Origin of the sequence: Enterobacter cloacae complex sp. 309I3 (genome assembly GCF_050031595.1) — a bacterium.
Classification (GTDB): Bacteria; Pseudomonadota; Gammaproteobacteria; order Enterobacterales; family Enterobacteriaceae; genus Enterobacter; species Enterobacter cloacae.
The window spans coordinates 1,664,580-1,777,758 of sequence record NZ_JBLGWI010000001.1; the positions used below are offsets into that span (position 1 = coordinate 1,664,580).

Sequence of the window (113,179 nt, forward strand, 5' to 3'; positions counted from 1 at the left end):
CTGCAGAGCGTATCGTTTGGTCAGGTGAACAGCGTACGTCTGAATGTAAACGTCCGTGAAGCGCACTCTACGCTGCTGGATGTGCTCTCTGAGCAGCATGAACAGCATCAGGATCTGTTTAACAGCAACCGTCTGACCTTCTCTGAAGCGCTGGCGAAGCTGTATCAGCGTCTGAATCCGCAGATTGATATGGGGCAACGTACGCCGCAAACCATCGGTGAAGAGCTGCTGGATTACCGTAACTACCTGGAGATGGAAGTTGAGGTTAACCGTGGTTCAGACGGCTGGCTGCGTGCGGAATCCGGGGCACTGTCGACCGGTGAAGCTATCGGTACCGGGATGTCGATTCTGGTGATGGTGGTGCAGAGCTGGGAAGATGAAGCGCGTCGTCTGCGCGGCAAAGATATTTCCCCATGCCGTCTGCTGTTCCTTGATGAGGCAGCGCGTCTGGATGCCCGCTCCATCGCCACGCTGTTTGAGCTCTGCGAACGTCTGGATATGCAGCTCATCATTGCGGCACCGGAAAATATTAGTCCGGAAAAAGGCACAACCTATAAACTGGTGCGTAAAGTGTTCCAGAACAGCGAGCACGTTCATGTTGTAGGCCTGCGTGGCTTTGCTCCGCAGCCGCCGGAGTCCTTACCGGGCACAGCAGACGCCTCCTGAGGCGTGTTGTTACAAAGTGCGGCGCATTAGCGCCGCTTTTTTTTACGCTTAACTTATGCTTACGGCTGCGTTATCTTTAAACTTCTTTACATAAGGTAAGGCAACTGCGTTTGTGCCTTCCTATAATGAATAAAAGCCCCAGTGTGATGGGCATGTCGTGAGAAAACAGGGGGCAAGGGATGTTGCTAAAGAAAAATCGTGGTCATCAGCTGTCAGCGTTGAGTTTGTGTCTGGCGGTGATGTTTGCTCCACTGTTAAGCGCTCAGGCCGATGAGCCTGAAGTTGTACCGTCAGACAGTTCCGCGACGATGGGTGCGCAGCCGACGTCGCTGTCACAACCGCTGGATCAATCTCCGGCGACGGCCATTTTAGCGGGTATCAGACCGCTACCCGAAGGTATCGACACCGGCGCGCTCCGCCAGCAGCTTCTAACCGGGCTTCCAGCAGGATACACGCCTGCCTACATTAACCAGCTTACGCTGCTTTATGCCGCGCGTGATATGAAGCCGATGTGGGAAAACCGGGACGCCGTGCGCGCTTTTCAGCAGCAGCTGGCGGAAGTCGCCATTGCAGGTTTTCAGCCGCAATTCACCACCTGGGTTGAGCTTCTGACCGATCCGGCCGTTACCGGTCAGGCGCGTGACGTGGTGCTGTCTGATGCCATGATGGGCTACCTCCAGTTCGTGGCGGGCATTCCGGTCAATGGCAACCGCTGGTTATACAGTCAAAAACCGTACAAGCTGGCGACGCCGGCGCTGTCGGTCATTAACCAGTGGCAACTGGCGCTGGACAACGGTGACCTGCCGCGCTTTATCGCAAGCCTGGCGCCTGCCCATCCGCAGTATGCCACCATGCATCAGTCGCTGCTTGAGCTGGTTGCCGATTCCCGCCCGTGGCCTCAGGTGCGTGGCACAACCACGCTTCGTCCGGGACAGTGGAGCAGCGATGTCCCGGCGATCCGCGAAATTATGAAACGCTCCGGCATTCTCGAAAGCGGTCCTAAGATTGCGCTGCCCGGCGACGATACGCAAAGCGCGGTCGTCAGCCCCTCGGCCCCGGTAAAAGAGAAAAAGGCCGTTGCGCAGAGTAACAAACCCGCCGCCTACGATCGCGAACTGGTCGCGGCGGTTAAGCAGTTCCAGGCCGCGCAGGGGCTGGGCGCAGACGGGGTGATCGGTCCATCCACCCGCGACTGGCTGAACGTCTCGCCTGCCCAGCGTGCTGGGGTGCTGGCGCTGAATATCCAGCGTTTACGTCTTCTGCCGGGAACACTGTCGACCGGGATTATGGTGAATATTCCAGCGTATTCGCTGGTTTATTATCAGAACGGTAGCGAAGTGCTGGCGTCGCGCGTGATTGTCGGACGTCCTGACCGTAAAACGCCGATGATGAGCAGTGCCCTGAATAACGTGGTGGTAAACCCGCCGTGGAACGTGCCACCGACGCTGGCGCGCAAGGATATTCTGCCTAAGGTCTGGAACGATCCTGGCTATCTGGAGCGTCATAACTATACGGTGATCCGCGGCTGGAACAGCAAAGAGACGATCGATCCGTGGATGGTTGACTGGTCAACAATTACGCCGTCGAACCTGCCATTCCGTTTCCAGCAGGCACCGGGTGCGCATAACTCGCTGGGGCGCTATAAATTCAACATGCCAAGTTCGGACGCTATCTATCTGCATGATACGCCGAACCATAACCTGTTCCAGAAAGATGCCCGCGCGCTCAGCTCAGGCTGCGTTCGTGTGAATAAGGCATCGGAACTGGCGAATATGCTGTTGCAGGATGCGGGCTGGAACGACACGCGGATCTCCGATGCCCTCAAGCAGGGGGACACCCGTTACGTTAACATTCGACACAATATACCGGTCAATCTTTACTATCTGACGGCGTTTGTTGGTGAAGATGGACGTACCCAGTATCGTACAGATATTTACAATTATGATCTCACGGCGCGATCCGGCGCACAAATTTTGCCAAAAGCTGAACAATTAATCAGGTAAATGAAGCAGTTCGGGAAAATAGGTTGTCGTAAGTTAGGGCAAATACGTGGCGATATGGCTGGAAGCCGCGTATTTGCTGGGGTTGGGTGCCTTGACGTCGTCGGCTTTGCCAGTTAAGGTGCCCTTCGTGCGCTAAGCATATTACGATTTCTTTGACCTGTAGACCTGATTATCATGGACAAATTTGACGCTAATCGCCGCAAACTGCTGGCGTTAGGTGGCGTTGCGCTCGGCGCAGCGGCCATCCTGCCGACGCCAGCATTTGCCACCCTCTCGACACCTCGTCCGCGTATTTTAACGCTCAACAATCTGCATACTGGTGAGTCGCTAAAAGCGGAATTCTTCGATGGCAGAGGCTATATTCAGGATGAATTAGCAAGACTTAACCATTTTTTCCGTGATTTCCGCGCGAATAAAGTAAAAGCCATCGACCCAGGATTATTTGACCAGTTGTTCCGCCTTCAGGGCCTGCTGGGTACCAGCAAGCCGGTGCAACTCATTTCGGGTTATCGTTCCATTGATACCAATAATGAATTGCGCGCCCGCAGCCGTGGGGTAGCGAAAAAAAGCTATCACACCAGGGGCCAGGCAATGGATTTCCATATTGAAGGCGTTTCGTTAGCCAATATTCGCAAAGCTGCGTTATCTATGCGCGCAGGTGGTGTAGGATATTACCCAAGTAGTAACTTTGTGCATATTGATACCGGTCCAGTTCGGCACTGGTAATAACGAAACACAGGAGCAGTATGAACTATCGTATTATTCCGGTTACGGCGTTCTCCCAGAATTGTTCATTGATCTGGTGTGAGCAAACCAAACTGGCCGTGCTTGTCGATCCCGGCGGTGACGCTGAGAAGATCAAACAGGAAGTTGCAGAAAGCGGTGTGACGCTGATGCAGATTTTACTGACGCATGGTCACCTTGACCATGTCGGCGCAGCGGCGGAGCTGGCACAGCACTATGGAGTGCCGGTGATCGGTCCGGAAAAAGAAGATGAGTTCTGGCTGCAGGGTTTGCCAGCCCAAAGCCGCATGTTTGGCCTCGATGAGTGTCAGCCATTGACGCCCGATCGCTGGTTAAACGAAGGAGAGCGTGTGAACGTAGGGAATGTGACTTTACAGGTGTTGCATTGTCCTGGGCATACGCCAGGCCATATTGTCTTCTTTGATGACCAGTCCCGTCTGCTGATTTCCGGCGATGTGATCTTCAAAGGTGGCGTAGGACGCAGCGATTTCCCGCGTGGCGACCACGGACAGCTGATCCAGTCGATTAAACAGAAGTTATTGCCACTGGGTGATGACGTGACGTTTATCCCTGGACACGGCCCGATGTCGACGCTGGGCTACGAGCGGGTGCATAACCCCTTCCTTCAGGATGAAATGCCTGTCTGGTAAATCCGGATAATAAAAAAAGCCTGCATAGTGCAGGCTTTTTTGTGGGCGCTAATTACATTACAGTACGGCGACAATCGCTTCGCACAGTGGCGCCATGTTGTCAGGGGTCATACCTGCAACGTTCACGCGGCCAGAGGCCACGGCGTACACGCCAAACTCTTCACGCAGACGCAGAACCTGTTCTTTGGTCAGGCCACTGAAAGAGAACATACCGTTCTGCTTAGTAATAAAGCTGAAATCACGGTCTGCACCTTTCTCTGCCAGGGTGTTCACAAACAGCAGGCGCATGCGCTGAATACGCTGACGCATATCGTTGAGCTCTTGTTCCCAAATCGCGCGGAGCGCATCGTTGCTCAGGATGGTGGCAACGACAGAGGCACCGTGTGCTGGTGGGTTAGAGTAGTTAGCGCGGATAACTGATTTCATCTGGCTGAACGCACGATCGGCAGTCTCTTCGTTTGCTGCGACCAGCGTGCAGGCACCAACACGCTCATTGTACAGGCCAAAGTTCTTGGAGTAGGAGCTAGCAACGATCAGCTCCTGATGGACGGCTGCGAAAGCGCGCAGACCTTCAGCATCTTCTTCCAGACCACGGGCGAAGCCCTGGTAAGCGAAGTCAAACAGTGGCAGCCAGCCTTTTTCGACAGACAGTTTCGCCAGCTGTTCCCACTGTTCAAGCGTCGGATCAATGCCGGTTGGGTTGTGGCAGCAGCCGTGGAACAGTACCACGTCGCCCGCCTGGGCTTCACTCAGGCTCGCCAGCAGACCGTCGAAGTCCAGAGCGTGGTTTGCGGCGTCGTAGTAGGCATATTCGCGCACTTCCAGACCCGCAGAGTTAAAGACGCTCTTATGGTTCGGCCAACTTGGGTTGCTGACCCATACGCGCTTAACAGCGGTATTTTTTGCAAGGAAATCCGCCGCCACGCGCAGTGCGCCGGTACCGCCAGGCGTTTGTGCTGTGCGCGCGCGTTTGTCGCTCACAATTGTACTACCTTTACCGAACAGCAGCTCCTGCGTGCAACGACCAAACTCAGGGATACCATCAATACCGAGGTAGTTCTTGGTGGTTTCATTTTCCAGCAGATACTGCTCAGCTTTTTTTACGCTGGTCAGTACCGGGGTTTTGCCGGTTTCATCTTTATATACACCAATACCCAGGTTGATTTTGCCAGGGCGGTCGTCGGCACGAAACAGATCGGCCAGGCCCAGAATAGGGTCGGCAGGAGCGGCGGTAATGTTCTCAAACATGACGAAGTTCCATTGTGATTACAGAAGTGAAATCCGCTATCAGGTTAACGGTAGATTTACAAAATGCCAACCGTTTGCGACGAAAAGCGTGCGGCTTTTCAAAAGTCGCCATTATTTTCTGTCAGGCATAAAAAAACAGGGCCGAAGCCCTGTTCATTAAGCATATAACAAAGTGGTGTACTGATTAGAACTGGTAAGTTACGGCCATTGCAACCTGGTCGTCTTTACCGTTCACGATACCCACGCTACGAGAGTAGTCGGTGTCGTCGATCAGGTTCAGCTGGTAGTCAACATAGATGTTGAAGTTTTTGTTGAAGTAGTAAGTTGCACCGAGTTCAACAAATTTCTGCAGGTCAGCATCACCGCCCGCGAAGGTGCCGCGCTGAGCCAGGTTTTTACCTTTAGACTGAACGTAGGACACGGATGGACGCAGACCGAAGTCGAACTGGTACTGAGCGATAACTTCGAAGTTCTGAGTTTTGTTTGCGAATGAACCGTCTTCTTCACGGGTCATGTTGCGGGTTTCAGCGTAGGTGGTTGCCAGGTAGATGTTGTTCGCATCGTATTTAGCACCAACAGCCCATGCTTCCGCTTTCTCGCCTTTACCGTCAGCGGTCTGCAGGTTAGTACGGTCAGAGTTGCTGTATGCGCCGATCAGGCCGAAACCTTCGCCGAATTCATAACCAACAGAGGTACCAAAACCGTCACCGTTAGCGGTTCTAACGTCGGTACGATCGTTTTTACCCTGATACTGCAGGCCCAGGCTCAGACCATCAACCAGACCGAAGAAGTCAGAGTTACGATAGGTCAGAACACCAGTGGTACGGCCGGTCATGAAGTTATCAGAGTAGTTAGCCCAGGTCATACCTGAGTAGGATGGCGCCATATCGGTGTAAGATTCTACATCGTAAACGATACCGTAGTTACGGCCGTAGTCGATGGAACCTGCATCACCAGCTTTCAGGCCAGCGAACGCCAGACGGGTACGCTGAGTCTGGCTGCTTTCTGGCTGGCTTGCCAGAGCACGGTATTCCCACTGGCCGTAACCGGTCAGTTGGTCGTTGATTTGGGTTTCGCCTTTGAAACCGATCTGAGCATAGGTCGCATCGCTGCTGTCTGTGTTGTCACCGGAGGTCACGAAATCGTGCTCACCAACCACTTTCCCGTACAGATCCAGTTTGTTGCCGTTTTTGTTATAGATTTCTGCAGCGTCAGCTGCACCGGCTACCAGCAGGGCAGGGATTACCACTGCCAGAATATTGCGCTTCATCATTATTTATTACCCTCATTGGTTTTTTTATGACACTCGCCACTGCCGCCAATAAATTCCGTCAATAAATATTTCCGGAACTATTGATGAGAGTTTGGTGTCTTTATGTATCTGTCAGGCATCTTTCCATTCATAGAACCGTTTCGCTAGCCTGAAAGTGCTACAGTTTTCAAGATTGAGTAACAAAAAGAAATTATATGTAACTAAATGTGTATTTTTCGGAACTTTGTGAACCACCTCAAATTTCAGAAAGACCTGGCGAATTAAACGACAAGCAGATTCCTATATATATGAATTCCTTATAATTAATTTAGATAAAGGCAATTCGTATACGCGCACCTTCAACGACTCATTTTTTCTTATGACCCCAAAAGGACTTCTGGATGGCTGTGATTTTGGTTGAAATTTGTGCTATTGCTTGAGGATTAAATAATCGCAATAAGAATAGGGTTTATTTTTTGTTCGTAGATATTTCGTGGAAACAAAACGTAACAACTAGTGGTTGTGACGGGGTCAAAGTTGAAAGGTGCTTACTTTACGCTGACGAAAATTGACAGAGCAGAATAAAATAATGGCCAGCAAATGCTGGCCATTATGATTTTGGTTACTTAGAAGCTGGCATTACGCGGCGTACGTGGGAACGGAATAACGTCACGTACGTTCTGAACACCCGTGACGTAGGCGATCAGACGTTCGAAGCCCAGACCAAAGCCTGAGTGTGGCACAGTACCGTAACGGCGCAGATCGCGATACCAGCTGTAATCCGCCGGATTGAGCCCCATCTCTTGCATGCGCGCATCCAGCACGTCCAGACGCTCTTCACGCTGGGAACCACCGATAATTTCACCAATGCCCGGCGCCAGTACGTCCATTGCGGCAACGGTTTTACCGTCTTCGTTAAGGCGCATATAGAACGCCTTAATGTCTTTCGGGTAGTTTTTCACAACAACCGGTGCTTTGAAGTGCTTCTCAGCCAGGTAACGCTCATGCTCGGAAGAGAGATCCACGCCCCAATAAACCGGGTTCTCAAACTTCTCACCGCATTTCTCGAGAATAGCGACCGCATCAGTGTAATCCACCTGGGCAAAGTCGGAGGAAACAAAGCGCTCCAGACGTGCAATCGCTTCGTTATCGACACGCTCAGCGAAGAATTTCATATCATCAGCACGTTCTTCCAGTACCGCTTTGAAGACGTACTTGAGCATGGCTTCCGCCAGGCCAGCGACATCGTTCAAATCTGCGAAAGCAACTTCAGGCTCCAGCATCCAGAATTCTGCCAGGTGACGGCTGGTGTTGGAGTTTTCCGCACGGAAGGTTGGGCCGAAGGTATAGATTTTAGACAGCGCACAGGCGTAGGTTTCGCCGTTGAGCTGGCCGGATACCGTCAGGAAGGCTTCTTTACCAAAGAAGTCTTTGTCAAAGTCCACTTTACCTTCCGGCGTGCGCGGCAGGTTTTCCAGATCCAGCGTAGAAACGCGGAACATCTCGCCAGCGCCTTCGGTATCGGAGGCGGTGATCAGCGGGGTAGATACCCAGAAATAACCCTGCTCATCGAAGAAGCGATGCAGTGCCTGCGCCAGCGTGTGGCGGACACGGGCCACCGCACCAATCAGGTTGGTGCGTGGGCGCAGGTGAGCCACTTCACGCAGATATTCGATGCTGTGACGTTTTGCGGCCATCGGGTAGGTATCAGGATCTTCAACCCAGCCAGTTACTTCAACGGCAGTGGCCTGAATTTCGAAACTCTGACCCTGGCCCGGTGATGCGACAACCACGCCGGTAACAATTACGGAACAACCGGTTGTCAGGTGCAGAACGTCATCATTGTAATTGGGCAGAGAATTATTAATGACGGCCTGTACAGGATCAAAGCAGGAACCGTCATAGACGGCAAGGAAGGAGATGCCAGCTTTAGAATCTCGGCGGGTACGCACCCATCCGCGCACGGTGACTTCTAGGTCTTCGGCGACACGGCCCTGGAGTACGTCGGCTACAGGCACAACGCTCATAATATTCTCTCTGTTAATAGTCGGAAAAAATAAACACTTGTCCACCCAAATGGGGGGATATCTATGTTACCTGCCATCCGCTATCAGACAAGTAAATTTCGCAGTCAAAAGAGAAGAATTAAGAAATAAATAAGAAGTAGGGAGCCATTTGGCTCCCTTAAGCGCTTAACTGGCTTTTTTGACCTGAGGGAGATCAAAAGCTTTGCGTAACGCGCGGACAAACGCTTTGTCATGACAGATGGTTTTACCCGGGCTATCGGAGAGCTTGGCTACCGGCTTGCCGTTACATTCCACCAGTTTTATCACGATATTCAGCGGTTTTACCTGAGGGATGTCGCAGGTTAAACGGGTGCCAATCCCGAAGCTCAGGTTCACTCGGGTACTGAAATGGCGATAGAGTTCAACCGCTTTCGCGAGATCGAGGTTGTCGGAGAAGACCAGCACCTTGCTCATCGGGTCGATGCCGAGTTTTTCGTAATGCGCGATCGCCTTCTCACCCCATTCAACCGGATCCCCGGAGTCATGACGTAACCCCTGGTAACGCTCAGCGAACTCAGGGCCGAAATCACGCAGGAACGCATCCATCGTGATGCAGTCGGTCAGGGCGATGCCGAGTTGATTCGGATACTCGTCAAGCCACGCGGCCAATGCGGCGCGTTGGCTGTTGGCCAGATCTGGACTGATCTGCTGATGCGCCTGGAACCATTCGTGTGCCTGGGTACCCATTGGTGTCAGGTTCAGACGACGTGCCAGATCGTAATTACTGGTGCCCACGAACCACGACTCTTGCTGCAGACGCTGAACAATGGCCTGCTGAACGTCGCGGGAGAAACGGCGACGTGTGCCAAAGTCCATCAGACGGAAGCGGGACATATCCAGCCCATCCGTCAGGGTGGCAAACCCTGCGAGTTTGTTTTCCAGCGCGGCCAGTGCCTGAGTCACCCCTGTTTCCGGCGAACGGTAGCGGTGAGCCAGCTCGCTGATTACGGCCAGCAGCGGAACTTCCCACATGATCACTTCACGCCATGGGCCTTCAAGGCGAATATCCAGCTTGCCGTTATCATTCGTGACGGTGACCTGCTCTGGCTTATAACGGAAGTCGCGCAGCCAGTTCAGATAGTCCGCTTTAAAGAAAGGCAGGCCAGAAAGCCACTGATATTCGTCGTCCTGCAACGTCAGATGCTGCATAGCATCGACCTGTTCACGAATGGAATCTGCGTAGATACCGAGCAAGTCGTCGCCACGGCAGCGGAATTCCGCCGCAACATCAACATCATAATAATGGTGGAAAACGGCTTGCTGCATGTGCAGTTTATACGCGTCGGTATCCAGCAACGTATGCAGAACAGGAGAAGCGAATCGAGTCATAGGTGCGCAGTAGCATCCTCTCACAGGAGCGTTTAGTACAATAAACAACTCCGGAGTATACCTTGTTTAGTGATTTATTGAACCCCGATCACAACATAAGCGCTCTTTATGGTCGAGGGCATTTTGTGCCCCGTGTTATACAAATGTAGCGATATGGCTGCTAACCACTTGAATTTACAGATTACTACTGTGCTACTACCATGCTTTGGGGCAGTGATGGGGCAAAGCGTGAAAGCGCCTGGTTGAGAAGGGAAACCTGTTCGGCACTCTTCTCTGACATCCACTTTCCATACACCTTGTAAACCATCTGTGCATCGGTATGTCCCATTTGAGTTGCTATAAAGTTTGGGTTTGCCCCAGCTGATAATGACCAGCACGCATAAGTATGTCGTGACTGGTAGGCGTTGCGGTACCGTATTCCGGCGCGCTTGATTATCGGGGCCCAAATTTTATTAATCGAATTAACCGCGTAGTGATATCCTCTACGAGGCCCATGCTTGACGCATTGAGGACTGAAAACGAAAGTGCAGGGGTGTATGACTGACTGGCCATATTCCCGCAATTTCACTTCAATCTCATACTGCCGGCCAAGGCGCGTCAGCTGGGCCTGATTCCTCAGGGCATCAATAGCTGGTTGAATGAGATAAATCACCCTGTCAGTGCCTGCGTCGGTTTTTGGCAGGGTGAACTCATTCGTCTGGGTAAGGTTGCGTTTCACTGTGATGGTTCCGGCATGCAGATCGATATCTTCCCACGCCAGACCGCACAACTCCCCATGCCTCATTCCAGTATAGACTGCCAGCGACCAGAGATTTCTCATCTGCTGGTGGCCGCAAGCCTGGATAAACCGGATAAACTCTTCTGTCGTGAGTGGATCTGGTTCACCTTTCGCTTTTTTGAGGCGGTTAATTCCGCTAAACGGGTTTTCCTTCGCGTAACCGTTATCCGCTCCAAACTGGAAGATCTCGGCCATCAGCATCATGTAATTATTCACGGTCGAAGACTTCCTGCCTTTAACCTGTGTCCGGTGATCCTTCTTCATTACATGAAAACCCGTCAGCAACTCCTTTCTCACGTACAGCAAATCCTCAGTGGTCACCGCAGAAACCATTTTGTTTTCGCCGATGCGCGGAAGCATGTTTTTTATGATGGATTCGTACCGACTCATAGTGTTAGAGCTGATTTCCATCCTCTTCAGCTCAGACCACTTTTCGGTAAGCTCCAGCACAGTAATTTCCTTTCTATCCTGACCGAACCGGGCAAGGTTCGGTGAGTTTGGGAATTTTTCCGCATAGTCAAAATTTCCCATCCTTATCGCAAAACAAACTGAAGAACGAAGCTCGCCGGCTATCTTGCGATTTTTGGCAGTATCAGGGACACCGAGGTTTTCTCTGACACGCTTGCCTTTATATACAAACCAGATGCGGAGTGAACCGCCGTGGTTTTCGACGCCTGTCGGGTATGATGCATTAGCCATTAATCCCTCCTGACGTCCAGGAGCGTTGACGAGTGTACTGCTTTTCATGCTGTCTTCGCACCTGGTTGATTTTTTTTCTGCGCCTCGATCCACTGATCAACGGCTTTCCTGTTGTACATGCATTCGCTCGAAGGCTTGGGATTACCATCTGGTGAAATGTGCAGGTACTCGCGGCCCAGCATCCAGGATTCTTTTCTGGCGCGGGTGATGGTTCCGGGCTTGAGCCCGGTAACCGCAATCAGAACCTTTTCGCTAACCCAGTCATTCGGCACCAGAAGAACGATTTCAGCACTGGTTTGCATGGATCTCCTCCATTTTCTCTTTAGCCAGACGCACGCAACGCGCAAAAGAGGAGGGCGTTACGATTTCGCGCAGAGCCTGAACCAGGAAATCGTTGTGCTGCTGGTGCAGCTCCAGGTTGAGTTCTTTTTCCTCATGACGCAGGACTGCCAGACGGGCTGTGATGATGCGACGCTTCCCTTTGATCAGCCGCAGCGCGTTCTCTGCCTTTTTGCGCCATGTACTCCATTCACTGCTGCTGTTCGATTTTGCCAGCTGCTCTTCAATACTGAGCTGCGCTTCTTCTGCGTTAACAAGCTGCTGCAGGCAATCGCTGATAGTGTTCAGGTTGTTTGTCTCCACGAAGAGTTTGTGCATTCTTAACCCTCCCACCCAATCGCCTGGAACAGGCCCATTTTAGGGTGATACCAGCGGGTGCCGCGCGGTTCAGCTTCTGACATCATCTGGCGAAACGCGGCCATAAACGGCTCCAGTTCGACGATAGCCCTACGTGACAAAAGCCCGTCTGGAGTCATAAATTCGTGCGTGTCTGTAGGGATGCGGTAGGCATTGACCAAATTTCGGCACTTGACGTCACTCATTCCGCTTTTGGCTACCACCTGGCGGTAACCGACATATCCGGCGCGCATGGTCCCGCGTTTGATGTTCTCCACAGCTTCTGTGACTGTTTCGATCTGCTCTTCAACATGATTCAGGCGCTTCTGCTGGCGAACGGCATCGGCGGCCATTGCGGCGATCATCTCGATTTCCGTCAGCGGTGCGCGAGTGCGAAAATAGCTGTTAACCAGCTCACGCTGAACCTGCCAGGCCAGATCGTCCGTGAGTGACTTCGCCACCATCAGATATCCAGATTCGAAAAGCACAATTCCAGAGGGCGCAAACTTAGAAAACACACCTTCCGGAAGGTCCCGGCGTATAGCGTCGGAACCTAATTCAACGTAATCTACCCCCTCGACAAAGTAGTTCCTGTTTTCACGAAAATTACGTCCTGCTGTTCCATCTGGTCGTTGGTGAGCTTCGTCAATCATTGCGAATGTCACAACGCGCTGACCGCGATATTCGACTGCCGGCAGCTGTTTGTTATTGATCGTTACTGTGTTCATTTTCGTCCTCCTCAGTGCATAACCGGCTTGTCAGGCATACCTTCTTTCTGAATCTGTTCAATAAAGCTGTCATGAAGGAGATTAAAACCTTCCCGGCCCATTTTTGAGAGTTGAAGCCCGTTCTCAGCGTCCGTATCTAACATGTCCCGGTACATGCGCAGCGCCATCTGCTGGCCGAGTTCCTGACCGTATTTCTCAATGGCTAACCCTTCCACATGGCTTGCGAGTGCGAACCGCTCTGGCGCAGGATAAACACTGATTGAACCGTGCTGTCCGGAGTAGATAACTGCGGTGTCAAACCCTCCAGAATCGTTGGCAACCTCAACTGTGCCGTTCTTTGCCTGCTCCTCGGTAATGAAGACCGCAACAAGCATCCAACGCCAAATGATGATTTCTTTCTCGATGCCAGGGGTAAACCAGCCGCTTTCAATCGCTTCCATGATGCAAGCCAGCAGATCTAATCCATCCGGAATTCGTTTGTCATAGTTGCCATTGTCGAGCTGGCGAACCGCGACGGAATAACCAATGACGCGGTTACCAAAACGGATGCCTGTTGATGTCGGCTCCGGAGTAAAGGCTGAAGCAATCATCAATACACTCCTTTAGGCTTGATGGCTTGAAGTGCATCGACCTCTTTAATGAACCGGTCATGCATCGCGTCCCATTTTTCACACCATTTCTCCATTTCTCGCTTGCGCGCCAGGATGCGACGCAGACGGCGAACACAACGCTGGTGGGCGGCCAGATACTCAGCCTTTGTTTCCCCGTCTCGCCATACTTCCCTGTCATCGAGATCAATACGCACCCGCGGGTGACGCTGCGGAAAACCTGAACGCTCAAAAGCCCCGGTGGTCATGAAGAAAGCCAGATAGCGGATCGCCGTATCTCGCGTGAAGCATTTTTTGATACGACCGTGGCGTACTGCCACGAACAGCGGGCCAACTGGCGTATCGTGCTTCTGTAATGCCAGATCAATTGTGCTTACGGTGCGTTTATCTTTCATTTCCGGTCCTTAACTTTGCTGTATCGTTCGTGACTCATTACTTCCCAGTTCTTGCCGCCATCGCGGGAGAGTAGCCGCCAGCGATGGTTAACTTTGAGGCTCAAATTCCCGGAGCCGTGCATTCGGCAGGGGTGAATGCGCCTTGCCCTGAACTGGCTTAAAACGTGTACCGCTTTGAGGTGAACCCACTCAGGAATTCGTATCGCTGTAAGTGCCATCAGATCCCCCCATTTCATGACCCTCCGTTTTCGGAGCCTCCACTTTTTGTTTTTTGACGAACTCAACCAGCTCAGAAATGAGCTCGTCGATTAACTCCTTCCCGCTATCCGTAAGGAATTCACCGCTGCCATTAACATCAACAGCGCTGCTGTAAATTCCCTTGATAGCTTTTACGCCTTCGACATTCCCGTACTCACTGATCGCAAGCCTTTCGAATTTTCTCAATAATCCATCAAGAAGAATCTCTGTTAACTCGACCGTGTTAATGCCGCCTTTATTGAGCTTAATAACAAGGCAGTTACTGCCTGTTTTACGCTGGTGGCGTAATAACGCTGCTTTTAAAATTCGGCGGCGATATGTCTCGATTAATTTATCCATTGCGGCGAGCCTCCTCCTCTAAGCTCATAACAATTTCCTCTTCTTTTTCGGTCCAATCATGAATTTCGCCAGCAATGTCATAAACAAGAGAGCAAATAGTTTTAAGTTGGAAATGGTCCAGTTTGTCGTGATATTCAAATAATGTTTGCGATAAACCAGCCAGTTGCTCGGCTTTGATGTTCACAACCTGAATGTCTTGCCTTTTTAATAAGCTCATAATTACCGACCATATGCTTTTTTAAGATAAAGACGAGCGATTACCTCGTAACCGCAGGCCGCATAAAGGCATGCTGTTCTATATGCCGATTTATCAATGATGAAAGTCATACGAAGCGCCTCACAGCCAAAGAAGCCACCACCCGACCGTGAATTTTGATTTCTTTCTGTTCATCGGTATTAAGGGTGAAAGTTTCGTAATGATGGTTATCAGAAATGATTTTTAATGAGCCATCAGCTAATGGCTCAATTCTCTTAATGAAAAGACATGGGCGACCAAAAGCATCCATTGTGTAAACATAAATGCCAGAGGTAAGCGCACGTCCACCGCAATCAACGAAAGCCACAACCTCACATGGTTCGATGGTCGGCTGCATTGAATCACCTTCCATCCGGCAGCTTTGTACGCGGTTGCCAAAGTCATTGATGTTGTCAGATCCGAACAGCATTTGAGGCGTTTTAACTGGCTGATTAACTGCGACGGAATTTTGCATTTTCATTTCCTCAGGGTGAGTTTTTCCCCACCCTAAAAGGTGTTAATTTTGATTAATTGAGTTGGTTAATTAATTGGTTAGTTAGCTAACAGAAAACATTTTTTTAATATCAGGATGGTCATCTATGATTTTTTTAGCATCATCACATGCTTCTTCATAAGACTTAAAGAAATCAACCAGAACAAAATAATTATCTACACGTTCGTAGATAGCGAATTCCAAACCATCAATAAAAGTTGTGTTAAATTCGTAATCAAAATCATTCTGATGAGGCTGTGCAGCTCGTAAATAAATCCAGTGTGAATTTGCTGCTTTAAGCTTGGCGTGGATATCAAATGCCTGGCTCGCTGGGTTTGGTTGGGAGGTTGTATTCATCTCATTGGCTCCGTTGTTTGCCGATGAAATGAGAATACTTAAGTAATAATTGGAGGTCAATGGTATTAATACAAAAAGAATAATAGATTTCTTATGTATTTGTTATTGAAGATTATTTTAGTAATAAAAAAGCCGACACTATGGTCGGCTTGGTGCTTTTTTGGTAGCAGATCAGAAGATTGTTGATACCCAAAACAGCCTTCCTAAAACCTCAAGACTATCCATGTCTACTTCTTCGTCAGGGTATTCATCAGAGTTGTAGCTTCTGATTGTTACCTTATCTGGCCCAGATCTGTAGAGGATTTTTAACCTTTTCCATCCACCTTGGTTGATGCCGTAAATTTTACCATCCACGATACGCTTGTCATGGCAGTTTATGGCAACAGTTGAGCCATCAGAGATCACTGGCTCCATGCTATTCCCGTGTGCAGCAAAGCATAGAACGCCATCACCATCACTATTAGCTCCCACCTTTCGCAATGTTGCTTTGGAAAACCTAAGTTTTTTGCCATTGTAATCATCATTAAGAGCGCTGCCATCTCCACATGCGAACTCGATATCCTTCAAGTAAGGCACCTCTACCTCATCATCCTCCAGCGGCGTTTGCTTATCCCATGGATCTATACCAAGCATCCTTTGTTCTGGAGTTTTTGAGGGCCCCATGGTGCCTTCACCAGTGCTTAACCATATTGGATCTACATCCAACGCTTTGGCTATATCCACGATTTTTCCGCTGGACTGAGCTTTTCCTGAGGTTAGTTTTTGTATGGCCCCCTGGCTTACCCCAACCCTATGCGCTAATTGACTTTGAGTAGCCCCGGCATGAGCCATCGCCAGCCTTAGTCTTTCTGCAAGTGTGTTCATCTAAGTATCTCCGATTTCTGTGCATATTTAATACCACAGGATTAACCATGGCAAGCGGATAATACTTGATTAATTATTCCTTTGGTATTATTTTATATCTTTAATATTAATACTAAGGGCTTTGTTATGACTGATGAGGTTTTTGAATCCCCAATGGCGAAAGCCGTGTACGTTGCTGGTGGGCAAAGTTCACTTGCTAAAAAGGTTGGCGTTACGCAAGGAGCGGTCTGGAAGTGGGTCAGGGGGATCAAGAAAGTTTCTCCTGTCCATGCAGTGGCAGTCTCAAACGCAGTTAATGGAGTTGTTAAGCCTCATGAACTGCGTCCTGATTTGCCGACTCTTTTCCCGCACCCGGGCAATGAGGTGTGATATGTCACGGCATTATTGCGTCAGCGAACCTTTACTGGTGGCTGAATTCAGTAACGAAAATGAGTTGGCGGGTGTCGCATGAGCATGGAACTGATGGTTAAAGCAATGAAGGTCAAGGTGGGAAATCCACTGCGTAAGCTCGTGCTACTGAAGCTTGCAGATAACGCTAGTGACCATGGCGAGTGCTGGCCAAGCTATCAACATATCGCCGATCAGTGCGAAATCAGTAAGCGATCTGTGATGATTCACATTGATGCTTTATGTGAATGCGGCCTGGTAAAAAAAGAACTTCGCCCAGGTCCAAAAGGTAACTCAAGTAATGTATATCGGCTTGATTTCAGTAGTGCAGGAGATTCACTAGGGGGTAGTGCAGGAGCTGCACCCAGAATCAGTCACTCTTTTGAACCAGTCAATGAATCAGTCATAGAACCTAAATATAACGGTTCATCTGATAACCATTCTGAAAATCGCTCTTCCAAAGAGAACTATTCCAACGAGTTCGAGCAGGCATGGCAGGCATACCCTAAACGTGCTGGCGGTAATTCTAAAGCTGCCGCCTGGAAAGCCTGGAAAGCTCGAATCAAAGACGGTGTTAACACTGAGGCAATGCTGGCTGGTGTAAACCGTTATGCAGGTTATGTCCGTGCTACAGGTAGCGCCGGAACGCAGTACGTGAAACAGGCGGCGACGTTCTTTGGACCCGATCGGCATTTCGAAGAGCCATGGCAGGCGCCATCTGGTGCGGTAAGCGGTAGACCTGGTGGGCTGCCGGTTTCGGGGTTTAGTGAACAAGACTATGGCCAATCAGACTGCAACTGGTAAGCAGGAGAAATCACAATGCTGAGTATTAAACAACGCGAAGAAAGGGAAGCTCTGGTGGCAAAGCGCGAAGGGCTTCGTGAAGAACTGGCGTTTGCTGTTGAACATAAAAAACCGTGGCAGTGGGGGAGCTGGGAGTCAGGCGACGTCCACGCCGCCGACTGTGAAAAACATGGCAACTATCAGCGCATTTCCCTCACTGGAAAAGCATATCGTGGAGTTGAAAACGTTAAATACTCCCAGTGCCCGGAGTGTGTGAAAACGGAACTTGCTGACATTGAATCCAGTCTGCGTGCATTACGAGTAGTCGACCTGATGGACAATGCCGGGATCGCAAGACGATTCGAAGCATGTGAATTCGATAACTACCAGGCTGTCAACCCGGATGCCGCCAAAAATCTGGCAGTCTGTCAGCGCTACACCGCCAGTTGGCCTGATCGCCTGAAAGCTGGAACTGGGCTCGTCATGACCGGAAACTGCGGGACCGGTAAAAACCATCTGGCAGTGGCCATGGCGAAGAGCATTATCCGTGGACATCTCGCTAAAGTGGAAATCACCGACGTTATGCGCCTCACCCGAGCAGTGAAAAGCACGTGGCGCCACAATGCTGAAATGACCGAGGAAGATGTAATTGAACGTTTCGCTTCATTGGATCTGCTAATTATCGACGAGGTGGGCGTTCAGTTCGGCAGTCCGACTGAAATGACCATCCTTCAGGAAATTATCAATGCCAGGTACGAAAGCATTCTGCCAACAATCCTGATCAGCAATCTTACATTCGACCAGTTGAAAGAAACGATTGGCGAGAGAATTGTGGATCGGGTTACCGATGGTGGCCGCAACCGTCTGGCATTTGGCTGGGGAAGTTTCCGTGCCATCGCGTCAGGAGTTGTAGCATGACTCCTGTCTGGAAAAATGAAGATCTGGAAGGTGCGGTGATCGGCGCAATTTTTCTGCGTGGTGCCGACCCTGAGGTACTGGATATTCTTTCCAGGGTGCCAGCCACCGCTTTCTCGGTACCGCAGTATCGGGAAATATATACTGGGATCTGCCGTCAGGCGCGTGGAGCTGGCGTTATTGACCCTGTACTGCTCTGCGAAAACATGCCAAAGCACAGCGCAATCATTATGGACTCGAGCCGTATCGCATGGGCGAAGTCGGCGCTTGTGTCCTACGTTTCCACGCTGGAGCGTAATGCAGCTGTTCGCGATGCCGAAGCTGTGATTGAAAGGGCGCTGGCTGATCTCCGGAGTGCTCACAACGGTGATGCGGCTTTATCGGCATTCAGGGCTGCACAGAACAGCATTGCCGCAATTTCTCTCGAAGAAAAGACCGTTCAGCCAGTTCATATCGACGACATTCTTCCTGCTGTAGTTGATCGGGTAGATGCACGCAACCGCGGCCTCGAAGAAGCCAGAAGCCTCATGACGGGTATTGAAGAGCTTGATGCAAAGACTGGCGGCATTGAACCAACAGACCTCGTGTTTATCGCTGCGCGACCGTCGATGGGTAAAACTGAATTTGCGCTGGATATCATCGACAAAGTTTCTGAGCAGGGCCGCGGTGTGCTGTTCTTCAGCATGGAAATGCCAAATATCCAGATCGGTGAGCGAATGGTATCTGCTGCGGGTGGTATGTCTGTTTCACGCCTGAAAAAGGCTGCTGATTTTGAGGATGAGGACTGGGCCAGGCTGACAAACGGTGTAGAACGGCTGACTGGTCGTAGCATCTGGATGGTTGATTCCACCGATCTGACAGTAGATCAGATTCAACAGATAGCTACCCGCCTGCAACTGGCGCATCCGGAAATAGCGCTGGTGGTGGTGGATTATCTGGCACTCATCAAAATCGAAAGCACTGCACGATATGACCTTGCCGTCGGCGAGGTGTCAAAAGGACTCAAACGTCTGGCTAAATCTAATAAAACGCCGGTGCTTGCCCTGAGCCAGCTTTCTCGTGGCGTTGAGTCGCGGCCCAATAAGCGACCAATGAACTCAGACCTCAAAAACTCGGGTGAGATCGAGGCAGATGCTGATCTAATCATGATGCTTTACCGCGACGAAGTTTATAACCCTGAGTCTCCAGCGAAAGGGATCGCGGAAATTAACGTGACCAAACAGCGAAACGGTGAACTAGGCACGATTTACCGTCGATTCTATAACGGGCACTTCCTGCCAATTGACCAGGAGTTAGCAAAGCAGCGTTCGGCGCCACAGCAGAAAACTCAAACCAGACGATACGCAAAAGATAGGCAATCCAGCAATGCAGACTATTAAAACCATTAAAACAGCGGGGGCAAGCGCATGAAACTGGAAGCATCACTCAAATATTTTAGCCCTCAGGGGATGCACATCAGCGACGACGTGAAGGGAACCTCTCCTGATCGTCTCACCGGCACCGATGTTATGGCGGCCATTGGTACCACCAGCAGCCGCGCGCGCTTCGGTATGGCGGCGTTCTTCGGTAAAGCGGGAATCAGCAAAACGGATGAACAACTCGCAGTTCAGGCGCTGGCGCGATATGCGATGGAAGCTGCACCGAAGAATGTTCGCAAAGCTGCTGGTGGGCAGTTCGGATGGTCCATGCAGATGTTGGCACAATTTGCCTTTGCTGATTACTCCCGTTCTGCGGCTACCAGCGTGACGTGTCACAGCTGCAGTGGTACCGGGTTTATCTCCGGGAATGAGGATGTGGTTAAACATCCTGGTATTTTTGACGCCGACGGTGCCGAAGTGGTGGCGCCGAAGATTAAAAATGAGCTGGTGAATAGGGTTTGCGGAACATGCGGAGGAAAGAAAGTGATCCTTGCCCGGTGCAGGTGTGGCGGTAAAGGCGAAGTGTTGGACCGCAAAGCGACTAATGACCGCGGCGCACCGGTTTTCAAAACGTGTGAACGTTGCTCTGGTAATGGCTTCTGTGCTATCTCCTCGGCGACGGTACACCGCGCCATTCTGAAGCGTCTCCCGGACCTCCATCAGTCCTCATGGTCACGCAACTGGAAACCCTTCTATGAAATGCTGGTGGACACTCTGCGACAGGGTGAGCGTCATGCAGCAGTGGAATTTGAGAAGGCGACAACTTATTAATGTGATCGGAGCAAATAGCGACACTTTTTTGCACGTTACTGTTGACTTTGCATAAAACTGTCCTGTATGCTTCTAATCGTGGGATATTACGCCTGCACGACATCAAACCCGCCTGAGTGCGGGTTTTTTTATTTCCAGCAAGGTTTTTCTTCAATGCGTTTGTTATGTTGTGTTTTTTAACTGAGGGCCAGTTGATGAGCGCAGATGAAAACTTGTTGAGTAAAATCCAGGAAGTACGGACGGTAGAAGATGTGGAGCAAGTCAATTTGGGCCTTTCTAAAGGCTGGGTGATTTTGAAGATCACCGAGAGCTCTACAGTCTGGGAAGATGGCAGCAAAAGCAGTCTTGTTACATATCACATGGGCAAGCCGAAGGCATTGCCGGTCTGATCAAGCCTTACCAAATCAAAAATTTCAATCATATATAGGCCACCTCACGGTGGCCTTTTTTGTTTCCCCTCATTCTGAGAGGACTCACGGCAATAAGAGGGGGGATGTCCACCCCGATTGCCGTTACTGAATACAAAAAAGCGGGGGACGACATCGCATCCCCCGCCAAAACGTTTTCACATTTTTCTGTCTGTGGTTGTAAAAGCCGGCGGCTGGGATTTAGTTCCTTACGGTGGTAATAACAGTCCTGTAAGTTAAAAAATTAATTAATAAATTTTAAAAAATATCAACCCCTACCGTTTGGTAGATTGACGATATTTATGAATCATAGGTAAATTGCAGTCGTGGTGAATCCCCGTATGCGGCGTGGCGTACAGTCAAAATTTCTCTGGTGAGAATCGTATACGAGATCGCGGACTTCGTGTCTGGAGAGTCCACCGGGAGGCCCCCGGCGCCACTTAACTATAATAATTCCTGTTGTGAATAAACTTCGGCCTGTTTACCCGGACAGGCGTCTTTTTGGGTTAGCCTCCTGTTAAATTGCCATTGACTCAGATTATGACTCAAACATAGATTATGAATGTGGTGAATTCTTTCTAAGCGAAAGGGCGTTCCAGTCAACTGCTATTTGCAGGTATGCGCGCGTCTTTGCTAACTGGGGCAGAGACACCGGGAGGCACCCGGCACCAAAACACAAATAACAACGATGCTTTAATTCCTTGAGAGCCTGCCATAAAAAGCAGGCTTTTTTTTATAGTTTTACAAACTGCTGCTACGCTTTGAGTTGTGGGAAGTAACTGAATGCCCGGTGGTTCTCCTGGACCGATAGTGAATCAGCCGATACAGCTTCACTTCTGAGCATAGGTCTTACTCACACCTACCTTACAAATAGTCAACTCATTAGCCCGCCATCAAAAGCGGGCTTTTTTATTTCAGGCTCCGGGAACCATCCTCGACATGCCTTCTTGTTAAATCGTCCCGAGGGCCTGACCCATTACACACAGCTCCCGCCAATACGCGAGGAGAAAGAGATGATCCGATATATGCCTGACAAAATCGCATCCGCAGTCTCGTATTGCGTGTCTGGCAGTCTTATTTGTGGAGGCGGCATTTTGCAATGGTTGCACGACCTCGACTGGAACAAGGTTGCAGTGATTGGCGGTTTTCTTATCGGTATAGCCACTTACCTTACCAACCTCTACTTCAAAAGACGCCAGACCAAGGCATACGAGAAGGCCCTCAAGAAGGGCTACATCACCGCTCCACCACAGGATAATTAACATGGCATCGACAAGAGCAAAACTCAGCGCCGCCATGCTATCCCTGATCGCCGCTGGAGCATCAGCGCCTGTACTGTTCGACCAGTTCATCAGTGAGAAAGAAGGCAACGCTCTTGTGGCCGTCATGGATCCTGGTGGCGTCTGGTCGCTCTGCCATGGCGTGACAGTTATTGACGGCAAGCGTGTCGTGAAGGGCATGACCGCCACCGAGGCGCAATGCAAAAAAGTGAACGCCATTGAGCGCGACAAAGCACTTGCCTGGGTCGACAGGAACATCAAGGTTCCATTGACAGCGCCGCAAAAGGTAGGAATTGCATCGTTCTGCCCCTACAACATCGGCCCCGGAAAATGCTATCCATCCACCTTTTACCAGCGAATCAACGCCGGTGACCGTAAAGGGGCCTGTGAGGCTATCCGCTGGTGGATTAAAGACGGCGGGCGGGATTGTCGCCTGACCAAAGGCCAGAAAAATGGCTGTTACGGTCAGGTTGAGCGTCGTGATCAGGAAAGTGCGCTGGCGTGCTGGGGGATAGATCAGTGAAATTTAATCTTTTCCCAGTTGCGATTGTCATCATTGCTGTCCTGTCAGTAGCACTCGTTAAAAGTTGTTCAGATGCCAGCAGCCTGCAGAGTGATAACAACGTTCTGCGAAGTGACAACTCTTTGCAGGGACAGGTAATCGCCACCCAGGCATTCAACTTCAATCGATTCAATCAGGTTGCAGAACATGCCAATAAGCTTAACTCCCTTATCGACACCAGCACCGAAGAAACCGTAATCGAATACCGGGAGATTCTCCGTCGTGAAAAAACTTGTGATCTGCCTGTTCCTGCTGATGTCGCTGGTGGGCTGCTCAAATACGCGCACCGTTTACGTGCCAGCGCCATGCACACCGATACCAGCAGACCTGACGCAGCCGATGATAGTACCGCTGCCGCCGGCTCAATAACGTACTGCCAGGCTGTGCTCTGGATTAAGCCGCTGCTGGCCGTGATTGAGAAGGGCAATAATAACCTGGCTGGTATAAGGCAGATAGAGCTGGAAAGGAAAAACTAGGGATGGCTCATCCTTGAGCGCACGGGTATTTCTGAACGACGGCTTTACCTGACATAGCAAAGCACCTTTAAATTCTAGAAAATACTCAATATTTAACAAGCGAAGCGCATCAATCCCAAAAAAAGCCCCCACAAGGGAGGGCTACCGGAGTCTCAGTTTCACATGCTCTTTTTATCGATGTTTCCCTGGAGTTGGCATTCTCCGCATCAGAGTCATAACAAGCCTGGCATCCAGCATGAGATCAACAAGCGTAAGCGTAAGGAATTAAGATTTTACTGAGGCAGAATGATTGGTGTTTGGTGCAAAGTTATCTATCTGTTCACGATATTGATGTTCAGGACCGCCAGACGAAGAAAGACATCCTGGCGCATAACAAATCGTGGCAGGTGAACTGCCAAAAGGAGAAAGTCGATTTGAAGTAGTAAAGCGGATAGACCGCCGCCGAAAGGTAATGCAGCAGTCATGATGCTGCCCCGAGTCGCGTAATGGCGAGCAGGTATAGCAGACAGTTGTGAGGGTAAGTAAGGGAACATGCTCCGGTAAAGCAGCACGAACGCCATACGCGCACCGGTTATCAGCGGCTAATAAGCGACAGAGACTCAAGGGCATGAGCGTGGCCACTTCGGGTAGTGGCAGCCATTACAAAGCTCACCTGCTGGTGGGCTTGATAATGGTTATAAACATAAGCAGTTTAATCAATCATATGATCATCTTACGCAATTGGATTTCTTCCTGCCCGTTGAGTTGGGCGTACTCCACTAATTGCTTAATAAGCGATTCTTTGTCATTAGACATCAAGGAAGAAACGTAAAGACCAGTTGTCCATTCAAAAACGCTCACTAAGGATAAGGGCGATTTTCTTGAGTACTGATAATTTATTGAGAAGTTATTGCAGATTCTTTTCTTTTCCATGGGGTAAATTTGTACTTAATGCAAATTATCGGCATTTATAATGCTGTAATGGTTTGAGATAAATGAGTACTTCACTTTGGGTAAAAGATACTTTAGCACCGCTAAAAATAGTAGGATTAATCTTAGATTGTTGTTGTTTTTAGCAAAATATGAATAATAAATTCAACTAAACACAACGATAACAACCGATGAAAATTCAATCTATTACAATCGCTTTTCTGGTGGCGATATCGTCACCCTCATACTCAGCCTTTCAGGAAAGGGAATACAATACCTGGTATCAGAAAGATGCAGTGCTTTACGACATTACGCAGACCTCAGAGGGATTGCCTGTCATGATAAGCATCTCTCAACCCGGGAGGGGAGCAGCAAATATGCTGGTGTCCTATATGTCCGATGGCAGTTGTGGAGATAAGAAGGAGTTGCTTAATGTGAATGGGAAGGATGTTCCTGCAACTTACAGGTGTGTATCGGTCGGGGCAAACAGGATTGAGCACTTTGCAGTTAATGATGCCGAAAAGGTCAATGAGATGGTTAACCACCTCAAGTCAGATTTCACTTTGCTGCTTCAGAACGATATCAAAGTCTGGGCTGCGAACATAAAGACGCCGAAGTATGGCATAGCACCAAGATTTTAAATCGCTATATCTAACCGCCTGAAGGCGGTTTTTTAATGGCAATAACATTGGTTATCCCCTGAAAGGGATAAAGCACTGAATATCCCTTTCAGGGGATAAATCGGCCTCGCAATTTGCGGGGCTTTTTTATGCGCATCGCACGCGCACATCGAAGAAAGTCTTTCAGCTGTGAGCCTGGGCAAACCGTTAACTTTCGGCGGCTTTGCCGTGCGACAGGCTCACGTCTAAAAGGAAAATCAAATGCAGGTCACTATTGATGGTGTCCCGTATGCACCCGCCTGCGCAATTTCATCGCGGATCGGCATTGCAATAACGACACACCAGCGAGCCGACGTTTTGAAACGAGCGCTAGAACAGCACATGAAGCACCTGCCAGCCGGTGCGCTGGTGGTTGTTATTGATGATGGTTCAAAACCTGCAGCGGTAGTTCCCCACGGCGTGCAGCTGCTTCGCCATGAAAGATCACTCGGCATTGTTGCTTCGAAGAACGCCAGCCTGTCAGCCCTGATGGATGCCGGGTGCGAGCATCTTTTTTTATGGGATGACGACGCCTGGCCTATCGCTGATAACTGGCACCTCCCTTACATCGAATCACCTGAGCCGCATTTGGCTTACCAATTTCTGGATCTGGCCGGGCGCAATAAGCTGCACGACATGGCGGAGCTGTGCCGTGATGATAAGCATCTGGCGTACACCGGCCAGCGCGGCGTGATGCTGTATTACCACCGCACCGCCATCGAGAAGGTTGGCGGATTTGATCCGGTTTATGGTCGCGGCATGTACGAACACAGCGACCTTGCCCTGCGCATCCATAACGCAGGACTGACTACGTGGGCTTACGCTGATGTCGTCGGTTCAGAAAAGCTGATTCATTCTCTTGATGAGCATGAGGCTGTGGAGCGTTCGGTACCGAAGCCAGACCGACAGTCGCTGGTGGAGCGTAACGTTAAAATCCACAACGAACGGCGTGATGCCGGGTTTACCGGTTACGTTGAATACCGGCGTCAGCGCGACGTGGTTATCACTACGTTACTGACCAGCCAGCCAGACCCGCAGCGCGGTTTGAAAATGGCTGCCTCGCCTGACATGCTGGCTAAATGGGCCTCATCACTTCGGAATTGTAGCCGTATTGCGCTGGTGGATGAGCTGCATACGGCACCGGCAGACGTTGAGCTGTACCGCGTCCCTGACGTGAAGATGAATGTCTACTTCCGTCGCTGGCTGCACATCTGGCAGCACCTGCGAGAACACCCTGAATACCGGTTCGTCTGGTGTACAGATGGTACCGATGTCGAAATGCTTCGCGCGCCGTGGGAAGAAATGGAAGCCGGAAAGGTGTATGTCGGTTCAGAACCAAAGACCTACGCCGACACCTGGGCAAAGCAGAATCACCCGGAGCGCATCTATCAGGAGTTCATTGAAGAACATCAGAACGATGTGATGCTTAATGCTGGCCTGCTGGGTGGTTCCCGCGCTGATGTAATGGCGTTCGCTCACGGCATCATCCGTCTTTACTACCGGATCGAGAGTTATCGTTTCTGGAAGAAAGAACAGGCTGGCGCTGCGGTGGGGGATATGATTGCTTTTGGCATTGTCGCTAAGTCTTTTGGCGATCGCATTGTCACCGGCCCGCGCATCCACACTATTTTTAAGTCCGATGGTGTCGGTAAAGAGTACGCTTTCTGGCGCCATAAATAACAGGAGTTCTTATGATTTCATATGAGGTTGAGTTTCCGACTCAAAAATCGTTTAGCTTAAAAATAAACGGTTACTCTTCAGCGGAGGGACTGGACTGTACAACGGTTGATGCTATTGGCGGTGACGTCAAAGTACAACTCGATAAGAAGACAATGCTGACTGTACCTTACCGTGAAGATATTTCGTCAGACTTTACTCTTGAAGGTTACAAGCAGCGCGCTGAAACTCACGCGATAACTGTAATCGATCAGATTGTGAATGCGGCTCAGCACCGAGCCGCTGACGATTTAATTCAGGAAGTTACGAACGCGGTTGCTTCTTCTGAATTATTTTCTCAACTCTCTTAATCGCTTCGTGAGCATCTGGGGCAGATGAAATTTCAGGCGGTGTAACCTCCTTCAGTACATCCATCAGAACGTCCCCAACATTCTGTTTTGGTGACAGCTTGTTAACAGCTTCAATAATCAAAGAAAAAACCAGTTTATTGGTGGCTTTTTCAATCTTTAATTCACGTTGCAAATCTGCAACTGCTTTTTCCAGTTCTGACATGGAACCCATGGGTATTTTCCTTTTCGGAGGTAATCAGCCATCCCCCCGCGACAGAGTGCGCCAGTGTCCCACCACTGACGGGCTGAATGCTTACCTTAACCAGGGTTAAAGAGAAGCAACACCCTGATATTCAGACAGTAGCCGCCATCGTGCGGCTTTTTTTATTGGAGATTCGCTGGTGGCTGAAGAGATTAAGTTTGTGGTGGTCGGTCATCACGCCAGACGGCAGCAGGCTGAGGCGCTGGCCTCGGCTTTAGGCGCACATTTGCTGATTGATGACGGTAACCACGGCGCTAACTGGAATCATCGCCGTGCGCTTGAATGGGCAGCCTGTCAACCCTGCCGGGTAGTGGTGCTGGAAGACGACGCGTTGCCGGTACTCGGATTCAGCAAAAAGGTTAGTGACTGGCTGGTGCGTTTCCCTGATGACATGCTGAGCTTTTACCTCGGTACCGGGCGGCCTCCACAGTATCAGATGCAGATTGCTGAGCGGCTAATCGTGGCTGATAAGACCCGCGCTGATTACATCACGTTGCAACGGCTGTTACATGGCGTCTGCTATAGCGTGCCGACTCAGCATATTGAGCGCGTGTTGTCTCGATGGGACAGTAGCAAACCTGCTGATTATGCCGTGGGCGATGCTTATGGTGGCATTGTCGTCTATCCCTGCTGGTCGCTGGTGGATCATGCGGATGGTGAACCGGTAGAGCGTCACCCTGACTCAGCGCCACGCACAGAACGCCGCAGGGCGTGGAGGTTAGCCTGATGCCTGCGTTAATACCGAGGGCATGCCGCAAGCGTGGCTGTCCTGGCACAACCACAGATCGCTCGGGCTATTGTCCAAAGCACCTTAACGAAGGCTGGCAGCAGCATCAGCGAGGACAGAGCAGGCATCAGCGAGGTTATGGCAGCAAGTGGGACAGGCTGCGCCCAATCGTTCTCGACAGAGATAAACACCTTTGTCAGGAATGCCTGCGAAATGGAAGGTATACACCCGCTGAGACGGTGGACCACATCATCGCCAAAGCAAATGGGGGTACCGATGACCTGTCCAACCTCGAAAGCCTCTGCAAGCCCTGCCACAGAGCGAAGACAGCGGTCGAGAGACTCAAATGACATCATTTCTCATTTGAAATGAGAAAGGGGGAGGGTGGGTAAAAACCTCAGGGGAATCACCCCAAAGGACCGCCGCCCAACCTCTTTTCACATCGCCGCAGGTTAGAAAACTTTTTTTAGGGGTACCCCACTCGATGATTAATAGGAGTTTTCGATTATGTCTGGACCACCGAAAACCCCGACCCATCTACGTTTGGTGAGAGGTAACCCATCAAAACGCCCGATCAATGAGAACGAACCAAAACCCCCTTCAGGGGTACCCCCAACGCCGAAGCATTTCGACAAGCAGGGGAAATACTGGTTCAAGCGTATGGCTGAAGAGCTTGATGCTATCGGTGTGATGTCTCAGCTGGACGCCAGAGCCCTTGAGCTGCTGGTTGAGGCTTATACCGAATACCGGCATCACTGCGACACGCTTGAAGTTGAGGGCTACACCTACCGGACCGAAACGCAGAGCGGGGATGTGCTGATAAAGGCTCACCCGGCGGCCATCATGAAAGCTGATGCCTGGAAACGTCTGCGCGCCATGCTCGGTGAGTTTGGCATGACGCCAGCCAGCCGTTCTAAGGTTAATGCCAAAGGTCCTGATGCGGTTGATCCGCTGACCGAGTTTATGAATGCGAGGGATTAATGGCTAAGGTTGCAGAAGGCATCCGCTACGCCGAGAGGGTGGTGGCTGGGGAAATTATTGCCTGTGAGTATGTGCGCCTTGCCTGCCAGCGTTTTCTTGACGATCTGGCACATGGCGAAGAGCGCGGTATTTTCTTCAGTGAGCCGCGCGCGCAGCACATCCTGAATTTCTATAATTTTGTGCCTCACGTAAAAGGCGCGCTGGCAGGCCAGCCTATCGAGCTGATGGACTGGCATGTTTTTATCCTGATTAATATTTTTGGTTTTGTTATCCCACTGGTTAACGAAGAAACGGGAGAAATCGTTCTGCGTAAGGACGGCAGCGGTCGGCCGGTGATGGTTCGGCGTTTCCGTACAGCAGATGTTGAGGTGGCCCGTAAAAATGCCAAATCAACGCTTTGCTCCGGCGTAGGGCTGTATATGGCTGGTGCCGACGGCGAGGGCGGGGCGGAGGTTTATTCCGCTGCTACAACCCGTGACCAGGCGAGAATTGTTTTTGAAGACGCGAAAAATATGGTCAAGAAGGCGAAAGCCACTCTTGGGCGGATCTTTGAATTCAACAAGCTCGCTATCTACCAGGAGCAAACGGCCTCCAAATTCGAGCCATTATCATCAGATGCAAACAACCTCGACGGCCTGAACATCCACTGCGCCATCGTTGACGAGCTGCACGCTCACAAAACCCGTGACGTCTGGGACGTTCTGGAGACGGCCACCGGCGCGCGCCTGCAATCGCTGCTTTTCGGTATCACCACCGCTGGTTTCAACAAAGAAGGTATCTGTTACGAATTGCGTGATTACGCCATCAAGGTTCTGCGCGGGCTGGTAAAAGACGATACGTTTTTTGCCATCATCTACACCTTAGATGAAGGTGACGATCCCTTTGATGAAAAAGTCTGGCAGAAGGCGAATCCGGGGCTGGGTATCTGTAAGCGCTGGGATGATCTGCGCCGCCTGGCTAAAAAGGCGAAAGAGCAGGTTTCGGCCAGGATTAACTTTTTCACCAAGCACATGAATATCTGGGTTACCGCTGAGTCGGCCTGGATGGACATGATGAAATGGGAGAAATGCGAATTTATCGCCCCGCAGCACGAACTTAAAACCTATCCCTCCTGGGTAGGCGTTGACCTCTCAAACAAAATTGATATCTGTGCGGCCGCTAAAGTCTGGCGCGCGCCAGGTGGCCACGTTCATGCGGATTTTAAATTCTGGCTGCCGGAAGGACGCCTTGAGAAATGTTCACGTCAGATGGCAGAGCTCTATCGTAAGTGGGCCGAGATGGACAAACTAATCCTTACCGACGGGGATGTAATCGACCATGCCCAGATTAAGGAAGAGCTGCAGACGTGGGTTGCTGGTGAGAGCCTGAAAGAAATCGGCTTTGATCCGTGGAGTGCAACGCAGTTCAGCCTTTCGCTGGCAGAGGAAGGGTTGCCGCTGGTGGAAGTGCCGCAGACGGTTCGCAATTTCTCTGAGGCGATGAAAGAGGTCGAAGCACTGGTATACGGTGGACGCTTTCATCACAGCGATCACCCGGTGATGAACTGGATGATGTCCAACGTAACCGTCAAACCTGACCGGAACGAGAACATTTTTCCTAACAAGTCCACACCGGAGGCCAAGATTGATGGCCCGGCGGCATTGTTCACAGCAATGAGCCGTGTTCTGGTTAACGGTGGCAACGACCAGCAGGATCTCTCCGGATTCTTCAATAATCCCATCATGGTAGGTTTCTGATGAAAAAAAACAAACGGCCAGGCAGGGTTAAAAGTGCTCTGCTTAACTGGCTTGGTGTGCCTATCAGCCTGACTACCGGCACGTTCTGGGAGGAATGGTTTGGTACCAGCAGCAGCGGAAAGGTGGTAACGGCCGATAAAGCCATCCAGCTATCGGCTGTATGGGCATGCGTAAGGCTGTTAAGCGAGTCTATTTCAACCCTTCCGCTGAAAATATACGTTCGACAGCCTGACGGTTCGCGTAAAGCGGCAACCGACCACCCGGCTTATTCTGTACTGTGTCGCCGTCCCAATTCAGAAATGACTCCATCACGCTTTATGCTGATGGTGGTTGCCAGTATTTGCCTGCGCGGGAACGCCTTCATTGAGAAGAAATTCATCGCAAATCGCCTGGTTTCGCTGGTGCCTTTGCTGCCGCAGAACATGGTAGTTAAACGTCTTACTACCGGGGCGCTGGAATACAAATACACTGAAAACGGTAACGAGCGCGTCATTCCCGTCAAAAACATCATGCACATTCGCGGGTTCGGTCTGGATGGCGTTTGCGGCATGATGCCGATGAAAACGGGCCGGGATGTGATCGGTGCCGCGATGGCTGTTGAAGAATCTGCGGCAAAGATTTTTGAACAGGGGCTTCAGAGTTCAGGTTTTCTCTCCGCTGAAAATGCTCTCAGTGATGAACAACGTGAAAGGCTTCGCGGCTACATGGCTGCATTTACCGGCTCTAAAAATGCCGGAAAGATTATGGTACTTGAAGGCGGGTTAAAGTATCAGGGCGTCACCATGAACCCTGAAGATGCCCAGATGCTGGAAAGCCGTTCTTTCAGTATTGAGGAAATTTGTCGCTGGTTTCGCGTGCCTCCTTTCATGGTCGGTCATACCACGAAACAAAGCAGCTGGGCATCCAGTCTTGAGGGGATGAACCTGCAGTTCCTGACGCATACCCTTCGACCGCTGCTGGTAAATATTGAGCAGGAAATTGGCCGGTGCTTACTCGACAGCGATGATGACGTGTTTGCAGAGTTCTCCGTTGAAGGTCTACTGCGAGCCGATAGTGCCGGTCGCGCTGCATACTATACCAGCGCGCTTCAGAATGGCTGGATGTCCAGAAATGATGTTCGCCGTCTGGAGAACATGCCACCGATTGAAGGGGGCGACATTTACACCGTTCAGCTCAACCTGACACAACTGAAGAACCTTGAGAACAGTAATCCTGCCGTTCAGGCACTGGCGATCAGGGAGCTTCACAATCACGTATTCCCCGACATTCCATATGAGCAATCGCCTCTAAAGCAGGCCGCTTAGGAGCATAACCCACATGACAAAAAAACAACTTCCGGCTGCACCGGCGGGTCGTCCCTGCGCGCGTGTCACCTGTGAAACTTTACCGTCTGCACTGGATCGCTGGGACGGTGGGATCAAAGCTGCGGCCACCGACGATAACAGCATTTCTGTTTTTGATGTTATCGGGCAGGACTACTGGGGCGAAGGGGTAACAGCTAAACGTATTGCCGGTGCGCTTCGGGCGATGAACGGTGCCGACGTCACGGTGAATATCAACTCACCGGGCGGCGACATGTTCGAAGGTCTGGCTATTTATAACCTGCTCCGCGAATACGAAGGCCGTGTAACGGTGAAGGTGCTGGGCATTGCCGCCAGCGCCGCCTCGATAATTGCGATGGCCGGGGATGATATTCAGATTGGCCGCGGTGCCTTCCTGATGATCCACAACTGCTGGGTATACGCGATGGGAAATCGCCATGACTTTGCGGAACTGGCACAGTCGCTGGAGCCCTTCGATACCGCTATGGCTGATATCTACGCGGCGCGCTCCGGCCTTGATATGGCCGCCGTGCAGAAGCTGATGGACGCGGAAAGCTATATCGGTGGCAGTGATGCTGTGGCGAAGGGACTGGCAGACAGCCTGCTTTCTGCTGATGCGGTCAGCGACGGCGACGAATCGCCTGCAGCCGCGCTTCGCAAACTTGATGCATTGCTGGCCAAGACCAACACCCCGCGCTCTGAGCGCAGAAAACTCATTAAAGCCTTATCCGGTGGCATGCCTGGCGCTGTCACCACCAACGACGGTACGCCGGGCGCTGCCGAAGACATCAAACCTGAAACCATCAATTCACTTGAAAGCGCCCTGGCGGCGTTAGTCAAATAAGGACCCTTTATGTCTGAAGTAAACGATATTCTGAAAAAAGTCACTGCCAGCATTGAAGATGCAACCAGCAAATTCAACGCGAAAGCAGAAGAGGCACTGACCGAAGCGAAAAAGAATGGTCAGCTCTCAGCTCAGACCAAAGATGTTGTAGATAAAATGGCGACAGAGCTCAATGCTCTTAAGGAAGCTGAAAAAACCCTTAAGGCCAGCCTTGGTGAGCTGGAACAGCATGTTGCCCAAATGCCATTGAACAACGCTGCTAAAGTTACCGAAACTGTTGGACAGGTGGTGATTAATAGCGAGGCGTTGAAGGCCTTTGCCGCGAGCGTTGAAGGCAATAAGCGCGTAAGCGTCCCAGTTCACGCGGCCTTGCTTTCTACAGATGTTGCAGATGGCGTGGTTGAACCACAGCGACTGCCTGGCATCGACACTGCACCAAAACAGCGTCTCTTCATTCGTGATCTGATTGCGCCTGGCCGCACATCTTCACCGGCTATTTTCTGGGTGCAGCAAACGGGCTTTACCAATGCAGCGAAAGTCGTTGCAGAGGGGACTGCCAAACCTTACAGCGATATTGAATTCGCGACTAAAATCACGCCGGTGACAACCATCGCGCACATGTTTAAGGCATCCAAGCAGATCCTTGACGATTTCGCTCAACTCCAGTCTACGGTTGACGCTGAGATGCGTTACGGCCTGAAATATGTTGAGGAACAGGAAATCTTGTTCGGCGACGGAACTGGTGTGCACCTGCACGGCATCGTTCCTCAGGCCTCAGCATTCGACCCGGCATTTTCTGTTGAGAGCCAGAACGGGATTGATGATCTGCGCCTGGCAATGCTTCAGGCTCAACTGGCTCGTTTCCCTGCATCTGGCCACGTTCTGCACTTCATCGACTGGGCGAAAATTGAGCTCACGAAAGACAGTCTGGGCCGCTATATCCTGGCTAACCCGGCATCTCTGACTGGCCCTACGCTTTGGGGGCTTCCGGTGGTAGCAACTGAGGCAGCAGCTTTCCAGGGCAAATTCCTGACAGGCGCATTCAATGCCGCAGCTCAACTGTTCGATCGTGAAGATGCCAACGTGGTTATCTCCACCGAAAACGCCGACGACTTCGAGAAAAACATGATCTCCATTCGCTGCGAAGAACGTCTGGCGCTGGCTGTGAAACGCCCTGAGGCGTTCGTGTACGGTTCATTCAGCACCGGCGCGGGTAGCTGATAACTATTGCGGCCTTCGGGCCGCTTTTTTCGGGGCAAACTAATGCTTGATCAGAATGTGGTGAAACAGCATTGCCGCATTGATACCGACTTTACGGGTGATGATGCTCTGCTGGAGATTTACACAGGTGCGGCGGCGCGTTACGTCCAGACATGGACAAGGCGAACGCTCTATGAAAACCAAAGCTCACCTGGCTACGCAGACGACCCAGACCCGATTTTACTGAATGATGATGTTAAGGCGGCAATGCTACTGCTGATTGGTCACTGGTATGCAAACCGAGAGGCTGTGAACATCGGAAACATTACAACAGCGGTGCCTTTCGCCGTAGAAGCTCTACTGCAGCCATACCGTATTTACGGGGTATAGGGGGACTTTATGCAGGCCGGAAGATTGAGACACAGGGTGGTGGTTCAGAACATCACAACATCCAGAGATCCTTCTGGTCAGCCTGTTGAAACGTGGCATGACGGTGCAGAAACATGGGCAGAAGTAAAGGGCATTAGTGGGCGTGAGCTGGTAGCCGCTGGTGCTGAAACCTCAGTCGCCACTATCAGGGTATGGACACGGTTTCGTAGCGATATAACTGCTGCGTCCAGACTCAGGGTTATGACTGGCCCGTTCAAGGGGGCCATTTTGAATATTATTGGTCCGCCTATCCCTGATTCTCGTGGTGTTCAGCTCGAAATTCTTTGCAAACAGGGGACCGAAAAATGATTGAGACGAGCCTCGATTTTTCCGGATTGAATGACATCGCAAAGGATCTGGAGGCGCTTAGCCGTGCCGAAAACAATAAGGTTCTTCGTGATGCCACGCGCGCCGGCGCGGAAGTGCTTAAGGAAGAAGTGATCGCACGTGCACCGGTACGCACCGGAAAACTGAAAAAAAACGTGGTGGTGGTGACCCAAAAAAGCCGCCGCCGCGGGGAAATTTCTTCCGGCGTCCATATTCGTGGCGTTAACCTGCGCACCGGCAACAGCGATAACACGATGAAGGCGAATAACCCGAGAAACGCCTTTTACTGGCGATTCGTTGAGCTGGGCACCGCGAACATGCCTGCACATCCGTTTGTGCGACCCGCTTACGATACTCGCGAGGAAGAGGCCGCCAGCGTCGCCATTGCCAGGATGAATCAGGCTATTGATGAGGTATTGAGCAAGTGAATGAAGATAATATCTACGCCTTGCTTTCTCCCCTGGCAGAAGGACGGGTATATCCCTATGTTGCGCCATTAGGTAGTGACGGGAAACCGTCTGTCTCGCCACCCTGGATTATCTTTTCCATCGTCGATGATGTTTCCGCTGACGTACTGTGTGGCCAGGCGGAATCCAGCACATCAGTGCAGATCGATGTTTACTCACTGACCATTAAGGAAGCCAGATCCATTCGCGATCATGCGCTGAAGGCCGTTAAGTCCCTGGCTCCGACTGAGATAACGAAAATTCAAGGCTATGAACCCGATTTCCGGCTTTACCGCGCCACGATCGATTTTCGGATCACATCCTGAAACGTTAACCAACCCTGAACAACCCGCTCCGGCGGGTTTTTTATTACCTCTGACACCGCGCTTCACACGCGCACGTTATAATCCTGGAGCCTACAGAAAGCGAGCCTGAGAGTCAGTTGTACTCCGGGGCTGCTGACTCTGTGTGACAGGCTCACTTTCTATAGGTAAATCTCATGAAATATCCAACCGTATCAGTAAATGGCGTTTCCGTTCGCGTTGATGACGAGGGACGCTATAACCTCAATGATCTCCATGCTGCGGCGGTCGCAAACGGAGAGGCTACAGAGCAGCAGCGTCCAAGTCAGTTTTTACGTAGCGCTCAGGTAAAGCGATTTATCAAGGCACTTAAATCCAAAGTGCAAAAAAGCACTCTGGAACAAATTCAACCACTTAGAGTTGTTAATGGTGGTGATGAACCTGGAGTGTGGGGCGTTGAGTTACTGGCCATTCGCTACGCAGCCTGGATTAAGCCTGAGTTTGAGATTGAAGTATATGAGGTGTTCAGAACAGTGGTTCGCCTCGGCATCAGTGCCATGTCACGCCTGAATAAATTAGATCACATCATTAATACTGAGACTAAAGCGATAAGCCAGTGCGCCAGCCAGATGGCGAAGTGGGGTGTCGGCGGCAGAAAGAAAATCCTCCTTTCTGCGCGGGAGCGGGTGGTTGATGAAGTACAGATGTACTTACCAGGCATCAATTAAACTCGAGAAATGGTCTTTGTTGCTGACAATCTCAGCATTCCAGGCATGATTGATTTACTTAGTAATTTCTTTTCAGAAAGACACCCACCTCCCGCTTCGGCGGGTTTTTACTTTTATGGAGACAACTATGTCTGCACTTTATGAAAAATCGCAGCTGACGAAGATCCTTATTTCCTCCCTGCCAGCCACCAAAGAAACGATGGATTCCGCAACCTTCCTCGATCTGAGTTGCACCATCAAAGAAATTCAGTTCACCGGTGGTCAGAAGCAGGATATCGACGTAACAACACTTTGCTCTACCGAGCAGGAGAACATCAACGGCCTGCCTTCTCCGTCAGAAATCTCTCTGTCCGGCAACTTCTACAAGAATCCGGCGCAGGACGCCTTGCGTGATGCGTATGACAACGATACGACCTACGCTTTCCAGGTCATTTTCCCGTCCGGCAAGGGCTTTAAGTTCCTGGCTGAAATCCGCCAGCACACCTGGTCTTCCGGTACCAACGGCGTAGTGGCGGCAACGTTCTCCCTGCGCCTGAAAGGTAAGCCTGAAAACATCGAGTCTGGCTCCTGAGAGGTCGCATGAAGAATATTAAAAATCTCGCCCTGGCTAAGATGTCGGGTTTTCGTCATAAGACGGTCGCCGTTCCTGAGTGGGAAGGCGTCAAAGTGGTTCTGCGTGAGCCGTCTGGTGAAGCCTGGCTGCGCTGGCAGGAAGTGGTTAAAGCGGGTGCTGATGATGAAAATGTGTCGGTATCGGAAAAGGCACACCGTAATCTTTGCGCTGACGTGGTGCTCTTCATTGACGTCCTGTGCGACACCGATAAGCAACCGGTATTCAGCGTAGACGAAGAAGAGCAGGTGCGTGAAATCTACGGCCCCGTCCATTCACGCCTGCTCAAACAGGCGCTTGACCTGATCAACAACGCGGACGAAGCGCGGGAAAAGTCTCAACCCCCGGCGTAAAGTTTCTGATGTCGCTTGCGCTCCGGATGGGGCGCACGCTCTCAGAGCTTCGGCAGAATATGACGGCAAGCGAGCTTCTGATGTGGATTGAGTACGACAGGCAAAGTCCGGTTGGCGATATTCGTGGTGACATTCAGGCAGCTCAGCTCGTCTCTGCCATCTACGGCTCGCAGGGGGCAAAAGTACCGCTTGACGATGCGATCCTGCGATGGGGTGGCGATGAGCAATCAGAACCGAAGGACCCGTTTGCAGGGCTTGAGGCTGCTTTATCAAACGCAGCGGCAACTAATTAAATGCTAAAGTCAAAAAATAGAATTTCGAATTTCCTTTGCTCACGTTTATGTATTTTAATAACCTCCTTACTTCTGGAGGTGTGAAAATGAAAAAGGTAGTTTGTATTTTATTAGTTATGTTCGCCGTTACTGGATGTAAATCTTTAGACTCAGTTAGGGCTACAAAGCCTGTAAACATTGGGGGATCTGATAAGAGCGTTAACTCATTCTCATCTTGTGTCTCTGGGAAGTGGGCTGGAAATGGAACACCAGTAACTTCCTTGCCGCTTGAAAATGGCATAAGCATACTCGTCCCTCAGGCAATGGGGGGTTATGACGTAGTTCTTGACGTAACAGAAAATAATGGGAAAACAAGTTACGTGCTCTACGAAAGAGTGCCCTCAATGACATCCGACTCATATGAGAAAACGGTATTATCTTGTAGATAAGAAAACATAGATAAAACAGACCCGCTCCGGCGGGTTTTTTTCGCCTGGAGAAATGTGATGGCAACATTACGTGAATTGATTATTAAAATTTCCGCTAACTCGCAATCATTCCAGACGGAAATTTCCCGCGCCTCACGAATGGGGCAGGATTATTACCGCACTATGCAGAATGGTGGTCGGCAGGCCGCTGCTGCTGCCAGAGAGAGCGAAAGGGCGCTCTCTGATTTGACTGCCGGATTTGCATCTGCTGGAAGGGCTGCCGCCGCAGCTACGGCAGCTTTTGCAACGGGTAAAATTGTGCAGATTGCTGATGAGTGGAACTCCGTAAACGCTCGCCTTAAACAGGCATCATCTTCTGCTGATGATTTTGCCGCTTCACAGCGTCAGTTAATGGAAATCAGCCAAAGAACCGGCACGGCATTTTCAGATAACGCAAACCTTTTTTCCCGCGCAGCAGCCTCAATGCGCGAGTACGGTTATAGCTCTGACGAAGTTCTGAAAATTACAGAAGCTGTCTCTACCGGCCTCAAACTTTCTGGGGCTAACACCCAGGAAGCGAGTTCTGTTATCACTCAATTCAGCCAGGCGCTCGCACAAGGCGTTCTTCGTGGTGAAGAATTTAATGCCGTTAACGAAGCCGGTGATCGGGTAATCCGCGCTCTGGCTGCGGGAATGGGTGTAGCCCGTAAAGACCTCAAGAGCATGGCTGACCAGGGACAGCTTACGATCGATAAGGTTGTCCCAGCTTTAATGAGCCAGTTAGGAGCATTGCAGGGCGAATTTGCCAGCATGCCACAAACGGTTTCTGGATCCCTTCAAAAAGTAACTAACTCATTCATGGCCTGGGTGGGCGGTGTAAACCAGGCAACCGGTGCTACTGATGCGTTGTCTGGCGGATTGGATAATGTTGCCCAGACGCTTGATTCTTTTACTTCATCAGCAGTGAGCGGCGCGCTGAATGACGTTGCTGACAATATGTCAACAATTACAACAGTCGCTGGGGCGCTTGTTGGCGTGGGACTGGCACGCTACCTAAGCGGAGTTGTAACCAGTGCCACGAGTGCAACAGGTGCGCTAATTTCAGCTGCGAAATCAGAGGTTGCCCTTGCAGTCGCGCAGGATAAAGCGGCGCAGTCTGCTGTTGCGGCTTCCAGGGCTGAAGTTTATCGGGCTCAGCAAGCAGTACAGAGTTCAAGAAGTGCAGATGTTCAGGCGGCTCAGCAAGAAAAGGTCGCGGCGGCTGAAGCAAAAGTCACTGCGGCCCATACCAGACTGACTACCGCTCTTGCCAGTGGTACAGCTACGGAAAAGGTGCGAGCCAGAACAGCACTTGAACGCGCGCAGGCAGGGCTGGTAGCAGCTAAAAATGCCGACGCTCAGGCTGTCGCTGAAAGGCGTCTGGCTGCCGCTCAGGCTGCTTTAAACCGTAACATCTCAAATCGTGTTTCGACTCAAAGCAATCTCAATAGCGTAACATCTGTCGGCACTCGCCTGATGAGTGGTGCGCTTGGCCTGATTGGCGGCGTGCCGGGTCTGGTGATGCTGGGAGCAGGAGCCTGGTATGCGATGTATCAGAATCAGGAGCAGGCTCGGCGTTCGGCGCAGGAATACGCCACCACGATTGATGAAGTCAGTAAAAAGTCGAAGGCAATGTCTTTACCTGAAGCTTCAGACAATGCTGAGAAAACGCGCGCAGCATTGAATGAGCAGAACAGGCTGATAGATGAACAAAAGAGCAAGATAGAAAATCTGAAAGAGCAGATAGCTGGTTATCAGTCAGTGATCAGTAATCCCGGTCCAACGACCAACGGTGGTTTCATGATTAACCACCTGACATCTTTGGATACCGTGACCCGTGGACTGGCTACAGCCACTGAACAGTTATCTGTTGAGCAGGAAAGGCTTGCCCAGATGCAGGAGAAATCTGCCTCTATCCAACAGGTTCTTGAAGGTCTTGAGCATCGGCGTGTGACGCTAATTCGGGAGGAGGCAGCGAATCAGAACCGGGCTTATCAATCACTTCTGTTGATGAATGGGCAGCACGATGAACTTAATCGATTACTCGGACTGGGTAACCAACTCCTTATGGCGCGTCAGGGGCTGGCTAACGTCCCGCTCAGACTTCCGCAGGCCGATCTCGACAAAAAGCAAACCGATGCCCTCGAAAAGAGCCGCCGGGATCTGGAGTTGTCACGCCTGAAGGGTGAAGCAAAAGAGCGCCTGCGACTGAGTTATGCAGCCGATGACCTGGGATTAACCAGTGATCCGCAATTCCAGACAGGCCGTCAGGAGTTTATTAATAACGGTCTTGCTGAATGGCGGAATAATGAGGCCAACAAACCTAAGGCGAAGGGCGGTAAAACCGAAGGCGAGAAAACCGAGGATGTGTATAAGCGCCTTATCAAGCAGCAAAAAGAGCAGATTGCCCTGCAAGGCCAGAATACTGAACTGGCGAAGGTTAAATACCAGGTCAGCCAGGGCGAACTTGCTTCTCTGACAGAAGCCCAGAAAAAGACGGTATTGCAGAATGCTGCGCTGATTGACCAGGTTAAATTACGTGAGCAACTGCGAAATTACGAAGCCAACCTTGCCGACAGTAACGCCAGCGCCCGCGCAGCCAATGAAGCGCAATTGCTGGGATACGGGCAGGGCTCCCGGTTCCGTGAAAGACTTCAGGAGCAGTTCAATCTGCGTAAGGAGTTTGAGCAGAAGAATACCGATCTTCTCCGCCAGCGTCAGGCTGGTGAAATCGACGAGACGTTCTATCAGCAGGGGCTGGCACTTAATAAGCGCTACCTCGAAGAGCGCCTGCGCGACCAGGAGGGATATTACGCAGCTTCTGATGCGCAGCGTGACGACTGGATGACGGGACTGTCTGAGGGTTATGCGAACTGGGTGGACGAAGCTACTGATTATTCTTCCATGGCCGCTGACGGCATGAAGCAGGCCATGGGTGGCGCGGTCACCACGATCACCGACATGCTCAATGGCAACGTTGACAGCTGGAAGGACTGGGGCGTGAGCGTACTGAAGATTATCCAGAACGTTCTGGTGAACATGGCTGTTGCTAATGGCGTCAGCTCAATTGGATCACTGTTCAGTTTTGGTGCCTCGTCAGCCGCAACCGCCAGCAGCGGTACCGCTATTCAGAATGCTGGCGCGAACTTTACCTTTAATGCGAAGGGTAATGTTTACGACTCTCCGTCCCTGAGCGCTTACAGCAATGGCGTTTTCCAGACGCCTCAGCTGTTTGCTTTTGCCAAAGGCGCAGGCGTTTTTGCCGAGGCTGGTCCGGAAGCCATTATGCCGCTTACGCGCGCCGCTGATGGTTCGCTGGGAGTTCGGGCAGTTGGTACTCCGCAGGTCTCCGGCGGTGTGCCTTCAGTTAACTTCGGCGATATCAATATTCAGGGTGGATCACCACAGGCAGCCAGTCAGGGAACCGCCGGAGCAGCAGGCAGGCAGCTTAAGGATGCCATCACTGGTGTCATTAACGAACAGGCCAGCATGCCGGGCTCGCCTCTGTGGCGATTAATCAAGGGAGTTTAACCATGGCAGTCGAAACCTTCAGCTGGTGCCCAAAGGTTGCCTCTCAGGTTGATACAAGTTTTCGTACCCGAAAGGCGCAGTTTGGCGATGGCTATACACAGGTGGCCGGGGACGGCATCAACCCGGTAACACCTCAGTGGAGCGTGAGCTTTACCGGCGACGAGGCTTACATTCAGGCCATTAAAAACTTTCTGAACAGACATGCCGGGTGGAAGTCATTTATCTGGAAGCCGCCGCTTGAGCCTTCAGGTTTATGGCGCGCGGAATCCTTCCAGATATCTACCCACGGCAACAAAAAATACACCCTCAGCAGCACATTCATACAGGCATACCATCCATGAGTATTTCATCTGATGTCCAGAAACTGGAACCGGGTAAACGCGTCCGCCTGATCGAGGTGGACGGCTCTGCTTTCGGTGCCGGTATTCTTCGCTTTCACAACGAGACAATCCCGCATACCGAGGCGGAAATCATCGCCGCAGGCGGCGACGAGTCAAAACTTGAGCCGAAGTCGGTGTGGTGGCAGGGGCAGGAGTATGGCGCGTGGCCGTATGAACTGACCGGCATATCTGTCAGCAGTGACGGCCAGAGTTCACGGCCTTCTCTCACCGTTGCAAACATCAGCGGTACGATTGGCGCGCTGTGCCGCAGGTTTCAGGGGATGGCTAAAGCAAAGGTGATCATCCATGACACCTTCGCTCACTACCTGGACGCAAGAAATTTTCCTGGCGGGAACCCGACTGCGAATCCCAACGAGGAGCGCAAACAGGTTTATTACATCGACCGTAAATCAGGGTCAGACGATGAAACCGTAGAGTTTGAGCTTTCAAGTCCAGCCGATTTGCGAGGGCAACTCATTCCGACCCGGCAAATTCAGCCAATGTGCACGTGGTGCATGCGGGGCTGGTACAAAACCGGGAACGGCTGCACCTACGCCGGGCAAAACGGCTGGTTCGATAAAGACGGCAATCGGGTGGACGATCCTTCACAGGATGTTTGCTCCGGATTGCTGTCAACGGGCTGTAAACCTCGCTTCGGAGAGAATGAACAGCTGGATTATGGCGGGTTCCCCGGCGCTTCACTTCTGAGAGGATAATCATGCGCGACAAAACAGTTAGCGCCATTCTGGCGCATGCCGCCGCATCCTTCCCCGAGGAGTGCTGTGGCGTGGTTATTCAGAAGGGGCGGGTGGAGAAATACATCCCCTGCAAAAATAATGCTGAGTCGGCGACTGAGCAATTTGAACTTAATCCTGAGGATTATGCGGCCGCCGAAGAGCAGGGCACTGTGGTGGCGATCGTCCACAGCCATCCCGGCGACGGGGCAACAACCCAGCCGAGCGAGCTCGACATGCTGATGTGTGATGCCACGGAACTGCCCTGGATTATTGCATCGTGGCCGGAGGGCGACATTCGCACCGTCATGCCTCGCGGAGACCGACCCCTCACAGGGCGCCAGTTTGTTCTCGGATATGCAGACTGCTGGTCTCTCATCATGGACTATTTCCGCATCGAACACGGCATTGAACTGCCCAACTACAGCGTAGATCGCCACTGGTGGGAGCAGGGTGAAAACCTCTATATGGACAACTGGCAGGAATGCGGTTTTCGTGAGTACGACGGTCCCGCTCAGCCAGGTGACATGGTTATCATGCAGGTTCAGTCCACCGTCCCGAACCATGCCGGGATTTTGCTTGATGGCAACATGCTACTGCATCACATGTATGGCCAGCTAAGCCAGCGTATTCCCTACGGTGGCTATTACCGTGACCGTACCATCAAAATTCTGCGTTATAAGGATTTGATGTAATGGAAAGAAAAACCGTTATCAAACTCAGCGGCTCAATGGCTCAGCGATTTGGCAGGACACATCGCCGCGCACTAACGTCCGCCAGCGAAGTTTTCAGGGCGCTTTCTAACACCATTGACGGCTTTGATGCCTATCTGCGTGAAGCTCGGGCAAAGGGACTGGATTTTGTTATTTTCCGGGATCGTCGCAATATCGGGCACGAAGAGTTTGAACTCCTGGGGCCGGGTGATGAGTTAAGAATAATCCCTGTGATAAGGGGTAGTAAAAGAGCTGGAGTTTTCCAGGCGTTGCTCGGAACGGCTCTGGTCGCTGCTGCCATATGGATGCCGGGAGTTAGTATCGCAGCAAGTAACCTCATGTTTTCCGTTGGTGCCGCAATGGCCGTTGGCGGTGTAGTGCAAATGCTCTCTCCTCAGGTTTCAGGTCTGCGAATGCGTCAGGAACCTGATAACAAACCCTCCTATGCGTTTGGTGGTCCAGTTAACACGACGGCATCTGGCAATCCCGTTCCCCTGCTTTATGGTCAGCGAGAAATAGGCGGCGCTATTATCTCCGCCGGGATATATGCAGAAGACCAGCAATAAACCAAACCACCCACTGTAAGCCACCTGACGGTGGCTTTTTTTATGGACGCGATATGACGACGACAATCATCAAAGGCCGCGGCAAAGGTGGCAGCAACCAGACCCGAACGCCTGTTGAGGCACCGGACAGCATTCAGTCCATCGCCAGGGCAAAGGTGCTGATTGCGCTTGGAGAGGGTGAGTTCGCTGGCGGGCTTGATGGTAAAAGCATTTTTCTTGGTGACTCATCTTCATACACGCCTCTTCAGAACGCCGACGGAAGTTATAACTTCAATAATGTGAAATATGAGTTCCGTTCCGGTACTCAGGACCAGGACTACATTCAGGGCTTCCCCGGCATTGAAAACGAACTTCAGGTTTCATACGAGCTGAAACAGGCTGTGCCGTACGTGCGCGCGGTATCCAACACGCAGCTCTCTGCGCTGCGAATTCGCCTGGGATGGCCAACTCTTTTACTCCAGAAAAACAACGGTGATAAAGTCGGCACCCGCGTCGAGTATGCTATCGATCTGTCGGTCGATGGCGGGCCGTATGAAACGGTGGTTAACGGTGCTGTTGATGACAAAACCACGTCGCTTTATGAGCGCAGTCACCGCGTCAATCTTCCGAAAGCCTCGACTGGATGGCAGTTGCGGGTTCGCAGAATCACGCCGGATTCCACGAGCGTGAATATCGTCGACACCATGCGCGTTGTGGCCGTTACTGAAATTATTGACGCCAAACTTCGCTACGTTAACACAGCACTGCTGTATGTAGAGTTTGACGCAAAGCAGTTCCCTAATGGCATTCCTCAGGTTGTGTGCAATCCTAAAGGGCGAATCATCCGTGTACCTGATACTTATGATCCCGAAACCCGCACTTACTCTGGTACATGGGAGGGCGTATTTAAATGGGCATGGACGGATAACCCTGCCTGGATTTATTACGACATCATTCTGAACGAGCGCTTCGGGCTGGGGCAAAGAATCGATGCGACTCAGATAGACAAATGGGAGCTTTATCGTATCGCCCAGTATTGCGATCAGCAGGTACCAGATGGCAAGGGCGGAAGTGGGACGGAGCCTCGTTTTCGTTGCAACGTTTATATTCAGGACCGTAATGACGCCTGGACTGTACTTCGTGATCTGGCGGGTATATTTCGCGGCATGACGTACTGGGGCGACAATAAGATGTATGTCCTGGCTGATATGCCACGGGATGTGTGGCACATCTATAACCACGCCAGCGTTGTTGAAGGAAAATTTACCTTTGCGGATCCGAGTGAAACCACCCGAAACACTGCCGCGCTGGTGAACTGGTCAGACCCAGCCAACCACTATAAAGACACGCCTGAGCCTGTTTACGATAACGATCTGGCCATGCGCTTCGATTATCGTCAGCTCGAAATGACTGCGATCGGCTGCACCAGGCAGTCAGAGGCAAACCGGCGGGGGCGCTGGGCGCTGCTCACTAACGGTATCGGCGAGGTAGTGACCTTCAGCACGGGCATGGACGTTCCCCCCGTTGGTGAGGTGATCGGCGTGGCAGCTAACGAGCTGGCCGGAAGAACTATCGGTGGCAGGGTGAGTGCGGTTAACGGCCGCAACATAACCCTCGATCGCGCCGCTGATGTGAAGGCCGGGAACCGGCTGTTTTTGAATCTTCCGTCAGGCACAGCTCAGGCCAGAACCGTCCAGGCCGTTAACGGAAACACAGTCACTGTCAACACACCCTACAGCGAAACGCCGGAGGCTGAATGTAACTGGGGTGTGGACTCTGACGATCTGTTTATAGCGCTTTTCCGTGTTACGGGAACGCGGGACAACAACGACGGTACTTTCGAGGTCACCGGGACGACTTACAACCCTGATATCTATTCCGCTGTTGATACCGGCGCAAGACTGGACGAGCGGCCAGTCAGTGTCATTCCACCGGGGGTTCAGGCTCCCCCAGGAAATATTGTCGTAGACAGTTACTCTACGGTTAACCAGAACATTGCGATTACCACTATGCGCGTTGCCTGGGATGCTGTTCAGGGTGCAGTTGCTTACGAGGCGGAATGGCGGCGTGACAGCGGCAACTGGATTAGTGTGCCCCGAACGTCTTCTCTCGGCTTTGAAGTTCAGGGTATCTACTCGGGTCGCTATCTGGTCCGTGTCAGGGCGGTGAACGCCAGCGACGTTTCATCAGTATGGGCGACATCATCAGAAGTAAATCTTACGGGTAAAGTGGGCAATCCGCCGAAACCGGTCGGCTTCATCGCTTCTGATAATGTGGTTTTCGGTATCGAGCTGAGCTGGGGATTCCCGGCGAACACCGACGACACGCTGAAGACGGAAATTCAGTACAGTCTGACCGGTACCGAAGACGATGCGATGCTGCTGGCCGATGTGCCTTACCCGCAGCGCAAATATCAGCAGATGGGCCTTAAGGCTGGGCAGATTTTCTGGTATCGCGCGCAGCTGGTGGACCGCAGCGGCAACGAATCAGGTTACACAGAATGGGTGCGCGGGCAGGCCAGCATCGATGTTTCCGATATCACCGATGTGATCCTGGAGGAGATTAAAGATTCTGAGGTATTCAAGGATCTGATTGAGAGTGCCGTAGAAAGTAGCGAGAAACTGGCCGAACTTTCTGATGCGATTAGGGAGAACGCCGATGGTCTGGCTGCGGCAGTAGGCTCGAATAAACAAACAGCAGAAGCAATTATCGGCAATGCGCTGGCTATTGCTGATGTTGTCGTACGCCAGACTGCACAGCAGGGGGCTAACTCTGCGACATTCGAACAGCTCCGCGAGGTGATCGCCACTGAGACTGAGGCGCGTGTAACTGATGTAATCCGTCTGGATGCAAAGACCGAGCAAAACGAAGCGGGTATTACCGAGGTTCGACAGGCTCTGGCAACAGAAGCGGAATCACGAGCTTCTGAGGTCAGCCAGCTAACCGCCGCCACGAAGGTTGCTTCTGATAAAGCGGATTCTGCTGCTGCAGTCGGTGCGCAGAATACAGCTTCAATCACCAACCTTAGCCAGGTTGTCACAGACCTGGATTCATCAATGGCGTCACGACTTGAAGAGCTTGGAGCGAAAACAGACAAGGCCAGCGGAGGTATTCAGAACAATGCTATTGCGCTGATCACCAGTACTCTCGCACAGGTTAACCAGCGCAACCTTCTGAGCGTTCAGTATGGTGATAACAAAGCCGGTATAGAGCGAGTCGACAACGTCATGGCAGACGCAAGTAAGGCTGTCGCTGAGTCTCTGCGCACCCTGGATTCCAGCGCCGGTGGAAACACGGCGAATGTTACCGATCTGTCTAAGACGCTTGCTGTTTTCACGCAAGTATCAGCTACGCAAATTAACTCGCTCAAGGTCACAGTAAATGGTCAGTCTGCGGCTATTATCCAGAACAGCCAGGTATCAGCCGACATCAATAATAACCTGAATGCGATGTACAGCATCAAGGTAGCTGTTGATTCCAATGGCAACCAGTACGCGGCTGGAATGGGTATTGGTGTACAGAATACACCTTCAGGTATGCAGACTCAGGTTCTGTTCCTGGCAGACCGCTTCGCTGTGATGAGCCAGGCTGGTGGCGCAGTAACTCTGCCTTTTGTTATCCAGAATGGGCAGACATTCATCCGAGCCAGCTTCATCCAGGACGGTACCATTGAGAACGCCAAAATCGGCAACTACATCCAGTCGAATAACTATGTGGCTGGCTCTGCAGGATGGAAGCTTGATAAGGGAGGAACGTTCGAAATTAACGGCGTGGCCGGGGGCGGGAGGATGCTGATAACCAGCACTCTTATTCGCATCTACGACAGCAACAACGTGCTGCGTGTCAGAATGGGGTTATGGTAATGCCACAGGGTTTGCAATGCTGGGATAGTGCAGGGTTGATTGCGGTTGATTTAAGCGATTATGCGATCCGGTATATCGGAAGCACCTCTGTAACATTCGCTGCGGGGGAAACGTCGAAGAACGTTTCCTTCGCCGGGATAACCCAGGATGGCTCATTCATTTCGATTGTGTCGACTGGGCCCACCGTCAACGAATACCACTGCCGAGCCTATAATGGCGGTTTTACTGCGTACTATTTACCAACAACCGGAAGTCCTGCGATCACACTCAATGTGGAGGTGTATAACTTTCAATGAGCGGATTCGAAGTTTACAACAGCGACGGGAAATTACTGGTGGACTCGCAAAACCGGTCCACCCTTTTTTATGATCAACGTGCGTTGGGTGCCGTAACCGATAAAGGCTTTTACCGTGTTGATAGCCCATTTGGTGACGGTAGTACACTAGGTATAACTCAACCTGCATTCTGGAATGACGGAAGATTAAGATGGCTGCAGCTTGGGGCAAACAGATACGGGATGCCCGGCGCAGACCTGCTGGAAGATAACGCGGGAAGTATGATCCGCACTGCACGCAACATAGGAATGCAAAGCGGGTATCTTGATGTCTTCGACAGTGCCGGAAATCTCATCTGGAGCGCGGCTTCAGCCTCAAAAATGCCCCGTGTTGTGGGGTTCTTTGATGTGCCGGCGAACTATGACCTGCAGAACAACACTCTTTCGGTGAGCCTCAGCTTTAATCCGTGGATCCTGGTAAACAATTGCCCCGGAAATCTCAGTGATGATGGCACCGTGGTCGGTTATTCAGGGATAGTCCTCAGATGGACGGGCTCACAGCTGCAGGGGAGGTATATTTCAAAAAACCAGCGCAGCTGGAGCCAGACAATGCAGGGGAGGGGGTTAAGAATCCCGATCGCTCAGTTTGTCGGGATTTGATACAGGCGGGACGCGAGGATATTGCGTCGCGATCATATTTTGTCTGACACCTTTCGCTGAGTCGAAGCGATAAACTACGTCAAGCTTATCCGTTTTTTTATAGCAAATATTACTCAGACGTTTATTAACATGGCGGCTGAATATTCCATTGCTGCTGTCTGAAATAACCTTCATTTCCCTCGTGGCACAGTCGATATTCACGTGAATGTCACCACCGAGAGAAAGACGCGCTGCATCCACAGGATAATCCATTTTAAATGCGTAATCTGTGTGTTTATCGGCACAGCCAGCCAGCAGCAAAAGTGCTGCAGCAAATAATCGTTTCATTTCTACATTCCTGTTTATGCGGGAACTTCCATTTTATTTGAGTTCAAAAAATAGTCAGATTGATATTAGCGATCGATTTTACATGATTGATCGCTAGTAACGATCGTTATTATCGTGAGGTAGTTCATGATTTACACAACAGGCACCATTGCTATTAGTGGTAACAATGTCACCGGCACAGGTACTAATTTTACCGCCGCAGGTTCTTTGATCCGCAACGGCTGCACCGTTATTGCAATGACCAGTCCAGTGCAGGTTTTTCAGATTACCGCCATCGTTAGCGCAACCAGTCTCACCGTTACGCCAGCGGCAAGCCCTGCTATCCCCGCAGGAACCAAATACGCCATTCTTCTTAGCGACAGCCTGAGCGTGGATGGCCTGGCGCAGGACATCGCTGAAACCTTCACGATGTATCAGCGCTACATGAGCGGGTTCTCTGATGTGATGAACGGGACATCTGATGTCACCATCACTATCAATGGTGTTGCCGTTACCGTACCTGGTCAAAAATCTCTGGCCAAGAAAGGTGCCAACAGTGACATTACCAGCCTGAGCGGTCTGACAACTGCGCTAAGTATTTCGCAGGGTGGTACTGGTGATAAGACTGCCGCCGGTGCGCGAACAAACCTCGGTTTGGGAAGTGGTGCAACGGCGACGTTTCAGACATCAGTTACCGATTCTACTGCAGGACGATTGCTGGTAGTAGGTGGGTTCGGAATCGGGGAGGGAAATACAGCTTCAGGAACACCTGTTTCAGCCGGTATTGACTATTTTTCTGAGCCCACGGGACTTTGGCAGACAACAGCTGATACAACGGGTGTTTTTCCGACCGACGCATCAAAGTATGGCCAGTTTTTCAGAATGCGTGGCGGCAAGAATTCGATTACGCAGATATACGCGACAGGTCTTGGGGTGGCTAAAGGTGGGCGTATCTGGTACCGAACGCAGGCAGAAAATGTGGCCACTCCGGGGTGGCAGGAATTTTACACCACGTATAACACCACAAAGGCCAGCGACGGTACACTTAAAGCAGCATCTCCAGTGGCTCGTATTGTTCAGTCGAAAGAGACGAACCAGCGAACCGATCTCTATGAAGATGGTTTCTCATGGTGTGGATGCGGTACTGCTAACGAGGAAGCCGAGGGTATTCAACTAAGCCGCCTGGATGTTGGTGTCTATTTGTTAACGGGTTCAGCTGGTCTGGCTTCTTCTGGATGGCAGCTTTTGCCGCCGATGGACCCAGGAGGAATGGGAGAGCTGGGTGTGGTTGAGGCAGAGCAAACCGACAATGGCGAGCTGACAATCTGCCTGTTTAAGCGCAAATACATGCTAAGTGAAGACGGAGAGATCATCAAAACGAAAGGAGAGCTGATGGATGTCCCGGCGAACAGCTGGATCGATGTTCGCCTGGATATGCCCGCAAATTCACTGTTTAACCAGCGGATGAATCAGGAGCCTCAGAAATAGCGGTGCGCTGATTCCAGATATTGTTCTGCGGCATCTGGACACGTACAGAAATATACTGGTCGTGAGGAATGTCGGCCGGATCGCCCTCGTTGATACCCTGCAGTTCGTTTCTGGCGTATTCCTGCGCGGTAGGATGCGTGCGGTGATAGGTTTTCACTAACACCGAACCGTCAGCATGAACCTCATAATCCAGCCAGATGAGGGGTTGCTTGTTGCGGTCGGTGGGTATGTCAAAACCGCCGTCAATGCCACCCCAGGCAGCGTCGGAGTTCAGCCCCTCACAGCCTTCTACCAGATATTCACCGATGGCCAGACGGGTTACAGTGCAGCCATCAGATTCATCGTTAGTCTGGTATGTGCCATCCGAAAACACTTTAATCACAGGCGATGCAGCTTTAAGTGTGCCATCGCTGGCTTTTGTCGTGTTACCAGTGCTGTAAACCTCATACCACGGTGTCCATGTGCCCTGGTTTGATGTCGTTGCCCCAGTACCTCCACGAATACCCATCTTACCGTTGTTTGTAATCTGGATTTGTCCAATGTAACCGCCAGCAAAACGGCACATTGTCAATAATGGGGAGAAGCCGTCAAAATGGTTTGCGGCGTTAACACCCGCGCCACCGTACCAGCCATTCAACGCCATGTAGTTCGCATTGTTACCAAAACTACCGATAGGAATACCTTCCCCAGCACCAGAATTACCGCCGATACCAAAATCACGATTTCTTACAAGCGCTCCAGCAGTTTGGTCCATAACGCCTGTGGCGGTGTTAGCTGTGGCAGCTGTTCCTAAACCGAGGTTTTATAGATTGCCCTTCGCCAGCCATGCCGATAACTTCACCTGATTTTTTCGTAGCAAAAGGTGGATAAAAAAAATGCAATATGGGTACGCAAGGGTATCAACTTTTGACCAAAATCTTGAATTACAGTTAGAAGCACTTAATCGATTAGAATGTGACCGAATTTTTGAAGATAAAATATCCGGTTCAAAATCAAAACGCCCAAGGCTGGATAAGATGATGAAGCTACTACGACCAGGCGATACCGTTATCGTCTGGAAGCTTGATCGGCTTGGACGGTCCCTCATTCACCTTGTGGATTTATTGCGTTATTTCCGTGCGAACAAGATTGAATTTGTTTCAATCACTGAAGGGATAAGAATCAGCACTTCAATAGGCCGTTTCGCATACACCATGCTGAGTGCAGCAGCTGAAATGGAAAGGGAAAACATTATTGAAAGAACGCGTGCAGGTTTAGCTGTGGCGAGGGCAAAGGGGAGAATCGGAGGCAGGCGACCAAAGCTTACTCCAGAGCATTGGGCGCAGGCGGGGCGTTTGATCGCAAACGGAGTAGACAGAAAGCAAGTAGCGATTATTTACGACGTTGCGGTGTGCACCTTGTATAAGAAATTTCCGGCGCGGTAGGGGCAGAGGAAAAAATATTGAACATTTAATACAATTTTCGTAATAAAGTATTGAAAGAATGTAATAAAGTTGTTGAAATTTTGGTGAGCGGTTGGGTTGAGCATTGGGGGTATTCATGGCAAAAACAGATTCTATTACACCAGAAGAGTTCAGGGCTATTCACGTTGAATTGTCTAAAATCTCATCAACTTGGGCAGACTTATGGTTAACATTGTTTTCTCTCCGTGCTGAAGGCAGCAGGGTGATTACTATTAGATATTCCGATATCGAAGATGACATGCTGCACTTGGCTGGAACTCCAAAATTTGAGCCACGAACAATTAGATTAAATTTATTGCTTTCTAAGTTAATTGCGTGCAGAAAGGATTGCAATTCTTCTGATATTTATGTTTTCCAGAGTAGATCAAATCGAGTTAAAGGATTAGCTAGGCCTGTGACTGTAATAGCAATGAATAATGCCTTAAAACAAGCATCCAAATATGTAACAAGGAAAAACGTCACCATGAAAAGTGCTTTAAGGGTAATCGTAAGGAACTAGTTGGACGGGGGTTCATACACAACATACCCACCTGTGTATGGAAGATTAGGACGATGGTCTATGATCACGTCCTTTATCAAGTCATTATTCTCCCTGATGATTGTCGATTTACTACTCGATTGGATATAAAATATGTACTTGCATAAATCTTGGGAGGGATTTTAAGTAAGTGAAATGAGAACCTGATCAGAATAAATCAAACCGAGCATTGAGTAGAGTAAATAATAAAGCAGCGCATGCAAGATTTAAGAGTATAACAAAACGGGCGGAAACATTCACTGAACAAATCTCCTGATCATGTATTAGACAAAGAATGACTGTAATGTAAAACCATCTTACACACACCTACTAAAAAAGACAGATGAACCAAGGTGGCATCCGATGAGATAGTGACCTGCTCCCCGTTGATTAGTACACCCCGATGTTAGTAATGTCTTCATAAGCCACATGAGGACATCCCCATGAAGAAGCGTTTTTCCGACGAACAGATCATCAGTATTCTCCGCGAAGCCGAAGCTGGGGTACCGGCTTTATCACCTCAGTGGCCTGGGCGTAAAACGCAGAAGACGTCGTAAAGGGCTGGCAACAGAACGTCTGCCGCTGCTCCGTCCGGCGGCGCCCAATCTGACCTGGTCGATGGATTTCGTCATGGACGCACTTTCCACCGGTCGCAGGATCAAGTGTCTTACCTGCGTCGATGATTTCACAAAGGAATGCCTGACGGTCACTGTTGCCTTTGGGATTTCAGGCGTTCAGGTCACGCGTATTCTGGACAGCATTGCACTGTTTCGAGGCTATCCGGCGACGATAAGAACTGACCAGGGGCCGGAGTTCACTTGCCGTGCACTGGATCAATGGGCCTTTGAGCATGGTGTTGAGTTGCGCTTAATCCAGCCGGGCAAGCCAACGCAGAACGGATTTATTGAGAGCTTTAACGGACGATTTCGCGATGAATGTTTGAATGAGCACTGGTTCAGCGATATCGTTCATGCCAGGAAAATTATTAATGACTGGCGGCAGGATTATAACGAATGCCGCCCGCACTCCACGCTGAATTATCAGACACCGTCTGAATTTGCAGCGGGCTGGAGAAAGGGTCATTCTGAGAATGAAGATTCCGACGTTACTAACTGAGTGTTGTATCTAATCGTGGGGGCAGGTCATGTTATCTACGGAACGGTAGATAATCGGTTTGTTAATCTTTGACCAGCCACATATCGACCTCTTCAAACATCTCCTCAATTAACCGGTTCAACTTCTCTTTCTCTGTCTTTGTGCAGTTGCTATTTACTGCATTAGCCTGCATCGGCTTTACGCGGACAGAGGAGGCCGGGAAGACGGTATGAACACGTTTAGTCAACTCTGCAAGAATGATCTCCTGAGCGCCCTCCAACCCTTCAACGTTTCTTTTGTCATAAACGAGTTCAACGAACATAACGCACCTCATGAGTGCTGGTTTTATATACAGTGTTTACACCGCAATGATAAAGTCTGTCAAGGAAGATGAAAGCCAGTGATTAGATTTTCGGTGGTTTTTGGTAGGTATTGCGAAGCGAAAATGGACTGTAGACCAGATGGCATAAGCGATCCGATGAAAAGGGTTGTGGGGCATGGATGGGGCAAAAGTGGTCTATGAAGTTCGTTAAAGTTCGTAAATCTTGATTTGTCTCGATCTCGCTCATCCCTTGTTTAAAGCGCTCCTGGACGATCTTTATCGATTTTAAAAACTATGAGTTCATATTATACAAATGTAGCAAAAAGGGTGTTTGTACCTGAAAAGATGAACATTCTGCATAGCGCGATCTACACAACAGGAATAGACTGGAATCGTTATTCGACAAACGATGCATAAGGTTTTCTATGACACAACAGCCACAAGCCAAATACCGCCACGACTATCGTGCGCCGGATTACCTGATTAGCGATATCGATCTGACTTTTGACCTGGATGCCACTAAAACCGTTGTGACGGCGGTAAGCCAGGTGACGCGCCAGAGCGCGACGGCAGTGCCGCTGCGTCTGGATGGTGAAGACCTGACGCTGGTCTCCCTGCATATTAATGATGCAGCCTGGACTGACTATAAAGAAGAAGACAACCAGCTGGTGATCGATAACCTGCCGGAACGCTTTACGCTGCGCATCGTGAATGAAATCAGCCCTGCCGCCAATACGGCGCTGGAAGGGCTCTACCAGTCTGGCGTGGCGCTGTGCACCCAGTGTGAAGCGGAAGGTTTCCGCCACATCACCTGGTATCTTGACCGTCCGGACGTGCTGGCGCGTTTTACTACCAAAATCATCGCGGATAAAACGCTTTATCCTTTCCTGCTCTCTAACGGTAACCGCGTGGGTGAGGGTGAGCTGGAAAACGGCCGTCACTGGGTACAGTGGCAGGATCCGTTCCCGAAACCATGCTACCTGTTTGCGCTGGTGGCGGGTGATTTCGACGTCTTACGTGACACCTTCAAAACCCGTTCTGGCCGAGAAGTGGCGCTGGAACTGTTCGTTGACCGTGGCAACCTCGATCGCGCGCCATGGGCGATGACCTCGCTCATCAACTCCATGAAATGGGACGAAGAGCGTTTTGGTCTGGAATACGATCTCGACATCTATATGATTGTCGCCGTCGACTTCTTCAACATGGGCGCGATGGAGAACAAAGGTCTCAACATCTTTAACTCCAAATACGTGCTGGCCCGTACCGATACCGCCACCGATAAAGACTACCTCGATATCGAGCGCGTTATTGGCCACGAATATTTCCATAACTGGACCGGCAACCGCGTCACCTGCCGCGACTGGTTCCAGCTGAGCCTTAAAGAAGGCCTGACCGTATTCCGTGACCAGGAGTTCAGCTCCGATCTGGGCTCGCGGGCGGTTAACCGCATCAACAACGTGCGCACCATGCGTGGGTTGCAGTTCGCGGAAGATGCCAGTCCGATGGCGCACCCGATTCGTCCGGACAAAGTCATTGAGATGAATAACTTCTACACCCTGACGGTGTATGAAAAAGGGGCGGAAATTATCCGTATGATCCACACCCTGCTGGGCGAGGAGAACTTCCAGAAAGGGATGCAGCTCTATTTCGAGCGTCACGACGGCAGCGCCGCCACCTGCGATGATTTTGTGCAGGCAATGGAAGATGCGTCGAATGTGGATCTCTCTCACTTCCGCCGCTGGTACAGCCAGGCCGGTACGCCGATTGTCACCGTTAAAGACGATTACAATCCGGAGACCGAGCAGTACACCCTGACCATCAGCCAGCGCACGCCGCCAACGGCTGAGCAGGAAGAAAAATATCCGCTGCACATTCCGTTCAGCATTGAACTGTATGATAACGAAGGCAAAGTGATCCCGCTGCAGAAGGGCGGCCACCCGGTACACAACGTGCTGAACGTGACCCAGGCAGAGCAGACCTTTATCTTCGATAACGTCTATTTCCAGCCGGTGCCTGCGCTGCTGTGTGAATTCTCTGCACCAGTGAAGCTGGAGTACAAGTGGAGCGATCAGCAGTTGACGTTCCTGATGCGTCACGCGCGCAACGATTTCTCCCGCTGGGATGCCGCGCAAAGCCTGCTCGCGACATACATCAAGCTGAACGTTAATCGTCATCAGCAGGGCCAGCCGCTGTCGCTGCCGGTTCACGTGGCTGACGCGTTCCGTGCGGTTCTGCTGGATGAACAGATTGATCCGGCCCTCGCGGCTGAAATCCTGACGTTGCCGTCCGCGACCGAAATCGCCGAGCTGTTCGAGACCATCGATCCTATTGCCATCGTGGCTGTGCGTGAAGCGCTGACCCGCACGCTGGCGGCCGAACTGGCGGATGAGTTCCTGGCGATCTACAACGCCAACAAGCTGGATGCGTACCGCGTGGAACATGGCGACATTGGTAAACGTTCCCTGCGCAATACCTGTCTGCGCTACCTGGCCTTTGGTGAAACAGACCTGGCGAACACGCTGGTGAGTAAGCAGTATCACGAAGCGGATAATATGACCGACGCGCTCGCAGCCCTGGCGGCAAGCGTGGCAGCCGAGTTACCGTGCCGTGATGCGCTGATGCAAGAGTATGACGACAAGTGGCACCAGGATGGCCTGGTTATGGACAAGTGGTTCATTCTGCAGGCGACCAGTCCGGCAGCCGATGCGCTCAGCAACGTGCGCAGCCTGCTGAAGCATCGCTCCTTTACCATGAGCAACCCGAACCGCGTCCGCTCCCTGATTGGCGCGTTTGCCAGCAGCAACCCGGCTGCGTTCCACGCGGAAGACGGCAGCGGTTATCAGTTCATGGTGGAAATGCTGACCGAGCTGAACAGCCGCAACCCGCAGGTGGCATCACGTCTGATTGAGCCGCTGATCCGCCTGAAACGCTACGATGCGCAGCGCCAGGCGAAGATGCGTGCCGCGCTTGAGCAGCTTAAAGGGCTGGAAAATCTCTCTGGCGATCTGTACGAGAAGATTTCGAAGGCGCTGGCGTAATATAAACGTTAATCCCACCCTCTCCCTGTGGGAGAGGGCCGGGTGAAGGCATCAGGCATTAGCCGTAATCAAGGCGCGCTCATTCACACCGCGCCTCATCACTCGCTCCAGCACCTCCGCTTCCAGCTCTGCCAGTCTGGCCGATCCCACACGGCGAGGGCGTGGAATATCTACCGTCAGATCCAGACCAATTTTTCCCTCTTCTATTAACAGCACCCGGTCGGCCATGGCGACGGCTTCGCTCACGTCGTGCGTCACCAGCAGGACCGTAAAACCGTGCTCCTGCCAGAGCGAGGCAATTAAATCCTGCATTTCAATCCGCGTCAGGGCATCAAGTGCCCCGAGCGGCTCATCGAGCAGCAGCAGGCCTGGACGATGTATCAACGCCCGCGCCAGCGCTACGCGCTGTTTTTGCCCGCCTGAGAGGGCCGCAGGCCAGTCACCGGCGCGATCCTCCAGCCCGACGGCGGCCAGCGCCTGACGCGCCTCCTCCCGCCAGTGACCTTTCAGGCCCAGCCCGACGTTATCCATCACCGTTTTCCAGGGCAGCAGGCGCGCATCCTGAAACATCATGCGAGTATCATCCTGAATATTGGCCAGCGGCGTTGTCCCTGCCAGAATCTCCCCTCCATTCGGCGCTTCCAGTCCGGCTAACAGGCGCAGCAGCGTACTCTTGCCGCCGCCGCTGCGGCCGACAACGGCCACAAATTGTCCGGCGGGGATATGCAGATCCAGGGCGTTAAGAATGGTTTTGTCGCCGTAGCGTTTCGTGACGCCGTTAAGTAACAGCGGTGTCCCCTGAGTGAGTCGGGCGGTATTCATGCTTTCGCCTCCTGAGAGAAATAGGCCGGGTTCCAGCGCAGCCAGCTGCGTTCCAGCCACTGGGCGCTGACGTCAGCAAGTTTGCCCAGCAGGGCATAAAGGATAATGGCGACTACCACCACGTCCGTTTGCAGGAATTCGCGGGCGTTCATTGCCAGATAGCCAATGCCGGAGTTGGCTGAAATGGTCTCCGCGACGATCAGCGTCAGCCACATCAGGCCGAGCGCAAAGCGAACGCCAACCATAATGGAGGGCAGGGCGCCCGGCAGCAGCACGTTGATAAACAGGGCAAATCCTGATAATCCGTAGCTGCGTGCCATCTCAACCAGCCCGCGATCGATATTGCGGATCCCATGCCAGGTATTGATGTAAATCGGGAACAGCGTGCCCAGCGCCACGAGGAAAATTTTGGCGCTCTCATCAATACCAAACCACAGAATGACCAGGGGGATCAGCGCCAGATGCGGTACGTTGCGCAGCATCTGAATGGAGGTATCCAGCAACCGTTCCCCCCAGCGGGACAGGCCGCTGATCAACCCCAGCGTCAGGCCGATGCTCCCGCCGATGGCAAACCCAATCACCGCGCGCCAGGAGCTAATGGCCAGGTGCTGCCACAGCTCGCCGCTGGCACTCAGCGACCAGAAGGCTTCGATTACGCCCTCCGGAGAGGGCAGGATGCGGCTCGACAGCCAGCCGGTAGAGGAGGCCAGTTGCCAGATAAGGACAATGCCGACAGGTAAAAACCACGGGGCGGCGCGCAACAACCATTTTTGTGAGGTGAGAGACATAGCCACTCCTTAGCTTTGCGCGACTTTACGCGGAATAAACTCGTTGGCCACGGCTTCGCCCTGAAGCTGCAGCTGGCGGGGCTGCGGAATGTCCGGGATAGCGACATCCAGATGCGGGAACAGCAGTTCACCCACTTTGTATGCCTCCTCAAGATGCGGATAGCCCGAGAGGATAAAGCTGTCGATACCCAGCTCAGCATATTCATTGATACGCGCCGCCACGGTCGGGCCGTCACCCACCAGCGCAGTACCTGCGCCACCACGTACCAGGCCGACACCCGCCCAGAGATTGGGGCTGATCTCCAGATTCTCGCGTTTGCCGTTATGTAACGAAGCCATCCGGTGCTGTCCTACGGAGTCGGTTTTCGCAAATGCCGCCTGCGCTTTGGCGATGGTCTCATCGTCCAGATGCGAGATCAGCCGGTTAGCGGCCTGCCAGGCCTCTTCGTTGGTTTCACGCACAATCACGTGCAGGCGAATGCCAAAGCGCACCTTTCGGCCGTGGACGGCGGCTTTGGCCCGCACCTGGGCAATTTTCTCTTTCACCAGTTCAGGTGGCTCCCCCCAGGTCAGATAGAGATCGACCTGTTCTGCCGCCAGATCCTGTGCCACATCCGACGATCCGCCGAAGTAGAGCGGTGGACGCGGCTGCTGTACCGAAGGAAAGTAGAGTTTCGCGTCGCGAACATGAATATGCTTGCCATCAAAGGTGACCGTTTCCCCCTCAAGCAGACGTCGCCAGACGCGGGTAAACTCGGCGGAGGCCTCATAGCGTTCCGTATGATCGAGGAACACGCCGTCACCGGCCAGTTCCTGCGGATCGCTGCCGGTGACCAGGTTAAACAGCGCGCGTCCGTTGGAGAGCCTGTCGAGCGTTGCCGCCTGACGTGCGGCAACGGTCGGGGAAACCACGCTCGGACGCAATGCCACCAGGAATTTCAGGCGTTGGGTGACCGGAATCATCGACGCGGCGACCAGCCAGGCGTCTTCGCACGAGCGTCCGGTGGGGATCAGCACGCCGGTGAAACCGATTCGGTCTGCCGCCTGCGCAATCTGCTGCAGATAGCCGTGGTCAACCGGGCGCGACCCCTCTTCGGTACCAAGATAGTGTCCATCACCGTGGGTGGGTAAAAACCAGAAAAGATTCAGACTCATGATTTGGCTCCTTCTTTGGCTGCGGGTTGCCAGATGCGTTCGCGAATGTTCACCTGTTTTGGTACTAAGCGGTTTTGATAAAAGAGGTCGGCAGTCTGTTGTTGCAGGGCTGCAACATGCGCGTCCACCGGGATAATGGTGGTGGGTGGACGGTGGTTGAGGTAGCTCGCGATCACCGCCTCCGGTAAGCCCATGGTTTTCGCCAGCAGGGTGATGCTCTCCGGGCGCTGGCTTTGCGTCAGGGTATCGGCCTCGGTAAAGGTATTCAGGACCTCCTGAACAAAGGCACCGTTTTTCTCTGCATACGGACGGGCTGCAAGGTAGAACGAACCGGTCTGTTTCAGGGTTGTGCCATCTTTCAATACCCGTACGCCGCCCTGAAGTAATGCCGCGGAGTAGTAAGGATCCCAGATAGCCCACGCGTCGACATTGCCTTGCTGGAAGGCGGCGCGGGCATCAGCAGGGGTCAGATAGACGGGTTGAATATCGGTGAACTTTAGCCCGGCCTCCTGCAGGGCGCGGAGTAGCAGGTTGTGCGAGCTGGAACCTTTCTGGAATGCGACTTTGTGACCTTTAAGTTCGGCGACATTTTTAATGGCGCTATTTTCCGGCACCAGAATCACCTCGGCTTTGGGCTTGGGTGGCTCAACGCCAACGTAGACCAGATCGGCCCCGGCCGCCTGCGCAAAGATCGGTGGAATATCGCCAGTACTGCCTAAATCAATGCTTCCAACGTTCAGCGCCTCCAGCATTTGTGGCCCGGCAGGAAACTCCACCCAGGAGAATTTGGTCTGTGGGAAGCGTTTTTCCAGAAGCTGGTGGCTTTTTGCCAGCACCATACTGACGCTGCCTTTCTGGTAACCAATGCGCAAACTGTCAGGTGCCGTCTCTGCTGCATGGGTCAGGGACGAGAGTGTGAGCAGACCAGCCAGGCTGATACGGGTAAGTGTTTTAAACATGAGCGACTCCTTGTGGCTGTCCAAACGCAGGTGCCTGAATATCGCGACGGTGCAGGGCATGCCAGAATGTCTCCAGCGCAGTGTCGAGCCGGGTTTGCAGATTCGGGGTGAAATGCGGTTTGTGCTGGTAATCGATAACCTGCGAGTCATCGGCAAAAACGCCGTGCAGGATCTCCTGCGCCTTCAACGCGTTCAGTACCGGCTTCAGGGCGTAATCCACGGCCAGTAAATGCGCAACCGTACCGCCCGTAGCCAGCGGCAACACCACTTTTCCATCAAGTGCACGTTCAGGCAGCAGATCGAGCAAGGTTTTCAGTGCGCCGGAAAATGAGGCTTTATAAATCGGGGTCGCGACGATAAGCCCGTCAGCACTTTTTAGCTGTTCAATCAGGGTTTTCAAGGCCGGACTGTCAAAGCGCGCGTAGAGCAGATCCTCAGGTTCAAAGTTGTGCAGATTCCAGTGGCACACTTCCACATCCAGAGCATTAAGCCTTTCGCGGGCATATTCCAGCAGGGCGCTGGAACGAGAAGGGAAACGTGGACTTCCGGCCAGGGTGATGACGCGCATGTGTGCTCCTTATAACTAATTGTTTGCTTTTATCTAACATTCATAACAATTTTCAGGAGTGTGACACTGCGTAGTTATTCCACTAAATGATTTATCTGCAATTAAAATGCGAAAAAGCGCATAAGAAGTGTACGGGGAAGTAAACGTTTGCGTTTTACGCTGATTTTTTTGCCGCAGGTCAATTCCCTTTCCGGGCAGGATCGCACATAATCCCCTCCCGGTTTGCACACCGGGAATCCAGGAGAGTTCATGTACTACCCCTTCGTTCGTAAAGCCCTTTTCCAGCTCGACCCTGAGCGCGCTCATGAATTTACATTCCAGCAATTACGCCGTATTACGGGAACGCCGCTGGCCGCGCTGGTGCGTCAGAACGTGCCGGAAAAACCTGTGCAGTGCATGGGTCTGACCTTTAAAAACCCGCTGGGTCTGGCGGCAGGTCTGGATAAAAATGGCGAGTGCATTGATGCCCTGGGCGCGATGGGCTTTGGTTCCATTGAAATCGGTACCGTCACGCCGCGTCCACAGCCGGGTAATGATAAGCCGCGTTTGTTCCGCCTGGTCGAAGCCGAGGGGCTGATCAACCGCATGGGCTTTAATAACCTCGGCGTGGATCATCTCGTAGAAAACGTTAAAAAAGCCCATTTTGATGGTGTATTAGGCATCAATATTGGCAAAAATAAAGACACGCCGGTTGAGCAGGGTAAAGATGACTACCTGATTTGTATGGAAAAAGTCTACGCCTATGCCGGTTATATCGCCGTGAATATTTCATCGCCGAATACCCCAGGGCTACGTTCTCTGCAATATGGTGAAGCGCTGGACGATCTTCTCAGCGCCATTAAAAATAAACAAAATGAGCTGCAGGCGATCCATCATAAATATGTTCCGGTGGCGGTTAAGATCGCACCGGATCTTTCTGCTGAAGAATTGATCCAGGTTGCCGACAGCTTAGTTCGCCATAATAGTGATGGTGTGATTGCGACCAATACGACGCTCGATCGCTCCCTCGTCCAGGGAATGAAAAACTGTGACGAAGCGGGTGGGTTAAGTGGACGTCCGGTACAATTAAAAAGTACGGAAATTATTCGGGCGCTCTCCGCCGAATTAAAAGGTCGTCTGCCAATAATTGGTGTCGGTGGTATCGATTCGGTGATTGCTGCGCGCGAGAAGATGGCTGCAGGCGCCTCACTGGTGCAAATCTATTCCGGCTTTATTTTTAAAGGCCCGCCGCTCATAAAAGAAATCGTTACTCATATCTAATCTTTTCTCTTAATCAGACAACCAGGGCTTTATTTCCAGCCCTGGTTGTTTTATATTCCGTCACTGTTGCTTATTTAGACATTATAGTCTTTTATTAATGGTGTTATAAACGAAGCGGCTAATGGGACATTTTTAGTACAGGACGTTTGGGTACGGGAGAGACACATGCGAATTAAACCTGACGATAACTGGCGCTGGTATTTTTGTGAAGAGCATGACCGAATGATGCTCGATTTAGCCAATGGCATGTTGTTCCGTTCTCGTTTTGCGCGTCGAATGTTAACCCCGGACGCTTTCTCCCCGTCTGGCTTTTGTGTAGACGATGCTGCGCTTTATTTCTCCTTTGAAGAGAAATGCCGTGACCTGCTGCTCTCAAAAGAACAGCGTGCCGAACTGATATTAAACGCGCTGGTGGCGATTCGTTTCCTGAAGCCGCAAATGCCGAAAAGCTGGCATTTTCTGCCGCATGATATGAACTGGACGCCAGCCACGGGCGATGCGGCCAGCGTCAATCTGAGCGATACCGCAGAAGAGGTGAGTTTACTGGTGGTGGAACCTGGCGAAAATGCCGCGCTTTGTCTGCTGGCCCAGCCCGGCGTGACCATTGCCGGGCGGACGATGCAGCTCGGGGATGCCATTAAGGTCATGAATGACAGGCTGAAACCGCAGCTGCGCGTGGATTCGTTCAGCCTGGAACAGGCGGTTTAAGCTTCCAGCTGTATCGACGTTTTTGGAATACAGCTACAGCACAGGATCGTCCCGTCATCACCGATTGCGGATTTCTTCAGCGCACTGACGTCGCCCCCGACCAGCTTGATTCGACAGCAACCACAGATACCCGCCCGACAGGAATACGGGATACGGATCCCGGCTTGCTCCAGCTGCTCAAGTATCACCTGCTGATTGTTACCCCGTATAACGCGGCCCTGCCAGTGAATATCCACTGCCGAACTGGCTTGCGTCTCAACGTCTACTGTTTCTTCTTCCTGACCCGCACCGTACACGCGCGCAGGCCCACGGGTGAGAATTTCCACCTCGTCACCCACGCGGATCACTCCGCTTGAGCGCGGAATAAGATTCTGGCCGAAATCCACGTCGCCATTATCCTGCGCGGTACGGAATGATTGCAGGGTTTTCAGCGGTTCGCCGGAAGGATGCTTCAGGCCTTTCTCCGGACTTACGGTGGTGAAAATGCAGCGGCTGCACGGCTTCACGACATCAAAAATGACGCTGCCGATGCGGATCACTTTCCAGGTATCTTCATCCCAGGCTTCCGTACCGGTCACCACCAGATTCGGGCGAAATTGCTCCATCTGCACGCTGGCCTTACAGCGACGCTGCAGGTCACGCAGCGAGGCTTCGCTGGTTAACAGGAACGGGAAACCATCGGCAAACGAGAGGGGAACCGCGTCGTGGCGCTTGACGCGTCGCGTCAGCGCCGGACCCACCCAGCGCAGCTGTACCTCGCGGGAGAAGAAGCCGCTCAGCCAGCGGTTAATTTCGTCCGGAGCGATGCGAGCGGTAAAATGATTGCCCCACACTTCCGTTGGCGCATCGACAGGCGCAAAATCAGCAAAGCGAATCACCACGCTTGAGCCATCCGGGGCGGTGAGGTGGAGGCCGTCATGCAGCGGCGAAGGCGTAAAACGCACCATCTGCGGGAACTGGCGTGCGGTAATGAACGTACCGTCAGGCTCGGTGACCATAAAAATACGATCGAAGGCAAATCCACTGATGTCAGCCAGGGCGTGAGAAACGCCGATACCGCGCATGGATTTCACCGGATGAATAAAAAGCCTGGATAACGTCGCCACTGTGCACAGTCCCTCGAATGAAAATAAGCCTTCAACTTTATGACATACACGTCATATTAGCTATAATGCGCGACAATTTTCTTAGAGTAAAAGTGACGATATGAATTCTCTGTTTGCCAGTACGGCCCGTGGGCTGGAAGAGCTGTTAAAAACTGAACTGGAAGCCCTGGGCGCGCAAGAGTGCCAGGTGGTTCAGGGTGGTGTCCATTTTGAGGGCGACACACGGCTTATTTACCAGAGCCTGATGTGGAGCCGCCTGGCGTCGCGCATCATGCTGCCGATGAAAGAGTGCAAGGTCTACAGCGATCTTGATCTCTATACCGGCGTACAGATGATCGACTGGACAGAGATCTTCACGCCAGACGCGACCTTCGCGGTGCATTTTAACGGTGTAAACGATGAGATCCGCAACAGCCAGTACGGCGCGCTGCGTGTGAAAGATGCCATCGTGGACTGCTTTACCCGTAAAAACAAAGAACGACCAAACGTCGATCGTGAAAACCCGGATCTGCGCATTAACGTCTGGCTCAATGGCGATACCGCCAGCATCTCTCTGGATCTGAGCGGGGCAGGTCTGCATCTGCGTGGCTACCGCGATCGCACCGGTATGGCGCCCATCAAAGAAACGCTGGCTGCCGCCATCGTGATGCGCTCCGGCTGGCTGCCGGGCACGCCGCTGCTCGACCCAATGTGTGGTTCCGGTACGCTGCTGATTGAAGCCGCGATGCTGGCCACCGACCGCGCTCCCGGCCTGCATCGCGGCCACTGGGGCTTTAGCGGCTGGGCGCAGCACGATGAAGCGCTCTGGAAAGAGGTCAAAGCCGAAGCGCAGGCCCGTGCGCGTAAAGGCCTGGCGGAGTATACCTCGCATTTCTATGGCTCTGACAGCGACCCGCGCGTCATTGAACGTGCGCGCAGCAATGCCCGTCGCGCAGGTATCGGTGAGCTGGTGACCTTTGAAGTGAAAGATGTCGCGAACCTGAGGAACCCGCTGCCGAAAGGCCCCTACGGTACCGTTATCAGCAACCCGCCATACGGCGAGCGTCTGGATAGCGAACCGGCGTTGATTGCCCTGCACAGCCTGCTGGGCCGCAATATGAAAGACTACTTTGGCGGCTGGAATCTCTCCCTGTTTAGCGCTTCACCAGAACTGCTGAGTTGTCTGCAGCTGCGCGCCGATCGCCAGTTTAAGGCGAAGAACGGCCCGCTGGACTGTGTACAGAAAAACTACCATCTGGCAGAGAAAGCGGCGGACAGCAAACCGACGGGCGTGGCGGAAGATTACGCTAACCGTCTGCGCAAGAACCTGAAGAAATTTGAAAAATGGGCCAAACAGGAAGGCATTGAATGCTATCGCCTGTATGACGCCGATCTGCCGGAGTACAACGTGGCGGTTGACCGCTATGCAGACTGGGTGGTAATTCAGGAATATGCTCCACCAAAAACCATTGATGCGCAAAAAGCGCGCCAGCGCATGCTGGACGTGATCGCAGCGACGATTGCCGTGCTTGGCATTGCGCCAAACAAACTGGTGCTGAAAACCCGCGAGCGTCAGAAAGGGAAAAACCAGTATCAGAAGATGGGTGAGAAGGGCGACTTTATTGAAGTGGGTGAATACAACGCTCGCCTGTGGGTTAACCTGACGGATTACCTCGATACCGGGCTGTTCCTCGACCACCGCATTGCCCGTCGTATGCTGGGCCAGATGAGCAAAGGTAAGGATTTCCTTAACCTGTTTTCCTACACCGGTAGCGCCAGCGTGCACGCGGGCCTGGGCGGCGCGCGCAGCACCACTACGGTGGATATGTCGCGCACCTATCTGGAGTGGGCGGAGCGCAACCTGCGTCTCAATGGCCTGACCGGACGCCAGCATCGTCTGATGCAGGCCGATGTCCTGGGCTGGCTGCGTGACACCGATGAACAGTTCGACCTGATCTTCATCGATCCGCCAACATTCTCCAACTCCAAGCGTATGGAGGATAGCTTTGATGTACAACGCGATCACCTGCGCCTGATGACCGACCTGAAGCGCCTTCTGCGTAAAGGCGGCACGATTATGTTCTCGAATAACAAACGCGGTTTCCGCATGGATCACGACGGCCTAGCCGCTCTGGGACTGAAAGCACAAGAAATCAGCCAAAAAACGCTGTCTCAGGACTTTGCCCGTAATCGTCAGATCCATAACTGCTGGCTTATCACCGCGGCCTGAAAGGAAAAATAAATGTCTTTAATTAGTATGCACGGTGCGTGGCTCTCCTTCAGCGACTCACCGCTTCTCGACAATGCTGAATTGCACATCGAAGACAACGAACGCGTCTGTCTGGTGGGCCGTAACGGCGCGGGTAAATCCACGCTGATGAAAATCCTCAACCGCGAGCAGGGTCTGGATGACGGGCGTATTGTTTACGAGCAGGATCTGATTGTCTCCCGTCTGCAGCAGGATCCGCCGCGTCATGTCACCGGCAGCGTGTACGATTTCGTGGCGGAAGGGATTTCGGAGCAGGCTGAATACCTGAAGCGCTATCACGAGATTTCTCATCTGGTGATGACCGACCCGAGCGACAAAAATCTTAACGAACTGGCGAAAGTCCAGGAGATGCTCGATCACCACGGCCTGTGGCAGCTGGAGAACCGTATTAACGAGGTGCTGGCTCAGCTGGGCCTGGAGCCGGATATGCAGCTGTCTGCGCTATCTGGCGGCTGGTTGCGTAAGGCGGCACTGGGCCGCGCGCTGGTCAGCGGGCCGAAGGTGCTGCTGCTGGATGAACCAACCAACCACCTGGACATTGAAGCGATCGACTGGCTTGAAGGGTTCCTGAAAACCTTCAGCGGTACCATTATCTTCATCTCCCACGACCGTTCCTTCATTCGCAATATGGCGACGCGCATTGTCGATCTCGATCGTGGCAAGCTGGTCACCTATCCCGGCGATTACGATACTTATCTGCTGGAAAAAGAAGAAAACCTGCGCGTGGAAGAGCTGCAAAACGCCGAATTCGACCGCAAACTGGCGCAGGAAGAGGTGTGGATCCGTCAGGGTATCAAAGCCCGCCGTACCCGCAACGAAGGCCGCGTTCGTGCCCTGAAAGCGATGCGTCGTGAACGCAGCGAACGTCGCGAAGTGATGGGCAGCGCCAAAATGCAGGTAGAAGAGGCCTCCCGTTCCGGCAAGATCGTCTTCGAGATGGAAAACGTTAACTACCAGGTTGACGGGAAAGTGCTGGTGAAAGACTTCTCCGCCCAGGTTCAGCGCGGGGATAAAATCGCCCTGATTGGCCCCAATGGCTGCGGTAAAACCACGCTGCTGAAGCTGATGCTGGGCCAGTTGCAGGCGGATAGCGGCCGAATTCACTGCGGCACCAAACTGGAAGTGGCCTATTTTGACCAGCACCGTGCAGAGCTGGATCCGGACAGAACGGTGATGGATAACCTTGCCGAAGGTAAGCAGGAGGTCATGGTAAACGGTAAGCCGCGCCATGTGCTGGGCTATCTCCAGGACTTCCTGTTCCACCCTAAACGGGCGATGACCCCGGTGCGTGCGCTGTCTGGCGGTGAGCGAAACCGTCTTCTGCTGGCTCGGTTATTCCTGAAACCAAGCAACCTGTTGATTCTCGATGAACCAACCAACGACCTGGATGTCGAAACGCTCGAACTGCTGGAAGAGCTGATCGATGGTTATCAGGGCACCGTGATGCTGGTGAGCCACGACCGTCAATTCGTTGACAACACCGTGACCGAATGCTGGATCTTCGAAGGCGAAGGGCGGATTGGTCAATATGTGGGTGGCTACCACGACGCGAAAGGGCAGCAGGCACAGTCGCTGGCGCAAAAACAGGCGAAGTCTAAAACAACGACTGAACCTGTTGTAACAAAAGCAGAAACTGTCAAGAAAACCTCGGCTAAACTAAGCTATAACCTGCAGCGCGAACTGGAGGGTTTGCCTCAGCGTCTTGAGGAGCTGGAGGCCGCGCTGGAGGCGCTGCAAGCGCAGGTTGCCGATGCATCCTTCTTCACCCAATCGCACGACTATACTCAAAAAGTCCTGGCCGAATTGTCCGCAGCTGAAAAAGCTCTGGAAGAAGCATTTGAGCGCTGGGAGTACCTTGAGTCTCTGAAAAACGGCGCATAAACAGGGATAACATATGTGTGACCAGCACCATGCCGACAGGCATATATTATGCTCGCAATGCGATATGCTCGTGGCGTTGCCAGAGCTTGGTCACGGACATAAGGCCCTGTGCCCGCGTTGCGGCACAACGTTGACAACCGAATGGGACGCGCCAAGACAGCGTCCCACGGCGTATGCGCTGGCCGCGTTGTTCATGTTGCTGCTCTCTAATCTCTTCCCCTTCATCTATATGAAGGTGGGAGGGATGACAAGCCAGGTTGATCTGCTTGAAATTCCGGGGGTGATGTTCTCAGAAGATTACGCCAGCCTCGGCACCTTCTTCCTTCTGTTTGTGCAGATCGTTCCGGCTTTTTGTCTGGTTGTCATCCTTTTGCTGGTCAACCGCGTAAAAATGCCCGCAGCCCTGAAAATCAAACTGGCGCGAGTCCTGTTTCAGCTTAAAAGCTGGGGGATGGCCGAGATTTTTCTGGCGGGTATTCTGGTCAGCTTCGTAAAGCTGATGGCCTACGGTGACGTGGGGATTGGCAGCAGCTTTATCCCGTGGTGTCTCTATTGCGTGCTGCAACTACGTGCATTCCAGTGCGTTGACCGACGTTGGGCATGGGATGATATCGCTCCGGCTCCCACGCTTGCCCAGACGGTGAAGGTTGGCGTGCCGGGGATCCGCCAGGGGCTGCGCTCTTGCTCCTGCTGTACTGCCGTGCTGCCCGCGGATCTGGACGTCTGCCCACGCTGTGAAACCAAAGGCCATGTGCGACGCAAAAATAGCCTGCAGTGGACCATGGCGCTGCTGGTGACCTCTGTGATGCTGTATCTTCCCGCGAATATTCTGCCGATCATGATCACCGATTTGCTCGGTGACAAAATGCCCTCGACGATCCTCGCCGGGGTGATATTGCTGTGGGGCGAGGGATCTTATCCGGTGGCTGGGGTGATTTTTATCGCCAGTATTATGGTGCCTACCTTAAAAATGATCGCGATTGCCTGGCTCTGCTGGGATGCGAAAGGGCACGGCAAACGCGACAGCGAACGCATGCACCTCATTTATGAAGTTGTCGAGTTTGTTGGACGCTGGTCAATGATTGACGTGTTTGTCATTGCCGTTCTCTCTGCACTGGTGCGGATGGGCGGTTTGATGAGTATTTATCCTGCGATGGGGGCTTTAATGTTTGCGCTGGTCGTGATTATGACCATGTTTGCGGCCATGACCTTCGACCCTCGTTTATCGTGGGATCGTGAGCCTGAATCAAGCCATGAGGAAGAGTAAGAGCATGGAAAATAAGAGTGGAGAGGCGAAAGTGCAGAAGGTCAAAAACTGGTCACCGGTGTGGATTTTTCCCATCGTGACGGCGCTGATCGGTGCATGGATCCTGTTTTATCATTACAGCCATCAGGGACCGGAAGTGACGCTCATCACCACCAATGCCGAGGGGATTGAGGGCGGTAAAACGACCATCAAAAGCCGCAGCGTGGATGTAGGGGTGGTTGAAAGCGCCACCCTGACGGATGATTTAACGCATGTAGAAATTAAAGCGCGGTTAAATGCCGGGATGGAAAAGCTGCTTCACGGTGACTCCGTTTTTTGGGTGGTTAAACCGCAGGTCGGACGGGAAGGGATCAGTGGTTTAGGCACGCTGCTCTCGGGCGCGTATATTGAGCTACAGCCGGGGGCAAAAGGGACGCAGCCAGCCCAGTATCAGCTTTTAGACTCTCCACCGCTAGCCCCGCCTGATGCAAAAGGGATCCGCGTGATTCTCGACAGTAAAAAAGCGGGCCAGCTCTCACCTGGCGATCCGGTGTTGTTCCGCGGCTATCGTGTTGGCTCGGTCGAGACCAGCACCTTTGATCCGCAAAAAAGGACCATCAGCTATCAGCTGTTCATCAATGCGCCAAACGATCGTCTGGTGACCAGCAACGTACGCTTCTGGAAAGACAGCGGGATCGCGGTCGATCTCACCTCAGCAGGTATGCGCGTTGAAATGGGGTCGCTGACCACCCTGTTTGGCGGCGGCGTCAGCTTTGACGTGCCGGAAGGGCTGGATCTGGGGCAGCCGGTGGCCGAGAAAACGGCCTTCAGGCTCTTTGACGATCAAAGAAGCATTCAGGACGCGCTCTATACCGATCACATTGATTACCTGATGTTCTTTAAAGATTCCGTCCGCGGCCTGCAGCCAGGGGCGCCCGTTGAGTTCCGCGGTATTCGTCTGGGTACGGTCGGACAGGTGCCGTTCTTTGTGCCGGGACTTCAGCAGGTACTTGATGATGACTATCGTATTCCGGTGCTGATCCGCATTGAGCCAGAGCGTCTGGTTAACCAGATTGGCGAGAATCAGGATATCGGCGCGCATATTACCGATTTAATGAACCGTGGCCTGCGCGGCTCGCTGAAGACTGGCAACCTGGTGACTGGTGCGCTGTATGTGGATATGGATTTCTATCCAAAAGCTCCGCCGATTACCGGTATCCGTGAATTTGGCGGCTACAAGATCATTCCAACGGTGAGCAGCGGTCTGGCTCAAATCCAGCAGCGTCTGATGGAAACACTGGATAAGATCAACAATCTGCCACTGAATCCGATGATTGAAGCGGCGACAGGCTCGTTGCATCAGAGCCAGGAGACGATGCAGCGTCTGCAAACCACGCTGGATAACATCAATAAGCTCACGGCAAGCCAGAGCATGCAGCAGTTGCCGCAGGATATGCAGAAAACGCTGCGTGAACTGAACCGTAGCATGCAGGGCTTCCAGCCTGGTTCGGCGGCCTACAACAAGATGGTGGCAGATATGCAGCGTCTTGATCAGGTCTTGCGTGAACTGCAGCCCGTACTGAAAACGCTCAATGAGAAGAGCAACGCGCTGGTGTTTGAAGCAAAAGATAAAAAGGATCCTGAGCCGAAGAGGGCGAAACAATGAAAAAATGGCTAGCGATTGTAGGTGCGATGGTGCTCACGGCCTGTAGCTCAGGGAGTGAAACGAAAAGCTACTATCAGCTGCCGCTGATGGCGCAGGTGGGTACGCAGAGCACCGCCTCACAGGGCAACCGTCTGCTGTGGGTTGAGCAAGTGGCTGTGCCAGATTATCTGGCCGGCAACGGGGTGGTTTACCAGACCAGCGATGTGCAGTATGTGATTGCGAATAATAACCTGTGGGCCAGCCCGCTGGATCAACAGTTGCGCAATACGCTGGTGGCGAATCTCAGCAGCCAGCTTCCGGGCTGGGTTGTCGCCTCCCAGCCTCTTGGAAGCGACCAGGACACGCTGAACGTGACGGTAACGGGCTTCCATGGTCGTTATGACGGTGCCGTTGTCATCAGCGGAGAATGGCTGCTTAACCATCAGGGACAGCTGATTAAGCGTCCGTTCCATCTGGAGCTCAAGCAGCAAAAAGATGGCTATGATGAAATGGTGAAAGTGCTTGCCCAGGGGTGGGCACAGGAATCGGCCAACATCGCGAGAGAAATCTCCCGGCTGCCATAAGTAAAATTCATCATCAAAAACCGCAATCGGTCTGCCACTGATTGCGGTTTTTTTTTCGGTTTTACGTCAGACCGTTACTTGTCCCGGGTCACAATTTTTGTACAAATGATCTTCTGGCTAGCTCACAAATATGACATCCGTATGAATTTTGAACGTTGACGCTACGACTAATTCGGGGTATTCGTTATCTGTGCCTGCACGCATTGTGCAGTCACTGTTTTCTTTCCACCAGACAAAAGAATGAGGGAAACGAGGCATGAAGAGACAGAAACGAGATCGCCTGGAACGGGCTCATCAACGTGGTTATCAGGCCGGCATCGCTGGACGATCTAAAGAAATGTGTCCTTATCAGACGATTAATCAAAGGTCACAATGGCTGGGAGGCTGGCGAGAAGCCATCGGCGACAGGGCACTCATAGCCTGATAACGTCTCTTTAAAAACAGAAACCTCCGCAATGCGGAGGTTTCGCCTTTCTGAAGCCGCGTAAAGCAGCGTTTAGAAAGCAGATGTATCCTGGAACAGGCCCACTTTTAGGTCGTTCGCGGTATAGATCAGACGGCCATCTACCAGCACTTCGCCATCCGCCAGGCCCATAATCAGGCGGCGGTTAACAATGCGTTTGAAGTGAATACGATAGGTCACTTTCTTCGCAGTTGGCAGAACCTGACCCGTGAATTTCACTTCACCCACGCCCAGCGCACGGCCTTTACCTTCGCCGCCCAGCCAGCCCAGGTAGAAGCCAACCAGCTGCCACATCGCATCCAGGCCCAGGCAGCCAGGCATTACCGGATCGCCAATAAAGTGGCAACCGAAGAACCACAGGTCCGGATTGATATCGAGTTCTGCTTCTACGTAACCCTTATCGAAGTTGCCGCCGGTTTCGGTCATTTTCACGACACGGTCCATCATCAGCATGTTCGGGGCCGGTAACTGTGGGCCTTTCGCGCCAAACAGTTCACCGCGACCAGAGGCAAGAAGATCTTCTTTTGTATAGGATTCGCGTTTATCTACCATGTTCTCAGTAAGCCTTATTTTAGTGAAGGACGCAGGATAGCTAACACGTGTACGCTGAACAAGTCCGATCAGTTTGAACTAAACCAACCTAACCAGCGTAACGGCCACGGATAACGATGACGAGCATCTTGCTGGGTCGCCTGAGCAATGCGCTCCTGGATGGTCTGCATCAGGGTCGTTTGTCCCTCGCCGTCCCATACCAGGTTTGTCAGTAAGGGTAGTGCATCCTCGACGCCTTCGATGGCCCAGAGGGAGAATTGTCCCTGCTCTACCGCATCCAGCAGTGCCTGGCTGAGGCTTAAATGGCGTGCGTTGGGGGCTGGAATAATCACACCCTGTTTGCCGTTTAACCCGCGTTGCTGACAAATAGAGAAGAAGCCCTCAATCTTTTCATTCAGGCCCCCCACAGGCTGGGCACGACCAAATTGATCGACCGAACCGGTAATGGCGATGTTCTGATTGATCGGGACTTCCGCCAGGGCGCTGATTAAGGCACACAGCTCGGCCATAGAGGCGCTATCACCATCCACTTCGCTGTAGGATTGCTCAAACGTCAGCGAGGCAGAGAAGGGGATTTGTTGCTCAAGCTGCAGCTCTGACATCAGGAACGCCTGCATGATCATCATGCCTTTGGCGTGGATGTTTCCACCCAGCTCGGCTTTCCGTTCGATGTCGGTAAACTCGCCATCGCCAATATGGACGACGCAGCTGATGCGTGAAGGCTCGCCAAACGCACGCGGATGCCCGGGAAATTCAATCACCGACAGGGCATTGATCTGTCCGATGCGCTCGCCTTCGGTCTCGACCAGAATTTGCTCCAGCAGAATTTCATCCTGCATACGATCGGCCAGATAGCCTTCCCGCCACTCTCTTTGGGCCAGCATCTGGGAAAGTTGCTCACAGGTAAATGCGCCATTCCCACTGATCGCACCCACTTCACGCAGCTGTTTGCTGATCCAGAGCGGACACAGCGGCAGCGTCTCCTGGTCACCGGTATAGCGAACCGCTTCGCGGATAAGTCCCGGCCAGGCGTCAGCCGCAGGCGTCGGCAGGGCAAAGCGGGCAGCAACGGCCATCACCCACTGACACCACTGCGCCATGTCATCGGCATCAGCAATCTGAATATTGTCTTCGTACTCGCTGTACACCGCCTGTGCAGCCAGCTCCGGCTCCATTTCCTGGAAATCAGCCAGCGATTCACGGTCACCCGTCAGCACCACGGTCAACGACAGCGGCATGGAAGGGACAGAGACCGGCAGAGGACGAGACTCGTCATAGCCCACCCAGTCAAATCGTTGCTGGCTCACAATCGTTTTCAGGCGCATCCATAGCAGCGGCTGGGAGAGCAGGGTACGCAGGGAAATGATCAGTACGCCGCCATTGGCGCGATGCACCAGGCCCGGTTGCAGCGATAACTCACCGTTGAACTGGCGAAGGCAACCAAAGAGTTGTTCGGCCTCGGCCCAGTTAGCGGATACCACTTCGCCCTTTACCGCAAAACGGCCATCAGCCTGTTCTGCGGGTTCGAAAGAGACATCATGTCCTGAAATACGATACTGGCCGCCGTAAATAGCATTGGCTTCCGGCTGCAACTGGCGCATGGCATCACCCAGAAGCGTTAAATACTCGGCTTCTTCCGGGGCTTTGAGCAGCATGAAGGGAGATGTCGCCCACGGGCTTAACACCTGCTCCAGTGCGTAATGCAAACGCGGTTGTGTATCGCTAAGTATGAATTCGTGTTCTTGTGCGAGGTCTGGCTGTGCAAACAATTCCTGATAGCTTTCGGTATCCGGAACAAGGTCACGCCATGCAAGTTTCGTAATGGTCAAAGTTGATGTTTTTTAGTCAGATGTAAAACCGTGGAGTATACCGTAAGCGGGGGGCTCTTCCCAAGCAGGATTGGGGTTTTCGGGAAGCGAATCGCCTGCAATGCTTCACAGGATATGATTTCTTTTCAGCAGATTGCTAAAAAACTGATATTCTGAACAGAGTTACGTGGTAACACTGAGATCGCAATGAAATATCAACAACTGGAAAATCTCGAAAGCGGCTGGAAATGGAAGTACCTGGTCAAAAAGCACCGAGAAGGGGAGCTGATTACCTGCTACATCGAAGCCAGCGCCGCACAAGAGGCCGTGGATATTTTGCTGACCCTCGAAAATGAACCGGTACAGGTGAATGGCTGGATTGAGAAACATATCAATCCGGCACTGTTGAACCGGATGAAGCAAACTATCCGTGCACGACGCAAACGGCATTTTAATGCTGAGCATCAGCACACCCGTAAAAAATCCATCGACCTCGAATTCATGGTCTGGCAGCGTCTTGCAGGGCTTGCGCAACGGCGGGGAAAAACGTTGTCAGAAACGGTGGTGCAGTTGATTGAAGATGCCGAGCATAAAGAGAAATACGCCAACCAGATGTCTACGCTGAAGAACGATCTTCAGGCGCTGCTGGGTAAAAAATAACTTTTGAGTTTCTTCAGATAATAAAAAACCCCGCATGGCGGGGTTTTTTTATAAGACGATAACTTAAGCCGCTGGCTGAGTTACAACGTCTTTAACGCCTTTAACTTCGATCTCTACGCGACGATCTGGTGCCAGGCAGTCGATCAGAGCAGCGCGAGCTTTAACGTTGTCACAGGTGTTGCCAGTAACTGGGTTAGATTCGCCCATACCACGTGGGGAGATCTTGTTAGCTGGGATACCTTTAGAGATCAGGTAATCAACAACAGACTGAGCACGTTTCTCAGACAGTTTCTGGTTGTAAGCGTCAGAACCGATACGGTCGGTGAAGCCCAGAACCACTACAGAACCGTCTTTAGGATCCAGGTTGCTCAGCTGGGTGTACAGCTGATCCAGTGCCTGCTGACCTTCTGGTTTCAGGGTCGCTTTGTTGAAGTTGAACAGAACGTCAGACTTCAGAGTGAAGTGCTTGGTCTGTACTTCTGGAGCTGGAGCCGGCGCTGGAGCAACAACTGGTGCTGCATCTTCCTGCTGGCCGAAGCGGTAGGAAACACCTACGCTCAGCATGCCGTTGTCTGGACGAACACCAACGGTAGCACCGTCACCGATGTTGTTAACCCACTGGTATTCCAGACGGGTAGCGATGTCACGGGTCATAGCCCACTCTACGCCACCAGCGAATACTGGGGAAACACCAGTGTCGTGGTCGTCGCCAGCGTTGCTGTTGCTGGAGTCAGCGCGCCATACCATGCCGCCCAGACGGGTGTACACGTCCAGATCGTCAGTTACTGGGTAACCCAGTTTAGCGGTCAGCTGAACGCCCTGAGCTTTGAAAGCGCCGTTTACGGTGTCGCCTTTGTATGGCATACGACCTAACCAGTCGTAACCCATTTCAAAGCCAACATACGGGTTAACCTGATAGCCACCGAACGCACCTGCACCAAGCTGGCTCTCGTGAGTCGGGCCATCATTGTTGTTTGCGCTGTTGTACCAGCCGGTGTCATGGAACTGAGACCAGCCCAGTTTACCACCTGCATACCAGGTATTATCTTTCGGAGCGGCCTGCGCTACGGTAGCGAAGCCAGCCAGTGCCACTGCAATCGCGATAGCTGTCTTTTTCATTTTTTGCGCCTCGTTATCATCCAAAATTCGCCATGAAAATCTCAATCGAGAATCACGGTTAAATCCTTCACCGGGGGGCGTGGTCAAATATAAATCTACCGATATCTTCGGCTTAGGCCGAGCACCCCTGGCGATGTAAAGTCTACAACGTAGCTGAAAACTTACAAGTGTGAAGTCCGTCAGGCATATGAAAAAAAAAGTTCCGTATACCGATTATTTAACAATTTCTGAACGAAATTTGTGCAATAAAATTAAGAAGAACCGCACCAGACAAGCCTTGCCGCCGTTTTGGACGATGGAACTAAAAGCGCATCTTAAGGTCGAAAAAAATTCCAGGAAAACTCTTAAATTTGCTCAGTGATACAAATTTGAGTGAATTTTTAGCCCAGAAAGTTGTCCTCTGCGGTAAGAATCCTGGCGAACCGGGCGCATGATAAAGCCGATCGCATTGCCTTCTTCTGCCGCTTCGGTGAGGCGAAAATGTTCCTGCTCCGTCAATTCGTCTGATAACCATCCAATCACCACGCTGTAATTCCCTGTACGTAATGCCCGGATCATCGACTCAACCGTATCGCAAGGAGAGAGTTGGTTAATTTGCATGACCTTCGTCAGCGGCAGGCCTGCAGACTGAACCCATTCCCGGCTTAGTTTCTGCTGCGGCGTCAGCCAGAGCTGCCAGCGCGATTGCTGACCAAGCTGCTGCAAGAGCGGCAGTAACAGAAGTTGGGTCAACAGGGGCTGGTCTTCACGATAAACCACTTCACTGATAAGCCCTGTCGAAACACGCCCGACGGCGTTCTGTGCGACATCGCCAGCGGTAGAAGAGAAAGATGTTGAGCGATTTGCATAGCCTGAAGTGTACATAATCATTCCAGCCCTGTAGTTACTGTATGAATATACAGTAACCCCTGTATGCATAAAGATCAACCTCAATTTCGGAAAGCGACTCGCAAAATTCATTCATTCCTGGCGAACCTGAAAAAATCATCTTGCTCATCGGCAATAAGTTGCCTATTTTCCTGTTAACGGATCCGTTAGTAAGAAATGTCGTCGTTAATATCTGATTTTTAATGGAAATATCATGAAAAAGATATCTTATGAACGGATTTATAAATCCCAGGAATACCTCTCTCCATTAGGAGAAATTCATCATCGTGCGCTTTTTGGTGGCTATACCCTGGCCGTCGATGAGGCGGTGTTTGCCATGGTGTCAGACGGTGAGCTTTACCTTCGCGCCTGTGAGGAAAGTGCGAAGTACTGTGTAAAAAACGGATCCTCCTTTTTGACCTTAATGAAACGTGGCCGGCCGATCCTTCTCAACTATTATCGTGTGGATGACGGTCTCTGGCAGGACAGGGAGCGGCTGCTTCAGCTTTCCTCTTACGCGCTTAATGCCGCGCGTAAAGAGCGCATCCAGCGCTACCAGCGAAACCGGCTAAAGGATCTGCCCAACCTGACTTTTCAGCTGGAAGTGCTGCTCTGTGAAGCCGGGATTACCAACGAAGATACCCTCCGGTCGCTGGGAGCCAGAACGAGCTGGCTAAAGCTGCGGGCAAAAAATAAAGCGCTCAGTATTAAAGTACTGTTTGCCCTGGAAGGGGCGATTGAGGGCCTGCATGAAGCGGCACTCCCGGCGGAAATTCGCCGGGAGCTGACGGAGTGGTTTAATGCGCTGCCTGAGCCACAGGAGAATCGCTCCTCCAGGTAGCGATTTGCTGTTGCAGTCGGCAAATTTCTGGCAGCAGAGCGATAAGCAGACCAATCTGCTGGAGAACCAGCGGCGCTTTGCTGTCGTTTCCTGGGTCAAGATGCGCAATCCGTTGAGCCAGTTCATCCAGCGCCTGCTGGACACGCGGTTGATCGGCTGGGCGGTGATGTAGCGCATCATCGACATAGCAGACAGCATCATCCAGCAAGGCAAGGATGCCCGGGTTTGTCAGTTTTTCGCGGTGGGCACCGAGCGTTGAGATATAGCTGGTGAAGGTATGGTTCAGGCACAGCAGGCGGAAAGCCGTTTCACGAATTTCTGCCGTGGCGCGCGGCTCCGTTGACATATTAGAGACTACGGAAGCCAGTTCAGCATCGCTGTTATGCGCATCACGTCGGGCAATGCGGTAAGCCAGACGGTTATCGCGTCCCTGGTGGTACTGTTCAAGAATGGCATCCAGATAGCGGCAGTTGGCATTCATCGCCCTGTCCAGGACGCGCGGCAAATTACGAAAACGCCAGTCGGGCCAGATAAAACTCACTGCCGCCCAGGCGATGGCACAGCCGAGCAGCGTATCGATCACGCGGGGCAGGGCAACTTCAAACCCTTCGCCCAGCAGATTAAAGCAGAGTAGCACCAGCAGGGTGATGAACATCGTCGCGTGGGCGTACTGCACATTACGAAAGGCGAAGAACAGCACCCCGGTGATTACGATGAGGATCAGCTGGCCTTCCACCGAGGGCACAAAATAGAGCACCGGTAGCCCGATTGCGACCCCCACCAGCGTGCCGATAATACGCAGCGCCAGGCGGTGTCGGGTGGCGTTATAGTTCGGCTGGCAGACGAACAGGCTGGTCAGCAGGATCCAGTACCCGTGATGTAAACCGGTTATCTGAATAAAGGCGTAACCCACGCACAGCACCAGCGACATGCGTACCGCATGGCGAAACAGGGCAGATTCCGGCGTAAAGTTTCGGCTTAACCGGAGCCACATATCGCTAAAACTGTGCACGCTGTCATCCGCGAGCTGACTGTCCGCCTCATTGCCCGGCAGCGCCATGGCCTGTTCAGACTCAATCGTTGCCAGCTGAGCATCAATCGCCCGCAGGTTATTGAGCAAAAATCCCAACGCTTTAATGTGCTCCGGCGACGTTCCGCTGGCTCGCACGCGGTCAATTGCCGCATCGAGATGGCTGAACACGCGTTCAAAGCGCGGATCGTGTTGATAAGGCGTGCGCAGCAGAATGGAGCGCGCCAGCTGCTGGCACGCCTGGGACTGCATGGAGAGCAGACGCTGGAAGCGGAACATAACGTCGCTGTAGCGAAACTTCTCGCGCAGGGCCGCATACTGAACATGAGACGAGCTGGCGCGTTCATGAATATCCTGAGCGGCAAAGTAATAGTGCAGCGTTCTGCGCGTCCCTCTCTGGCCACGGTCGCCGCGAAGCCGGGTAAGCAGCGACGCTTTTGTCTGGTTAAGCGTGGCGACAAGCTGGCCGTTCGCCAGAGCCAGATCGTAGAGCGGAGCCTGGCTCTCCTCTTCGATATCCGGGTCAAACAGCCGGGATTTGAGCTCAAGATAGTGGGCCAACTGCTCGTAACTGCGGGCAAGGTTATCCTGCAGAGGGCGAACCGGGAAGATCAGATGGCCGGTTAACGTCAGCAGGTTATACCAGATGGCCCCCAGCAACAGCAGTACAGGCTGCTGATACCATTGGTCGTAAAGTGACACCCCCAGCATGGTGTAGATGGCAATCAGCAGGGCGCCAAACGCGATGGTGGCATAGCGCTGCCCCAGCCCACCCAGCAAAATAAACCCGCTGGTGGAAAGCGTAAGGCCTAGAGCAAACAGCCACGGCCACGGGAACAGCAACTCCACGGACGCGGAGGCAATAAAAAAGCAGACAAGGGTGATGACCAGGTTGCGCAGACGCCCGGCAAGGCGATCGTCGAGATCCGCCAGCGCCCCCGCAACCACCCCCAGCGTGAGCGGAATGGTGAGCTTGACATCGTTCAGCCACCACGGCAGTGCAACCGTGCCGCAAAGTGCGATAAAAATCCTGACGTTATAGAGCCAGGAACTGTTCCAGGTGTAACGGCGAAGCAGTGGGCTTAGCATAGACGCGGCCAGTCCTTAATCACTGAAAACGACGACGTGCATTCGCTTCACGCGCCGCCTGGGCCACTTCGACCGGAACTACCCTGCGCCCGACAGGCCACAGAGCGATGGCGGCGATCTTAAAGTTCGCGATCCCCACCGGAATACCAATGATTGTGATGCACTGCGCAATACCGGCAAAAATATGCATTACGCACAGCCACCAGCCGAAGAAAATCAGCCACAGAATGTTCAGCACGGTTCCGCCCGTGTTCATCAGCGCGCTTTTATTCTCCGGGTTCAGTTCGTCAACGTGAACCGCTTCATTCCCGTAAGGGATAAAGGAGAGTTTGGTGATTTCCCAGCAGGAGCGGGTCAGGGGAAGCGTAAAAATCAGGACGATGCTCACCAGGGTGGCAAAAAGCCAGGAAAGGGTGGTGGCAAAACCGCCCAGCACAAAATTCAACACATTCAGAACGGTACGCATAAACCCTCACTTCCTTTCGATAAAATTAACGCCCAATGATTGTAACGTTTTTTTAGGCTGGAGCACCTTAAAACTGGCAGTTAAACTATCAGGCAATTATCTCTTCGTGGATCCGGCTGGATATGGAACTGAAAGCAACTTCAATGGGCAAACGCCTGGCGCAACACCCTTACGACAAGGTTGTCCTCCTCAACGCGGGAGTAAAGGTCTCCGGTGAACGCCACGAATACCTCATTCCGTTCAATCAACTCCTGGCCATCCACTGCAAACGCGGGCTGGTATGGGGCGAACTGGAGTTTGTGCTTCCTGCGGATAAAGTCGTGCGTCTTCACGGTACGGAGTGGGGCGAAACCCAGCGTTTTCATCATCATCTGAACCAGCTCTGGCAGCAGTGGAGTCACGATATGAGCGTGATAGCCGCACAGGTCCTGCAGCAGGTGCTGAGTGATATCGCGCAGAGTAATGCCCAACAAACATGGCTGACCCGTCAGCAGACCGCCGGTCTGCAGCAAAAAATCAGGCAGGCGCTGACGGCGCTGCCGTTACCGGTGACGCGTCTCAATGAGTTTGATAATTGCCGTGACGCCTGGCGACAGTGTCAGGCCTGGCTGAGCGACGCAGACAAGAGCCGGCTGGCGCATAACCAGGCGTGGACTGACGAAATGCTCACCCGCTATGCCGATTTCTTCAGTACGGTGGAGTCGTCGCCGCTGAATCCTGCCCAGGCTCGCGCCGTGGTTAACGGCGAACAATCGCTGCTGGTGCTCGCGGGAGCCGGGAGCGGCAAAACGTCCGTACTGGTCGCGCGGGCGGGGTGGTTGCTGACAACGGGCGAGGCCGTCGCCGATCAGATCCTGCTGCTGGCGTTTGGTCGCAAGGCGGCGCAGGAGATGGACGAACGCATTCAGGAGCGTTTGCACACCCGGGATATTACCGCCCGAACCTTCCATGCCCTTGCCCTGCACATCATTCAGCAGGGCAGCAAAAAAGTCCCTTCCATCAGTAAACTGGAAAACGACACCCAGGCGCGTCAGGCCCTGTTTATTAAGGCGTGGCGGCAGCAGTGCAGCGAGAAAAAAGCGCAGGCGAAAGGGTGGCGACAATGGCTGGAAGACGAGCTCAACTGGGACGTGCCGGAAGGCAGTTTCTGGCAGGATGAAAAGCTGGCGCGTCGGCTTGGCTCGCGTCTCGACCGCTGGATGAGCCTGATGCGTATGCACGGCGGAACCCAAGCCGAGATGATTGAGAGTGCGCCGGAGGACATCCGCGCGCTTTTTTCAAAGCGGATCAAACTGATGGCACCGCTGCTGAAAGCCTTGAAAACGGCGCTGAAGGAGGAAAACGCCGTCGACTTCTCAGGCCTGATCCATCAGGCCATCATCATTCTGGAGAAGGGGCGCTTTGTCAGCCCGTGGAAACACATTCTGGTTGATGAGTTCCAGGATATCTCTCCGCAGCGCGCCGCGCTGCTTTCGGCGTTACGGGCGCAAAATAAACATACCTCTCTGTTTGCCGTCGGGGATGACTGGCAGGCCATCTACCGCTTTAGCGGCGCGCAGCTTTCACTGACCACCGCGTTCCATCACTATTTTGGCGAAGGCGATCGCAGCGATCTGGATACTACCTACCGCTTTAACTCCCGAATTGGCGAAATTGCGAACCGCTTTATTCAGCAGAACCCCCATCAGCTGGCCAAGCCGCTTAATAGCCTGAGGGCGGGAGATAAAAAAGCCGTAACCCTGCTGGCGGAAGACCAGCTTGAGCCGCTGCTGGACAAACTCAGCGGCTACGCAAAGCCAGATGAACGTATTCTGGTACTGGCGCGTTATCACCATCTAAAACCTGCGGTGCTGGAAAAGGCGGCGACTCGCTGGCCGAAGCTGCAGCTTGATTTTATGACCATCCACGCAAGCAAAGGCCAGCAGGCCGATTACGTCATTGTGGTCGGGCTGAAAGAGGGGAGCGATGGGTTCCCGGCCCCTGCCCGTGAGTCGGTGATGGAAGAAGCATTACTGCCGGTACCGGAGGATTTCCCGGATGCCGAAGAGCGGCGTTTGCTGTACGTGGCGATCACCCGCGCGCGTCATCGCGTGTGGCTGCTGTTCAACAAAGAGGAGCCGTCAGTATTTGTCGATATTCTGAAGAGTATTGATGTGCCGGTGGCGCGCAAGCCGTAGCGGGATTGCCGGGTGGTGGCTTCGCCTGACCCGGCCGACAAAACTCGTTGGCCCGTGCAAGCGTAGCGCCGCCGGGCATAACGCTACTTCAGTCTCTCGGAAAGATAACGCTGATAATCCGGGATGAGAATTTCAACCGGCGAGTTGAACTGCGGTGATTCAATGATGAAATCCGCCGTCGACAGGTTTGTCGCCACCGGAATATTCCAGACGGTGGCAAGACGCAGCAGCGCTTTCACGTCCGGGTCATGCGGAACCGCATTCAGCGGATCCCAGAAGAAGATCAGAACATCAATTTTCCCCTCAGAAATCTGTGCGCCCACCTGCTGATCGCCACCCATCGGGCCGCTCAGCATGGCGTTCACCTCCAGACCCGTTTCGCGGTGGATAAGGTTACCGGTGGTGCCCGTCGCCGAGAGGGCGTGCTTTTCCAGCAAGGACTGATGGCGGCGAACCCAGTTAAGCAGCATTTGTTTACAGTGATCGTGCGCAACCAGCGCAATGTGCTTGCGTGCCGGTAATGTGCGTGTTGTCAGTTCCATAATCATATCCATCAGGTTAACTGGCTACACGATGACGGGAACCGCCTGATGCTGCAAGAGAAAGGCGAAAAAAATGTGGCTTACGACGAAGGTTGTTGCTTCACCCACTGTAAAAAACGGGCTCGCGTGTCGGGATCGGCCTGCTGGAACCAAAATTTCAGGCGTTGTTCTGTCAGCGTCTGGGATTGAGGGGGGATCACATCCAGCTCTGAGACGCCGGACAGCAGCGTACTGTCGTCAGCCATCATGGAGGCAAACCGGGGCAGCGAGGCGCGCTTACCCGCTTTGTTATAGGTTTGCGCTGCGGCCTCATAATCTGTGCCCTTCGGTGACGACGTCAGCGCCAGAATATCCAGCTTCACCGGGATCGGGGTGGCATCGCCATCCACCAGTTCCACACGCGGCGAGGCGTCAAACGTCGCCGACTCTTTTTCCGTTTCCAGACGCGGCAACGTAAAGTTCACCTGGCTTACCTGCTGGGTGTTAAAGCTCATAATCAGCGGGGGGGAGAGATACGTTCGTTGTTCATGATTAGCAAGGCGGATGGTTTTTTCCACCCGGAACACCACCTGATGAGGGCCGTTATCCAGTTCGATGCTGTCGGCACCGCGTAATAACGAACTGGAGACTTTTTTCCCGTCCAGCACCAGCAGGTCAATGTCGGAAGAAAGCCGAAGCGTGGTTGCAAAAACGCAAACCGGCATCACTAACGCAATCACAGCAGTGGCAAGGCCGGCTTTCATAGGGGCTCCTGTTTAACGTACGCTTACCGCGATAATGTATCTAAATTTGTCGATAATCATGTTTACTAACATATAGACATATTCTGGCCTTTTGCTCTCATACATCTGTATGGGATGGATGGTTGAGATGTGCGCTTTGACATACACTTGTTAAAAAGCCAGGAGGAAAAGCATGAAAGAGAATGATATTGCCGAGATTTTGACGTCCACACGCACCATTGCGCTGGTGGGGGCGAGCGATAAACCGGATCGTCCAAGCTATCGGGTAATGAAGTACCTTCTCGATCAGGGCTACCACGTCATCCCTGTGTCACCAAAAGTGGCCGGTAAGACCTTGCTGGGCCAGCAAGGATACGCCACGCTAAACGACGTACCGGAAAAGGTTGATATGGTGGATGTGTTCCGTAATTCCGAGGCTGCATGGGGCGTGGCGCAGGAGGCCATTGCCATCGGTGCGAAAACGCTGTGGATGCAGTTAGGCGTTATTAACGAACAGGCCGCGGTGCTGGCGCGCGAGGCGGGGCTGAAGGTGGTGATGGACCGCTGTCCGGCGATTGAAATCCCCCGGCTGGGGCTGACAAAGTCATAAAAAAAAGCCCGTTATCGGGCTTTTTTTACACGCTTAGTTCCGCAGGCGCGGAGCCTGTAACTGTTTGCGGATAGTCTGAGCCAGTTCATCCATCGTGGGTTGCTCCGGATGCTCATCCTGCAATTCACTGCTTAGCTGCGCCTCAGCAAGATAAGTATGGACGGGTTGTCCATCATCACCTTCCATCACCACATGGTACCAGGGTGCGGCGCGAAGCTCTGCGTTCACCGCCAGCTCATCCGCCGACGGTTCATCAAGGGAATACTCCGGGTCGATATCCACGACCACACCCAAATACCCGAGCAAAGTGTGGCGGACCTGCTGGCCGATACCGAATTTGCTGGCAATCATAGTCACCTCCCGGGAAACACTACTTACACTCTATGTGCGGGCAATATTTCTCTTTTCAAGTTACATGACGCGACAGGCAAACCCTTTCAGATACAGCCCTTCCGGGTAGGTAGCGATCACCGGGTGATCGGCTGCCTGACGGAACTGCTCTATAAATTGTACATCACGACCAGCATCTATTGCGGCATCGGCGATGATTTTCTGAAATAAATCTGTGGTCATCAGTCCAGAGCAGGAGAAGGTGAGCAGCACGCCGCCTGGGTTCAACAGCTGAATGGCCAGCATGTTGATATCTTTATAGCCGCGGCAGGCACCCATCAGCTGGCTTTTGTTCTCCACAAACTTAGGCGGATCCATCACGATAACGTCAAACTTCTCACCCTGATCGCGATATTTACGCAGCAGTTTGAAGACGTCGTCGCGAATGAATTCGGCTTTGCTCAGATCCAGCTTGTTCAGCTCGACGTTCTGTTTTGCCACATCCAGCGCTTCCTGAGACGTATCCACGCTCACCACCTGCGCGCAGCCGCCCATTAAAGCCGATACCGCAAAGCCGCCGGTGTAAGAGAAGCAGTTGAGCACGCGTTTGTCGGCAACGTACTGACGCGTGGCCAGACGGCTGTCACGCTGGTCGAGGTAATAGCCCGTTTTATGACCACCCTGAATATCCACCAGCAGCTTCATGCCCTGTTCTTCGATAGGCAGCAGGGCAGGCGGCAGTTCGCCGGTCACCGGACCCTGGGTCAGTTCCATTCCCTCTTTTTTACGCACAGCCACATCGCTGCGGTCATAGATGGCGCACTCCGGGAACAGAGACTGCAGGGCGCTTATCAGCGCGGCGCGCTGGTATTCCGCCCCAGCGCTCAGTAACTGCAGGACCAGGAAGTTACCGAAGCGGTCAATGGTCACGCCCGGCAGACCGTCGGACTCTCCGGCAATCAGGCGGTAGCTGTCCAGACCATCGCGTTTGGCCAGCCAGTCGCGCCACTGCTGCGCCTGCTGCAAACGACGCACGAAGAAGTCGATATCGATGGTTTCATCTTTGTCGAAGGTCCAGACGCGCGCGCGGATCTGGGAGGCTGGCGAGTAGGCGCCTCGTGCTAACCATTTCCCCTGATGGTCAACAATATCAATGGTTTCACCGAGGCTGGCTTTACCTTCCATACGTGCAACCGCGCCGGAAAAGACCCAGGGATGACGGCGCAGTAATGACTTCTCGCGCCCTTTGGCCAACACTAAACGTACACTCATAATTTGCTATTCTGTCGATTCAAGAAAATGGCCGCCATTTTCCCGAGTTCGCCGGGGAAATGCAACGCGCCAGACGGATAAGGAGAAGGAAGATGTCAAAAGTCTGCACTATCGCCTGGGTTCACGGCGTCGTTCAGGGCGTGGGCTTTCGCTACAGCACGCAGCGCGAGGCCGTTCAGCTTGGGCTAACGGGATATGCGCGAAACATGGATGATGGCAGCGTTGAGGTGGTCGCCTGTGGCGAGGCAGAGCAGGTTGAAAAACTGCTGGCGTGGCTGAAAGCGGGTGGGCCGCGCAGTGCCCGGGTTGATAAGGTCTTAACCGAACCGCATCAACCCGGCCGGGAATACATGAACTTCGGTATTCGCTACTAAATGCATTTCACGGGTTTAGGCAGGCCGGCAATTTTGGTGGCCTGTTTGGCCGGGCCTTTCGGGAACAGACGATACAGATAGCGGCTGTTGCCTTTCTCTTCACCGAATTTATTGGCCATGGCTTTAACCAGCATCCGGATAGCCGGAGAGGTATTGAATTCGAGATAGAACTCGCGCACAAAGCGCACCACTTCCCAGTGCTCCGGGGAGAGCGCGATCGCCTCTTTTTCTGCAATCACTTCCGCCAGCGCCTCGCTCCAGAGCGTCGTGTCTTTAAGATAGCCTTCGCTATCGGTCTCAATTTCCTGGCCTGCAAAAATCAACATAATCTTCAGTCGTGTGTGAAAAAATCGGCGACAGTGTAGCAAAAAAGAGGCTTCAGGATAAACCGTGACCTACAGGAGTAGCTGCAGCAGATTATTGGCATTGAGCTTTTTCAGTGCATTGCATTTATGTGTCGAGACCTGTTTCTCCGACATGCGCGTCATGCGGGCAATGTGGCGCACCGGCAACCCGGTTAGCATAAGGTCGAGCACGCTGAATTCCAGTCCCGTCAGACAGCAGTCCAGGCTCCGAAGGCGGCGGGGCTCTTTTGCCAGTAAGTACGCCGCGTCGGCAACCGCGATCCTGTCATCTATGATATAAATGGTTAACGCAGCGAAGCGCTTGCGTAAATGCGTTGCCAGTGCCCATCCCTTCTCGTTGCAGACCAGATAGAGGCTGCCTTTCCAGCGTGCGGCTTCCAATTTGAGCAAAATGCTTATCAGCGCCTGATGCGTAGCCGCAACGGAAAAACGACAGCGGACGACAACCACGCGACGTGTAACCAGCAAAGGCTGCCATTGTACGGTGTCGCAATGGACCGCTAACTGAACGCCCCGACGCTGCAGCGCATAGCGTAACCCTTCGGCGTAAAATCGATTATTGTCGAGAATGGCGTAACTCACAGTGACCTCGTTATAACGTGCTGGGTGTGTAGATCACACGCAGCGTACCGGTGTAGTCGCCCGCGTTTTTGCTGCTGGCAGCAAATGCAGGGGTTTTCAGGATAATCGGGGCAGGAATGCACAGTACGGTCTCGCGTCCGCCGGGAAGGATGACCTGACGCAGATACTGCGGATCGTTGGTACCTTGCCAGACCACGGTTTTACCGTTAGCGACAGTTTCGGTTGCGCCTGTGATTGGATTGGTGACGGAGATCCGATAATCAAGACGATCCCGCGCATCCGTTTGGCTTCCACCGCGCCGCCGGATAGAAAACGCGCCTTCGGCACGATCCGCTGCGGGGAGCCCATCGTCTTCAAAGCGAAGATAGGCGCGGGTGCTGGTGCTGTTTTTGCCGTCGTACAGGCACATATCCAGCGTATTTTCCCCCTGGATCTCACTGCCACCGGGCCGCCCCGGGAAGTTAGTCAGGTTGAGGTTAACGATGGGCGTTGAGTGCGGAAATGCCGGCAGATAAATCTGCTGATTTCCCGAATCGACCACCTCAATGCGAATATTGGCCTGCCAGTTGGCGATGGTGAGATAACCCGGACATCCGACATTCACATCATTAAAGTTCCCGCCGCAGCTGGCGCTTCCCCATTGACGCAGATTCTGCTTCAGCGTTGCGGTCCAGATCCCCGACAGGGTGAGCTTATCCAGTTCGCCTTTTACGATATAAAAATCGAAGTACGGCTCTCTGTTCCAGGCCACCAGATCGCTGGTTCCTCCCGTGACAAAGCTGGCAAAGGTAAATACTTTGTTGTTGATAAACATGTAGTGATCGCCATACACCTTAATATCTACCGTTTTGCGGGTAAGGGCATGCGTAAAACGTAAGGTGATGGCATAAGGCGCGGCCGGGTTCGCTGAGAACCAGACCGGGGCGGTCATGCAGGCACCGTACGTGGTGTCAGTCCGGGACTGACAGGTCAGGGTATTACGTCCCCATTTTTGCGGGTCGGCGGCGTCATAGCCGCCTGATTCATGAAGCCAGATATCGAAACGTGCTGGCGCAGCCATGCGATCGAAGCTGATCCCTGTGCTGGTGCTTCGTCCCGCGGGGGCACCCGCCAGCGTCTGGCCTGTCCACAGACTTAAGCACAGTAAAATAAAGAGGCACTTATTCACATCATTTCCCTTTTGTGAGGTTGTCGGCGTTCATGGCTGTCGGGCCCGCTGGAACCGAGCGTCCGGCCAGCATCAGCTGCGCCTGCTGCTGGACGGCATCCGGCAGGGCAGAGAAGGTTAATTCCCGGCAAGGGATCGACCCGACGTAGCGCACCACGTCGCGCATACTCTTCACGGTCAGCGCGCACTGATAAAACTGCTGCTGACGCACCAGGTAGAGGTTATGCAGCAGAGCGTCGCTTTGTGCGCTAAACCCACCGTTGCCAAGGTCGCTCCAGCCGTTCACGTTAAGCGGCACGCCGCCGATAAACGGCACGTGACGCTCGTCGGTTAACTGGCCGAGCCAGGTGTAACTTGCGGTGGTTTGTACGTCCCGACGCAGCAGTTTGCCTGGCACCATAAACAGCGTTCTGCTGCCAGAACCTTGCGTAATTTCACTGCTGGCTCCCTGCGAGACATCCAGCGATTCGTTAATCGTTAACGTAGTCTGCTGATAACCCGGCACCGCGAAGAGAGCACGGCTATTGCCCGGAATATCTGCACTACCGCCGTTATCCAGCGATACGGCGACGCGCGGATCCTGAGAATCTTCCAGCGTGGCAACATTAACTGCGACAGCGGAAGCAGGACGACCGTCGCTCCAGCGGCCCAGCCACAGACCAGAACGCGACAGCGCAAGGGTCGAGTTGTAATTACCGCTGCTGCTCAGCGTGTGGCGCTGTTCCTGACGATCCCAGGCATCGCTAACGGTCAGGCTGGCGTTGCCAAATCGCCCGCCCTGGCGCGTATAGGCTGAGGTGTTTAGCGAGTCGCTGTTTATGCCTGACGCGCTCACGCCATACTCATTTTCACCACGTGCATCGGCGTACCAGTTATGTGCCACGTTGTAGCTCAGCTGATTTTTTTCGCGCTGCTGGTGTTGCCATGTTGCGCCCACAGAGGTGTAACTTGATGCATCCCCCTGGCGGCTATGGGCCATGGACAGGCTCACGCTCAGGTAGCCGCCTTTATCCCTGCTTTCGCGGGCGTCATCGTGACGCATGAACAGGTTAATACTGCTGTTAATGTTCAGGCCATGGGTGCTAAAAGCGTTGCTCAGCCCCCCTTGCCAGGCCCGCGTGCGCGAACGGGTCATATAGACCGAATCCCATGGCAAACCCGCATCGTGGCGATCGTCATTGTCCGGCAACTCGCGACGCGTAACGTACCTTCCTTCGTTGTGGTTATCCGAATACCCCAGACTTGCATACCAGGAACCGACTGGAACAGAGAACATCACCGAGAGAGTGCGATAACAACCGTTCACGGCGTCAAACCCAGCGCTTCGGGTATTGCAGTTCTCTGCTGATAACGCATTGCGATAGACGCTCAGTGAAAAACCGTCGTTGTAGCTGACTTGCTGAATATTGCCGCGTTGACCTTCGCTGCCGTAAAGGTAGCTAAACCGGGTATTCAGCACGCCATCGATTGGCCCCGCATTGAAACCCCGGCTCCAGTCGAGGGCATTTTCCAGAAAACGCTGGTTTTTCTTTATCGTTGCGCCACTCGTTAGCGCCAGCGTCTGAGTGACGGGCAGGCGTACACCCGCCTGCGCAATCGCGCTGCGTTCTTCATTTTGATCACTATTGTCTGTTTCGCCCGCCTGCAGAAACCACTCGACGCGGTCGAAGGGTGTAATGCCGGTTCGGGTAAACGGTACCTGCTCGGTACGCGTCAGCCGGTTATTTTCATAAACGGAGAGCGTCACGGTATAGCTCCCGTCCGGGAATGCTCGTGTGTCCAGAGTTTGCGCCCCGGCAGTCAGGTAAAAGCTCGCCAGCAGCTGATTGCCCCGGCGGGCGTCAATTCGCGCGTCATGGGAAAGCAGCACGGTGATGGGGGTTCCCTTCGACTGCTGAACCGGGTTAATCCATGCTCTTGTCGAACCCGTGCGCAGGCCGCGAATTTTTCCCAGCGGCAGTTGGCTGAGGTTAATATTTCCACCGGCGTTACTGAACAAATCGCGGGTATCCATCTCACCTAACTGGACATAGTACTGACGCCAGATATCCTGGCGGAACCAGGCGTTGTTAACGGTGATCTCCTGTTGCTGCTGGTGTCTTGAGCGCTGCCTCAGCCAGGTCCAGTCGAGATTAAAATAGCCATCCTGGGTGAGCGCCAGTGCGCCATTGCCCTGCACGGTGGCTGACTGGTAATCCCTGTCTGCAACAAAATTAATATTCTGCTGGTGGATCAGTGCGTTTTCAGTGTCCTGAGTGGGTTGGTACCACTGATTTTCTGTTGTCGGTTTCGGCAGGAATTTTTTGTCCAAAAACAGGCTAATGCGGGCGTTATTCTCGTCATAAATAATGGCCGCACGGTCTGTTTTAATGTAATCGCATCCCGCTGCGGAGCCGTTGCTACTGCAGGCCAGATTGCCGTTACGGGCAAGCGGAACGGCCAGCGCGGCCGACACGGTAGCAACAAGGGCGGGATCGTCATTAAACTGACGTTTGATGGCCGCAACCACGGTTTCTGGGGCGACAAAACTTACCGTTTCAAGCGTGATATCCGTTTCAAACAGGCCAAGCGACTCGCCGTAGAGGTTCACCTCTGTCCACAGGCGCTGCGTTTTTGCCAGATCTTCAAACCCTGCCGGGACGGCCATCGCGGCGCAGGCAAGTTGGATGGATGCGGGTAACAAAGCAACAAAGAGAAGAGTATTTCTGTGAAAAGCCATGAACGAGCCTCGACATCATCCTGACGTCAGAGGGTGGGCACCCTCTGACGTTATTCCTTAGGTGCTGTGGTGTTACGCACCGCCTTCCGTGGTTGTCGCTTGCGTCAGCATCAGGCTGACAACGCCGCTGTACTGACCAGTTTTCAGAATACCTTTGGTGGTCTGAGAGATGGTCAATGGCAGTACCGCAGAACCGTTTTCAATGCTCCCCGGGAACAGTTCAGTGCCGGTAAATTCAACGTCAGCGGTGGTCAGGGTTTTATCGCCCAGCTTCACCGTCATTGGGATGGTCTCAGCGCCGTCGGCATTCGCCAGCTTCGCTGCGCTCACCAGACGGACTTTTACGTTGCTGGTGGCGGAGTTAGACCACACCTTGGTATTCAGACGGTAGCTTTCCAGACCACGACCAGGCAGGTACTGCATATCGATACTTGCCGGCAGCGGCGTGTTATCGGCCTGGGTCATATCAAGCTGTGAATCAACGCTGGCGTTGACGGTAATATCTTTTTGAATCGCTAGCGCGCTCACGGACGTAGTCATCGCGGCAACGATCATCAGAGGTTTAATATACTTACGCATTGATATCTCCATATTTACAAACGAGCACCATGGCTCTTTAAACAAACCACACGGGTTTTTACTGTGATGTCGTGTTATTGCACGACGGGTAAGTCAGCTTCTTCAGCGGTTTTATTCACCCAGTTGAAGTAGCGGAATTTATATTTCTGGCCCTGTATTGTTGTGAGCGTTTTTAATTTCCGTTCGGTATCCGGATAAATCGTCGCGTCTTCTTTAATCCATTTACACGATGAATTTGCATCACAAATCCCTATTTCTCTCAGCGGGACGCGCAGCGTTCCGTTGTTTTTTAAAGTGCCCCTGACAGGGTCCAACGACAGTGAAACCACGCTTTTTTCTGGTGCGAGATGGACCAGTGCCCCCCAGATCACATTGACACCCAGGGTCGCCGTTGCTGCAGGGGTTTCTGCCTTGCCCGGAATAATACTGTCCGGTTGTTTCACCCCTTCAAAATAGACGCGCCATGTAGTCTCTTTTTCTGGTGGTATAAGCGAGACCAGGCGAACTACGCGCATTGCGCCTGCCGCAAGGGCGAATTTTTCAGGCGTGACAACAACACCGCCTTCTTTCCACGAGGCCACATCAATTTCTTTTTCCTGAGCAGTGCCAGGATTAAGAATTTTCTTTTGCCTCACCCGAATGAACTGAATATCATCCGTTTTTGACGCCACTTTTATTTGCGCCGCACCGGACTTATCTACATTAAGTTCCATGGGGTATACGCTCATATTCGCTATTGCCATTTCTGAGAAAAATGGCAACGACAGCGCGGCGACATACAAGGCGGTTGTTACGTTCACTCGATTTATCTGTTTCACTTTCAGTCTGCCTGCTCTGAGTTCATCGGCGGCGCGTTAACACCAGGACACCGTCTGCTTTCGTATCGCTTCAGGGCAGGGAAACTTTAACCAGAACAGCAGTTTGTGAAAATTTGTATTAATTAACTCGCCAAATACAGTTTTTTATCCTGCTTTTCTTGCTTTAAGGTTGTATAGTTAAGCGAAAATACCGCGACCAGGGATAGGGAGGGAACTCCTTCTGACGAAAAAACAAGCAGGTCAGGGGGCGGTTTTCTTGTCGATGTACCAGGGATTAAAAAGCATGCGGTAACAGCCGAGAATAAAAGATGTTTTTTATATGCAATAATTCGTTGTTATTTGATCCTGAAGCACATGCAATAAGTCTTGTTGGACAACCTGAATCTGTATTACCCCTTTCGGCACCTGCCGTTCGGCTTTTACAGGAGTTTATTAAGCACAAAGGATGCGACCTGAGTCGGGAAGAATTGATCACGCGCGTATGGGAGGAATTCGGCTTTACGCCTTCAGGAAATAACCTCAATAAAGCGGTCAGCGAATTACGTAAATGCTTCCAGTCTCTGGGTGAGGGACACGAATTTATCGTGACCGTACCCCGTTATGGTTTTCGCTTTGTTGCCGATGTGGTTATTCAGCCAGGAGAGACTGTTCAATCCGCCGATCCTCAGCCATCCTCCGCACCGCAAAAGGTAAAACCACAGCATGCGTCATTGAAAAGATGGTCGATTGCGGTTTTAGTGATTCTTGCTGCGTTGGCGGCAAGTTTTTACTTTGGCCGACAGCAGGGGATTGCCGTCCCGGAGAACCTTTTGCCGGTTAACGGAAAAATTGCGCGCTGCAGCATCTGGATTATCAACGATCATGGTCGCCCGTTAGTGTTATCGAAATTAGCGGAGCGGCTGAAGATGAATAACGTAGCATGCGAGCGTGAGGCGTACGATATATATTATTTCAGCGCCCGATTTACCATTCCTGCTGCGGATGAAGTGTTCATTGGTGCCTGTCCGGTCAGTAAAACCAGCCTGTGCAAAACCATTCGTTATAAAAGCGGGGCAGAGAAATGAAAATAAAATTTCTCGCCGGGTTGGGCGGTGCTTTGGTGGGAGGCGCGCTGGCCGTTTTTTACTATTCCGGCGGCGCCTTTAAAAGGGATGTGCTGGCCTGCAGCACTGAGTTTAATTTTACGCGCAATGAGGGAAGAACCAGTGAAGTAAAGGTGAATACCGTTGCTCAGTTCTATTTTCATCGTGACGGTACTGGTTTGACTACTTACAAAGGCGCAGCAAGGGCCGGTGGGCAAAACCTAATCGTTGACAGGGATGTGGAATTTACCTGGAAGCAGCGGGACGATGATAATGTCATTGTGTTGAGTTACACCAAAACCTGGCGTCGGCACAATGACAATACGCCTAATACCCAATGGGGTAGCTTCGCCTCTCCGACGGCACGTTACTATCTTCGGATCTCGGAACTTTCGCCTTCTGTATGGTTGATTCAGGACCGGCATTACCCCACCTATATTTGCCGGGGTGAATAGGGCATAAAAAAAGGAGAATGCCAGCGGCATTCTCCTTTTTGTTTCAGCTGGTCGGCTTAATCCCGGCTGGCGAATCCCAGGATGCTCAGCAGGCTGACGAAGATGTTGTACAGCGACACATACAGGCTCACGGTAGCGCGGATGTAGTTGGTCTCTCCGCCGTGAATGATGTTGCTGGTTTCATACAGGATCGCGCCGGATGACAGCAGGATAAACACCGCGCTAATTGCCAGGTGCAGGGCAGGGAGCTGCAGGAAGATGTTAGCCACCATACCAATCAGCACCACCACGATACCTGCCATCAGCATACCGCCGAGGAAGGACATGTCCTTGCGGGTGGTCAGCACGTAGGCGGAGCAGCAGAAGAACACCAGCGCGGTGCCGCCCAGCGCCATACCGATCACATCACCCATGCCGGCAGACAGGTACGCGTTCAGGATTGGCCCCAGGATATAACCCAGGAAGCCGGTAAAGGCGAACGCGGAGAGAATACCGACCGGTTTGTCAGCAGTTTTGTAGGTCAGGAACATCAGACCGTACATCCCCACCAGCGTCAGGATCAGCCCCGGAGACGGCAGCATCAGCACGGTGCTGGCGGTGGCGGTGATCGCCGAAAACGCCAGCGTCAGGCTGAGCATAAAGTACGTATTGCGCAGCACCTTGTGGGTGCTGAGTAGCGATGTGCGGTCGCGTGAGGAAGTAATTATACGATCCATGAGTCACTCTCTTATGACAGATGTAATTAACGGAAAGAATAGGAAACGGCGCGCCAGTCTCAAAGTGGTTTTACCCATCTTTACTCAGCAGGTTAGCGCCGGAGCTGGTTATTTATTCTGCAGAAAGACGTTTCATCAGTATGAACAGCGGTTTGGCACAATTAATCAGATCAAGCTCTTATAGGTTACTGAAAAATATTGCCTTATTACCATAAGGCCGCTAAGAGTTATTTCCGGATCGTCACAAAACAGACAATAAGGCGAAGGAAATGAAACCACAAACACGCATTCACTTTACACTCTCTTTACTAGCGGCCGGGATCCTGTGTGCCAGCACGGCAACCTGGGCGGCTAACGTGCCGGCAGGGACGCAGCTGGCCGATAAGCAGGAACTGGTCAGGAATAACGGAAGTGAACCCGCCTCGCTCGACCCGCATAAAGTCGAAAGCGACGTCGAATTCAATATTATCAGCGATTTATTCGACGGGCTGGTCAGTGTCTCCCCGGCGGGTGAAATCCAGCCACGGTTGGCGGAAAAATGGGAGAACAAGGACAACACCGTCTGGACGTTTCATCTGCGTCCGGGCATCACCTGGAGCGACGGTACCGCCATCACCGCGGAAGATATCGTCTGGAGCTGGCAGCGACTGGTTGACCCAAAAACCGCCTCACCGTATGCCAGCTATCCCGGTAGCATGCTTATCGTCAACGGCACTGAAATTGCCGAAGGTAAAAAAGCGCCCGATATGCTGGGCGTGAAAGCCATCAATGACACCACGCTGGAGGTCACGCTTTCTCAGCCTAATGCTGCTTTCCTGGCGATGCTGGCACACCCGTCTCTGGTGCCGATAGATAAAGTCCTGGTGGGGCGTTTCGGCGATAAGTGGACCAAGCCCGAGCACATCGTCAGCAGCGGCGCCTATAAGCTGTCCTCATGGGTGGTTAACGAACGCATTGTGGCGGAGCGTAACCCGCGCTACTGGGATAATGCCCATACTGTGATCAACAAGGTGACATATTTGCCTATCACCTCCGAGGCGGCTGATGTGAACCGCTATAAAGCGGGAGAAATCGATATTGTCTACACGGTGCCAGTCAACCAGTTCGCCCAGCTTAAGAAAACGCTGGGCAGTCAACTGGATGTCTCTCCGCAGCTTGCCACCTACTATTACGAATTCAACACCGCCCGCCCGCCGTTCAACGATGCGCGCGTGCGTAAGGCGCTCAATATGGCGCTCGATAAAGACATCATCGCAGATAAAGTGATGGGGCAGGGACAGCGTCCGGCGTGGCTTATCAGCCAGCCGGACATTGGTGGCGTTAAGTTACAGAACCCGGATTACGCCAGCTGGCCGCGGGACAAGCGTATTGCCGAGGCGAAAAAACTGCTCGAAGAGGCCGGGTATAACGCCAGCCATCCACTGAGTTTTAATCTGCTGTATAACACCTCTGAAACGCACCAGCGTATCGCGATTGCTGCCAGCTCAATGTGGAAGAAAAATCTCGGCGTCGAGGCGAAGCTGCAGAACCAGGAGTGGAAAACCATGCTCGATACCATGCACACCCATAACTTTGACGCGGTGCGCTACGCCTGGATTGCCGATTACGATGACGCCTCCACATTCCTGAATAACTTCCGTACCGGGGATAGCCAAAACACCACGCAGTACAGCAATCCTGAATACGATCAAGCGCTGGTGAATGCGGCGAAGTCGAAAACGGCACAAGAGCGCGGTAAGTTTTATCAACAGGCAGAGGATTTGCTGGGGCGTGATGTGCCGGCGATCCCTGTCTATCACTACGTTCGTACGCACCTGGTGAAACCGTGGGTGGGGGGATTCACGCCGGATAAGCTCGGGTACTACTATACGAAAGATATGTACATCAAAAAACACTAAGACAATCGCTGGAGATTGTGCTGGCAAAATGGCCAATATGTTGTCTATTCAACCGATTAAACGTAATTTGGCTATTTTTAAAGCGAACGAATGCGCGTGCTCTTTACAGCCTGCGGTGAGGTGTTTATAGTTCGCCTCACTTAGGAAGCGTGGCCGAGCGGTTGAAGGCACCGGTCTTGAAAACCGGCGACCCGAAAGGGTTCTAGAGTTCGAATCTCTACGCTTCCGCCAAATTCGAAAACCCTGCGATAGCAATATCGCAGGGTTTTTTGCTTTGGCTCTACACCTCCGCCATGCCGCCCATGTTGTAGCCGATCGTCATCCCGGCGTCTGCCCTGTAGACGCTCGCTTTGACACACCAGGTTTGCTCGATATTTTCAGGGGTGAGCACCTCCGCAGGCGCGCCCGTGGCCGCGATACGCCCGGCCTTCAGAAGGATCAGCCGCTGGCAGTAGTTGGCCGCCAGATTGAGATCGTGCAGCGCCACCACCACCGTAAGAGGCAGTTGCGATATAAGCCGCATCAGCTCCAGCTGGTGCTGAATGTCCAGGTGGTTTGTCGGCTCATCAAGCAGCAACACCCGGGGCTGCTGTGCCAGCGCTCGCGCTATCTGGGTTCGCTGACGCTCCCCACCAGACAGTTGCTGCCACCGCCGCTGGCGTAATCCGCATAGCCGCATGAGGCTAATCGCCTCTTCCACCGCCATATCATCATCGCGAGTGCTTCTCTGAAACGCCTTCCGGTAAGGCGTACGTCCCAGCCGCACGATTTCCTCGACGGTCAGTTCTCCCTCAACGTCGGCATGTTGCGGGACAAAGGCTAACTGCCGCGCGCGCGTTTTTAACGGCATCACGCTAAGCGACGTGCCATTAAGCGCGACGCGTTCACTGTGGTGTGGAAACAGCCCGGCAAGACAGCGTAGCAGCGTTGATTTGCCCGAGCCGTTTGGCCCTAACAGGCCGACAATCTGCCCGGATGACAGGTCGAGATCGATATCCTCAAGCACCGTCTGTGCTTGTCGGGTCACACTTAACCCGGAGACGGAAATATTCATGGATGCTCCTTCCGGTTTTGATAAAGCAGCGCCACAAAGACAGGTGCGCCCACCAGTGCCGTCACCACGCCGATGGGAAGCACCTGGTGCACAATCAGCGTGCGTGACACGACATCGGCCAGGATCATAAAGTGCGCGCCGATAAGAAACGTCAGCGGGATCGTGCGGCGATGGCCCGGACCGCTGAGCATGCGCGTCACATGGGGAATGACCAGCCCCACAAATCCCACTGCGCCTATGGCACTGACCAGGGTTGCGGTGACGAACGCGCAGGTCAGCAACAGGATAATTCGTACAGCGGTCACCGGAATCCCGAGGGTGGTAGAGACCTCGTCTCCAAAGGTAAAGGTGTCCAGCGCCCGCGAAAAGAGGCATACCATCAGCAGGCCCGTCAACGTAACGACCAGCGCCAGCAGCGCGTCCGGCCAGCGCACACCGCTCAGGCTGCCCATTAACCAGAACATAACGCTACGCGACTGCTCGGCATTGGCGGAGGTGCTGACGATATACGCAGTCATGGAGTTGAAGAGCTGTGTGCCCGCTATGCCTGCCAGCAAAATGCGTGACGGGCTTGCGCTCATGCCGTTTGTAATCAACATGATGAGCGCAAAAGCGGCGCAGGCGCCAACAAACGCACCGCTGCTCACGCCAATCACGCTCCCCCCGATACCGAGCAGCATCACGCAGACGGCCCCCAGCGAAGCGCCTGCTGAGATGCCCAGCAGATAGGGCTCCGCCAGGGGGTTACGCAGTATTGACTGGAGCACCAGCCCGCACAGTGCCAGGCCGCCGCCGCTGCATGCTGCCATTAATGCGCGGCTCATGCGGTACTGCCAGACGATGCCTTCCTCGGGTTGCGGCAGAACGTATGCAGTCAGCCCAAGACCATTGAGGATCGCTTTTCCGGTAACGGCATACGATACCGGCATATCGCCGATACTCGCGGCAAAGACCAGCATCAGCGGCAATGCCACGGCGCCTGCCGCCATTAATCCCTGCTGGCGGCGGGGAGAAGAAACATGACTCATTATTCGCCCTGGAATGAAGCCAGCCGATCGCTGATAAGCTCAACCGCGTCGACGTTACGCAAAGAAGGGTTTAACGACATTGCGGGCACCACAATAATCTGATTATTCCTGACCGCCGGAATGTTTCTTGTCACCGGATCGCGTCGTAAAAAGGCCTCTTTTACCGCGGCGTCATCGGCAGGGTAGAGCCTGCGTGACATCTGAGCGATGACGATAACGTCTGGCTGCATTTGGGCAATATGTTCCCAGGTGACAGCGGGCCATTCATCATGCGAGTCAATAACGTTCTTTAACCCCAGCGTGCGGCTTATCCAGCCAGGCGCGCCGTAATTCCCTGCCACCCAGGGATCGCCATTCAGGCGGCTGCTTGAAAACCAGAAGACAACCTTCAGGGGTTTTGCTGAGATGCGCGCCTGCGCTTTCTGAATCCGTTCTGTCAGCTCACGATTGAGCTGCTCGCCGCGCGCGGGAACATCAAAGATGGCGGCCAGGTCTGTGACTTCGTGTTTTATTTCTGCCAGTGAAAACGGCGTGCTCCGTGCCCCGTCTGCGTTTGAGGTTGCCGTCACCGTTTTGTCCGTGCAGTCGGCAGGGGAGATCCACGTCTTAATCCCCAGTGATGCAAACTGCTCGCGTGTTCCCACCTCGCCCTGCGGGCCAATATGCCAGTGATACTGAGCGAGGACGAGTTCCGGTTTTTGTCCCACCACGGCTTCAAAAGAGGGGGAGTTATCCGCAAGCCGGGGGAGTTTTTTTCCGGCATCAGCCAGCGAATCCGGGAGTTTGCCGAACCAGACTGAGGTTGCGGCGACAGATTTTTCCAGCCCCAGCGCGAGCAGCAATTCCGTTTCATGCTGACCCACGGTAACGACGCGCTGTGGCGCTTGCGTAAAGGTCTGCCTGACGCCGCAATTTTCATTCGTCAGCGGGTAAGTTGTTGCTGCAAACGTGGCTGGTGCCATGGCCAGCAGTACTGTCAGTAATAACCCTTTTTTCAGAAGCATAAAAATCAATCCCAAATTGTTATGTTATAACATAATACATATATTGTGATTGAGCGCAACACGCTGCCTGCCGGACATTTGCCGGTGCCTGTAATGAGAGGGAAACTTCACATCCAGATTAACGTCGCCGAAGTGAGTCATGACGCCAGAGGGCGGGGTGATGGTGAGCAAGTGTAACTTTATGCAATTTCACGCTTTACATCATGCTCAGAGATGTTTATAGTGCGCCTCACTTTGGAAGCGTGGCCGAGCGGTTGAAGGCACCGGTCTTGAAAACCGGCGACCCGAAAGGGTTCTAGAGTTCGAATCTCTACGCTTCCGCCAAATTCGAAAACCCTGCGATAGCACTATCGCAGGGTTTTTTCGTTTTACAGCCCAATCACCAGCTCAGCGGAATGACTTCTTGAGCAACACAGCGCCACATGCGGGTTCGGGGCGTTTTTCTCTGCCTCTGACTGTACGCTATCCCGGTGATCCACCACGCCGTCAATCACCGGTGTCAGACACGCACCGCAGATCCCCATCTCGCAGGAGAGTGGAACGGCCACACCGTTTTCCTGTAGCACCTGGGCAATGGTTTTATCTGCGGGCACAGGCCAGCGCTCTCCGGTGGAGGCCAGTTTAATCGTGAAGATCTCGCCACTTTCAGCGCCGGTATCAGGCGCAGCGGGCTGAAACGCCTCGCTGTGGATCGTGCCGCCATCCCAGCCTTTCGCCGTCGCCACCTCACGTACTTTTTCCATAAACCCGGCCGGGCCACAGACCCAGGCGTGAAGACCCGCCGCGGCCACCGGGATATGCTCTGCCAGCAACGTGCGCGGGCTGGTGGTATGGATAACGCATTCGCCGTGCTTCAGCTGCGCCAGCTCGCGGGCGAAAGCCGCGCTTTCAGCGTGTTTGACATAATAGTGCAGAGTGAACGGGGTTCCGGCTGCTTCCAGCTGCAGGGCCATGGCATACAGTGGCGTAATCCCGATCCCCGCAGCCAGCAGCAACACCCGTTCGGCCTTCTGCAGGGCAAACAGATTGCGCGGCGCGGAGATCAGCAGCGTCTGACCGGGACGCAGCGTCTCATGAATATAGCGCGACCCGCCACGCGAGGCGGTTTCCCGGCCCACGCAGATCAGATAGCCTTCACTCCCGCATGGGCCGGTCAGAGAATACTGACGAATTACCCCGCAGGGCAGATGCACGTCGATATGCGCACCGGGCTGCCACTCTGGCAGCGCTTCACCGTTTTCCGCCACCAGCCTGACGGCGAGGCTTTTGTTCCCCTGACGCCACAGCCCGTCGACGATAACGCTTAAAATATCACTCATGACAGCCCTCCATCAGACCAGGAAAAACGCGCCAAAACCCATCTTTTTCAGCCCCCGGCGATAGGCAATCGAGCTTTTATCCGCGGGAATATGGGCTTCAAGGGTCAGATCCAACGGCAAACTTTCCGGGCGCTGGGTCTCGACCATCAGGCGGTCTTCCTCAAAAATCCGCAGGTTAAAGGCATGCACCTCTTCCACCGGGATATGCAGATCAAAGTTGCGCGCAATCGGGGCAAACATGCGGGTGACGCGTGACGAGACCGGCGACGCGGCGTTCATGATCACCAGCCGGGATTCACCCGGAAAATGGATCGTCAGGGTGGCGGTAAAGGGCAGGTGCATTTCAAAATGGCGCAGCCACTGGAAGCCTTCCGGCGCCTGCACGTCAGCGCTGGCGGGATAATTGCTCACCGAACTCCAGTAGTCCGCTACAAAACCAAACGGTGTTTCCTGTGGCTGATAGGTCGGGACGAGCTGGTTATCCGGATCCGCAAAGGTGCTGGTGTGGATCCACGCAAAATGCGCCACATCCAGAAATCCTTCCACCTGGCGGCCAGCGAAGCCATTCACCTCAAACGCCGGACAGTTGATCTGCTGAAAGCCGTCGTCATCCCAGTGTGGCATGGTGGGCAGCGGCATCGGGTTGTCGGGGTCAAACGCCAGACACGTCCAGATCAAGCCAAAGCGCTCCTCCACGGCGTAGTTAATCAGGTTGAGTTTCGCCGGTACTGGCTGGTCGGGGCTGGAGGGAATACGGTTGCAGCGGCCATCTTCTCCGAAGCGCAGGCCATGGTAGGGGCAGATAATCCCGTGCTCATCATGAAAGCCCAGCGTAAGCGGCACGCCGCGATGCGGACAAACGTCGCGAGCGACCACGACCTGGCCTTTCACGCGGTAGATAACCAGCGCTTCGTCAAGCAGGGTCGCCTTAACCGGCGCCGCGCCAATGTCGCAGGCGCGCGCAACCGGATGCCAGCACTTTGCCAGACGCAGCCAGTCCTCTGGCTCAAACGTGCAATGGGCGGGTGGTACAGGTGCTTTATTCATGTGTATCCCTCTTACGTTCAGCCTAATGGTCCGCCCTGAATGGTGTCGCACAGACCGTTGATAATGCGCTCCCCGGTCTCCTCTCTCAGCTCCTGATACCAGGCTCTGGTTAACGCCATATCTTTACCGTGCGTGACGTCACAGCGCTTGCGAGCCTTCAGCACCAGGTCGCGTACCCGGTCACAGCGCAGAGCTTCGTACTGCCGCAGCGCCAGCGTAATGTTGTGGTTTTGGCGCAGACAATCACCCAGCACCACCGCATCCTCCAGCGCCGCGCAGCCGCCCTGGCCGATATCCGGCGTGGTGCTGTGCGCCGCATCGCCGAGCAGCGCCACGTGGCCGCGTACCAGGCTGTCGAAGGGCTCAATGTCGTGGATTTCTATGCGGTTGGTGGTATCCGGATCCAGCGCGGCGATCAGCTTCTGCACCGGCGGCGCCCAGCCGCGGAAGTAACCCGTGAGATCGGCTCTGAGGGTGGTGCGATCTTCCGCCAGACCGAGGGGAAGCGGGACATCAAAAAAGAAATAGAAGCGGCCACCGGAGACGGGCATCAGCGACACACGCTTGCCTTCTCCCACGAACGTGGTCCACTGGTGGGCGGGGGCAATCTCTTCATCAATCTTCACCAGTCCGTTCCAGTTAACGTAACCGGCGTAGCGGCGCTCGGGGCTATACCCCAGCACGTACGGGCGCACCGCCGAATGGCTGCCGTCGGCGGCAATCAGAAAATCGCTCGTCGCCGTGCTGCCGTCGGTAAATGTTACGCTGACGCCAGCATCATTTTCCCGGACGTGTTCGACGCGCTTGCCGAACTGCACCCGCTCGCGACCCCAGAAGTCCAGCATCTCGCGCTGCAGTTCAGCGCGCGAGACGGGGCAGGGGCGTCCCCCGGTGCGCTCCACCAGCGGGGCCAGGCTAAAGCGGGTCAACGTGTCGCCGCGCCGGTGATCCTTGTAGGCCATAAAGCGCATCGGCCCGCCGTATGTCTGAATGATGTCGCCCATGCCGAGGTGCTGCATGCATTTCACCCCGTTGGGCCAGATGGAGATGGCCGCGCCAACGGGTTTGATCTCTTTTACTGCTTCAAACACGGTACAGTCGATGCCCGCCTTTTCCAGCGCGACAGCGGCGCTCAGGCCACCAATGCCCGCACCAATGACGATTGCTTTCATGCTTCTCTCCTTTTGCCGGGTGTCATTAACATCAGCAATTTGCGTACCAGGCTGCAGAGTGGGGTAAAGGGCGTTGTGGGAGGGATGTTTGCACTGCTAAGGTGCGTTATCGCGGTGGGAATGCCTTTTTATGAATCAATAATTTCCGGTTTAGGGTTAAGGAATCAACTGTTTCAGGTCTCAGGCAAGAGTGGCGTGTTTTGTGCAATGTTCAGGGACGATGATGACACGGGAGGAACCATGATAACGCTGGACGATTTTAATCACCGGGGTCACGATGAGGTGCTTACGCTATTACACCCTTGCGTGGCCATTCCCGACTGGGCCGAGGCGCTGGTCGCCGGGCGGCCTTATCCGAGCCGGGAGGTTTTGTTTAACGCGGCCCAGGCGCTGACGGAAAGCTGGGATGAACACGCGCTCACGCAGGCCCTGAGCGCGCATCCGCGCATCGGTGAGAAGCCCATGGGCACGCAGGCGGAGGCGGCGCTGTCGCGTCGGGAGCAGGGAGCGGTGAATAATGATGATGCCCGGCTTGCTGAGGCGTTGCGGGCAGGCAACGCCCGCTACGAAAGTCGTTTCGGGCGCGTCTTTCTGATCCGCGCCAAAGGCCGCAGCGGGGAGGAGATCCTCCAGGCCCTGAACGCGCGGCTGGAAAACAGCGATGCGCAGGAGGTGCAGGCCGCACTGGATCAGCTGCGGGAAATTACCTTATTACGACTGGAAGGAGTCATTGGCGCATGAGCACGCTCAGTACACATATTCTGGATATCTCGACGGGCAAACCCGCGCAGGGGGTGACGGTACGTCTTGAACAGGACGCGGAGATCATCGCAACTGGCGTGACCAACGCGCAGGGCCGCATCACCGAATTTGTTCCCCTTCTGCCTGCGGGCCGCTATCGGCTGGTGGCCGAGACTGGCGCCTGGTTTAGCGAAACGGGGCGCGACACGCTCTATCCCTGCGCGCAGATTGATTTTCTAATCGGCGAAACGGCAGATGAGCACTTCCATCTGCCGTTTGTGATTGCTCCTGGCGGCTGGTCAACCTACCGCGGTAGCTGACCACACTGGCTCGCCGTTGACCCAGGTTTGGCTGATATTACGCTCGTCGCCCAGGGTCATCAGCACAAACAGTTGCTCGTAGATATCCTTGCAGCGCCCGCTACGCAGGCGCTGCAGCGGGGTGACGGCCGGGTCGATCACGATAAAATCGGCCTCTTTGCCTGGAGCGAAGTTGCCAATTTTGTCATCCAGACGCAGGGCATGCGCGCCACCCAGCGTGGCATGATAAAAGGCCTCGCTGGCGCGCAGGCGATAGCTCTGCAATTGACCTACCTTGTAAGCTTCCCCCAGCGTGCGCAGCATGCTGAAGGTGGTACCCGCGCCGACGTCGGTGCCGATACCCATCCGCACCTTGTGCTGCCAGCAGGCGGGTAACCGAAACAGCCCGCTGCCAAGAAACAGATTGGAGGTAGGGCAAAACGCCACCGCCGATCCGGTGTCGTGCAGGCACTGCCACTCGCTGTGGTGCAGATGGATCCCGTGAGCAAACACGCTGCGCTCGCCGGTGAGGCCGTAGTGGTGATAGACATCCAGATAACGTTCATGCTCCGGCCACAGGTCATTAACCCAGGCCACTTCGTTCGGGTTTTCGCTCAGATGGGTCTGCAGCCAGGTGTCCGGAAACTCCTCTCTGAGTAAACGCACCGCCGCCAGCAGTTCCGGTGATGAGGTGGGCGCAAAGCGTGGCGTAATGGCATACCCCAGCCGTCCATGGTGGTGCCAGCGCTGGATTAGAGCCCGCGTCTGCTGGTAGCTCTGTTGTGCCGTTTCGGTCAGGTAGTCCGGGGTGTGCCGGTCCATCATCACCTTCCCGGCGATAAGGCGCATATTCAGACGCGATGCTTCGGTAAACAGCGCATCCACCGATTGCGGATGCAGTGTGCAAAACACCAGTGCGGTGGTGGTGCCGTGGCTCACCAGTTGATTTATGAAAAATTCCGCAATCTCTTTTGCGTAGCTCTTGTCGGCAAACTGGCTCTCCACCGGAAACGTATAGGTGGTCAGCCACTCCAGCAGCTGCTCGCCGAAGGCGCCGATCATCTCGGTCTGCGGGTAATGAACGTGGGTATCGATAAAGCCGGGCAGCAGCAGTTTGCCGCGCAGGTCGGTGTAACCCTTGTGCGGGTCAAGATATTGCTCTCCCTCCTGCCAGGCCATGAGCGCCACGATTTTCCCGTGGTAAATAAACAGCAGGCCGTCCTCCTGGTAGCGCGCATGGTCGGCAATCAGGTCTGCGCTGTCGCAGACCCGGGCGATATCGAAAAATGCACCGCGTATCGCAGTCTGGTAATCCATCACGGCTCCTGTCTGATTGTTTGCGTGGCCTCGCGTGCCGTGAAGTGAGCGGCGGACGCCCCTTCGCGCTCTTCACGCGCCAGCCAGCGGTAGGTTACCCCGCCAAGGAACACGCCAATGAACCAGCTAAAGTTTGCCACCTCATGCAGCGCCGGGATGAAGCTTATCACCAGCCCGACGGCAACCGAGGGGATCAGCGCGCCGATGGCTTTCGGGTTAAAGCCGTTGCGGTACCAGTATTTCCCTTCTGGCGTGTCATCGAACAGGTCGTCCACGGATACCTTGCCACGCTTAATCAGGTAGAAATCGGCAATCAGGATACCGAACAGCGGACCGATAAACGCCCCCAGCACATCCAGGGTGTAATGAATAAGCTCCGGGGAGTTAAACAGATTCCACGGGGTTAACAGGATCGAGCCGACGGCGGCAATCATTCCCCCGGTGCGGAAGCTGATTTTCTGCGGGGAACAGTTAGAGAAATCAAACGCCGGGGAGACGAAGTTGGCCACGATGTTAATCCCGATGGTGGCGGTGATCATGGTCAACAGACCAATCGCCACCGCCAGATCGTTGCCCACGCGGCTGACGGTTTCAATCGGGTCGGTGATCATGCGGCCAAACAGCGACTGGGTACCGGAGACAATCACCACAGTCACGATGGAGAACAGCAGGAAGTTAAACGGCAGGCCCCAGCGGTTACCGCGGCGGATTTCCCCCATGCTTTTGCCGTAGCGGGAGAAATCACCAAAGTTGAGCAACGGGCCTGAGAAGTAGGAGACCACCAGCGCCGTGGCGGTGATCATCTGCCAGGTCTGCTCGCCCGCGCTCAGGGATTTGCTGGCGAGGGTAAAGGAGATCCCGTCGAATCCGGTCTTGTATACAATCCATCCTGCCAGCGCCAGCATCACCACATACACCGCCGGGCCGGCGATGTCGATAAAGCGCTTGATGGCATTCATGCCGTGCCAGAAGACCATTGCCTGCAATACCCACATAATGGCAAAGCAGACCCAGCCCAGGTGCGACAGCCCGAGAAACGCGCCGGTGGTGAGCGACGAGAGTGACGGCCAGAACTTCAGCGCCACCAGCATCAGGGCGTTAGCGGCCAGATAGGTCTGAATGCCGTACCAGGCAAAGGCGATAAGCCCGCGGATCACCGCCGGAATGTTTGCCCCGAACACGCCAAAGGCCTGACGGCTGATCACCGCATACGGCACGCCCGCCATCTGGCTCGGTTTCGCCACCAGGTTGGCACACAGCTGCACAATGCAAATTCCCACCAGCAGGCAGAGCAACACCTGCCAGCTTGCCAGCCCGAGCGTAAAGAAGCTCGCGGCGACCACGTATCCCCCCATGCTGTGGACATCGGACATCCAGAAAGAAAAGATGTTGTACCAGCTCCAGTTCTGGTCACGCGTCGGTGCCAAATCCTCATTGCAAAGCCGTGGGCTGTATACCGCACCGGAATCAGCGGCCGTACCGTGTTGCGTATTTTGTCTGTTTGGCATGAAACCTGCTCCTGTGAATGAAAACCCGTTGAGTGGGAGTGCAGACGGTGTTGCAGGATCCAGGCCAAAATAATAAATCTTGTATGCAATATTTTATTTTTATGTATACGATTCGATAGCGAAAAGTAAAAAGTGGAGTGGTTAATGAACAACGTGAACAGTCTGCACGCCGCGCCAGACCTGCAAGACAAAGACGAATCCATCTTTCAGGCGCTGATGACCGCGATTGTCGAACATCAACTGCTGCCGGGAAGCAAATTGCCGGAAGAGGCGCTGGCGGAGGTCTTTAGCGTGAGTCGTACGGGCATCCGTAAGGTGCTGCAGCGACTCGCCGCTGTGCAAATGGTCACCTTAACGCCCAAACGTGGTGCACACGTTGCCAGCCCGACGGTCGAAGAGGCCCGGCAGATCTTTCGCACCCGCGCGCTACTGGAGGTCGCCAATCTACCGGACGTGCTGGCGCACTGTCAGCCGCCGCATCTGGCCGCGCTGGCGTCAATCATCCGTCAGGAGCAGCAGGCGCATGAGGCTTACGACGGCCCGGCGGCGATCCGCCACTCCGCAAATTTCCATATTCAGCTGCAGGCCATCTCCGGCAATCAGGTCCTGACGGAGATGGTGACCCGCCTGAGCCAGCGCTCCTCGTTGGTGATTGCCACCTGGGGCGCACCGTGGCGCCAGGGGTGTCGCTGCAATGACCACGAACAGCTTGTGGAGCTGCTGCGTCAGAAAGCGCTGCAACCCCTGAGTGATGCCTTAATGCACCATTTTGAACATATCGTCGCCAGCCTCTGTTTCGAACGGGCGGGGGAATGCCTGCCCGATTTTGCCCGGCTGTTTGCCAGCCACAAGGAGTCGTAATGTCGTATGTCCGTATACAAGTCATTAATCCCAATACCAGCCTCGCAATGACGGAAACCATCGGCGCGGCCGCCCGCGCGGTGGCTGCGCCGGGCACGGAGATCCTCGCGGTCTGCCCCAGTGCGGGTGTGCCCTCAATCGAAGGCCATTTTGATGAAGCCATTGCTGCCGTGGGTGTCCTGGAGCAAGTCAAAAAAGGCCAAGAGCAGGGGGTGGAGGGGCACGTGATTGCCTGCTTTGGCGACCCAGGGCTGCTGGCCGCGCGCGAGCTGGCGCAAGGGCCGGTTGTCGGCATTGCCGAAGCCGCGATGCACATGGCCACGCTGGTGGCGACGCGCTTTTCCATTGTCACCACGCTGCCGCGCACGCTGATTATCGCCCGTCATCTGCTGCAGCAGTATGGCTTTCAGGATCATTGCGCGGCCCTGCACGCGATTGATCTCCCGGTGCTGGCGCTGGAAGACGGCAGCGGCCTGGCGCAGAAGAAGGTGCGCGCGCGCTGTATACAGGCCCTGAAAGAGGATGGCTGCGGTGCCATCGTACTGGGCTGTGGCGGGATGGCAACGCTCGCCCAAGAGCTGACGCGCGAGCTGCGCGTGCCGGTGATCGACGGCGTCAGTGCGGCGGTGAAGATGGTGGAATCGCTGGTGGCGCTGGGGCTGTCAACCAGCAAGCACGGGGATCTGGCCTTCCCGGAGAACAAACCGTTAAGCGGACATTTTCAGGCATTGAATCCATTTTAATTTTTGGGGGGGTGGCAATGGGGCTTTTTGAAGAGGGTTATCCGCGGGATCTGCGTGGCTACGCAGGCAACCCGCCGCATGCGCAGTGGCCGAATCAGGCACGCATCGCCGTGCAGTTTGTGCTCAATTATGAAGAGGGGGCAGAAAACCACGTCCTGCACGGCGATGCCGGGTCGGAACAGTTTCTCTCGGACATCATTGGAGCGGCCAGCTATCCCGACAAACACATGTCCATGGACTCCCTGTACGAATACGGCAGCCGCGCCGGGTTCTGGCGAATTCATCATGAATTTCAGAAACGCGGCCTGCCGCTGACGGTCTTTGGCGTGGCGATGGCGCTGGCGCGTCACCCGGAGATTGTCGCGGCGATTAAGGCGGCGGATTACGACGTGGTCAGCCACGGCTGGCGCTGGATCCACTATCAGAATATGGATATCAACCAGGAGCGGGAACATCTGCACAAAGCGGTGCACGTGCTGACCGATCTGTTTGGCAAGCCGCCTGCGGGCTGGTACACCGGGCGCGACAGCCCCAACACGCGCCAGCTGGTGGTCGAGCACGGCGGTTTTGACTACGACAGCGACTACTATGGCGACGACTTGCCCTTCTGGACGGAAGTGGCCTGCAGCGATGGCAGCCGTAAACCGCACCTGATCGTGCCCTACACGCTGGATGCCAACGACATGCGCTTCGCCACCGCCCAGGGGTTTAATACCGCCGAGCAGTTTTATACTTACCTGAAAGACAGCTTTGACGTGCTATATGAAGAGGGTGAAAGCGCGCCGAAGATGATGTCCATCGGCATGCACTGCCGCCTGCTGGGGCGTCCGGGACGTTTTCGCGCGCTGCAGCGGTTCCTGGATTATGTGCAGGAGCATGAGCGGGTCTGGGTTTGTACCCGCCAGCAGATTGCTGACCACTGGCGGGACGTGCATCCGTTTCAGAAGTAAGTGTGCCGTGTTTTGCCGGGTGGCGGCTGCGCCTTACCCGGCCTACAGCATCCGCAGGGCATACGGGACATTGTAGGCCCGGTAAGCGCAGCGCCACCAGGCAGGTTTTTCAGCGTTACACCATCACACTCACCTGCGCCGCCACGATCCGCCACCCGTAAGCAAACCGCACCCACGTCTGCTGCTGGCGGCCAATGCGTTCCGTCCCCTCGCGGGTAAATTCGGTGCTGCACACCGCGTAATCTTCTCCGAAGGTGGTGATCACGGTATTGCGCAACGTCCGCTGCAGCCCGGCGGAGGGGCGCGCCGCCCGAAAGGCGCGGATTTCATCAATGCCGTAAAGGTTTTCCCCCGCGCCCAGTCGCACCGTGTTTTTGTCGTGCCAGAACAACTCATCCAGCACCGCAATGTTGTTGCTCACCAGCGCATCTTCATAGCGATAAAACGCGGTCGTGACGTCCGCCACCACCCAGGGAAGGTTAATGTCGTCGTGATTGATCATGGTGCCATCTCCGCAGGACGGGCATCGGTTATCCCGCTCGCTTCCAGGACCCGCGCCACGCGCAGGCAGGCTTGTTCATTAAACGGCGCTGCGATGAGCTGCAGACCAATCGGTGCCCCCTGGGCGGTGCGTAGCGGAACGGTGGTGACGGGCAAACCCAGAAATGAGATCGGCTGCGTCAGCATCCCCATGCTGGCGCGCACCGGCAGTGGCTCGCCGTTAATCTCCATGGTCTGCTCGCCAATCGTCGTGGCGCTGCGCGGCGTTGCCGGGGCGATCAGCACGTCGGCCTGCTCAAACAGCGCTTTACAGGCCTGTCGGGCGTGGGCGCGAAAACGCTGGGCCTGAATATACCAGGCGGAAGGGATCATTGCCCCAGCCAGCAGGCGTTCGCGGGAGTGTGGTTCAAAACGCTCCGGTTCACGGCGAAGTGACGGCAGGTACTGGTTCCCCCCTTCGGAGGCGCTGATGATAAACGCGGCAGAGCGGGACAGCGCGGCTTCAGGGAACTGCAGCTCCTCCTGGACGTCAAGAGCACGTGCCGCGCGCGCGACGGCTTCCCGGGCGTCGTCGTTACACCACGTGCTGAAATAGCCCCCGAGGACGGCGCAGCGCAAACCATCCAGACCGCGATCGAGCAAAGGCCGCGTCTGCTCGCGGGAGGACTCTGCCTGAAAAGGGTCGCTGGTGTCTCGTCCCTGTAGCGCATCGTACACGGACGCCAGATCGCACACCCGGCGGGCAAACGGCCCGATATGATCGAGACTGGCGACAAACGGGTGGCTGCCGGAGCGTGACAGGCGGCCAAAGGTCGGTTTTAAGCCGTAAATTCCGCACAGGGACGCCGGGACGCGAATCGACCCGTTGGTATCGGTACCCAGTGAAAAATGGACCAGCCCGGCGGCGACGGCAGCGGCAGAGCCACCGGAGGAGCCGCCTGCAATGCGCGTCAGATCGTGCGGATTACGCGTGGCGCCGTAGTGGCTGTTTTCCGTGGTAAAGCCGTAGGCATAGGCATCCATATTGACCATCCCGGACAACAGTCCTCCCGCGCTGCGTAGCTGGCGAACCGCAAAGCTGTCTGCGCTGGCAGCGGAACGCTTGCTGAACAGCTCGGCTCCGGCGAGGGTGGTGTGCCCGGCCACATCAAACAGGTTTTTTACCGCGTAAGGCACGCCCGCCAGCGGCGGCAGGGGGCGCTTTTCCCGGCGCAGGGTGTCGATATTTTCTGCCTCGGCCAGCATCCGCGCTTCGGTAACCGCCGTCCAGGCGTTGATCTGCGGGTTGATGCGCGCAATATCCTCCAGCGTCTGACGGGCGATCTCGCGGGCGCTTAACTCGCCTGCACTCAGCGCCTGCTGGATCGCGCTGATACTCATCTCGTGTAGCCTCATGCTTTGTATACTCCTGCGATCTCCAGACGGTCATCAAGCGGCAGCGCCATCAGCGGAGCGGCCATGGTGGCAATGCGGCTAAACTGCTGCTGAAGCTCCGCGCGGCGGGCGTCATCCAGCTCAACGCCCAGCACGGCCTCCATCTGCGCCAGGTAGGCATGCCAGTCAGGTTGTTGTGTTGTCATGGTTTTCTCCTCAGTATCCGGCGGCGGCGCCGTTGCTGCGCGGGTCGAACGCGCCTTCAAACAGCCCGTTCGGGTGGCGGACAAGCGCGCCCGCGTGGCCCATGGCTTCGCTAAAGTCCGGGAAGATCTCCACCTCGTGACCCAGCGCCTGCAGGCGTGCGATCGTTTCAGGGGAAAACCGACCTTCCACCTTTAAGGTGTCTGAGCTTTGTCCCCAGGTGCGCCCCAGCAGCCAGCGCGGACGGGAGATGCTCTCCTGCAGCGGCAGACCCTGCACCACATAGCGGGTAAAGAGCGTGGCCTGAGTTTGCGGCTGGCCGTCACCGCCCATGGAGCCGTAGACCATCACCCGTCCGTCGTTCAGACGCGCCGCGGCCGGGTTCAGGGTATGGAACGGCTGTTTGCCCGGCGCGAGAGCCAGAAGATGTGCGGGATCGAGGCTGAACGACGCCCCCCGGTTCTGCCAGACGATACCCGTATCCGGGAGCACCACCCCGCTGCCGAACTCGTGATAAATGCTCTGGATAAACGACACGGCCAGGCCGCTGTTATCCATCACCCCCATCCACACCGTATCGCCAGGGCCTTTGCCGGTGCCCCACGGCGCGGCATGGTTATCGTCAACCCGGTCGGCGAGCGCCTGAAGCGCCGCAGGATCCAGCAGGCTCTGGATATCGGTTTTCAGCTCGCGCGGGTCGGTGATGTGGGCATCGCGCAGGCCAAAGGCCAGTTTGGTGGCTTCCACAATGCGGTGCACTGTCCCGGCGTCGTCGGCATCGGCCATCGCCAGACGGTCGGTGATGCCGAGGATCGCCAGCGAGACCAGCCCCTGCGTCGGTGGGGCGAGGTTCCAGACCTCACCCTGCTGATGTGCTAATTTCAGCGG

At 53.6% G+C, this 113,179-nt stretch carries 117 protein-coding genes, 2 tRNA genes and 3 pseudogenes (2 of these 122 only partly in view); 67 read left to right on the forward strand and 55 right to left on the reverse strand.

The genetic code is table 11. The features are described from left to right. The 4 genes from mukB to ACQG22_RS07760 all read left to right on the forward strand — a co-directional run. Positions 1–666: the 3' portion of a chromosome partition protein MukB gene (gene mukB / locus ACQG22_RS07745; RefSeq protein WP_369706398.1), read on the forward strand. The gene continues 3,783 nt to the left of window position 1, outside the view; only the last 666 of its 4,449 coding nucleotides appear in the window; its start codon lies beyond the left edge, outside the window; the stop codon is at positions 664–666. Between the two features lie 179 nt (positions 667–845). Then, positions 846–2,669, forward strand: coding sequence for a L,D-transpeptidase (ldtD, locus tag ACQG22_RS07750; RefSeq protein WP_013097291.1), 1,824 nt, complete (start codon positions 846–848; stop codon positions 2,667–2,669). 174 nt (positions 2,670–2,843) lie between these two features. Beyond that, the gene (locus ACQG22_RS07755; RefSeq protein ID WP_013097290.1) at positions 2,844–3,395 is read left to right on the forward strand and encodes a YcbK family protein; all 552 of its coding nucleotides are present in this window, start codon (positions 2,844–2,846) and stop codon (positions 3,393–3,395) included. 20 nt (positions 3,396–3,415) lie between these two features. Further along, positions 3,416–4,063 carry an MBL fold metallo-hydrolase gene (locus ACQG22_RS07760; protein WP_369706399.1) on the forward strand — a complete coding sequence of 216 codons (648 nt, stop codon included), beginning with the start codon at positions 3,416–3,418 and terminating at the stop codon, positions 4,061–4,063. A gap of 57 nt (positions 4,064–4,120) precedes the next feature. Here the strand turns inward: ACQG22_RS07760 and ACQG22_RS07765 are convergent, their stop codons facing one another. The 16 genes from ACQG22_RS07765 to ACQG22_RS07840 all read right to left on the reverse strand — a co-directional run bounded on the left by ACQG22_RS07765 (position 4,121) and on the right by ACQG22_RS07840 (position 16,387). Continuing rightward, the gene (locus ACQG22_RS07765) at positions 4,121–5,311 is read right to left on the reverse strand and encodes an amino acid aminotransferase (protein WP_029882979.1); all 1,191 of its coding nucleotides are present in this window, start codon (positions 5,309–5,311) and stop codon (positions 4,121–4,123) included. A gap of 184 nt (positions 5,312–5,495) precedes the next feature. After that, positions 5,496–6,584, reverse strand: coding sequence for a porin (locus ACQG22_RS07770; protein ID WP_369706400.1), 1,089 nt, complete (start codon positions 6,582–6,584; stop codon positions 5,496–5,498). 605 nt (positions 6,585–7,189) lie between these two features. Further along, positions 7,190–8,590 carry an asparagine--tRNA ligase gene (gene asnS, locus ACQG22_RS07775; RefSeq protein WP_029882977.1) on the reverse strand — a complete coding sequence of 467 codons (1,401 nt, stop codon included), beginning with the start codon at positions 8,588–8,590 and terminating at the stop codon, positions 7,190–7,192. 165 nt (positions 8,591–8,755) lie between these two features. After that, positions 8,756–9,958: a nicotinate phosphoribosyltransferase gene (gene pncB, locus ACQG22_RS07780; protein WP_029882976.1), complete on the reverse strand. Its 1,203-nt coding sequence runs from the start codon at positions 9,956–9,958 to the stop codon at positions 8,756–8,758. 184 nt (positions 9,959–10,142) lie between these two features. Next, entirely contained in the window at positions 10,143–11,435 is a 1,293-nt protein-coding gene (locus tag ACQG22_RS07785; RefSeq protein ID WP_045404144.1) for a tyrosine-type recombinase/integrase, read from the reverse strand. Between the two features lie 44 nt (positions 11,436–11,479). Beyond that, complete coding sequence (locus ACQG22_RS07790) at positions 11,480–11,737, reverse strand: excisionase family protein (protein WP_013097283.1); 258 nt, start codon at positions 11,735–11,737, stop codon at positions 11,480–11,482. Then, the gene (locus ACQG22_RS07795; RefSeq protein WP_369706401.1) at positions 11,721–12,092 is read right to left on the reverse strand and encodes a hypothetical protein; all 372 of its coding nucleotides are present in this window, start codon (positions 12,090–12,092) and stop codon (positions 11,721–11,723) included. Before ACQG22_RS07795 ends, ACQG22_RS07790 begins: the two co-directional genes overlap by 17 nt. A 2-nt stretch (positions 12,093–12,094) precedes the next feature. Continuing rightward, positions 12,095–12,838 (reverse strand): ORF6N domain-containing protein, encoded by a 744-nt coding sequence (locus tag ACQG22_RS07800; RefSeq protein WP_199556958.1) that lies wholly within the window; start codon positions 12,836–12,838, stop codon positions 12,095–12,097. Positions 12,839–12,849: 11 nt separating this feature from the next. Beyond that, entirely contained in the window at positions 12,850–13,428 is a 579-nt protein-coding gene (locus ACQG22_RS07805) for a hypothetical protein (RefSeq protein WP_013097280.1), read from the reverse strand. After that, on the reverse strand, positions 13,428–13,841 hold the full coding sequence (locus ACQG22_RS07810; RefSeq protein WP_369706402.1) for a hypothetical protein: 414 nt from the start codon (positions 13,839–13,841) through the stop codon (positions 13,428–13,430). The genes ACQG22_RS07805 and ACQG22_RS07810 overlap by 1 nt, the downstream gene beginning before the upstream one ends. After that, positions 13,838–14,077, reverse strand: a complete 240-nt coding sequence (locus ACQG22_RS07815) for a hypothetical protein (RefSeq protein ID WP_419095430.1) — start codon at positions 14,075–14,077, stop codon at positions 13,838–13,840. Before ACQG22_RS07815 ends, ACQG22_RS07810 begins: the two co-directional genes overlap by 4 nt. Then, positions 14,031–14,438: a hypothetical protein gene (locus ACQG22_RS07820; RefSeq protein WP_023296234.1), complete on the reverse strand. Its 408-nt coding sequence runs from the start codon at positions 14,436–14,438 to the stop codon at positions 14,031–14,033. Before ACQG22_RS07820 ends, ACQG22_RS07815 begins: the two co-directional genes overlap by 47 nt. Beyond that, positions 14,431–14,655 (reverse strand): hypothetical protein, encoded by a 225-nt coding sequence (locus ACQG22_RS07825; protein ID WP_006811079.1) that lies wholly within the window; start codon positions 14,653–14,655, stop codon positions 14,431–14,433. The genes ACQG22_RS07820 and ACQG22_RS07825 overlap by 8 nt, the downstream gene beginning before the upstream one ends. Positions 14,656–14,761: 106 nt before the next feature. Continuing rightward, positions 14,762–15,148, reverse strand: coding sequence for a S24 family peptidase (locus ACQG22_RS07830; RefSeq protein ID WP_032673909.1), 387 nt, complete (start codon positions 15,146–15,148; stop codon positions 14,762–14,764). An 81-nt stretch (positions 15,149–15,229) separates the two neighbouring features. Then, positions 15,230–15,523, reverse strand: a complete 294-nt coding sequence (locus tag ACQG22_RS07835) for a hypothetical protein (RefSeq protein ID WP_032610623.1) — start codon at positions 15,521–15,523, stop codon at positions 15,230–15,232. A 171-nt stretch (positions 15,524–15,694) separates the two neighbouring features. Beyond that, on the reverse strand, positions 15,695–16,387 hold the full coding sequence (locus tag ACQG22_RS07840; RefSeq protein ID WP_369706403.1) for an XRE family transcriptional regulator: 693 nt from the start codon (positions 16,385–16,387) through the stop codon (positions 15,695–15,697). Positions 16,388–16,513: 126 nt separating this feature from the next. Between ACQG22_RS07840 and ACQG22_RS07845 the strand changes: the two genes are divergently transcribed. From ACQG22_RS07845 to ACQG22_RS07900, 12 genes are all read left to right on the forward strand, one after another. Then, complete coding sequence (locus ACQG22_RS07845) at positions 16,514–16,756, forward strand: transcriptional regulator (RefSeq protein WP_023296238.1); 243 nt, start codon at positions 16,514–16,516, stop codon at positions 16,754–16,756. 78 nt (positions 16,757–16,834) lie between these two features. After that, the gene (locus ACQG22_RS07850) at positions 16,835–17,578 is read left to right on the forward strand and encodes a helix-turn-helix domain-containing protein (protein ID WP_237756813.1); all 744 of its coding nucleotides are present in this window, start codon (positions 16,835–16,837) and stop codon (positions 17,576–17,578) included. A 15-nt stretch (positions 17,579–17,593) separates the two neighbouring features. Continuing rightward, on the forward strand, positions 17,594–18,475 hold the full coding sequence (locus ACQG22_RS07855) for an ATP-binding protein (protein ID WP_369706404.1): 882 nt from the start codon (positions 17,594–17,596) through the stop codon (positions 18,473–18,475). Continuing rightward, a complete protein-coding gene (locus ACQG22_RS07860) occupies positions 18,472–19,851 on the forward strand; it encodes a replicative DNA helicase (RefSeq protein WP_369706405.1) in 1,380 nt (459 codons plus the stop codon). Before ACQG22_RS07855 ends, ACQG22_RS07860 begins: the two co-directional genes overlap by 4 nt. A gap of 27 nt (positions 19,852–19,878) precedes the next feature. Then, complete coding sequence (locus tag ACQG22_RS07865) at positions 19,879–20,661, forward strand: antitermination protein (RefSeq protein WP_369706406.1); 783 nt, start codon at positions 19,879–19,881, stop codon at positions 20,659–20,661. A 194-nt stretch (positions 20,662–20,855) separates the two neighbouring features. After that, on the forward strand, positions 20,856–21,050 hold the full coding sequence (locus tag ACQG22_RS07870; protein WP_045347645.1) for a hypothetical protein: 195 nt from the start codon (positions 20,856–20,858) through the stop codon (positions 21,048–21,050). 1,031 nt (positions 21,051–22,081) lie between these two features. Further along, complete coding sequence (locus ACQG22_RS07875; RefSeq protein WP_008499363.1) at positions 22,082–22,330, forward strand: class II holin family protein; 249 nt, start codon at positions 22,082–22,084, stop codon at positions 22,328–22,330. A 1-nt stretch (position 22,331) separates the two neighbouring features. Next, positions 22,332–22,871, forward strand: a complete 540-nt coding sequence (locus ACQG22_RS07880) for a lysozyme (protein WP_196362233.1) — start codon at positions 22,332–22,334, stop codon at positions 22,869–22,871. Continuing rightward, positions 22,868–23,386, forward strand: coding sequence for a hypothetical protein (locus tag ACQG22_RS07885; RefSeq protein ID WP_196362232.1), 519 nt, complete (start codon positions 22,868–22,870; stop codon positions 23,384–23,386). Before ACQG22_RS07880 ends, ACQG22_RS07885 begins: the two co-directional genes overlap by 4 nt. Positions 23,387–24,486: 1,100 nt before the next feature. After that, entirely contained in the window at positions 24,487–24,936 is a 450-nt protein-coding gene (locus tag ACQG22_RS07890) for a hypothetical protein (protein ID WP_023150211.1), read from the forward strand. 240 nt (positions 24,937–25,176) lie between these two features. Continuing rightward, the gene (locus ACQG22_RS07895; protein ID WP_369706407.1) at positions 25,177–26,634 is read left to right on the forward strand and encodes a glycosyltransferase family 2 protein; all 1,458 of its coding nucleotides are present in this window, start codon (positions 25,177–25,179) and stop codon (positions 26,632–26,634) included. An 11-nt stretch (positions 26,635–26,645) separates the two neighbouring features. Next, positions 26,646–26,981 carry a hypothetical protein gene (locus ACQG22_RS07900; protein ID WP_259387622.1) on the forward strand — a complete coding sequence of 112 codons (336 nt, stop codon included), beginning with the start codon at positions 26,646–26,648 and terminating at the stop codon, positions 26,979–26,981. On the opposite strand, the gene ACQG22_RS07905 is transcribed toward ACQG22_RS07900, so the two are convergent. After that, a complete protein-coding gene (locus ACQG22_RS07905; protein WP_040117529.1) occupies positions 26,935–27,192 on the reverse strand; it encodes a hypothetical protein in 258 nt (85 codons plus the stop codon). The genes ACQG22_RS07900 and ACQG22_RS07905 overlap by 47 nt on opposite strands. Before the next feature lie 166 nt (positions 27,193–27,358). Here ACQG22_RS07905 and ACQG22_RS07910 point away from each other — a divergent pair, with 166 nt between their 5' ends. The 23 genes and pseudogenes from ACQG22_RS07910 (at position 27,359) to ACQG22_RS08020 (ending at position 48,666) form a co-directional block, all read left to right on the forward strand. Continuing rightward, positions 27,359–27,949, forward strand: a complete 591-nt coding sequence (locus ACQG22_RS07910) for a hypothetical protein (RefSeq protein ID WP_369706447.1) — start codon at positions 27,359–27,361, stop codon at positions 27,947–27,949. Continuing rightward, positions 27,949–28,299, forward strand: coding sequence for an HNH endonuclease (locus ACQG22_RS07915; protein WP_072204670.1), 351 nt, complete (start codon positions 27,949–27,951; stop codon positions 28,297–28,299). The genes ACQG22_RS07910 and ACQG22_RS07915 overlap by 1 nt, the downstream gene beginning before the upstream one ends. A 157-nt stretch (positions 28,300–28,456) precedes the next feature. Then, positions 28,457–28,930 (forward strand): phage terminase small subunit P27 family, encoded by a 474-nt coding sequence (locus tag ACQG22_RS07920; protein ID WP_369706408.1) that lies wholly within the window; start codon positions 28,457–28,459, stop codon positions 28,928–28,930. Beyond that, complete coding sequence (locus tag ACQG22_RS07925; protein ID WP_337254914.1) at positions 28,930–30,666, forward strand: terminase large subunit; 1,737 nt, start codon at positions 28,930–28,932, stop codon at positions 30,664–30,666. Before ACQG22_RS07920 ends, ACQG22_RS07925 begins: the two co-directional genes overlap by 1 nt. After that, positions 30,666–31,970 carry a phage portal protein gene (locus tag ACQG22_RS07930; protein WP_058679253.1) on the forward strand — a complete coding sequence of 435 codons (1,305 nt, stop codon included), beginning with the start codon at positions 30,666–30,668 and terminating at the stop codon, positions 31,968–31,970. Before ACQG22_RS07925 ends, ACQG22_RS07930 begins: the two co-directional genes overlap by 1 nt. A 13-nt stretch (positions 31,971–31,983) precedes the next feature. Continuing rightward, positions 31,984–32,832 carry a head maturation protease, ClpP-related gene (locus tag ACQG22_RS07935; protein ID WP_083020801.1) on the forward strand — a complete coding sequence of 283 codons (849 nt, stop codon included), beginning with the start codon at positions 31,984–31,986 and terminating at the stop codon, positions 32,830–32,832. Positions 32,833–32,841: 9 nt separating this feature from the next. Continuing rightward, entirely contained in the window at positions 32,842–34,053 is a 1,212-nt protein-coding gene (locus ACQG22_RS07940) for a phage major capsid protein (protein WP_369706409.1), read from the forward strand. Between the two features lie 42 nt (positions 34,054–34,095). Further along, positions 34,096–34,422: a head-tail connector protein gene (locus ACQG22_RS07945; protein WP_023330767.1), complete on the forward strand. Its 327-nt coding sequence runs from the start codon at positions 34,096–34,098 to the stop codon at positions 34,420–34,422. A gap of 9 nt (positions 34,423–34,431) precedes the next feature. Beyond that, entirely contained in the window at positions 34,432–34,770 is a 339-nt protein-coding gene (locus ACQG22_RS07950) for a phage head closure protein (RefSeq protein ID WP_045357650.1), read from the forward strand. Continuing rightward, a complete protein-coding gene (locus ACQG22_RS07955; protein WP_040117538.1) occupies positions 34,767–35,216 on the forward strand; it encodes an HK97-gp10 family putative phage morphogenesis protein in 450 nt (149 codons plus the stop codon). The genes ACQG22_RS07950 and ACQG22_RS07955 overlap by 4 nt, the downstream gene beginning before the upstream one ends. Beyond that, entirely contained in the window at positions 35,213–35,560 is a 348-nt protein-coding gene (gene gp17 / locus ACQG22_RS07960) for a tail completion protein gp17 (protein WP_369706410.1), read from the forward strand. The genes ACQG22_RS07955 and gp17 overlap by 4 nt, the downstream gene beginning before the upstream one ends. Before the next feature lie 173 nt (positions 35,561–35,733). Further along, entirely contained in the window at positions 35,734–36,264 is a 531-nt protein-coding gene (locus ACQG22_RS07965) for a KilA-N domain-containing protein (RefSeq protein WP_023337467.1), read from the forward strand. Positions 36,265–36,391: 127 nt separating this feature from the next. Beyond that, positions 36,392–36,811 (forward strand): annotated as a pseudogene (locus ACQG22_RS07970) (phage tail tube protein); the annotation flags it as partial. 32 nt (positions 36,812–36,843) lie between these two features. Next, on the forward strand, positions 36,844–37,227 hold the full coding sequence (locus ACQG22_RS07975; protein WP_001549114.1) for a phage tail assembly chaperone: 384 nt from the start codon (positions 36,844–36,846) through the stop codon (positions 37,225–37,227). 8 nt (positions 37,228–37,235) lie between these two features. Further along, the gene (locus ACQG22_RS07980; RefSeq protein WP_045342758.1) at positions 37,236–37,520 is read left to right on the forward strand and encodes a phage tail assembly protein T; all 285 of its coding nucleotides are present in this window, start codon (positions 37,236–37,238) and stop codon (positions 37,518–37,520) included. Between the two features lie 86 nt (positions 37,521–37,606). After that, on the forward strand, positions 37,607–37,948 hold the full coding sequence (locus ACQG22_RS07985) for a hypothetical protein (RefSeq protein ID WP_205926764.1): 342 nt from the start codon (positions 37,607–37,609) through the stop codon (positions 37,946–37,948). A gap of 57 nt (positions 37,949–38,005) precedes the next feature. After that, entirely contained in the window at positions 38,006–41,497 is a 3,492-nt protein-coding gene (locus ACQG22_RS07990; RefSeq protein WP_369706411.1) for a phage tail tape measure protein, read from the forward strand. Positions 41,498–41,499: 2 nt separating this feature from the next. After that, a complete protein-coding gene (locus ACQG22_RS07995) occupies positions 41,500–41,838 on the forward strand; it encodes a phage tail protein (protein ID WP_022648745.1) in 339 nt (112 codons plus the stop codon). Then, entirely contained in the window at positions 41,835–42,593 is a 759-nt protein-coding gene (locus ACQG22_RS08000; RefSeq protein WP_016240208.1) for a phage minor tail protein L, read from the forward strand. The genes ACQG22_RS07995 and ACQG22_RS08000 overlap by 4 nt, the downstream gene beginning before the upstream one ends. A gap of 2 nt (positions 42,594–42,595) precedes the next feature. Beyond that, on the forward strand, positions 42,596–43,306 hold the full coding sequence (locus tag ACQG22_RS08005) for a C40 family peptidase (RefSeq protein ID WP_205926758.1): 711 nt from the start codon (positions 42,596–42,598) through the stop codon (positions 43,304–43,306). Then, positions 43,306–43,890, forward strand: a complete 585-nt coding sequence (locus ACQG22_RS08010) for a tail assembly protein (RefSeq protein WP_047731792.1) — start codon at positions 43,306–43,308, stop codon at positions 43,888–43,890. The genes ACQG22_RS08005 and ACQG22_RS08010 overlap by 1 nt, the downstream gene beginning before the upstream one ends. A gap of 53 nt (positions 43,891–43,943) precedes the next feature. Beyond that, entirely contained in the window at positions 43,944–47,732 is a 3,789-nt protein-coding gene (locus ACQG22_RS08015; RefSeq protein WP_369706412.1) for a phage tail protein, read from the forward strand. 292 nt (positions 47,733–48,024) lie between these two features. Beyond that, a complete protein-coding gene (locus ACQG22_RS08020) occupies positions 48,025–48,666 on the forward strand; it encodes a hypothetical protein (RefSeq protein ID WP_111969670.1) in 642 nt (213 codons plus the stop codon). Here ACQG22_RS08020 and ACQG22_RS08025 read toward each other — a convergent pair. Beyond that, on the reverse strand, positions 48,631–48,993 hold the full coding sequence (locus ACQG22_RS08025; RefSeq protein ID WP_221703631.1) for a hypothetical protein: 363 nt from the start codon (positions 48,991–48,993) through the stop codon (positions 48,631–48,633). The two genes, ACQG22_RS08020 and ACQG22_RS08025, sit on opposite strands and share 36 nt — an antisense overlap. Positions 48,994–49,119: 126 nt before the next feature. Here ACQG22_RS08025 and ACQG22_RS08030 point away from each other — a divergent pair, with 126 nt between their 5' ends. After that, positions 49,120–50,460, forward strand: coding sequence for a phage tail protein (locus ACQG22_RS08030; protein WP_369706413.1), 1,341 nt, complete (start codon positions 49,120–49,122; stop codon positions 50,458–50,460). Here ACQG22_RS08030 and ACQG22_RS08035 read toward each other — a convergent pair. Continuing rightward, a complete protein-coding gene (locus ACQG22_RS08035; RefSeq protein ID WP_369706414.1) occupies positions 50,426–51,214 on the reverse strand; it encodes a hypothetical protein in 789 nt (262 codons plus the stop codon). The genes ACQG22_RS08030 and ACQG22_RS08035 overlap by 35 nt on opposite strands. 121 nt (positions 51,215–51,335) lie before the next feature. On the opposite strand from ACQG22_RS08035, the gene ACQG22_RS08040 reads away from it, so the two are divergent. The 3 genes and pseudogenes from ACQG22_RS08040 to ACQG22_RS08050 form a co-directional block, all read left to right on the forward strand. Beyond that, positions 51,336–51,884: a recombinase family protein gene (locus ACQG22_RS08040; RefSeq protein WP_126851030.1), complete on the forward strand. Its 549-nt coding sequence runs from the start codon at positions 51,336–51,338 to the stop codon at positions 51,882–51,884. Positions 51,885–51,999: 115 nt separating this feature from the next. Continuing rightward, entirely contained in the window at positions 52,000–52,422 is a 423-nt protein-coding gene (locus tag ACQG22_RS08045; protein ID WP_047028293.1) for a hypothetical protein, read from the forward strand. A 513-nt stretch (positions 52,423–52,935) separates the two neighbouring features. Beyond that, positions 52,936–53,556, forward strand: a pseudogene (locus tag ACQG22_RS08050) (IS3-like element ISSen4 family transposase); the annotation flags it as partial. A gap of 61 nt (positions 53,557–53,617) precedes the next feature. Here the strand turns inward: ACQG22_RS08050 and ACQG22_RS08055 are convergent. Then, positions 53,618–53,857, reverse strand: coding sequence for a DinI-like family protein (locus ACQG22_RS08055; RefSeq protein WP_045617085.1), 240 nt, complete (start codon positions 53,855–53,857; stop codon positions 53,618–53,620). A gap of 425 nt (positions 53,858–54,282) precedes the next feature. On the opposite strand from ACQG22_RS08055, the gene pepN reads away from it, so the two are divergent. Further along, a complete protein-coding gene (gene pepN / locus ACQG22_RS08060) occupies positions 54,283–56,895 on the forward strand; it encodes an aminopeptidase N (RefSeq protein WP_058661619.1) in 2,613 nt (870 codons plus the stop codon). 51 nt (positions 56,896–56,946) lie between these two features. Here the strand turns inward: pepN and ssuB are convergent, their stop codons facing one another. From ssuB to ssuE, 5 genes are read right to left on the reverse strand one after another with little or no spacing between them, the layout of a single operon-like run. After that, the gene (ssuB, locus tag ACQG22_RS08065) at positions 56,947–57,717 is read right to left on the reverse strand and encodes an aliphatic sulfonates ABC transporter ATP-binding protein (protein ID WP_038419036.1); all 771 of its coding nucleotides are present in this window, start codon (positions 57,715–57,717) and stop codon (positions 56,947–56,949) included. Further along, the gene (ssuC, locus tag ACQG22_RS08070; protein ID WP_029883221.1) at positions 57,714–58,505 is read right to left on the reverse strand and encodes an aliphatic sulfonate ABC transporter permease SsuC; all 792 of its coding nucleotides are present in this window, start codon (positions 58,503–58,505) and stop codon (positions 57,714–57,716) included. Before ssuC ends, ssuB begins: the two co-directional genes overlap by 4 nt. A gap of 9 nt (positions 58,506–58,514) precedes the next feature. After that, positions 58,515–59,660: an FMNH2-dependent alkanesulfonate monooxygenase gene (gene ssuD, locus ACQG22_RS08075; RefSeq protein WP_369706415.1), complete on the reverse strand. Its 1,146-nt coding sequence runs from the start codon at positions 59,658–59,660 to the stop codon at positions 58,515–58,517. Continuing rightward, the gene (locus tag ACQG22_RS08080) at positions 59,657–60,619 is read right to left on the reverse strand and encodes a sulfonate ABC transporter substrate-binding protein (protein ID WP_023619891.1); all 963 of its coding nucleotides are present in this window, start codon (positions 60,617–60,619) and stop codon (positions 59,657–59,659) included. The genes ssuD and ACQG22_RS08080 overlap by 4 nt, the downstream gene beginning before the upstream one ends. After that, positions 60,612–61,187 carry an NADPH-dependent FMN reductase gene (ssuE, locus tag ACQG22_RS08085; RefSeq protein ID WP_023619892.1) on the reverse strand — a complete coding sequence of 192 codons (576 nt, stop codon included), beginning with the start codon at positions 61,185–61,187 and terminating at the stop codon, positions 60,612–60,614. Before ssuE ends, ACQG22_RS08080 begins: the two co-directional genes overlap by 8 nt. A 249-nt stretch (positions 61,188–61,436) precedes the next feature. On the opposite strand from ssuE, the gene pyrD reads away from it, so the two are divergent. Next, entirely contained in the window at positions 61,437–62,447 is a 1,011-nt protein-coding gene (pyrD, locus tag ACQG22_RS08090; RefSeq protein WP_369706416.1) for a quinone-dependent dihydroorotate dehydrogenase, read from the forward strand. Between the two features lie 165 nt (positions 62,448–62,612). Further along, positions 62,613–63,155 carry a cell division protein ZapC gene (gene zapC, locus ACQG22_RS08095; RefSeq protein WP_013097268.1) on the forward strand — a complete coding sequence of 181 codons (543 nt, stop codon included), beginning with the start codon at positions 62,613–62,615 and terminating at the stop codon, positions 63,153–63,155. Here the strand turns inward: zapC and ACQG22_RS08100 are convergent. Then, on the reverse strand, positions 63,152–64,261 hold the full coding sequence (locus tag ACQG22_RS08100; RefSeq protein WP_047024002.1) for a YcbX family protein: 1,110 nt from the start codon (positions 64,259–64,261) through the stop codon (positions 63,152–63,154). The two genes, zapC and ACQG22_RS08100, sit on opposite strands and share 4 nt — an antisense overlap. Before the next feature lie 100 nt (positions 64,262–64,361). Here ACQG22_RS08100 and rlmKL point away from each other — a divergent pair, with 100 nt between their 5' ends. The 6 genes from rlmKL (at position 64,362) to rmf (ending at position 72,289) form a co-directional block, all read left to right on the forward strand. After that, complete coding sequence (gene rlmKL / locus ACQG22_RS08105) at positions 64,362–66,470, forward strand: bifunctional 23S rRNA (guanine(2069)-N(7))-methyltransferase RlmK/23S rRNA (guanine(2445)-N(2))-methyltransferase RlmL (protein ID WP_248068428.1); 2,109 nt, start codon at positions 64,362–64,364, stop codon at positions 66,468–66,470. A 12-nt stretch (positions 66,471–66,482) separates the two neighbouring features. Continuing rightward, positions 66,483–68,390 (forward strand): ABC transporter ATP-binding protein, encoded by a 1,908-nt coding sequence (locus ACQG22_RS08110; protein WP_029883226.1) that lies wholly within the window; start codon positions 66,483–66,485, stop codon positions 68,388–68,390. A gap of 13 nt (positions 68,391–68,403) precedes the next feature. Beyond that, a complete protein-coding gene (pqiA, locus tag ACQG22_RS08115; RefSeq protein ID WP_028027912.1) occupies positions 68,404–69,657 on the forward strand; it encodes a membrane integrity-associated transporter subunit PqiA in 1,254 nt (417 codons plus the stop codon). Positions 69,658–69,661: 4 nt separating this feature from the next. Next, a complete protein-coding gene (gene pqiB, locus ACQG22_RS08120; protein ID WP_045295738.1) occupies positions 69,662–71,302 on the forward strand; it encodes an intermembrane transport protein PqiB in 1,641 nt (546 codons plus the stop codon). Further along, positions 71,299–71,865: a membrane integrity-associated transporter subunit PqiC gene (pqiC, locus tag ACQG22_RS08125; RefSeq protein WP_013097262.1), complete on the forward strand. Its 567-nt coding sequence runs from the start codon at positions 71,299–71,301 to the stop codon at positions 71,863–71,865. Before pqiB ends, pqiC begins: the two co-directional genes overlap by 4 nt. A 256-nt stretch (positions 71,866–72,121) precedes the next feature. Continuing rightward, positions 72,122–72,289 (forward strand): ribosome modulation factor, encoded by a 168-nt coding sequence (gene rmf, locus ACQG22_RS08130; protein ID WP_013097261.1) that lies wholly within the window; start codon positions 72,122–72,124, stop codon positions 72,287–72,289. 72 nt (positions 72,290–72,361) lie between these two features. Here the strand turns inward: rmf and fabA are convergent, their stop codons facing one another. Beyond that, entirely contained in the window at positions 72,362–72,880 is a 519-nt protein-coding gene (fabA, locus tag ACQG22_RS08135) for a bifunctional 3-hydroxydecanoyl-ACP dehydratase/trans-2-decenoyl-ACP isomerase (protein ID WP_000227926.1), read from the reverse strand. A 68-nt stretch (positions 72,881–72,948) separates the two neighbouring features. After that, positions 72,949–74,709, reverse strand: coding sequence for an AAA family ATPase (locus ACQG22_RS08140; protein ID WP_369706417.1), 1,761 nt, complete (start codon positions 74,707–74,709; stop codon positions 72,949–72,951). A gap of 186 nt (positions 74,710–74,895) precedes the next feature. On the opposite strand from ACQG22_RS08140, the gene matP reads away from it, so the two are divergent. Then, on the forward strand, positions 74,896–75,348 hold the full coding sequence (gene matP / locus ACQG22_RS08145) for a macrodomain Ter protein MatP (protein WP_013097258.1): 453 nt from the start codon (positions 74,896–74,898) through the stop codon (positions 75,346–75,348). 63 nt (positions 75,349–75,411) lie between these two features. On the opposite strand, the gene ompA is transcribed toward matP, so the two are convergent. Next, entirely contained in the window at positions 75,412–76,467 is a 1,056-nt protein-coding gene (gene ompA, locus ACQG22_RS08150) for a porin OmpA (protein WP_141237438.1), read from the reverse strand. Between the two features lie 354 nt (positions 76,468–76,821). Then, entirely contained in the window at positions 76,822–77,331 is a 510-nt protein-coding gene (gene sulA / locus ACQG22_RS08155) for an SOS-induced cell division inhibitor SulA (protein WP_013097256.1), read from the reverse strand. Positions 77,332–77,548: 217 nt separating this feature from the next. Here sulA and ACQG22_RS08160 point away from each other — a divergent pair, with 217 nt between their 5' ends. Beyond that, entirely contained in the window at positions 77,549–78,175 is a 627-nt protein-coding gene (locus tag ACQG22_RS08160; RefSeq protein WP_013097255.1) for a TfoX/Sxy family DNA transformation protein, read from the forward strand. Here the strand turns inward: ACQG22_RS08160 and yccS are convergent. Together yccS and ACQG22_RS08170 are read right to left on the reverse strand one after the other, a co-directional pair. Next, entirely contained in the window at positions 78,132–80,294 is a 2,163-nt protein-coding gene (yccS, locus tag ACQG22_RS08165; RefSeq protein ID WP_014831317.1) for a YccS family putative transporter, read from the reverse strand. The genes ACQG22_RS08160 and yccS overlap by 44 nt on opposite strands. Before the next feature lie 19 nt (positions 80,295–80,313). Beyond that, on the reverse strand, positions 80,314–80,760 hold the full coding sequence (locus ACQG22_RS08170; RefSeq protein ID WP_013097253.1) for a YccF domain-containing protein: 447 nt from the start codon (positions 80,758–80,760) through the stop codon (positions 80,314–80,316). Between the two features lie 122 nt (positions 80,761–80,882). Here ACQG22_RS08170 and helD point away from each other — a divergent pair, with 122 nt between their 5' ends. After that, a complete protein-coding gene (gene helD / locus ACQG22_RS08175) occupies positions 80,883–82,937 on the forward strand; it encodes a DNA helicase IV (protein WP_369706418.1) in 2,055 nt (684 codons plus the stop codon). An 83-nt stretch (positions 82,938–83,020) separates the two neighbouring features. Here helD and mgsA read toward each other — a convergent pair whose 3' ends face one another. Both mgsA and csgI read right to left on the reverse strand, forming a co-directional pair. Further along, complete coding sequence (gene mgsA / locus ACQG22_RS08180; protein ID WP_013097251.1) at positions 83,021–83,479, reverse strand: methylglyoxal synthase; 459 nt, start codon at positions 83,477–83,479, stop codon at positions 83,021–83,023. An 80-nt stretch (positions 83,480–83,559) separates the two neighbouring features. Then, a complete protein-coding gene (gene csgI, locus ACQG22_RS08185) occupies positions 83,560–84,222 on the reverse strand; it encodes a curli synthesis inhibitor (RefSeq protein ID WP_369706419.1) in 663 nt (220 codons plus the stop codon). Between the two features lie 172 nt (positions 84,223–84,394). Here csgI and ACQG22_RS08190 point away from each other — a divergent pair, with 172 nt between their 5' ends. Continuing rightward, complete coding sequence (locus ACQG22_RS08190; protein ID WP_013097249.1) at positions 84,395–84,811, forward strand: CoA-binding protein; 417 nt, start codon at positions 84,395–84,397, stop codon at positions 84,809–84,811. Between the two features lie 33 nt (positions 84,812–84,844). Here ACQG22_RS08190 and hspQ read toward each other — a convergent pair whose 3' ends face one another. Together hspQ and rlmI are read right to left on the reverse strand one after the other, a co-directional pair. Then, the gene (hspQ, locus tag ACQG22_RS08195; RefSeq protein WP_013097248.1) at positions 84,845–85,162 is read right to left on the reverse strand and encodes a heat shock protein HspQ; all 318 of its coding nucleotides are present in this window, start codon (positions 85,160–85,162) and stop codon (positions 84,845–84,847) included. 60 nt (positions 85,163–85,222) lie between these two features. After that, positions 85,223–86,413 carry a 23S rRNA (cytosine(1962)-C(5))-methyltransferase RlmI gene (gene rlmI / locus ACQG22_RS08200; protein ID WP_369706420.1) on the reverse strand — a complete coding sequence of 397 codons (1,191 nt, stop codon included), beginning with the start codon at positions 86,411–86,413 and terminating at the stop codon, positions 85,223–85,225. Between the two features lie 92 nt (positions 86,414–86,505). Here rlmI and yccX point away from each other — a divergent pair, with 92 nt between their 5' ends. Then, positions 86,506–86,787, forward strand: a complete 282-nt coding sequence (gene yccX, locus ACQG22_RS08205) for an acylphosphatase (RefSeq protein WP_013097246.1) — start codon at positions 86,506–86,508, stop codon at positions 86,785–86,787. Here yccX and tusE read toward each other — a convergent pair. The 6 genes from tusE to ACQG22_RS08235 form a co-directional block, all read right to left on the reverse strand. Continuing rightward, the gene (gene tusE, locus ACQG22_RS08210; protein WP_047351965.1) at positions 86,784–87,113 is read right to left on the reverse strand and encodes a sulfurtransferase TusE; all 330 of its coding nucleotides are present in this window, start codon (positions 87,111–87,113) and stop codon (positions 86,784–86,786) included. The genes yccX and tusE overlap by 4 nt on opposite strands. Before the next feature lie 69 nt (positions 87,114–87,182). Continuing rightward, entirely contained in the window at positions 87,183–87,734 is a 552-nt protein-coding gene (locus ACQG22_RS08215; RefSeq protein WP_250021293.1) for a LuxR C-terminal-related transcriptional regulator, read from the reverse strand. A 10-nt stretch (positions 87,735–87,744) separates the two neighbouring features. Then, positions 87,745–88,902, reverse strand: coding sequence for a CfaE/CblD family pilus tip adhesin (locus ACQG22_RS08220; protein ID WP_250021291.1), 1,158 nt, complete (start codon positions 88,900–88,902; stop codon positions 87,745–87,747). Between the two features lies 1 nt (position 88,903). Further along, a complete protein-coding gene (locus ACQG22_RS08225; RefSeq protein ID WP_369706421.1) occupies positions 88,904–91,621 on the reverse strand; it encodes a TcfC E-set like domain-containing protein in 2,718 nt (905 codons plus the stop codon). Positions 91,622–91,693: 72 nt separating this feature from the next. Further along, a complete protein-coding gene (locus ACQG22_RS08230; RefSeq protein ID WP_047351968.1) occupies positions 91,694–92,200 on the reverse strand; it encodes a CS1 type fimbrial major subunit in 507 nt (168 codons plus the stop codon). Positions 92,201–92,274: 74 nt separating this feature from the next. Beyond that, a complete protein-coding gene (locus tag ACQG22_RS08235; RefSeq protein WP_369706422.1) occupies positions 92,275–93,000 on the reverse strand; it encodes a fimbrial protein in 726 nt (241 codons plus the stop codon). 326 nt (positions 93,001–93,326) lie between these two features. Here ACQG22_RS08235 and ACQG22_RS08240 point away from each other — a divergent pair, with 326 nt between their 5' ends. Further along, positions 93,327–94,082 (forward strand): winged helix-turn-helix domain-containing protein, encoded by a 756-nt coding sequence (locus ACQG22_RS08240; protein WP_348592169.1) that lies wholly within the window; start codon positions 93,327–93,329, stop codon positions 94,080–94,082. Further along, the gene (locus tag ACQG22_RS08245) at positions 94,079–94,555 is read left to right on the forward strand and encodes a hypothetical protein (RefSeq protein WP_369706423.1); all 477 of its coding nucleotides are present in this window, start codon (positions 94,079–94,081) and stop codon (positions 94,553–94,555) included. The genes ACQG22_RS08240 and ACQG22_RS08245 overlap by 4 nt, the downstream gene beginning before the upstream one ends. Before the next feature lie 56 nt (positions 94,556–94,611). On the opposite strand, the gene yccA is transcribed toward ACQG22_RS08245, so the two are convergent. Beyond that, positions 94,612–95,271: an FtsH protease modulator YccA gene (gene yccA / locus ACQG22_RS08250; RefSeq protein ID WP_013097244.1), complete on the reverse strand. Its 660-nt coding sequence runs from the start codon at positions 95,269–95,271 to the stop codon at positions 94,612–94,614. Between the two features lie 269 nt (positions 95,272–95,540). On the opposite strand from yccA, the gene ACQG22_RS08255 reads away from it, so the two are divergent. Both ACQG22_RS08255 and ACQG22_RS08260 read left to right on the forward strand, forming a co-directional pair. Then, positions 95,541–97,169: an ABC transporter substrate-binding protein gene (locus ACQG22_RS08255; protein WP_369706424.1), complete on the forward strand. Its 1,629-nt coding sequence runs from the start codon at positions 95,541–95,543 to the stop codon at positions 97,167–97,169. A 143-nt stretch (positions 97,170–97,312) separates the two neighbouring features. Further along, a tRNA-Ser gene (locus ACQG22_RS08260) sits at positions 97,313–97,400 on the forward strand. Positions 97,401–97,449: 49 nt separating this feature from the next. Here ACQG22_RS08260 and ACQG22_RS08265 read toward each other — a convergent pair. The 3 genes from ACQG22_RS08265 to ACQG22_RS08275 are packed head-to-tail and all read right to left on the reverse strand — an operon-like array spanning position 97,450 to position 100,255. After that, positions 97,450–98,223 carry an ABC transporter ATP-binding protein gene (locus tag ACQG22_RS08265; RefSeq protein WP_058661152.1) on the reverse strand — a complete coding sequence of 258 codons (774 nt, stop codon included), beginning with the start codon at positions 98,221–98,223 and terminating at the stop codon, positions 97,450–97,452. Next, complete coding sequence (locus tag ACQG22_RS08270; protein WP_040021600.1) at positions 98,220–99,251, reverse strand: FecCD family ABC transporter permease; 1,032 nt, start codon at positions 99,249–99,251, stop codon at positions 98,220–98,222. Before ACQG22_RS08270 ends, ACQG22_RS08265 begins: the two co-directional genes overlap by 4 nt. Beyond that, a complete protein-coding gene (locus ACQG22_RS08275) occupies positions 99,251–100,255 on the reverse strand; it encodes an ABC transporter substrate-binding protein (RefSeq protein ID WP_038985568.1) in 1,005 nt (334 codons plus the stop codon). Before ACQG22_RS08275 ends, ACQG22_RS08270 begins: the two co-directional genes overlap by 1 nt. Positions 100,256–100,491: 236 nt before the next feature. Here ACQG22_RS08275 and ACQG22_RS08280 point away from each other — a divergent pair. Then, positions 100,492–100,579 (forward strand) — tRNA-Ser (locus ACQG22_RS08280). A gap of 44 nt (positions 100,580–100,623) precedes the next feature. On the opposite strand, the gene ACQG22_RS08285 is transcribed toward ACQG22_RS08280, so the two are convergent. From ACQG22_RS08285 to hpxO, 3 genes are read right to left on the reverse strand one after another with little or no spacing between them, the layout of a single operon-like run. Continuing rightward, positions 100,624–101,574: a PDR/VanB family oxidoreductase gene (locus ACQG22_RS08285; protein ID WP_038985566.1), complete on the reverse strand. Its 951-nt coding sequence runs from the start codon at positions 101,572–101,574 to the stop codon at positions 100,624–100,626. A 12-nt stretch (positions 101,575–101,586) separates the two neighbouring features. Next, positions 101,587–102,621, reverse strand: a complete 1,035-nt coding sequence (gene hpxD, locus ACQG22_RS08290; RefSeq protein ID WP_013097237.1) for a molybdenum cofactor-independent xanthine hydroxylase subunit HpxD — start codon at positions 102,619–102,621, stop codon at positions 101,587–101,589. Between the two features lie 17 nt (positions 102,622–102,638). Next, positions 102,639–103,793, reverse strand: coding sequence for an FAD-dependent urate hydroxylase HpxO (gene hpxO / locus ACQG22_RS08295; RefSeq protein ID WP_336340629.1), 1,155 nt, complete (start codon positions 103,791–103,793; stop codon positions 102,639–102,641). A gap of 240 nt (positions 103,794–104,033) precedes the next feature. On the opposite strand from hpxO, the gene uraD reads away from it, so the two are divergent. After that, positions 104,034–104,534 carry a 2-oxo-4-hydroxy-4-carboxy-5-ureidoimidazoline decarboxylase gene (gene uraD, locus ACQG22_RS08300; RefSeq protein WP_369706425.1) on the forward strand — a complete coding sequence of 167 codons (501 nt, stop codon included), beginning with the start codon at positions 104,034–104,036 and terminating at the stop codon, positions 104,532–104,534. Beyond that, positions 104,531–104,854, forward strand: a complete 324-nt coding sequence (gene uraH / locus ACQG22_RS08305; protein ID WP_045295753.1) for a hydroxyisourate hydrolase — start codon at positions 104,531–104,533, stop codon at positions 104,852–104,854. The genes uraD and uraH overlap by 4 nt, the downstream gene beginning before the upstream one ends. On the opposite strand, the gene guaD is transcribed toward uraH, so the two are convergent. Next, on the reverse strand, positions 104,834–106,150 hold the full coding sequence (guaD, locus tag ACQG22_RS08310) for a guanine deaminase (RefSeq protein WP_369706426.1): 1,317 nt from the start codon (positions 106,148–106,150) through the stop codon (positions 104,834–104,836). The two genes, uraH and guaD, sit on opposite strands and share 21 nt — an antisense overlap. After that, a complete protein-coding gene (locus ACQG22_RS08315) occupies positions 106,150–107,658 on the reverse strand; it encodes an NCS1 family nucleobase:cation symporter-1 (protein ID WP_038985560.1) in 1,509 nt (502 codons plus the stop codon). Before ACQG22_RS08315 ends, guaD begins: the two co-directional genes overlap by 1 nt. A gap of 144 nt (positions 107,659–107,802) precedes the next feature. Between ACQG22_RS08315 and ACQG22_RS08320 the strand changes: the two genes are divergently transcribed. The 3 genes and pseudogenes from ACQG22_RS08320 (at position 107,803) to puuE (ending at position 110,212) form a co-directional block, all read left to right on the forward strand. Beyond that, entirely contained in the window at positions 107,803–108,519 is a 717-nt protein-coding gene (locus tag ACQG22_RS08320) for a GntR family transcriptional regulator (RefSeq protein ID WP_038985558.1), read from the forward strand. Further along, a pseudogene (gene hpxA, locus ACQG22_RS08325) lies at positions 108,519–109,395 on the forward strand (allantoin racemase). Before ACQG22_RS08320 ends, hpxA begins: the two are co-directional and overlap by 1 nt. Beyond that, positions 109,313–110,212: an allantoinase PuuE gene (gene puuE / locus ACQG22_RS08330; protein ID WP_241030017.1), complete on the forward strand. Its 900-nt coding sequence runs from the start codon at positions 109,313–109,315 to the stop codon at positions 110,210–110,212. Before hpxA ends, puuE begins: the two are co-directional and overlap by 83 nt. Positions 110,213–110,327: 115 nt before the next feature. On the opposite strand, the gene hpxZ is transcribed toward puuE, so the two are convergent. The 4 genes in view from hpxZ to hpxW are tightly spaced (at most 10 nt apart) and all read right to left on the reverse strand, a layout consistent with a single transcriptional unit that may run on beyond the window. Beyond that, complete coding sequence (gene hpxZ / locus ACQG22_RS08335) at positions 110,328–110,714, reverse strand: oxalurate catabolism protein HpxZ (RefSeq protein WP_048971823.1); 387 nt, start codon at positions 110,712–110,714, stop codon at positions 110,328–110,330. Beyond that, entirely contained in the window at positions 110,711–112,108 is a 1,398-nt protein-coding gene (locus ACQG22_RS08340; protein WP_058661140.1) for an AtzE family amidohydrolase, read from the reverse strand. The genes hpxZ and ACQG22_RS08340 overlap by 4 nt, the downstream gene beginning before the upstream one ends. Beyond that, a complete protein-coding gene (gene hpxX / locus ACQG22_RS08345) occupies positions 112,105–112,293 on the reverse strand; it encodes an oxalurate catabolism protein HpxX (protein ID WP_029883244.1) in 189 nt (62 codons plus the stop codon). Before hpxX ends, ACQG22_RS08340 begins: the two co-directional genes overlap by 4 nt. A gap of 10 nt (positions 112,294–112,303) precedes the next feature. Further along, positions 112,304–113,179 carry the 3' portion of an oxamate amidohydrolase gene (gene hpxW / locus ACQG22_RS08350; protein ID WP_058661139.1) on the reverse strand. 708 nt of this gene lie beyond the right edge of the window, so the window shows 876 of its 1,584 coding nt (coding positions 709–1,584); its start codon lies off the right edge, out of view; the stop codon is at positions 112,304–112,306.

Coding starts and splice junctions, on each gene's coding strand:
- ldtD (WP_013097291.1), top strand. CDS start 846: ATGTTGCTAAAGAAAAATCGTGGTCATCAGCTGTCAGCGTTGAGTTTG.
- ACQG22_RS07755 (WP_013097290.1), top strand. CDS start 2,844: ATGGACAAATTTGACGCTAATCGCCGCAAACTGCTGGCGTTAGGTGGC.
- ACQG22_RS07760 (WP_369706399.1), top strand. CDS start 3,416: ATGAACTATCGTATTATTCCGGTTACGGCGTTCTCCCAGAATTGTTCA.
- ACQG22_RS07765 (WP_029882979.1), bottom strand. CDS start 5,311: ATGTTTGAGAACATTACCGCCGCTCCTGCCGACCCTATTCTGGGCCTG.
- ACQG22_RS07770 (WP_369706400.1), bottom strand. CDS start 6,584: ATGATGAAGCGCAATATTCTGGCAGTGGTAATCCCTGCCCTGCTGGTA.
- asnS (WP_029882977.1), bottom strand. CDS start 8,590: ATGAGCGTTGTGCCTGTAGCCGACGTACTCCAGGGCCGTGTCGCCGAA.
- pncB (WP_029882976.1), bottom strand. CDS start 9,958: ATGACTCGATTCGCTTCTCCTGTTCTGCATACGTTGCTGGATACCGAC.
- ACQG22_RS07785 (WP_045404144.1), bottom strand. CDS start 11,435: ATGGCTAATGCATCATACCCGACAGGCGTCGAAAACCACGGCGGTTCA.
- ACQG22_RS07790 (WP_013097283.1), bottom strand. CDS start 11,737: ATGCAAACCAGTGCTGAAATCGTTCTTCTGGTGCCGAATGACTGGGTT.
- ACQG22_RS07795 (WP_369706401.1), bottom strand. CDS start 12,092: ATGCACAAACTCTTCGTGGAGACAAACAACCTGAACACTATCAGCGAT.
- ACQG22_RS07800 (WP_199556958.1), bottom strand. CDS start 12,838: ATGAACACAGTAACGATCAATAACAAACAGCTGCCGGCAGTCGAATAT.
- ACQG22_RS07805 (WP_013097280.1), bottom strand. CDS start 13,428: ATGATTGCTTCAGCCTTTACTCCGGAGCCGACATCAACAGGCATCCGT.
- ACQG22_RS07810 (WP_369706402.1), bottom strand. CDS start 13,841: ATGAAAGATAAACGCACCGTAAGCACAATTGATCTGGCATTACAGAAG.
- ACQG22_RS07815 (WP_419095430.1), bottom strand. CDS start 14,077: ATGAAATGGGGGGATCTGATGGCACTTACAGCGATACGAATTCCTGAG.
- ACQG22_RS07820 (WP_023296234.1), bottom strand. CDS start 14,438: ATGGATAAATTAATCGAGACATATCGCCGCCGAATTTTAAAAGCAGCG.
- ACQG22_RS07825 (WP_006811079.1), bottom strand. CDS start 14,655: ATGAGCTTATTAAAAAGGCAAGACATTCAGGTTGTGAACATCAAAGCC.
- ACQG22_RS07830 (WP_032673909.1), bottom strand. CDS start 15,148: ATGCAAAATTCCGTCGCAGTTAATCAGCCAGTTAAAACGCCTCAAATG.
- ACQG22_RS07835 (WP_032610623.1), bottom strand. CDS start 15,523: ATGAATACAACCTCCCAACCAAACCCAGCGAGCCAGGCATTTGATATC.
- ACQG22_RS07840 (WP_369706403.1), bottom strand. CDS start 16,387: ATGAACACACTTGCAGAAAGACTAAGGCTGGCGATGGCTCATGCCGGG.
- ACQG22_RS07845 (WP_023296238.1), top strand. CDS start 16,514: ATGACTGATGAGGTTTTTGAATCCCCAATGGCGAAAGCCGTGTACGTT.
- ACQG22_RS07850 (WP_237756813.1), top strand. CDS start 16,835: ATGAGCATGGAACTGATGGTTAAAGCAATGAAGGTCAAGGTGGGAAAT.
- ACQG22_RS07855 (WP_369706404.1), top strand. CDS start 17,594: ATGCTGAGTATTAAACAACGCGAAGAAAGGGAAGCTCTGGTGGCAAAG.
- ACQG22_RS07860 (WP_369706405.1), top strand. CDS start 18,472: ATGACTCCTGTCTGGAAAAATGAAGATCTGGAAGGTGCGGTGATCGGC.
- ACQG22_RS07865 (WP_369706406.1), top strand. CDS start 19,879: ATGAAACTGGAAGCATCACTCAAATATTTTAGCCCTCAGGGGATGCAC.
- ACQG22_RS07870 (WP_045347645.1), top strand. CDS start 20,856: ATGAGCGCAGATGAAAACTTGTTGAGTAAAATCCAGGAAGTACGGACG.
- ACQG22_RS07875 (WP_008499363.1), top strand. CDS start 22,082: ATGATCCGATATATGCCTGACAAAATCGCATCCGCAGTCTCGTATTGC.
- ACQG22_RS07880 (WP_196362233.1), top strand. CDS start 22,332: ATGGCATCGACAAGAGCAAAACTCAGCGCCGCCATGCTATCCCTGATC.
- ACQG22_RS07890 (WP_023150211.1), top strand. CDS start 24,487: ATGAAAATTCAATCTATTACAATCGCTTTTCTGGTGGCGATATCGTCA.
- ACQG22_RS07895 (WP_369706407.1), top strand. CDS start 25,177: ATGCAGGTCACTATTGATGGTGTCCCGTATGCACCCGCCTGCGCAATT.
- ACQG22_RS07900 (WP_259387622.1), top strand. CDS start 26,646: ATGATTTCATATGAGGTTGAGTTTCCGACTCAAAAATCGTTTAGCTTA.
- ACQG22_RS07905 (WP_040117529.1), bottom strand. CDS start 27,192: ATGGGTTCCATGTCAGAACTGGAAAAAGCAGTTGCAGATTTGCAACGT.
- ACQG22_RS07915 (WP_072204670.1), top strand. CDS start 27,949: ATGCCTGCGTTAATACCGAGGGCATGCCGCAAGCGTGGCTGTCCTGGC.
- ACQG22_RS07920 (WP_369706408.1), top strand. CDS start 28,457: ATGTCTGGACCACCGAAAACCCCGACCCATCTACGTTTGGTGAGAGGT.
- ACQG22_RS07925 (WP_337254914.1), top strand. CDS start 28,930: ATGGCTAAGGTTGCAGAAGGCATCCGCTACGCCGAGAGGGTGGTGGCT.
- ACQG22_RS07930 (WP_058679253.1), top strand. CDS start 30,666: ATGAAAAAAAACAAACGGCCAGGCAGGGTTAAAAGTGCTCTGCTTAAC.
- ACQG22_RS07935 (WP_083020801.1), top strand. CDS start 31,984: ATGACAAAAAAACAACTTCCGGCTGCACCGGCGGGTCGTCCCTGCGCG.
- ACQG22_RS07940 (WP_369706409.1), top strand. CDS start 32,842: ATGTCTGAAGTAAACGATATTCTGAAAAAAGTCACTGCCAGCATTGAA.
- ACQG22_RS07945 (WP_023330767.1), top strand. CDS start 34,096: ATGCTTGATCAGAATGTGGTGAAACAGCATTGCCGCATTGATACCGAC.
- ACQG22_RS07950 (WP_045357650.1), top strand. CDS start 34,432: ATGCAGGCCGGAAGATTGAGACACAGGGTGGTGGTTCAGAACATCACA.
- ACQG22_RS07955 (WP_040117538.1), top strand. CDS start 34,767: ATGATTGAGACGAGCCTCGATTTTTCCGGATTGAATGACATCGCAAAG.
- ACQG22_RS07965 (WP_023337467.1), top strand. CDS start 35,734: ATGAAATATCCAACCGTATCAGTAAATGGCGTTTCCGTTCGCGTTGAT.
- ACQG22_RS07975 (WP_001549114.1), top strand. CDS start 36,844: ATGAAGAATATTAAAAATCTCGCCCTGGCTAAGATGTCGGGTTTTCGT.
- ACQG22_RS07980 (WP_045342758.1), top strand. CDS start 37,236: ATGTCGCTTGCGCTCCGGATGGGGCGCACGCTCTCAGAGCTTCGGCAG.
- ACQG22_RS07985 (WP_205926764.1), top strand. CDS start 37,607: ATGAAAAAGGTAGTTTGTATTTTATTAGTTATGTTCGCCGTTACTGGA.
- ACQG22_RS07990 (WP_369706411.1), top strand. CDS start 38,006: ATGGCAACATTACGTGAATTGATTATTAAAATTTCCGCTAACTCGCAA.
- ACQG22_RS07995 (WP_022648745.1), top strand. CDS start 41,500: ATGGCAGTCGAAACCTTCAGCTGGTGCCCAAAGGTTGCCTCTCAGGTT.
- ACQG22_RS08000 (WP_016240208.1), top strand. CDS start 41,835: ATGAGTATTTCATCTGATGTCCAGAAACTGGAACCGGGTAAACGCGTC.
- ACQG22_RS08005 (WP_205926758.1), top strand. CDS start 42,596: ATGCGCGACAAAACAGTTAGCGCCATTCTGGCGCATGCCGCCGCATCC.
- ACQG22_RS08010 (WP_047731792.1), top strand. CDS start 43,306: ATGGAAAGAAAAACCGTTATCAAACTCAGCGGCTCAATGGCTCAGCGA.
- ACQG22_RS08015 (WP_369706412.1), top strand. CDS start 43,944: ATGACGACGACAATCATCAAAGGCCGCGGCAAAGGTGGCAGCAACCAG.
- ACQG22_RS08020 (WP_111969670.1), top strand. CDS start 48,025: ATGAGCGGATTCGAAGTTTACAACAGCGACGGGAAATTACTGGTGGAC.
- ACQG22_RS08025 (WP_221703631.1), bottom strand. CDS start 48,993: ATGAAACGATTATTTGCTGCAGCACTTTTGCTGCTGGCTGGCTGTGCC.
- ACQG22_RS08030 (WP_369706413.1), top strand. CDS start 49,120: ATGATTTACACAACAGGCACCATTGCTATTAGTGGTAACAATGTCACC.
- ACQG22_RS08035 (WP_369706414.1), bottom strand. CDS start 51,214: ATGGACCAAACTGCTGGAGCGCTTGTAAGAAATCGTGATTTTGGTATC.
- ACQG22_RS08040 (WP_126851030.1), top strand. CDS start 51,336: ATGCAATATGGGTACGCAAGGGTATCAACTTTTGACCAAAATCTTGAA.
- ACQG22_RS08045 (WP_047028293.1), top strand. CDS start 52,000: ATGGCAAAAACAGATTCTATTACACCAGAAGAGTTCAGGGCTATTCAC.
- ACQG22_RS08055 (WP_045617085.1), bottom strand. CDS start 53,857: ATGTTCGTTGAACTCGTTTATGACAAAAGAAACGTTGAAGGGTTGGAG.
- pepN (WP_058661619.1), top strand. CDS start 54,283: ATGACACAACAGCCACAAGCCAAATACCGCCACGACTATCGTGCGCCG.
- ssuB (WP_038419036.1), bottom strand. CDS start 57,717: ATGAATACCGCCCGACTCACTCAGGGGACACCGCTGTTACTTAACGGC.
- ssuC (WP_029883221.1), bottom strand. CDS start 58,505: ATGTCTCTCACCTCACAAAAATGGTTGTTGCGCGCCGCCCCGTGGTTT.
- ssuD (WP_369706415.1), bottom strand. CDS start 59,660: ATGAGTCTGAATCTTTTCTGGTTTTTACCCACCCACGGTGATGGACAC.
- ACQG22_RS08080 (WP_023619891.1), bottom strand. CDS start 60,619: ATGTTTAAAACACTTACCCGTATCAGCCTGGCTGGTCTGCTCACACTC.
- ssuE (WP_023619892.1), bottom strand. CDS start 61,187: ATGCGCGTCATCACCCTGGCCGGAAGTCCACGTTTCCCTTCTCGTTCC.
- pyrD (WP_369706416.1), top strand. CDS start 61,437: ATGTACTACCCCTTCGTTCGTAAAGCCCTTTTCCAGCTCGACCCTGAG.
- zapC (WP_013097268.1), top strand. CDS start 62,613: ATGCGAATTAAACCTGACGATAACTGGCGCTGGTATTTTTGTGAAGAG.
- rlmKL (WP_248068428.1), top strand. CDS start 64,362: ATGAATTCTCTGTTTGCCAGTACGGCCCGTGGGCTGGAAGAGCTGTTA.
- ACQG22_RS08110 (WP_029883226.1), top strand. CDS start 66,483: ATGTCTTTAATTAGTATGCACGGTGCGTGGCTCTCCTTCAGCGACTCA.
- pqiA (WP_028027912.1), top strand. CDS start 68,404: ATGTGTGACCAGCACCATGCCGACAGGCATATATTATGCTCGCAATGC.
- pqiB (WP_045295738.1), top strand. CDS start 69,662: ATGGAAAATAAGAGTGGAGAGGCGAAAGTGCAGAAGGTCAAAAACTGG.
- pqiC (WP_013097262.1), top strand. CDS start 71,299: ATGAAAAAATGGCTAGCGATTGTAGGTGCGATGGTGCTCACGGCCTGT.
- rmf (WP_013097261.1), top strand. CDS start 72,122: ATGAAGAGACAGAAACGAGATCGCCTGGAACGGGCTCATCAACGTGGT.
- fabA (WP_000227926.1), bottom strand. CDS start 72,880: ATGGTAGATAAACGCGAATCCTATACAAAAGAAGATCTTCTTGCCTCT.
- matP (WP_013097258.1), top strand. CDS start 74,896: ATGAAATATCAACAACTGGAAAATCTCGAAAGCGGCTGGAAATGGAAG.
- ompA (WP_141237438.1), bottom strand. CDS start 76,467: ATGAAAAAGACAGCTATCGCGATTGCAGTGGCACTGGCTGGCTTCGCT.
- sulA (WP_013097256.1), bottom strand. CDS start 77,331: ATGTACACTTCAGGCTATGCAAATCGCTCAACATCTTTCTCTTCTACC.
- ACQG22_RS08160 (WP_013097255.1), top strand. CDS start 77,549: ATGAAAAAGATATCTTATGAACGGATTTATAAATCCCAGGAATACCTC.
- yccS (WP_014831317.1), bottom strand. CDS start 80,294: ATGCTAAGCCCACTGCTTCGCCGTTACACCTGGAACAGTTCCTGGCTC.
- ACQG22_RS08170 (WP_013097253.1), bottom strand. CDS start 80,760: ATGCGTACCGTTCTGAATGTGTTGAATTTTGTGCTGGGCGGTTTTGCC.
- helD (WP_369706418.1), top strand. CDS start 80,883: ATGGAACTGAAAGCAACTTCAATGGGCAAACGCCTGGCGCAACACCCT.
- mgsA (WP_013097251.1), bottom strand. CDS start 83,479: ATGGAACTGACAACACGCACATTACCGGCACGCAAGCACATTGCGCTG.
- csgI (WP_369706419.1), bottom strand. CDS start 84,222: ATGAAAGCCGGCCTTGCCACTGCTGTGATTGCGTTAGTGATGCCGGTT.
- ACQG22_RS08190 (WP_013097249.1), top strand. CDS start 84,395: ATGAAAGAGAATGATATTGCCGAGATTTTGACGTCCACACGCACCATT.
- hspQ (WP_013097248.1), bottom strand. CDS start 85,162: ATGATTGCCAGCAAATTCGGTATCGGCCAGCAGGTCCGCCACACTTTG.
- rlmI (WP_369706420.1), bottom strand. CDS start 86,413: ATGAGTGTACGTTTAGTGTTGGCCAAAGGGCGCGAGAAGTCATTACTG.
- yccX (WP_013097246.1), top strand. CDS start 86,506: ATGTCAAAAGTCTGCACTATCGCCTGGGTTCACGGCGTCGTTCAGGGC.
- tusE (WP_047351965.1), bottom strand. CDS start 87,113: ATGTTGATTTTTGCAGGCCAGGAAATTGAGACCGATAGCGAAGGCTAT.
- ACQG22_RS08225 (WP_369706421.1), bottom strand. CDS start 91,621: ATGGCTTTTCACAGAAATACTCTTCTCTTTGTTGCTTTGTTACCCGCA.
- ACQG22_RS08230 (WP_047351968.1), bottom strand. CDS start 92,200: ATGCGTAAGTATATTAAACCTCTGATGATCGTTGCCGCGATGACTACG.
- ACQG22_RS08240 (WP_348592169.1), top strand. CDS start 93,327: ATGTTTTTTATATGCAATAATTCGTTGTTATTTGATCCTGAAGCACAT.
- ACQG22_RS08245 (WP_369706423.1), top strand. CDS start 94,079: ATGAAAATAAAATTTCTCGCCGGGTTGGGCGGTGCTTTGGTGGGAGGC.
- yccA (WP_013097244.1), bottom strand. CDS start 95,271: ATGGATCGTATAATTACTTCCTCACGCGACCGCACATCGCTACTCAGC.
- ACQG22_RS08255 (WP_369706424.1), top strand. CDS start 95,541: ATGAAACCACAAACACGCATTCACTTTACACTCTCTTTACTAGCGGCC.
- ACQG22_RS08265 (WP_058661152.1), bottom strand. CDS start 98,223: ATGAATATTTCCGTCTCCGGGTTAAGTGTGACCCGACAAGCACAGACG.
- ACQG22_RS08270 (WP_040021600.1), bottom strand. CDS start 99,251: ATGAGTCATGTTTCTTCTCCCCGCCGCCAGCAGGGATTAATGGCGGCA.
- ACQG22_RS08275 (WP_038985568.1), bottom strand. CDS start 100,255: ATGCTTCTGAAAAAAGGGTTATTACTGACAGTACTGCTGGCCATGGCA.
- ACQG22_RS08285 (WP_038985566.1), bottom strand. CDS start 101,574: ATGAGTGATATTTTAAGCGTTATCGTCGACGGGCTGTGGCGTCAGGGG.
- hpxD (WP_013097237.1), bottom strand. CDS start 102,621: ATGAATAAAGCACCTGTACCACCCGCCCATTGCACGTTTGAGCCAGAG.
- hpxO (WP_336340629.1), bottom strand. CDS start 103,793: ATGAAAGCAATCGTCATTGGTGCGGGCATTGGTGGCCTGAGCGCCGCT.
- uraD (WP_369706425.1), top strand. CDS start 104,034: ATGATAACGCTGGACGATTTTAATCACCGGGGTCACGATGAGGTGCTT.
- uraH (WP_045295753.1), top strand. CDS start 104,531: ATGAGCACGCTCAGTACACATATTCTGGATATCTCGACGGGCAAACCC.
- guaD (WP_369706426.1), bottom strand. CDS start 106,150: ATGGATTACCAGACTGCGATACGCGGTGCATTTTTCGATATCGCCCGG.
- ACQG22_RS08315 (WP_038985560.1), bottom strand. CDS start 107,658: ATGCCAAACAGACAAAATACGCAACACGGTACGGCCGCTGATTCCGGT.
- ACQG22_RS08320 (WP_038985558.1), top strand. CDS start 107,803: ATGAACAACGTGAACAGTCTGCACGCCGCGCCAGACCTGCAAGACAAA.
- hpxZ (WP_048971823.1), bottom strand. CDS start 110,714: ATGATCAATCACGACGACATTAACCTTCCCTGGGTGGTGGCGGACGTC.
- ACQG22_RS08340 (WP_058661140.1), bottom strand. CDS start 112,108: ATGAGGCTACACGAGATGAGTATCAGCGCGATCCAGCAGGCGCTGAGT.
- hpxX (WP_029883244.1), bottom strand. CDS start 112,293: ATGACAACACAACAACCTGACTGGCATGCCTACCTGGCGCAGATGGAG.